Genomic DNA, 109,801 nt, shown 5'->3' with positions numbered 1-109,801 from the left:
TGGCGCACGATTTCAACAACCTCTTGACCGTCATTCTCGGCAATTCGGAGCATCTTGCCGACAGACTGGCGGGCAACAAGGAATTGCACCGGATCGCCAACGACATCGCGACCGCCGCCGAGCGCGGCTCCGACCTGACGCGGAGCCTGCTCGCCTTCGCGCGCAAGCAGCCCCTGAGGCCGCGAGACATCGACATCGCCGTGAAGATTCACGAGATGGAGCAGCTGTTGCGCCGGCCCCTGGGCGAGTACATCGAATGCACCTTCGCGCTCGAATCGGATGTGTGGCTGACCAGCGTCGATCCCGGCGAGCTGACAACGGCGCTGCTCAATCTCGTGCTCAACGCGCGCGACGTCATGCCGCTCGGCGGCAAGCTGACGATCGAGGCGCGCAACACCTCGCTCGGTGAATCCGACCTTGACGTCAATGGCGAGCCGCGGCCGGGCGACTACGTCATGGTGGCCGTGACCGACACCGGCAGCGGCATGACCGCCGAGGTGGCGAGCCGGGCGTTCGAGCCGTTCTTCACCACCAAGGAGGTCGGCAAGGGCACCGGCCTCGGCCTGAGCATGGTCTACGGCTTTGTGCGGCAATCCGGCGGCGTTGTGCAGATGCAGTCCGAACCGGGACAAGGCAGCGTCGTCAGGCTGTTCTTTCCCCGCCTTGCGGCGCCACCAAACGAGCATCCGTCACCGGCGGAACGGATCGTCGCCCCCGACGGAAGCGAGACCATTCTTGTCGTCGAGGACGACGACATGGTTCGGGCCTATGTCGAGAGCGAGCTGAAGACCCTCGGCTATCGCGTCATCGCGGCGTCGAACGGTCCCGCGGCTCTCGAACTGTTGCGCCGCCCCGGCGACATCGACCTGCTGCTCACCGACGTCGTGATGCCGGGCGGCATGTTCGGACCAGAGCTTGCCAGGCAAGCGACCGGCTTGCGGCCCGGGCTCAAGGTGCTCTTCACCTCGGGCTACACCCAAAATCCCGTCAAGACGCCCGACGGGGTCGGCGACGCCCGCATCCTGACAAAACCGTTCCGGCGGAAGGATCTTGCCGCGATGCTGCGGTCCGCCCTGTCGGCGTCGCCGCGCTGAAATCAGGAAGAGAACGCCAGCCGGAGCGCTACGCCGAGATTGGCTACGAACAGAGCCGCGTCGATGACGAAGATCCTGAGCATCGGACCTTTCAGCACGGGCCAGTAGGCCACCCCGACGCGCCCTCCGCGCATCAGGACCGGAAGGTTATAGGCGAACTGGCTGAAGTGGCAGGCGGCAAAGAACAGGAACAGCGCGAGCTGCGCCTCGATCGGCTGGAAGAAGGCCGGACGAGCGGCCAGAAGATAGAACGACAAAAGCCCGATCGGCAGATTCATCCCGCCCAGGAACGCCACGCTGGCCGCCAGCGTCGGCGCGATCGGATTGCTGCGCTCTTCGCGCGGCAGGAGTATCTTCAGCGTGTTGCCCTGGGCGACGCTGAACTGGATGAACGCGCCGCCGAACCAGAGCGTGTTGAGGAGCAGGACGAAATCCGAAAGATGCATGATCATTTTCCGTAGAAGGCTTCGCTGCGCACCACACGGCCCGCATCGTCGAAATCCATGAACTCGCTGGCGCGCGTGTCGCCGAGCTGCCACCACACCGTCAGGCGCGCGATCGCCTCGTCCCAGCTCCAGCTCAGGATCTTCAGGTCGGCGCTTTCGATGTGGCCATAAGCCTCGCGCCAATAAGCGCGGATGTTCTCGGCGCCGCTGACGACCGGAGAACCGGTCAATGATAGTGCCAGAGGGCTGCGCATCTGCGCATCGTCGGCGAAATGCGCGACGACCGCGTCGATATCGACCCGGCGCCAGCTCGCGCACCATGCCGCGACAAAGCGCTCGGCGGCTGCGCGATCCATTTTCCATCCGCTCATGGCGGAGCCCTCCCCTGGCTCGTTGCCGGGAAAGTGGCAAAGCTCGCGCCTCATGTCAACTATATTGACTTGAGGAACCGTCAGTTGTTGTCGGCGATCGCCCCCATGACGGCCATCCATGCCGCCGCACCCGACGCCCCGGCGCGATCAAACGCTTCGCGCAGGACCTTGCGCTCGTGATCCGATGCCTTTTGCTCGATGCGTCGCCCGGCCTCCGTCAGGCGCAACAGCTTGGAGCGATGCTGCTCGGGCGCCCGCTTCGACGTCAGCAGCTTGCGCTCCAACAGCAGGTTGAGCGGCCGGTTCAGGGCCTGCTTGGAGATGCCGAGGATCTCGATCAGCGAGCCGATCGCGATATCGGGACGGCGCGCCACCACGTAGAGGATGCGGTGGTGTGGACGCGACAGGCCCTGCTTCGCAAGATATTCGTCGGCCTCCAGCGTCATCCCGCGCCAGCCGTAATACATCAGCTCCAGCGCCGCATCGAGATCGTGCAGCTTCGGAAGTGAGGCGCGGTGAAGCCCCGCAGCTTGAGACGTCTTTGCCATTATCTGAAAGAGCCTAAGTCCGCGCCCGCAGCTCGCGCCGCAGCACCTTGCCCGTCGCCGTCATCGGCAGTGTCTCCGCGAACTCGACGAAGCGCGGATATTCGTGGGCGGCGAGTTGCACCTTCACGAACTCCTGGATCTCGCGCGCGAGCGTGTCGCTTGCCGCGAAGCCGGGACGCAGCACGATCCAGGCCTTGATCGATTCGGTGCGGATCGGATCGGGGATGCCGACCACCGCCGCCATCGCCACCGACGGATGCTTCATCAGCGTGTGCTCGATCTCGGACGGGCCGACGCGATAGCCGGCGGTGGTGATGACGTCGTCCTCGCGGCTGACGTACCAGAAATAGCCGTCCTCATCCTGGATACCGAGATCGCCGGTCAGCAGGAATTCGCCGGCATATTTCTTCGCCGTCGCATCCGGATTGCGCCAGTACTCGATCATCGTGCACGGGCATGGCTGGCGCACGCCGATGATGCCGCGCTGCCCCGTCGGCAGCTCCTCGCCCTTGTCGTTGACGATGCGGACGTCGAAGCCCGGCGTCGCCTTGCCCATCGAACCCGGGCGGATCGGAAACAGGTTGGAGTTGCTGCCGATCACGAGGTTGCACTCGGTCTGGCCGAACACCTCATGCGCATCGATGCCAAACGTCTCGCGCACCCAGCCGAGCAGCTCGCCGCCGAGAGATTCACCGCCGGTGAAAATGCTGCGCAGCTTGACGCCCGGATGCTTCACGCCGGCCTGCCGCATCAGCTTCAGCGCCGTCGGCGGCAGGAAGACGTTGCGGACACCGAGGTCGGCCATCATCTGCATCGCCGCCTGCGGCTCGAACTTTCGCGCGCGGTGACCGACCAGGGGGATGCCGTGATACCAGAACGCGAACAGGCCGTTGACGAGGCCGCCGATCCACGCCCAGTCCGCCGGCGTCCACATCAGATCGCCGGGGCGCGGCAAGAAGTTGTGGCACATCTCGACATTCGGCAGGTGGCCGAGCACGACGCGATGCGCATGCAGGGCGCCCTTCGGATTGCCCGTCGTGCCTGACGTGTAGATGATCAGGGCGGGGTCATCGGCGGAGGTGTCGACGGTCGCAAAGTCCTCGGACGCGGTTTCGATCGCCGGCCAGAACGGTTTTGCACCGGCATGGACCGCGCCGCTCGTGATATAGATGTCCTGCAGATAGGGCAGCCGATCGCGGACCTTCGTGAGCTTCTCCCAGCCCGCCTCATCAGTGATGATGGCTCTTGCTTGCGAATTCGACAGGCGGAATTCCAGCGCGTCCTCGCCGAACAGCGCGAACAGCGGGATCGAGATCAGCCCGGATCGGAACGCGGCCATATGCGCGATCGGCAGCTCCAGCGACTGCGACAGGAACACCGCGACGCGGTCGCCGCGCACGAGCCCATCGGCCTTCAGCACATTGGCGAAGCGGCGCGACATCTCCGCGACCTCGTCGAACGAGGTGCGCGTGGTTGCGCCGTTCTCGTCGACATAGAGCAGCGCGAGGCGGCCCGTGCCGTCGGCATGGCGGTCGCAGCACGCTTCCGCCATGTTGAAGCGCGCCGGGACGTCCCAGCGGAAGTTGCGATAGAGCTCGTCGTAGGTTGCGGCTTCGGTGAGCATGGTCGTTTCCCGGCAGCGTCGTCACGGCCGGGCGTGTCCCGGCCATCCACGTTCTTGTTTCGACCTGAGTTTAAGCGCGTGGGAGCCCGGGACAAGCCCGGGCATGACGATGCGGAGGCATCCCCTAACGGCGCACCGTCTGGAAGAATTTCCTGACGTCGCCAACATACAGCTCCGGCTGCTCGAATGCGGCGAAATGCCCGCCCTTCTCCATCTCGCTCCAGTGCGTGATGTTAGGAAAGTTCGGCTCCATCCAGCGCCTGACCGGCGTGATGATCTCCTTCGGGAACACGGCGACGCCGGTCGGCACGTTGACCCTGGGCCTGGTGCGGCGCTTGCCAAAACTCTCCCAATAGAGCCGCGCGGAGGAGGTCGCCGTCTCCGTCGCCCAATAGAGCATGACGTTGTCGAGCAGCTCGTCCTTGTCAAAAATGTTTTCGGGATGGCCGTCGCAATCGGTCCAGGCCCAGAATTTTTCCAAAATCCAGGCCGCCTGCCCGCTCGGCGAATCCGTCAGGCCATAGCCGAGCGTCTGCGGCCGCGTCGATTGCTGCTTGGAATAACCGGAATCGAGATCGACATAATGCTTCAGGCCGGCGAGCGCGCGCTTCTCTTCCACCGTCGGCTCGCCCTCGACCTTCGGCGCCGCGTTGAAGGCGAGCGTGATGTGGATGCCGGCGCAGTGCTCGGCGTCCTGCGCGCCGAGCGATGTCGTCACTGCCGAGCCCCAGTCGCCGCCCTGCGCGCCGTAACGCGCGTAGCCGAGCCGATCCATCAGCTTCGCCCAGGTCGCGGCGATGCGGTCGACGCCCCAACCGGTGGTCTTTGGCTTGGCGGAGAAGCCAAAGCCCGGCAGCGACGGACACACCACATGAAATGCATCCGCAGGATTGCCGCCATGCGCGGCAGGATCGACCAGCGGCGCGATCACCTTCTGGAATTCCACGATCGACCCTGGCCAGCCATGGGTGATGATCAGCGGCAGTGCGGACGGCTCCTTCGAGCGCGCATGCAGGAAGTGGATATCGAGCCCGTCGATCTCGGTGGTGAATTGCTCGAAGCGGTTGAGCTTTGCCTCGCGGGCGCGCCAGTCATAGCTGTTGGCCCAGTAGGTGCAGATCTCCTGGATCCGTTTCAGCGGCGCGCCCTGGCTCCAGTCGTCGACCAGCTCCGCCTCCGGCCAGCGCGTGCGGGTGAGGCGGGATTTGAGGTCGGTGAGAATGTCGTCGCTGATGGCGATGCGAAACGGTTTGATGGCGCCGGTCATCGGTTGCTCCCGATTGTTTCTGCGGGAGAGAGTAGACCGGATTGCAGCGCCATCAAAGGTGCTCCTTCTCCCCTTGCGGGAGAAGGTGGCGCGAAGCGCCGGATGAGGGGTATCTATCCACGTGAACTACTGTGAGAGATTCACCCGCGGAGAGAACCCCTCACCCGCCTCGCTTCGCGAGGCACCCTCTCCCGCAAGGGGAGAGGGGAAGAAGCTAGCCTGTCAGCGCCGCCTTCACCAAACCGCTGGCCTTGCCGAAATCCATCTGGCCGGCGTACTTCGCACGCAACACCGCGATCACCTTGCCCATGTCCTTCATGCCGGCAGCGCCCGTCTCGGCGATGGCGTCCGCGATCGCCTTCTTCACCTCGTCGTCCGACATCTGCTTCGGCAGGTAGGCCGAGATCACCGCGATTTCCTCGCGCTCTTGGGCAGCGAGCTCGGCGCGGCCGCCCTTGTCGTAAAGCTCGACCGACTCCTGGCGCTGCTTGATCATCTTCTGGAAGACGCCGAGCAGGTCGGCATCCGACAGCGGCGGCTTGCCGTTGCCGCGCGCCTCGATGTCGGCGTTCTTGATGGTCGAGTTGACCATGCGCAGCGTGGACAGCTTGCGCTCGTCCTTGGCCTTCATGGCCTCCTTGACCGCGTTGTTGATGTCGTCGCGCAGCATGATCGTGATCCCTTCGAATATCCGACGCCTGATCTAGGCCGTTCGCGGCCCCGAGACAACCGGGGCGCCCAGCCATTCGACCAGCGCCCGCGTCGTCGCCCCGGGCTGCTCCGGCTGCGGCAGATGCCCGCAACGCTCGAGGATCACCAGCCTCGCGCCCGCTATGCCCTCCGCCATCTCCTTGGAGAACGCGTTCGGAATCGTGTTGTCCTGATCGCCCGTCAGCACCAGCGTCGGGCATTTGATCGTCGCCAGCGTCGGCCGCGAATCCACCCGCGCAATGATCGCGGTCTGCTGCCGCAGATAGGCTTCGACGCCGACGTCCTCGCCCTGCTCATGCACGAGCTTTCGAATGCCGGCATCGTCGTGGCGCGAGGGATGCACCAGCTCCGGAAACATCTCCTCGCGCGCCGCGCTCAGCTCGCCGCGCCTGGCCCGTTCCATCAGGCCGCGGCGGCGCGCGGTCGCTTCCGGTGTATCGGGCCGGGCCTGGGTGTTGATCAGCGCGAGCTTCAAAACCCGCTCGGGCGCCTGGCGCATGATCTCGAGCGCGATATAGCCGCCCATGGAGTGGCCGGCGAGCGCGAAGCGCGGCGGGGCCTCGCTCAGCACGCGCCGGGCGATCGCCGCCATGCTGTCGTCGCGGATATGGTTGGCAATCATCACCGGGCCGAACCGCCAGAGTGCCGGGACCACCGGGGCGTAGATCCGGGCCGAGGAGGCCAACCCCGGAACCAGCAGAAGCGGGGTGGTCTGGTCCATTATTGCCTCGCGAGCCCGGGAAATTGGCGGAAATTATCCTGCCAAGCTTAAGTGCCCGAGGGGACCTGTCAAATATGCAAAAACGCATGTGAATCGGCGCTCGTCCGCTTTGACGGCGGCGCCGGCCCGGACTATGAACCGGGCTCATGACACAACATGACAGCGATACCGCCTGGCCGGACCACAAACCGACCGCGCTCCTCGTGCTCGCCGATGGCACGGTGCTCGAAGGCTTCGGTCTCGGCGCCGAAGGCCATGCCGTCGGAGAGGTCTGCTTCAACACCGCGATGACCGGCTATGAGGAGATCCTCACCGATCCCTCCTATGCCGGCCAGCTCATCACCTTCACCTTCCCGCATATCGGCAATGTCGGTACCAACGAGGAAGACATCGAGACGGTGAACATGGCCGCGACGCCCGGCGCGCGCGGCGTGATCCTGCGCACCGCGATCACCGATCCCTCGAACTACCGCGCCACCAAGCATCTCGACACCTGGCTCAAGGCCCGCGGCATCATCGGCCTGTCCGGCATCGACACCCGCGCATTGACCGCGCTGATCCGCAGCAAGGGCATGCCCAACGCCGTGATCGCGCATGCCAGGAACGGCGAGTTCGACCTGCATGGCATGAAGGAAGAAGCGCGCGAATGGCCGGGCCTCGAGGGCATGGACCTCGTGCCGATGGTCACCTCGGGCCAGCGCTTCACCTGGGACGAGACGCCCTGGCTGTGGGACAAGGGTTTTGGCCGCCAGGACAAGCCTGAGTTCAACGTCGTCGCCATCGACTACGGCATCAAGCGCAACATCCTGCGCCTGCTCGCCGGCGTCGGCTGCAAGGTGACGGTGGTGCCGGCGACGACCTCATCTGAAGACATTCTGGCGATGAAGCCGGACGGCGTGTTCCTGTCCAACGGCCCCGGCGATCCGGCCGCGACGGGCAAATACGCGGTGCCGGTGATCCGGGACGTGATCAAGTCGGGCACGCCGACCTTCGGCATCTGCCTCGGCCACCAGATGCTCGGCCTCGCCGTCGGCGCCAAGACCAAGAAGATGCATCAAGGCCATCACGGCGCCAATCATCCCGTGAAGGACGAGACCACCGGCAAGGTCGAGATCACCTCGATGAACCATGGCTTTGCGGTGGACGAGGCGACGCTGCCGAAGGGCGCGACGCAGACCCACATCTCGCTGTTCGACGGATCCAATTGCGGCATCCAGCTCGACGGCAAGCCGGTGTTCTCGGTGCAGTACCACCCCGAGGCCTCGCCGGGACCGCGCGACTCGCACTATCTGTTCCAGCGCTTCGCGGATCTGATGCGGCAGAAGAAGAGCGCGTAACGCCGGCTCTCCTGCAATTGCCTTGACGACATCGAGCCCGGGCCTTGACCCGGGCTCTTGTCATTCCGGGCTCGACGCTGCGGTTCGCCCGGACACAAGGTACGTCGTCTCACGCCCCTTGTTGATTCCTGCTACGCTCACGCAGGAGCCCTGCCATGTCTGTTGTCCGCGACAATGCCGAGCCACTCGCCATCGTGTTCGAAGATGACGGGCTCGTGCCGAACAACATCCTTCCCTTCCTGGTCTATCGGGATGCGGTGAAGCTCGATTCCAGGCGCCCCGAGGCGACCATCGAAAACCTGTTCGAAGCGAATAGCTGGGGCGGCACGTGGCGCAACGGCGTCTACGACTATCTGCACTATCACGCGACGGTGCATGAGGTGCTCGGCGTCGCGCGCGGAAGTGCCCGCGTGCGCTTCGGCGGCGATCATGGCCAGGAGCTGGAGATCAAGGCGGGCGACATCGCGATCCTGCCGGCCGGCACGGGGCATCAGTGCATCAGGGCGAGCGACGATTTCTGCATCATCGGCGCATATCCGCCGGGATCGAAGATGGTGGTGACGCGGGCAACGCCGGAGAACCATGCCAGGGCACTGAAGACGATTCCCGAGGTCGCGCTGCCGCCGGCCGATCCGGTGACGGGCAAGAACGGGGCGTTGATGAGGCTGTGGAGCCGGCCATAAGCGCGACGCCGTAGGGTGGGCAAAGCGGAGCGTGCCCACCAATCAGTTCAAGCCGCAAGGACGGATGGTGGGCACGGCGCGCAAGAAGCGCGCCTTTGCCCACCCTACGGCAATGTCCCTTACGCCTCGTTGCCGCCTTCCTGGCGGGTGGCCTCGAACAGGAACCAGGTCCGGCGCTCGGTCTCGTCGATAAAGTTTTCGAGGATGCTGGCGCTGGCGACATCGCCGGCGTCGTCGCAAACGTCGTGCGCCTTACGCATCGCGCTCGCGACGTGCTTGTTGTCCTGCATCAGCTCGCGCAGCATCTCGCGCGGCGGGACGTAGTCCTCGTTGTTGTCCTTGATGGTCTGGAGCTTGGCGACCTGGCCGATCGACTTCAGCGTGGTGCCGCCGATCTTGCGGACGCGTTCGGCGAGCTGGTCGGTGGTGGCGAAGATCTGGTCGGACTGCTCGTCGAGCAGCAGATGATAGTCGCGGAAATGCCGGCCGCTGATGTGCCAGTGGAAATTCTTGGTCTTCAGATAGAGCGCGAACGCATCAGCCAAAAGCACGTTGAGCGCCTCAGAGACCTTCTTGACCCCATCGGGCGACAGATCGGTGGGGGTATCGAGATCGGGCGAGACCTTGGTGGGGGCTTTGCTCACGGGAAACCTTCCTGTTAGGACGCGGACATTGACGGCGCGCCGTCGCACCCCTAACGCAAGGCGGGCAGCGCCGGTTCCTTGACAGGAACCGTTTGGCCGGGACCTACGAAATACCATGGACGATTGGATCGATTATTACGACTCCACGCATACGATCTATGTCAGCAAGCTGCATCGCGACTTGCACTTCCAGATCATCGCGCGGGACATCATCGGCTACATCTCATCGCCCGAGGCGACCGTGCTCGACTATGCCTGCGGTGAGGCGCTGTCGGCGAGCCAGGTCGCCGCGGCCTGCGGCAAGCTGATTCTCGCCGAGCCCGCCCCCGGCGTGCGTGGCCGGCTGATCGCGCGATTTGCCCCGAACACCAAGATCCGCGTCCGCTCCCTCGACGACGTCCGCAAAATGCAGGACCAGTCGATCGACCTCGCGGTGATGAACTCGGTCGCGCAATACATGACGCCGGACGAGCTCGATGCCGCGCTTGTCAACATCCGGCGATTGCTGACCCCGTCCGGCAAGCTCGTGCTCGGAGATATCTTGCAGCCCAATGTCGGCATGTTCAGGGATGTGATGGCGCTGCTCAGCTTCGGCCTGCGTCACGGCTTCCTGAAGGACGCGCTGATCGGGCTGATCAGCACCGCGCTGTCAGATTACCGTCATCTGCGCACGCGCATCGGGCTTCAGCGCTATAGCGAGGACGAGATCGTCGCCAAGCTGACCGCGGCCGGCTTCGCTGTCCAGCGCGCCCACACCAATATCGGCCATAATCGCTGGCGCATGACCTTCATCGCGCGGCCACCTCTGGTCCGTTAAGCATAATGACTGCCCGAGGTGGCTTGTCACACGCCGATAGGTAAAGATCGTCGCGGCCCGGTGGCGGAAGCGTCTACGCGAGGGCGGTGCAACGCTCTTCATCCTGGTTCAAATCCAGGCCGGGTCTCCAGCCTTCGCTGGCTCCGCCAGCTTCGGCTAGGCAAGCCGTATCGTGCGAAGGCTGCCTCGGCGAAGCCCGAAGGGCGAAGACGGGCACGCTTCGACGGACCGCCCAAAGCAAATTCTCGAAAACTCACAAACTTCAATCCACTTCGGCCGTTTCGCACTCCGACAGCAGCTGTAGCCGGTCGGCATCCTTGGCTGCGGAGCTGAGCACAGCATCGAGCAGCCCCGGAAAGCGTGCGTCCAGATCCTCGCGGCGGAGCCGCATGAAGCGGTTGGTGCCCGCCACGCGCGTCAGCATCAGGCCGCATTCGCGCAGCTTGGCGAAGTGGTAGGCGAGGTTGGATTTGCCGGAAAGGCCGCTGAAGTCGCCACAGCAGAGCTCGCTGCTGACACGTTCCTGCTGTGCGAGCTGATAGACGATGGCCAACCGGATCGGATCGCTCAGGCAATCCAGAACCATCGGCAGCTCGATCTGCTCGCGGGTGGGATGAAGGGGTGTGCGGCTCATGGTCGGGAATCATAGCAAACCGGCCGCGATGTTCAATAGTTCTTGAACCAATTGACTTCTCGACCCTCGCATTCAATAGTTCAATAAACGTTGAACATAGGGGTATTGTCCAATGAGCGTGTTCTGGCTGGCTCTCGCGGCCTTCGCGATTGGTACCGAAGGCTTTGTTATTGCAGGGCTTTTGCCGTCGATCGCCGCCGATCTTTCGATTTCCGTCCCTGCCGCCGGCCAATTGGTCACCGCCTACGCCCTCACCTATGCGGTGGGTTCGCCGATCCTGGCGGTGACGCTGAACAATATCGACCGCCGCACCGTGCTGGCCCTGGCGCTGACGACCTTCATCGCCGGAAATCTCGTCGCGACGGTGGCTTCCAGCTACGCCCTGCTGCTGGCCTCCCGCATGCTGATGGCGCTGGGCTCCGGACTATGCATGCCGACGGCGCTCGCCGTATCGGTGGCCGTCGCCGCGCCCGAACGGCGCGGCCGCGCTGTGGCGCTGGTCACCTCGGGCCTCACGGTTGCGACCGTGATCGGCGTCCCGCTCGGCAATCTCGTCGGCAGCCTGCTCGGCTGGCGCGCGACCTTTGCCATGGTGGCCTTGATCGGCGCGGTTGCGCTTGCCGGCCTGCTGCTTGGCTTGCCCCGCGGCCTGCCGCGCAACACCGCCTCGCTCAGCGAACGGCTGGCGGTGGCGCGTCACAGCAATGTCGTGATTGCGCTTCTGATCACGATCTTATGGGCGGTCGGCGGCTTCACCGTGTTCACCTATTTCGCGGTCCCGTTGCACGGCCTCGGCTTCGACGCCGCGCAGATCAGCCTCGCGCTGCTGGTGTTCGGCGGCGCCGCCGCCATCGGGAATATGCTGGGCGGCGTCCTGGCCGACCGGCTCGGCACGCTCGCCACAGCAGGCCTCGGGCTCGCCGGCATGGCGAGCGCCCTGATCCTGCATTCGCTGGTCCTGAAGTTGATGCCCGGACAGGCGCATTATGCGGTGCTGGGCGCGATCTTCCTCTGGGGCATCTCGGGCTGGGCGTTCTATCCGGCTCAGATCGCCAGCATCATCCGGATCGAGCCGCAGGCCTCGATGATCGCACTCTCGCTCAACGCCTCCGCCATGTATCTCGGCTTCGCCATCGGCGGGGCCCTGGGCGGCGCGGTGCTGGCCACCCTCTCGCCAACCGACCTTGGCTGGATCGGCGGATCGAGCGTTGCGGCCTCGCTGCTGGTGCATCTCGCCCGTGGCTGGCAGGCACGGCCAAAACCCGTCAAAATTGCCGGTTGATGGGCGTTTTTCGGGGTTTCGCCGCCCCGAAAACTGGTCTAAGACCCACCCGCGCGCGAGGGGAGACCCCGCGCTCTCGGCTCAAGGGGACGCGCGGCAAGCGCGCCCTTTTTTTGTGCCCAAAATCCACTTCGGCGAGAGTTGATGCCCAAACGTACAGACATCACCACCATCCTGATCATCGGCGCTGGTCCCATCGTGATCGGCCAGGCCTGCGAGTTCGACTATTCGGGCACGCAAGCGGTGAAGACGCTGAAGGAAGAGGGCTATCGCATCGTCCTCGTCAATTCCAATCCGGCCACCATCATGACCGATCCGGAATTGGCCGATGCGACCTATATCGAGCCGATCACGCCCGAGATCGTCGCAAAAATCATCGAGAAGGAACGTCACGTCATTCCCGGCGGCTTCGCGCTGCTGCCGACCATGGGCGGACAGACCGCGCTGAACTGCGCGCTGTCGCTGCGCCGGCAGGGCACGCTGGAAAAGTTCGACGTCGAGATGATCGGCGCGACCGCGGATGCGATCGACAAGGCGGAAGACCGTCAGCTGTTCCGCGAGGCCATGACCAAGATTGGACTTGAGACGCCAAAGTCGCGGCTCGCCAACGCGTCCGAGTTGAAGAAGTCCTTCCGCGACAAGCACCGGGCCGAACGCGAGAAGCTGTCGGGTGCCGCCCTCGACGAACACGAACGGCAATGGGTGCTCGGCGAAAGCGACCGCCGCAAGCGCTACCAGGAATATGCGCTCGGCCAGGCGCTGATGGCGCTGTCCGAGATCGGCCTGCCCGCGATCATCCGTCCCTCCTTCACGATGGGCGGCACCGGCGGCGGCATTGCCTACAACAAGGAAGAGTTCCTCGACATCATCGAGCGCGGCCTGGATGCGTCTCCGACCAACGAAGTGCTGATCGAAGAATCCGTGCTCGGCTGGAAAGAGTACGAGATGGAGGTCGTGCGCGACAAGAAAGACAATTGCATCATCGTCTGCTCGATCGAGAACCTCGATCCGATGGGCGTGCACACGGGCGACTCCATCACGGTCGCGCCGGCGCTGACGCTGACCGACAAGGAATACCAGATCATGCGCGACGCCTCGCTGGCGGTGCTGCGCGAGATCGGCGTCGAGACCGGCGGCTCCAACGTGCAGTTCGGCGTCAATCCCGAAGACGGCCGCATGGTCGTGATCGAGATGAATCCGCGCGTGTCGCGGTCGTCCGCACTGGCCTCCAAGGCCACCGGCTTCCCGATCGCCAAGGTCGCAGCCAAGCTCGCGGTCGGCTACACGCTGGACGAGATCGCCAACGACATCACCGGCGGCGCGACGCCGGCCTCGTTCGAGCCGACCATCGACTACGTCGTCACCAAGATTCCGCGCTTCGCCTTCGAGAAATTCCCGGGCGCATCGACCACGCTGACCACGTCGATGAAGTCGGTCGGTGAAGTGATGGCGATCGGCCGTACCTTCCAGGAGAGCCTGCAGAAGGCGCTACGCGGACTCGAGACCGGCCTGACCGGGCTCGACGAGATCGAGATCGAGGGGCTAGGCCAGCACGACGACAAGAACGCGATCCGCGCCGCGCTCGGCACGCCGACGCCGAACCGGCTGCTCCAGGTCGCCCAGGCCATGCGGCTCGGCTGGTCGAACGAGGACATCTTCAACTCCTGCAAGATCGATCCGTGGTTCCTCAGCGAGATGCGCGGCATCGTCGACATGGAGGAGAAGGTCCGGAAGAACGGCTTGCCGGGCAACGCCTTCGGCATGCGCACGCTCAAGGCCATGGGCTTCTCCGATGCGCGGCTTGCCGTGCTGGTGGCGTCGACGGAGGCCGAGGTGACAGCGAAGCGCCACGCGCTCGACGTCCGCCCGGTGTACAAGCGCATCGACACTTGCGCGGCCGAGTTCGCCTCGCCCACCGCCTACATGTATTCGACCTATGAGGCGCTGTTTGCGGGCGCGCCTGCGGACGAGAGCTCGCCGTCGGACAAGAAGAAGGTCATCATCCTCGGCGGCGGGCCCAATAGGATCGGCCAGGGCATCGAGTTCGACTATTGCTGCTGTCACGCCTGCTTCGCACTGCATGACGCCGGCTACGAATCCATCATGGTCAACTGCAACCCCGAGACGGTGTCGACCGACTACGACACCGCCGACCGGCTCTATTTCGAGCCGCTCACCGCCGAGGACGTGCTGGAGATCATCGCGAAGGAGCGCACGAACGGCACGCTGCACGGCGTGATCGTGCAGTTCGGCGGCCAGACCCCGCTCAAGCTGGCGCGCGCGCTGGAAGCCGCCGAAGTGCCGATCCTCGGCACCTCGCCCGACGCCATCGACCTTGCCGAAGACCGCGACCGCTTCAAGCGTGTGCTCGACAAGCTCCGGCTGAAGCAGCCGAAAAACGGCATCGCCTATTCGGTCGAGCAGGCGCGCCTGGTCGCGACCGATCTCGGCCTGCCGCTGGTGGTGCGCCCGTCCTACGTACTCGGCGGCCGCGCGATGCAGATCATCCGCGAGGAGAACCAGCTCAGCGACTATCTGCTCGGCACGCTGCCGGAGCTGGTGCCGGCCGACGTCAAGGCGCGCTACCCGAACGACAAGACCGGGCAGATCAACACCGTGCTCGGCAAGAACCCGCTGCTGTTCGACCGCTATCTCTCAGATGCAACGGAGATCGACGTCGACTGCCTTTGCGACGGCAAGGACACCTTCATCGTCGGCATCATGGAGCACATCGAGGAAGCCGGCATCCATTCCGGCGACAGCGCCTGCTCGCTGCCGCCGCACTCGCTCGATGCCAGGATGATCGAGGAGCTGGAGCGGCAGACGCGTGAGCTGGCGCTCGGCCTCGACGTCGTCGGCCTGATGAATGTGCAGTACGCGATCAAGGACGGCGAGATCTATGTGCTCGAAGTCAATCCGCGCGCCTCGCGCACGGTGCCCTTCGTCGCCAAGGTGGTCGGCACGCCGGTCGCCAAGATCGCGGCGCGCATCATGGCCGGCGAGAAGCTCGCCGACTTCAAGCTGAAGAAGGCGGACTTCAAGCATGTCGGCGTGAAGGAATCGGTGTTTCCGTTCGCCCGCTTCCCCGGCGTCGACACGGTGCTCGGCCCCGAGATGCGCTCGACCGGCGAGGTCATGGGCATCGACAGCTCCTTCGCGATAGCCTTTGCCAAGAGTCAGCTCGGCGGCGGCACGCGGGTGCCGCGCAAGGGCACGGTGTTCGTCTCGGTTCGCGAGAGCGACAAGACGCGCATCGCCGAGGCCGTTCGCGAATTGCATTCGCTCGGCTTCAAGGTGCTGGCGACATCGGGCACGGCGCGCTTCCTGACCGATCAGGGCATCCCGACCGAGAGGGTCAACAAGGTGCTTGAGGGACGGCCGCACATCGTCGATGCCATCACCAATGGCGACGTCCAGCTCGTCCTCAACACCACCGAGGGCCCGCAGGCGCTCGCCGACAGCCGCTCGCTGCGGCGCGCGGCCCTCTTGCATAAAGTGCCGTATTACACCACTCTTTCCGGGGCCGTGGCGGCCGCGCAGGGCATCCGCGCCTATCTGGGCGGGGACCTTGAGGTTCGTACCCTGCAGAGCTACTTTTCGGAAACCTGATCGCTAGCAACGGCGACGCTTCCGCTAAGTGACTGGCAATGAAGCCACAATGGCCGGAGGAACTGTCCGGCCGTTGTGGTTGTTCTGTTCCGGCGCCAGACCCACATAACCGTTCCGGTGGCCGTATATTCAGCCCCGGAAGTACTGACGAATCAAGGTTGCCGCGCCCTGTGTCTTGCCGGGGCGCGCGGCCGAAGGACGAGAGAAGAGATGGAAAAGGTTCCGATGACAGCGGGCGGCTTTGCCGCGCTCGGGGAAGAATTGAAGAAGCGCCAGTCCGAGGACCGTCCGCGCATCATCGAGCATATTGCGGAAGCGCGCTCGCACGGCGACCTGTCGGAGAACGCGGAATATCATGCCGCGAAGGAAGAGCAGTCCCACAATGAGGGCCGCATCGCCGAGCTCGAGGACAAGCTCGCGCGCGCCGACATCATCGATATTTCCAAGCTGTCCGGCGACACCATCAAGTTCGGCGCCACCGTGACGCTGGTCGACGAGGACACCGAGAAGAAGACGGTGTGGCAGATCGTCGGCGAGGTCGAGGCCGACGCCAAGAAGGGCCGCATCTCCATCACCTCGCCGCTCGCGCGCGCGCTGATCGGCAAGAAGAAGGGTTCGACCGTCGAGGTCAACGCCCCCGGCGGCGCCAAGGCGTATGAGATCACCAAGGTAGAGTGGCGGTAAGGATTTGCCGCTAAGCGTGATGATGTTTTGAAAAGGCCGCGCCCTGCGCGGCCTTTTTGTTTCGGGGTATTGCGAGGGCCGTGTGCCTCTCCCCGCAAGAACCGGGAGAGGGAGAAGGCTTACCTTCTCCCCTTCACATCAAGCGGCACGGCCGCCTCGTATTTCGAATTATGCAGCACCAGCGACGTGCGCACGTTACGCACATGGGGTGCGGCGGTGAGGTGCGTCACGAAATCCTGGAAGGTGGCCATGTCCGGCGCGACGCATTTCAGGATGAAATCGACCTCGCCCGACAGCATCCAGCATTCCCGCACCAGGGGCTCGGCGCGGACGAACTCCTCGAAGGCGCGCAAATCGGCCTCGGCCTGGCTGGACAGGTGCACCGCGGCGAATACGGTGACGTCGAAGCCGAGCTTGCGGGCGTCGAGCAGGCCACGATAGCCGTGGATATAGCCCTCCTCCTCCAGCGCGCGGACGCGGCGGAGGCAAGGTGGCGGCGAGATGCCGACGCGCTTGGCCAGCTCGACATTCGTGATTCGACCGTCGGCCTGGACCTCGGTGAGAATTTTCAGGTCGATCTCGTCTAGGTTCCGCGACACGTGATTGGAACTCCTGGCCTTTGCGGCTGTATTGGTGGATTTGACGCAATCCTCATAGCCAGTCCGCAGCAATTGCGCAATTTTATTGCGCGTGCAGCGCAATCGACTTTTGTTCCCTGTTGGAAAAATCCGCCGACAGGGAATGCAATTCTTGCATAGCTCACCAGAAGGCTTAGATTAGCTCTGATATTTCAGCGCTTCCGCGACGCCTCCCGGCACGTTCCGCACCCGCGCTGCAGATCCCCCGTGAAAGGCGTCCGTCAAAATGTCTGCCACTGTTCATGCAAAGGTCGTCATTATTGGCTCCGGCCCCGCCGGCTACACGGCGGCGATCTACGCCGCGCGCGCAATGCTCGAGCCGATCCTGATCCAGGGCATCCAGGCGGGCGGCCAGCTCACCATTACCACCGACGTCGAGAACTATCCGGGCTTCGCCGACGTGATCCAGGGCCCCTGGCTGATGGAGCAGATGGAGAAGCAGGCGGTCCATGTCGGCACCAAGATCGTCTCCGACCTGGTCACCAAGCTGGAGACGATGCAGCGGCCGTTCCGCCTCACCTGCGACAGCGGCGACGTCTATCTCGCCGACAGCGTCATCCTCGCCACCGGCGCGCAAGCGCGCTGGCTCGGGCTCCCGTCGGAAACGAAATTCCAGGGCGGTGGCGTGTCGGCCTGCGCCACCTGCGACGGCTTCTTCTACCGCAACAAGGAAGTCGTGGTGGTCGGCGGCGGCAATACCGCGGTCGAGGAAGCCCTTTACCTCACCAACCATGCCTCGCAGGTCACCATCGTGCATCGCCGCGATCACTTCCGCGCCGAACGCATCCTGCAGGAGCGTCTGTTCAAGCACCCGAAGATCAAGGTGGTCTGGGACTCGGCTGTCGACGAGATCTGCGGCACCGAGAACCCGAACAAGGTCACCCATGTGCGACTGAAGAACGTCAAGACCGGTACGCTCACGGACGTGAAGACCGACGGTGTCTTCATCGCCATTGGGCACGCGCCGGCGACCGAGCTCGTGAAGGACCAGGTCAAGCTGAAACGGTCGGGCTATGTCGAGGTCGCCCCGAACTCGACCGCCACATCGGTGCCCGGCCTGTTCGCCGCCGGCGACGTCGCCGACGAGACCTATCGTCAGGCCGTGACGGCTGCCGGCCTCGGCTGCATGGCAGCTCTCGAAGCCGAACGTTTCCTGGCCCTGCGCGCCAGCGAGCGCGCTGCAGCGGAATAAAGATCATGCCTCGAACACGCGACGGATTTACGGATATGGATTGGGACAAGCTGAAGGTGTTTCACGCGGCGGCGGAAGCGGGCAGCTTCACGCATGCGGGCGAGCAGCTCGGCCTGTCGCAATCGGCGGTGTCCCGCCAGGTCTCGGCGCTGGAGCAGGAGCTCTCGGTCTCGCTGTTCCACCGCCACGCCCGCGGCCTGATCCTCACCGAGCAGGGCGACCTGCTCTTCCGCACCGCGCATGACGTGTTCATGCAGCTGCAGGCGGCGCGCGCCAAGCTGACCGACAGCCGCGAGCGGCCGAGCGGCGATCTCAAGATCACCACCACGCCCGGCGTCGGCATCAACTGGCTGATCCCGCGGCTCGGCGAGTTCACTGCGCTCTATCCGGAGATCCGGATCTCGCTGATCGTCACCGACGAGGAGCTCGACCTGTCGATGCGCGAGGCGGACGTCGCGATCCGCACCCGCAAGCCGACGCAGCCGGATCTCATCCAGCGCAAGCTGTTCGCGATGGGCTTCCACGCCTATTGCTCGCCGGATTACATCAAGCGCTTCGGCACGCCGCGCACGCTCGAGGAGCTCGACTCCCACCGCATCATCACGCTCTCCGACGGCAACTTCGCGCCGCATCTTCAGAACCGCAACTGGCTGGTCGAAGCCGGCCGCAACGGCTCTGGTCCGCGCGAGGCCTATTTCAGAGTGAACAACATCCTCGGCCTTGTCCGCGCCTGTCAGCAGGGCCTCGGCATCGCGGCGCTGCCGGACTATCTGATCGAGGAACAGAGCCGCCTGGTGCAGCTGTTCGGAGAATCGGATTCGATCCAGCTCGACACTTATTTCGTCTATCCCGAGGAGTTGAAGACGGTCGCGCGTGTGCAGGTGTTCCGCGACTTCGTGGTGAGCAAGGCGCAGCGCTGGCCGTCCTGATTTCCGCATGTCTGACATGCGACCTGAACGGTTGCTGCATGGCGCTCGGCAAGCCCATAATGTTTCTACCTGAGCCTTCGCGTTGCGCATTTGTCCCCCTCCTCCAGTGGCGCGGGAGTTCAGTAATCCCTCTTGGAAGGTGATTGTGTCGGCCTCACGTGGCCAATACCTTAAGCCGGGCTCGCTTGAGCCCGGCTTTTTTTCTGTCCCATCGGGTTTCACGTTCCGCGTGTATTGACAGTTCCACGTACACCCCGCATCATTTGCGAATGATCACGAAGTCGTGCGCAATCTCGTTCAAGGCAGTCGCCTCGAAAAAAGGCCCCCATCCGGGGACCTCGGATTTTTGCGCGCGCTAACACAGCTTCGTCATCGCAAGCAAATCCCGAAACCCCGCCACCTGGACGGGGTTTTTTCATGTGCCCTCCGTCTCAGGTTTTTTTCCCGAGAAGGAGATGGAACATGACCGGTCTACAAGATCATCTGCACGGACTCTGGCTGCCGCTGGTGACGCCGTTTCGCGACGGCGCTCTCGACGAGAGGTCGCTGCGGCGGCTGACGCGACATTACAGCGGACAGGCCGTCGACGGCTTCATCCTGGGGGCGACCTCCGGCGAAGGCATGACGCTGCGCGCGGCCGAGCTCGAGCGCCTCGTCGCCATCGTGCGCGACGAGATAGCGGCGGGGCGTCGCACGCTGCCGATCTGCCTTGGACTGTCAGGCGCGGACACCTCGCGGCTGAAGGAACGCCTCGACGAGACCGCGGACTGGCCGATCGACGGTTATCTGATCGCGAGCCCCTATTATGTGCGGCCCTCGCAGCGCGGGCTGCTGGCTCATTTCGAAGCCCTTGCCGATCACGCCGCGTGGCCGATCGCGCTCTACAACATCCCCTATCGCACCTCGGTGAACATCACCAACCAGACGCTGCTGCGGCTTGCCGAACATCGGAACATCGTCGGGCTGAAGGATTGCGGCGCGAACCGCGAGCAATCCATCGCGCTCCTGCGCGACAGGCCGAAGGGCTTTCGCGTGCTCACCGGCGAGGACGCGAACTACCTTGAGGCGCTCACCGACGGCGCCGATGGCGGCATCGTGCTGTCCGCCCATGTCGAGACCGCGACGTTTGCGGCCGTGTATGCCGAGGTGAAGCGAGGCAACCACGACGCGGCGCAGGCGCGCTGGCACGAGGTCGCCGAGCTGACGCGCCTGTTGTTCACCGAGCCGAGCCCGGCGCCGGCGAAGTACTGGCTGTGGCGGTGCGGCCTGATCGACAGCCCCGAAGTGCGCCTGCCGATGGTCGAAGTGAGCAGCGAGCTCGCAGCCCAGATCGACCGTGAGATCGAGCGACGGATGAAAGTCGCCGCGTAGCGCCTCCGCTTCCTCTCTTCACACGCACGCCGCCACCCCCTTCTCCCCGTGCGGGAGAGGGAAGGCAGCGTCGTGTCCGCTCGACACCATCTCAATCCGGAAAAGAGATCGACCTATGGACATTCGTCAATGGCGCGATGCGCTGAAGGCGGCATGGGAACGCGTTTCATATGCGAGCGAGTTATCCGACTGGTTGCGGCGCGATATCGGATTGACCGCGGATGAGGTGAAATCGCGCGCGGACTACATCGACGAGATCAGAAGGAAATACAGTGAGTGGGTTTAGCGGCGGCGCGAGTCCTTCACCCTCCCCCTCCAGGGGAGGGTAAGAACGTGCCCCGTGCTTAACCCTACGCGCGCATCGCGCCGGCATGGTTAATCCGTGGTAGCACCTGTGTTCGAATGCGCCCGAAATTGCGACCCGGAATGTTAAAACATCGCGGCTATCACTGGCGCCCATAAGCGAAGAAATCGCGGGGGCGTTTTGTGAATATCCAGAATGAAGTGGCGTCGCATTACGACGCCGGACAGCAGAGCTTTACCACCGAGGACATTCTCTGGGCCGCCGGCATCTGGTCGGTGATCCTGACGCTGTCGCCGGTCATCGTGTTCTACATGCTGATGGTGGCGTAACGCATCTCCACCGGGCCAAAACGCAAAACGCGCGGACTTCCGCGCGCTTTCCGTCCGGGGAATGATTAATGAAAATTATGCCGCCTGCTTGTGCATTGCGCCGGATGCCGACGCCGTGCCGCGAATAGCCTTCACTGAACGCTCGATCGCCGCCCACAGCCTTGCGATTTCCTGGGCCGCACGGCTCTCGGCCTGATACTCGCGCGCGCCTTCGCCGTGGCTGAGCGCCATCAGCAAATCCGAACGGTTGGTGATCTGGCCGCCCCACACCGGCGCGCGGAATTTCGCCAGCGCCTCGCGGGCGATGGTGACGATCGGGCTTTCGGACTCGTCGCGGCGCGCCGGTGCGCCGTTGAGCACGACCGCGTAGGGCTTGCGCGCCGCACGGCACATCTGGATGGTTTCCTGCACCGCGTTGACGTCGAACACGCCGGGGCGTGCCGGAATGACCACCATGGTCGCGTTCTTGATCGCGTCGTCGACGACGGCCGAGAGATTCGGCGGCGTGTCGATCAACACCCATTCATAACCGTCGCGCTTGGCAGCGGAGACGATGCCGCTGACCGAGTTCACCGCAGCCTTGATCGGCGGCTCGTTGGTGCCACGCAGCTTGTGCCACAGCGTGAGCGAGCCCTGCGGATCCGCGTCCACGAGCATCACCTGCTTGCTCGCCTTGATCTGCGCGGCGAGATGTGCGGCCAGGGTACTCTTGCCCGAGCCGCCTTTACGCGATGCAAAAACAATTACGTTCATACCTCTGGCCTCCAGATTGACCCCAGATCACGAAAATGAATCACCGCGCTGATTCGGGAAAGAAAAATTTACCGGCAGTTGCCTCAGAGCCACGAAATAACAAGACGTGTTGGCTTTTGAGTCACACTGCTTCGCGCGACCAGGATACCAATCGCAACGAAACGCCCTTCACGCCGGCAATCCCACGCTTTTTCGGCAGCAACGCGGAAAAACGGAATGCAACCTCGCCGCGCAAACCCTCTCGCGACTCTTTTCCGTCGAACGCGCTGGTAATTGTCGCAGGCGTCCGCACGGCGAGGCGAACAAAAGGAGTCCGGAGGCTGGCGCGCAGCTGATGCCGGCAACACACATGCAGGGGACACCGACGCGAAGACGCTTCGCGCTGTTGCCCTGACATGACGAGCTTCAAGGAAAGAACGCTAGCCCCGCGCTCAGCTTTCGCTGGATTTCTTCTTCTTGGCCGCCTTCTGCGAAGGCTTGGTGCTCTTCTTGGCCGTCGGCTTACCGGCGCGGGCCTCGCCGGGCTCGGGTCCCTGGCGGAAGAACACTTTGCACTGCGGCGAGAGCTGCGCCTTCTTCTGGATCATGCAGGCGGTGATGGCATCGACGTTCGGAACGAACTCGCCACACAGCCGCATCGCATCCGGCGAGCAGGCCTGCTGCTCCTCCTGCGTGTAGGCGAAGCCGGCGCCGGGATGGACCAGGACGGCGAGCGCAATGCCCGAGATCGCAGCAGCCAAGGATTTCTTAAAACGGAGCGCCGGCATCGATCCCCCCACATGTCGAGTCGGAGGGAATAGTGGGTGAACGGCCGTTCGTTGGCAACGAGGCGGAAGCGAAAACGGCCACCTGTGCGCTCCGGGCAACAGGCCGGTCGGCCCGGCTTCTCCACTGTCGTCACCCGCGAAAGCGGGTGACCCAGTATTCCAGAGACGCCCGAAGTCCCTCGAGGAGCTGCGGCGTACTGGATCCCCCGCTTCCGCGGGGGATGACAGCTGTGTGTGAGGAAAGACTACCGCTAAGCCTTTGGCAGGGCTGGCGAGATCGGGTCCGCGCGCGGCTTCAGCTTCGGTCCAACAAAAAAACGCGAAAACAACCCCATGCACAGTAGCCAGGCCACGGCGGTCATTTACGGATTTTACGAAATCGATTTGACTCGTCGGGCAAAACAGCGGCATGATGGCATCATCGAGAACGTGGGGTGGTCGTGTGATGTCCCCGTGAGATGAGGGGCGCATGGCCACAGTGTTGATCGTCGCGCCGGTGTTCGCCCTGATCGCGGCCGGCTACGCGTCGGTGCTGTTTCGCTTCGTCTCCGAGACCGCGCACAAGGGCATCTCCGAATTCGCCTTCAGCATCGCGATCCCGGCGCTGCTGTTCCGCACCATCGTCGTGTCGGAATTCCCCGATGTCAGCCCCTGGCGGATGTGGGGCGCCTATTACGGCGCGCTCGCCATCACCTGGATCGCGGCGCTGGCGCTCTCGGCATGCTTGCGCGAACGGCGCGAGGACCGCGAGGACGGCGTCGTGTTCGCGATCGGCTCGGTCTACGGCAACATCGTGATGCTCGGCATTCCCCTCGTGCTCTCGGCGCTCGGCAACGAGGCCGCAGGCCCGATGTCGCTGATCCTTTCGGTGAACACGCCGCTGCTCTGGCTCTGCGGCATCCTGCAGATGGAGCTTGTCAGCCGCAAGCGGACAGGCTCGGTCCTGTCGGTGATCCGGCCCGTGCTCGCCGATCTCGCGCGCAATCCGCTGATGCTGGCGATCGGTTTTGGCGTGGTCTGGCGTTTTACGGGACTCGGGCTCAACCCCGTCGTCGACAGGACGATCGAGCTGCTCGCGCAGGCGGGATCGCCGGCGGCGCTGATCGCTCTCGGCATCAACCTGTTTCGGTTCGAGGTCAAAGGCGAGATGCTGAGCGTCGCCGCGATGAGCGCGCTCAAGCTGCTGGCGATGCCGGCGGTGGCGTTCGTGCTGGCCAAGCTGCTCGGTTTGCCTCCGGTCGCAGCCGGCGTCATCGTGCTGTTCGCGGCGATGCCGACCGGCGCCAACGCGTACATCTTCGCGGCGCAGTATCAGCGGCTGGTGAACCCGGTGTCGGGCGCGGTGGCACTGGGGACGCTGCTGGCGGCGGTGACGTTGCCGGTGGTGGTGATGATCGTGGCGGGGGTGAGGTAGCGAGACGAGCGGTCACGCGGTCATCCCGGTTGATCCGTGCGAGGAGCTGACCTCCGCAAGCGCAGGATCAAACGTATCGCCAGCCAGAGCATCAGAACGACGAGCACGAAGGCGGCAACCGGCGCAGCCAGGGCAAGAAGCGATACGAGGAGTGCACCGCCCAGTTCGGCGGTCGCAACGGTTGAGTTGCCGAGGCCAGCCGTCAGGACTGTCGATTTGGCCCGCACGGCCGCGGTGACGCCATGCACGATGCCGGCCGCGCCGCCACCCGCGACGATGGCGGCCGTCCATTTCATCATCGGTGGAAGATCTGCCATGGTCGCCGCCGACAGGATGGCTCCGGCGATCACGGCGACAGGCGCGGCGATGACATCGAGTAAATTGTCCACGCCGGGAATGAAATACGCACCAACCTCCAGGAGCGCGGCCACGCCAAGCATGAGCATTGCAGCAGGTGTTCCAAGCCATGCGAAACCGTCGCCCAAAGGAAGCGAACCCGAGTAAGCGGCCACGCTGGCAACCAGCATCGGCAGGAACACCCGGAAGCCCGTCGCGGCCGCAAGACCGACACCGAGCGCAATCGACAACGCGAGATCGGAGTTCGACATGAGACCTCCAACGATTGTTGCGCTCGAATTTCCTCGAAGGTTAGCGTGATGCGGCCGAGGTCATCGGGGCGAGTGCGGCCATCGACGCAGATCGCAATGCGCAATCAGGCTACATCGCAGAGGATGATCAAACCAAGCCAGAAATGTTGACGCAGCCGATCACGCTGCGCATTTCTTCCGCTTCGAGATCAAAGACGAGGAGCATCGCAGTGATGGGCGCGCTCAAGCTTCTGGCGACGCCGGCAGTCGCGTTCGTGCTCGCAAAGCTGCTCAACCTGCCGCCGCTAGCGGCCGGCGTGGTCGTGCTGTTCGCGGCGATGCCGACCGGCGCCAACGCCTACATCTTCGCGGCCCAGTATCAGCGGCTGGTGAACCCGGTGTCGGGCGCGGTGGCGCTGGGAACGCTGCGGGCGGCGGCGACGTTGCCAATGGTGGTGATGGTGGTGGCCAGGTCAGCCCCCGTTTAATTTTGCCTTTGCACGCAAAGGTAGCTATCCTGCGATGATACCCATAGCAGGAGGCGGATATGGGACATCGCGAGGAAATGCTCGACGTGATCAAGCGCGCTTACGCCGCGCGCGGTGATGGTGACGCGGCAGGCCTGGTGGCCGCTTTTCATCCCGAGGGCCTGTTCAACCTGGTGGGCGACAAAAGCGCACTGCACCTGACAGGAAGCGTGCAGGGGCACGAGCCACTGCGTGGCGCCTTCGGTCAATTCATTGACCATTTCGACTTCGAAAAGCGCGAGATCCTGAGCGAATTGGTTGAAGGGAATTGTGCCGCAATACGGTCCCGCCTTGTCATCCGATACCGTCCAAGCGGGAAAGTCTTCAGCACGGAGGTCCTGGACCTCTTCAAATTTCAGGATGGCAAGATCATTGAGCTGATTGAATTCGCGGACACTGCGCAAGTCAAGGCCATCGTCTCCTGACGCGCGATGAGACGGGATTGGATCGCGCGTTGAGGAGGGCGTGAGGCCTTCGTGCTCGCAAAGCGCCTGAACTGGCGTCGCTGTGCTGTTCGTAGCCATGCCGACGGGCGCGAACGCGTACATCTTCGCGGCCCAGTATCAGCGGCTGGTGAACCCGGTGTCGGGCGCGGTGGCGCTGGGGACGCTGCGGGCGTTGACGTTGCCGGAATTACTGTGACAGTACACAAAAATTATACCGCTTGATGTCGCGGAGTTTCGTGCACTGTCACCGTAATTCCGGTCGCCTCATCAAGACGTCGAGCTATGCACTTTCTAAAGCCTCGTCACTTCTTCGTTTGCTAGATACCTCTGCGAGCCAAGCATCATTGCCGGCTTTAAGCCCTTCTCCCCAAACAAAGACCCAAAGCCCCGGAGCGTCTCCCACCATCAGGGGTATCGTCCGTACGTGACCGGTCTGTTCCATGATCTCTTCCCATTTCTCTTGAATGTCTCGCCAAATTCCGACGGTCATCCGTTGTTGTGAGTACCAATGTAGAAGCATTTTCTTGGACACTTCGGCGCATCCGACGTCTGCGACCCGCTCTAGAACGTTCAACAACTGATTGGCATGTCGGGCCAGCATTTAAAGATCCTCTTGTTTTGTTAATCCTATATTGCCTGAATAACATGATATTATTTATTTAGTTGTCACTATTTGGTGAGTGCAAACTTAAATCCGTCACCGCATTCTTCCATCTGGACTCGACTATTGTTCTCTATTTGTTCTAATCTCCGCCATGGGCAAAGAGCGAATGGCGGGCTGGCGGATGTACTCAAGAAAGCAGATCGACAAGCTGGCTGGCATCGCTCAGCAGCAGCGGAAGGCGTCGGCGCCCGACCCCGCCCCCTCCGATCCAATTCCCGATACCATGTGGCAATCGCTCCTGGACGACCCGCGCGCGGCCGACAGGCCAAAGCAGCCGATCCATCAATGCCGCCTCGCTGACATCAAGCGCCATATCCGAAGCTGAGCTTCCCAGCGCACCCCATACAAGCGCTCATAGTCGTCGCGCACATCGGCCGGGATACCTTTTCGAGCGATAAAGCCGCCACCCTTCGCTCGAACTAACTCAACCATCCGCAATGCCATTTGTAGCGCCTTTTGTATTCTAGGCGGCGCAAATACATCAGGCCTATCAGTAAGTTGCTGGGAAAGCGGACTTATCCGCAACGGTGGTACAGTTGGGTGGGCTCGAACCACCGACCTCCTGTTCCCACAGACAGCGCCGAAGGGTCGACACGGGTTCGCTCAACTGTCAATCACAGGAGGCCTGCCACACGCAAAAGCCGCCAAGGTCTCCCTCGACGGCTCGTGCCGTTGCGTTTGCGTAGAGGTACTGTGTCGAGCGGTGCTCGAACGCAGCCCGTACTCGCTCTTATTGGACGCACGCGACCTTCAATGAGGGCCGGTGGGTGCGTTGCCAGTGTGCCGGGCCAACGATCCCCGATCCCTATGAGATGTGACTGGCGGCGATGCTCTTCAAGCGAGCACTGCTGTCCCATTCGATGAAATGGCAAAGCGCGTTTTCAATTGAGCACACTTCGATCATCATCAGCAATCAAGGTCAGCAACTGATCCACCACAACCCGGATACACGTTTCGAAACTCGTATCGGTGATGATTTCGCCGAGGGCGGAAGGGGTCTAGCGGCCTTAAAACGTGCGCCCGGCGTTCTACATGCTAGGCCTTCCGGAGCTAGGTCGGAGGGACCACTCTCGCTGCATCTCAAGGAAAACGGCCCGCCAACGGGTCACCGTCTTCGGCGCCGGCTTTGTTGCAAGCACGAAAGCCTCAAAAAGCTCCCAGCAACTCACACTGGGCGAGCGCGGCGCCCCGTCTGCGAACGGCGGGAAGGTATCGGGCCTCTCGTCACGGGCGTAGTCGCCATTCGCGCGCTTCTCCAATAGCTGGATTGCGGGCAACAGATTGTCGCTGACAGCGTCCACGAACAGCGCATGCGCGGTAAGGTTCAACGCCTTCCCCTCGTTGGCGAGGAAGGTTGCGACCCGCGCCAATTCGGCAATCTGCGGCCTCACGGCTTCCCGCACCTCTGGGTCATATTGCCAATCTGCGTGAGGGTCGGACCCTGGATCCTCTTCGTACTCGTCAGGCGCCTCTGGGCGGATCATATTCCACACGACGTGATCGCTGAAGTCCCGCCAGTACTTTGGCTTCCCTGGATCGGCCTCGTGCTGCTTCACGAACCAGTTGTACCAACGGCCCGCAAGCGCGATTGCGTTGAGCTTGGTGAGTGGTTGACCCTCGCCATTCCTTTGGGCTCGCAGGGTCGCGATGCGGGTTTCGACCTCGGCCTCCCACTCTCCGAGGCGGGCCTTGGCTTCGTGCTTAGGCGTACCGGCCGGAAGCTTGAGGTGCGCCTCGCGCTTGTGCCCATAGAGCCGTTGGTAGTCCTCGCGTACGTCCTCGGGGATGCCCTTACGGGCGAACCACCGACCATCTGCGGCTCGATTCAACGCGACCATTCGGAACGCCATTTGTGCAGCCTTTTGTATTTTAGGCGGCGCAAATCCTGCTGGTCTATCAGTAAGATGCTGGGAACGCGGTGTTATCCGCAATCTTGGTACAGTTGGGTGGGCTCGAACCACCGACCTCCTGTTCCACAGACAGGCGCTCTAACCAACTGAGCTACAACTGCATCCTTGCGAGCCGCCTTGGGCGCCTGGACGGGCCGTCGACCTAAGGGGGGCTGGACGGGGCGGAAACTAGGTGCAACGGGCGTTTTTGGCAAGGCCGCAAAACCCGAGAATCGCGCTTCCGACGAGGTTATTTCCAAAGCAAAACCCGGGCTCTAGGCCCGGGTTTCTCAATTTGAACGACCCGGCCTGATCAGGCGGCGGGCTTGTAGAACTTCGAGGCAGAGGCCTTGATCGGCTCGGCGGTCTCGGCGGCGACGCGCTGGGCGAGCTCGACCAGCTCCTTGGCCTGGGACTGGAAGGTCTCGAGCTGGGTGCGGGTGTGGCCGGTCCACAGCTCCAGCGCTTCCGCCGGCGACTTGAGGCCGAACAGCTGCTGGGCGAAGTCCAGCTGGGAGCTGGTGTTGGCCTTCATGAACTCCACCAGCTTGGCGGTGTACTCGCTCGCGCCCTTGTTGGCGGAGGTGAACACGGCCTCGACGGTGCCGTTGTGGGTCTCGGCCGCGTCCTTGAACTTGGCGTAGCTCTCGCGGGCCTGCGACACGCCCTTTTCGGCGAACGCACGCATCTGCTCGGGAACCTCGAACGGAATGATCGAGGCAGAAAACGGATCAGTCGCACCTGTCATGATGTCCCTCACGATAAAGAAAAAATGGAGTGAGCCTTCTGGCGCGCCCGCCGGCCCCGACCTAGGCCTCAAATTCAGCGGGAACGAACACTGGAACGCGATACAAAAAGATGGCTCGCCCAGCGCCCATCACTATCGCCGCCTAAGATGTCAACATTGTGCAACGCAAACGTGATCCGGGCTGCGCCGCGAAATTTAATCGCGGTCAGGATGATGGTTCCGCCTGAGGGAACCCTGGGTTGAGGTAGTCGGGTGCCGGAAATTTGGTGACGGCGGCTGCCCTCCCCTGGAGGGGTCGAGACGAGCGGAGCTCGCTCGGGGGTCGATCGCGCGCAGCGCGAGCGGGGTGGGGTGATCCACTCGGGCACCGCATCTGCGGAGAGGCTGTCAGCCCACCTCGGTTCGCATTGCGCTTCGCTGCATGCGAACCGATCCTCCCCCTCCAGGGGAGGATGGGCAGCTGTGATGCCGCGCCAGCGTGCTCTTTCGGCAAAATCTCAGTGCTTCGGCTTGGCCGTATCCATCGGCGCGCGGCTGGCGCGCGAATCCTGCGGATGCCGCCGGGCTGCGGCTTGCGGGGGCGGCTACATTAAGGTTATCGCGGCTTTAGGCTTGGCCGTGTAGACCGGAGCCGTGGACCTGCCCGCGCCTGCGCGCGATACTAACCCTTTCTTAAGGCTGTCATTCCGGCAGCCTTGCACCCTGATGCTGACAAGCGAGACTTGAAGCCGGTCGGATGACGAGTTCGGATTTCCAGTTGCGAGGCGTGGGCGATCCCCGGCTGGCCGTGCACGCGACCTCTCCGTTGCCCGCCTGGCTCTGGTCGATCGACGGCACGCGCGTGCTCTGGGCCAATCCGGTCGGCGCAAGGCTGTTCGGCGCGGCCCATGGCACAGCGCTCGCGGACAGGACCTTCGGCCCCGCGGACAGCCATCGCCGCCAGGTCGCCCGGCTCGCGCGCCGGCTGTCGCCGAACGGGGCGATCAGGCTGGAACGGCTGCAAGGCTTCGGCGCCCGCTTGGGCATGCTGATGACCTGCGCCTGCGCCCGTCTCGACTTCGCCGACGGAAGCTCCGGCGTGCTCGTCACCGCGATGGATCCGACGCTGCGCTCCATGCCGCTGGTCGAACGCCTGCATCGTCTCGTCGAGGGCGCCAGGGTGCCGATGGCGGCGTTCGCGCCCGACGGCCTGTTCGTCGGCGCCAGCGAAGCCGCCCGCTCCCTGCTCGGCTTCCGCGATCTCGGCGATGCCGGTCTCGACCAGGCCCGCAGCGATGCGCTGGCGAAAGGCCGCGCCGAGACGCCGATCGGCATCGGCCAGATGGTGCTGCAACGGGTCGGCGTCGGCGCCGATGTCGGCCTGGTCGCGCTGATCGAGCCTGCCGCCCGGCAGGCGGCGCCCGCTGCCGAAGAGACCATCGCGCGCGAACAAAATGCTCAGCCCGCGCCTGACGCTCCGCCGGTCCCTCCGGCCGCGATGCCGGACCATGCGCAGCCTGCGCTGTCGAACGAGGCCGCATCCGAAATCGCGCTGTTCGACGCCTTCGCCGAGCCGGTCGAAACGCCGGCTCCGACCGAGACTGCCCCGCCAACAGAGACGGTCGCGGACGCGCACGCCGCGAGCGACGCGATGCCGGAGGTCGTCACGATCCCGGAGGCGGCCGAACAGCCTGTCCAGGAAACGGTCAGCGAAGCGATCGACGCCGCGCCCAAAACTCCGGTTGAAAACCCGCGAGAGGCCATTGTGTCGCCGCAGGCCGCGCCGATCACCTCACACATGGTCGAACCGCCGCCAGCGGAGCCGTCCGCACCGCGTCAGCATCCGCTGCGCTTCCTGTGGCAGGTGGATGCAGAGGGGCGCTTTGTGCTCGCAACCAGCGAGTTCATCCACCTGATCGGCGCGCACACCGCCGCCGGCTTCGGCCGCCCCTGGCGCGAGATTGCCGATGAATTTGCGCTCGATCCTGACGGCCGCGTGGCGCAGGCGCTTGCAAGCCACGACACCTGGGCCGGAATCACCGTGAACTGGCCGGCCGATGGCGGCGAGCATCTGCCGGTCGAGCTCGCGGGCCTGCCGGTCTACGACCGCGAGCGCAATTTCGCGGGCTTCAGGGGCTTTGGCGTCTGCCGCGATCTCGACGGACTGAACCGGCTCGATGCGCTCAGGCGCTTTGAGCGGCTCGCCGCGCCGCCCGCACAGCACGGCCTCTCCGCCGACGTCGTTGATCCCGAGCCGGAGCCCGTGGCGGAGGCACCGCCTCCGCCGAGCGAGCCGCCCGCACCTGAGCCTGAGCCTGAGCCGACACCTGAACCCGAACTGCCCGAACCCGTAGCCGACGCGAATTCACACCCAACCGATCCGGAAACACCAGTGGAAACGCCTCCCAATGTCGTGCCGTTCCGCCCGCCCGGCGATGCGCGATCGCCGACGCTGACTCCGGTCGAGAACAGCGCGTTCAACGAGCTTGCCCGGCAATTGTCCGAGCGCCTCGAACGCGAGCGCGAGACGATCGCCGCCGTTACGGCCGAGCCGCCGACGGCGGAAACCACGCCCGAACCTCCGATGCCGGAGCCCGAGGCGCCGCAGGCGCCGGCCGAATGGCTGACCGAACCGGCGCCGCCCGCGCAGGGCCACAGCGTGCGCGACCGCGCGCTGCTCGATCTGCTGCCGACGGGCATTTTGATCTACCGGCTCGACCGGCTGCTCTACGCCAACCCCGCCTTCCTCGCGCGCATGGGCTATTCCAGCCTGGGCGCGCTCGAGGATGCCGGCGGGCTCGATGCGCTCTACGTCGAGCCCGGCGTATCGTCGGCGAGCAGCACGTCGCAAGCCGGCACGCCGGTGACGATCAGCGCGACGGTGGCGAACGGCGAAGAGCCGCTTCCGACCACCGAAGCGCATCTGCACACGATCGATTGGGACGGCGCGAGCGCGCATGCGCTGATCTGCGCGCTGCCGCAAGCGGCGCCCGTCGTTGCTGCGCCTGCTGTCGCGCCACGTGTTGTCGTCGAACCCGTCGTCGCGGAATCCTTCCCCTATGCGCCCGAGCTCGAGCCCGAGGCCGGCGATGCCGACGCCGAGGATCTCGCCGCGATCCTCGACACCACCGCCGAGGGCATCGTCATGTTCGATGCCGAAGGCAACATCCACGCCTGCAACCGCAGCGCTGAAGCGCTATTCGGCTATGACGGCGAAGCGCTGAGGCAGCGGAACCTGGTGACGCTGTTCGCGCCGGAGAGCCAGCATGTCGTGATCGACTATCTCGAAAACCTCAAGAGCCAGGACATCGCGAGCCTGCTCGACCACGGCCGCGAGGTGCTGGGGCGCGAAAAGAAGGGCGGCGTCATTCCGCTCGCCATGATCATGGGCCGCACCAGGCCCGACGGCCCGAACTTCTTCGCCGTGTTCCGCGACCTCTCGCAGAGCAAGAAGGGCGAGAGCGAGCTGAAGAACGCCCGCCGTCTCGCCGACGGCGCGGCGAATGCCAAGGCCGACATGCTGGCGCGGATCAGCCACGAGATCCGCACGCCGCTCAACGCCATCATCGGCTTCGCCGAGGTGATGATCTCCGAACGCTTCGGCACGCTCGGCAACGAGCGCTACGGCGAATACATGAAGGACATCCGCGCCTCCGGTGAGCGCGTCATCACCATCATCAACGATCTCCTGGAGCTGTCGCGGATCGAGACCGGCAAGCTCGATCTCAATTTCGCCAACCTCAACCTCAACGATCTCGTCGAAGCCTGCGTCACGGTGATGCAGCCGCAGGCCAACCGCGAGCGCATCATCATCCGCACCTCGCTCGGGCATGCGCTGCCGCAGGTGAGCGCGGACGCGCGCGCGATGCGGCAGATCACCATGAACCTGATCTCGAACTCGATCCGGCTCGCCAGCGCCGGCGGACAGGTCATCGTCTCCACAGCGCTCACCGACCGCGGCGAGATTGCCCTGCGCATCCGCGACACCGGCCACGGCCTGAGCGAGCGCGAGGTCGCCGCCGCGATGGAGCCGTTCCGCACGCCACCGCCCGGCGATGCCGCGGACAGTTCGGCGCTGAGCCTGTCACTGACCAAGGCCCTGGTCGAAGCCAACCGCGCCCGGTTCAACATCAAGAGCGCGGGCAATTCCGGCACGCTGATCGAGGTGGTGTTCGCACCGGTGGCGGTGGGGGCGTAGCGGCGGCGGAACAGCTACGTAGCCGAGGTGAGCGAAGCGATACCCGGGAAGGTCCCGCATATCGCTCCGCGCATGCGGGCTACGCAGACGTGATCGTGGGGTCACCGAACCATCTCGCCGCCGCCTGAGCAGCCTCCTTATCGTCGGATATGCCGTCACTGGCCCACGCGACGAAGCCATCGGGACGCAGCAGCACGGCGCTCAGACCCAGCCGATCCCTCGCCTCGCTCGCGACATAGGTGATCCGGTCGCCCCAGCGACTTGCCAGCGCCTGAAGCGGTGAACGCGCGTCGAAATCCAGCAGCAGGCCTTTCGACGTCCTGAGGCGTTCTCCAACCGTCGTCCCGTCGCGCAACTCGAAATCCGGCGCGCTCCGTCCCATCAGCGGATGGCTGTCACCGAGATCGTAGCGGAGCGAAACGCCGCGCACGCGCTCGGCGAAATAGGTGGCACCGTCGCGGGTCTCGACGAGATCGCGAATGATGGCCTGAAGTGCGCGGGCGCTCGGCGTCGGCCGCATGATCGCGACCTGCGCGCGCGACCAGTCGAGGATTTGCGCGCCCACAGGATGCCGCTCGCGCGAATAGCTGTCGAGGAGATCGGCCGGTGCTTGCCTGCGGATCGTCGCCGCCAGTTTCCAGCCCAGGTTCATCGCATCGCCGAGACCGAGATTGAGGCCCTGGCCGCCCAGCGGCGAATGGATGTGAGCAGCGTCGCCCGCGAGGAGCACCCGCCCTCTGCGATACGTGGTTGCCTGATGGGCCCGATCCGTCCAGGTGGCGGCGAGCCGAAGCGCCGTGACGGTGACGTCGGTGCAGGAGACGCGACGCAGGACGCTCTGCACATGCTCGCGCGTGATCGGCTCGGTCCGGTGGAAAGCTCCGCCGTCGAAATCGACCATCGCGATCGTCCCGGGCTGCGTATAGGTATACATGCCGGCGAGCGTGTAGTTGCGGCCCTGGCGAAGCCTGTCCGGATCGGCCAGCTCGACATCGATGGAATAGCCCGTGAACTCGGGGTCGGTGCCGACGAAGTCAAAGCCGCCAGTCTTGCGTACCGCGCTGCGGGCGCCGTCGCATCCGACAAGCCAGCGTGCCCGGAAGGTCTCGCCGGCCGCCTGCACTGTCACGTCTTCGCTCGAGGCGACAACGGCATTCACGCCAAAACCGCGCCGGATCTCGACGCCCATGCTGCATGCGCGCGCAGCCAGAACGGATTCGAGCGTTTCCATATCGACGGCAAGGTTGGCATCGGCCGACGTTGGCAGACGCCAGGACCACTTCGTGACATCGATGTTGTCCTGATAGAACTGGATGCCGGCGAAATGACCCGCGGGCCGTCGCGTCTGCTGCATCCAGTGGGCTGCGTTCTTGATCGCGCCTGAGGCAAGCTGCTGCGCGGCCACGATCTGTTCCAGCAGGCCGCGCCGGTGAAAGGCCTCGAGTGTGGGGATCGAAAGACCGCGCAGGCCAAACGGGAGTTGCTTCAGGGCCGAATGCGGATCTTGCGATTGCTCCAGCACCAGAACCTGGAGACCAGCGAGCCGCAACTCGCACGCGAGAAACAGGCCGACGGGACCGGCACCGGCAATGACGACGTCGTATGGATTCGAAGATTGATCGTGCATGGGACGCTCCTGAGGTCGATGTTCGACCGGAGCGTTCCCTGGGCTTGAGAATCACACGGACGAACGATTGGGCGCCCTGGTGGCGTCCGATGTTCGTCGCGGGGATCTCGTGCACAAGGCCAAAGACCAGAGCTTTCGTTACCGAAAGGATTTGGGCTTACCAGACCAAATCTGCCTTTTCCGACACGAGCTGTATAGTTTCGTGACGATCGATCCGCAACGAAAAAGGCACGGCGCTTGCGGCGCCGTGCCTTTCACATTCATGTGGCTTATCTCAGCTGTAGATCTCGAACAGGCCGGCGCCGCCCTGGCCGCCGCCAATGCACATGGTCACGACGCCCCACTTGGCCTTGCGGCGCGCACCTTCCTGGAGGATGTGGCCGGTGAGACGCGCGCCGGTCATGCCGAAGGGATGACCGATCGCGATCGAGCCGCCGTTGACGTTGTACTTGGCGGGATCGATGCCGAGCTTGTCGCGCGAGTAGAGGCACTGGCTGGCGAAGGCCTCGTTGAGCTCCCAAATATCGATGTCGTCGATCTTCAGGCCGGTGCGCTTCAGCAGCTTCGGGATCGCGAACACCGGGCCGATGCCCATCTCGTCGGGCTCGCAGCCGGCCGTCGCCCAGGCGACGAAGCGGCCGAGCGGCTTGAGGCCGCGCTTCTCGGCATCCTTGGCTTCCATCAGCACCACGGCGGCGGCGCCGTCCGAGAGCTGGCTGGCATTGCCGGCGGTGACGAACTTGCCGGGACCCTTCACCGGCTCGAGTTTTGCCAATCCTTCCAGCGTGGTTTCAGGGCGATTGCATTCATCGCGATCGACGACGTAATCGACGATGCTCTCGGCCTTGGTCGCCTTGTCAACGACCTTCATTTTGGTCTTCATCGGGACGATCTCGTCCTTGAACTTGCCCGCTTGCTGGGCTGCGGCCATGCGGCGCTGCGATTCCAGCGAGAACTCGTCCTGGTATTCGCGGCTGAGCTTGTAGCGCTCGGCGACGATGTCGGCGGTGTCGATCATCGCCATGAAGATATCGGGCGCGACCTTGAGCAGCTCCGGATCGATCGATTCCTTCGGCGAGCCGCCGCCCGGGATCGAGATGCTCTCGACGCCGCCGGCAACGATGCAGTCGGCGCCGTCGGAGCGGATCGAGTTGGCGGCCATCGCGATGGTCTGCAGCCCCGACGAGCAGAAGCGGTTCACGGAGACGCCGGCCGTGGTCGTCGGCAGGCCGGCGAGCAGCGCGGCCTGACGGCCGATGTTCGGCGCGCCATGAGCGCAATTGCCGAGATAGCAATCCTCGACATAGTCCTTCTCGACGCCGGCGCGGTCGACCGCGTGATGAATGGCATGCGCGGCCAGCGACATCGGCGGCGTGATGTTGAACCCGCCGCGGCCGGACTTGGCGAGGCCCGTGCGTGCATAGGAAACGATGACGGCTTCACGCATTGTCTTCTCCCTTTTCGAACGATTTTGAACGGAGCGTCCTGGGCGCCATTGGTACACAAAGTTCGACTGGCTTGGGAGAAATAAAGCGGGCCGCAGCATCAACAAAAACGCCGCCCTCTCGGGAGGGCGGCGTGGTTGTTCCGCAGGTCGGAATATATGACGGTCGTCATTCCGTGGCGCGCGCACCGCTCTATCCACTCGTCATGCCCGGGCTTGTCCCGGGCATCCACGTCTTTCCGCGCGCAAGGCAAGGCGTGGATGGCCGGGTCAAGCCCGGCCATGACGGCAAGTGGTGAGAGCGCGATTAAAACGTCAGTGCCTTGACCTGCTTGACCTGCGGCAGGGCCTGCACCTTGGCGAGCAGATCGGGTGGCACGACGCCGTCGACCTCGATCAGCGCGATGGCATCGGAGCCTGGCGCGACGCGGCCGAGATGGAAGGTCGCGATGTTGATCTTGGCGTCACCCAGCAGGCTCGCGAACTTGCCGATGAAACCCGGCTTGTCCTCGTTGGTCACGTAGATCATCGACTTGCCGAACTCGGCGTCGACGCGGATGCCCTTGACGTCGACGAGGCGCGGCTTGCCGTCATGATACACGGTGCCGGAGACCGAGCGCTCCTGGCGCTCCGTCGCCACCGTGACGGTAATCAGGCTCTCATAGTCGCTCTGGGCAGCGCGCACGATCTCGTCCACCACCATGCCTCGCTCCTTGGCGACGACCGGAGCGGACACCACGTTGACCTCCCCCAGCATCGGCCGCAGCAGGCCCGACAGCACGGCCGAGGTGATCGCCTTGATCTTCATCTCGGCGACGTGGCCCTCATAGGTGATCTGCACCTTGAGGATGCCGGATTCGGTCAGCTGGCCGGCGAACGAGCCGAGCTTCTCGGCGAGCGAGATGAACGGCTTCAGCTTCGGCGCCTCTTCCGCCGTGATCGACGGGAAGTTGACGGCGTTCGAGATCGCGCCGGTGAGCAGGTAATCCGACATCTGCTCGGCGACCTGGAGCGCGACGTTCTCCTGCGCTTCCGTGGTGGAGGCGCCGAGATGCGGCGTGCAGATCACGTTGGGATGGCCGAACAGCACGTTCGCGTTGGCGGGCTCCTCGACGAAGACGTCGAAGGCGGCGCCTGCAATGTGCTTTGAATTCAGCGCATCGACCACCGCCTGCTCGTCGACGAGGCCGCCGCGGGCGCAGTTGATCAGGCGCACGCCCTTCTTCATCTTGGCGATCGCGGATGCGTCGATAATGTTCTTGGTCTTGTCGGTGAGCGGGGTGTGCAGCGTGATGAAATCGGCGCGCTTCAAGAGATCGTCGAGCTCGACCTTCTCGACACCGATGTCCTTGGCGCGCTCCGGCGACAGGAACGGATCGAAGGCGACGACCTTCATGCGCAGGCCGAGCGCGCGGTCGGCGACGATCGAGCCGATGTTGCCGCAGCCGACGACGCCGAGCACCTTGCCGGTGATCTCCACGCCCATGAAGCGGTTCTTCTCCCACTTGCCGGCCTGGGTCGAAGCGTCGGCCTGCGGGATCTCGCGGGCGAGCGCCAGCATCAGCGTGATTGCGTGCTCGGCGGTCGTGATCGAATTGCCGAACGGCGTGTTCATCACGATGATGCCCTTGGCCGTGGCGGCGGGAATCTCGACATTGTCGACGCCGATGCCGGCGCGGCCGATCACCTTGAGGTTGGTCGCCTTCTCGAGGATCTTGGCGGTCGCCTTGGTCGCGGAGCGGATCGCGAGACCATCGTAATTGCCGATGATCTCGGCAAGCTTGTCCTTGTCCTTGCCGAGATTGGGCTGGAAGTCGACCTCGACGCCGCGATCCCTGAAGATCTGCACGGCAGCGGGAGAGAGCGCGTCGGAAATGAGAACTTTGGGTTTGGTCATGGGGATGATCCTTCGCCTTCCCTAACGGGAGGATCGGCCTGCGACGGCCGGAATTGAGTGAAGAAGCTTTGTCTTCCCGCTCTCCCCGTTCTTACGGGGGGAGGGTTGGGGTGAGCGGCAGCCACAGGCGAAGGTGCAAGCGGAGAGAGCCCCTCACCCGGACTGCTGCTGGACGATGCTTCGCATCGCCAGGCGCGATCCGACCTCTCCCCGTAAGAACGGGGAGAGGTGAAAAAAACTAAGCCGCCTTGGCGAGCTGCGCCTTGGTCTCGGCAAACGCCCAGTCGATCCACTGCGTGAGCAGCTCGACGTCCTTCGCCTCGACGGTGGCGCCGCACCAGATGCGCAGGCCGGCCGGTGCATCGCGGTAGTAGGCGAAGTCGTAGCCCGCGCCTTCCTTCTCGACCAGCGCGACCAGCTTCTTGGAGAAGTCGGCCTGCGCGTCCTCGGAGAGCGAGGTGATCGCGGGATCGGTGAACTTCAGGCACACCGAGGTGTTGGAGCGGATCGCTGCGTCCTTGGCCAGGAAGTCGACCCAGGGCGTCTTCGCCTTCCAGTCGGCCAGCACCTTGGTGTTGGCGTCGGCGCGCGCAATCAGCGCCTTGAGGCCGCCGATCGACTTGGCCCAGTTCAGCGCATCGAGATAATCCTCGACGCACAGCATCGACGGCGTGTTGATCGTCTCGCCGACGAAGATGCCTTCGTTGATCTTGCCGCCCTTGGTCATGCGGAAGATCTTCGGCAGCGGCCAGGCCGGCTTGTAGGTCTCGAGCCGCTCCACCGCGCGGGGCGACAGGATCAGCATGCCGTGCGCGGCTTCGCCGCCGAGCGCCTTCTGCCAGGAGAAGGTGACAACGTCGAGCTTGGCCCAGTCGAGCGGCTGCGCGAACGCGGCCGACGTCGCGTCGCAAATGGTCAGGCCTTCGCGGGTCGCGCTGATCCAGTCGGCGTTCGGGACGCGCACGCCTGACGTGGTGCCGTTCCAGGTGAAGACGACGTCGCTGTTGGGATCGACCTTCGAGAGGTCGGGGATTTCACCGTAGGCAGCGTTGAGCTTGGTGACGTCCTTGAGCTTCAATTCCTTGACGATGTCACTGACCCAGCCCTCGCCGAAGGATTCCCAGGCGAGCGTGGTGACGGGCCGCGCACCGAGCAGCGACCACAACGCCATCTCGACCGCGCCGGTGTCGGACGCAGGAACGATGCCGATGCGATAATCGGCGGGCACTTCAAGCACTTCGCGCGTCAGATCGATCGCGAGCTTGAGCTTGGTCTTGCCGACCTTCGCGCGATGCGAACGGCCGAGCGCTGCGTCCTTGAGATTTTGGGCGTTCCAGCCGGGGCGCTTGGCGCAGGGACCGGAGGAGAAATGCGGCACGTTCGGCCGCGAAGCGGGCTTCGCTACAGTCATAATCTACCCTTCCAGATAGTAAGCCTCCCGTTGGGGGGAGGTGTCCCGCCGCGGCTGATACGGGAAACGGGAAGAGTCGTCAAGGAAGTTCCGGCATCTCACGCTGGAGTGAAGGCGCTTCCGGCGCAATCTTGGGCGATTCGACCACGGCAAGCGCGTTCAGCAAGTCCGTGGCATCGCTGATCAATTGCGCGGCACGACGGCGGCTGCCGACTTTCAAAATGCATTTGTCATTGGCCTGCACGACGTAATCGTTGCCGACCTTGATCATGGAATAGCTTGTCATCGAAATCCCCGAACCGACCGAGCCCGGTGTCTGACGCTGCCGTAGCACCGTTCGTTCCCGGCTCAACGTGAACGACGGCTGGGTAGTTTACCGGCTCTTAATATGAACGAATGCGCGATCCGAATTTGCTGATCGCGCAAGGCTCGCGACGAGCTGCGTCAAAAGCGGACAGTCATGCCGACGTGACTAGCAGCGAACCCGAGCCGCTTGTAGAAGCGCTGCGCATCTGTTCGCGTCTGATGCGTCAGCAGTTCGACCAGATTGCAGCCGCGCGCTTTCGCTTCCGCGACCGCCCATTGCACCAGCTGCTCACCGATGCCGCGGCTGCGACAATCGGAAGCAACGCGGACATCTTCGAGCAGACCGCGGATGCCGCCTTGCGTGCTGATGCCCGGCAAGATCGCGAGCTGCAGGCAGCCGACCACCCTGCCCTCGCTCTCTGCCACCACGAGCGTGAGATTTTGATCGCACTCGACCCGCTCGAACGCCTGGTAATAGGACTCAGGCAAGGGATCCTCGACGCGCTCGCGGGCACGCCCGAGATGATCGTCGGCAAGCATGGCGACGATCGCCGCAACGTCCTCGCGGCGCGCGGGACGGATGGAGACGGACTTCTCGTTCATGTCGGGAAACTCCAAGAATCAGCGCGGCTCTCAGCGCGCCGGTGGAAGGCCGAGCCAGGCTTCGGCCTCGCCGATCCAGCGGCGGATGGCGGCATGGCGGCTGAGATCGAAGCCACCTTGATGCGCGAGGCGGGTATAGGCGAGCAGCGAGACGTCGGCGAGCGAAACTTCCTCGCCGGCAAAGAAGCGGCTTGCCGCAAGATGCTGCTCCATGCGGTCGAGCGCCGCATAGCCGCGCTTGACCTTGTCAGGATCGAGTTCGGACGCATCCTTGCCGAGATACACAAGCTGGAAGCGGCACACCGCGATATAGGGCTCGTGGCTGTACTGTTCCCAGAACAGCCATTCGTCCATCTTGGCCGCAGTGAAGGCATCGCGCGGAACGAGCGCGCTGTCGCGGGCGAGATAGCGGATGATGGCATTGGACTGCGCCAGCGTGCGGCCGTCGTCGAGTTCGACGGTCGGCACCTGGCCGGCGCCGTTCATTTTAAGGAATTGCGGCGTGCGCGTCTCGCCCTTGCGGGTGTCGATCTCGATCCATTGGTAAGGCAGCGCGAGCTTGTCGCAGACCCACTTCACCTTCAGACAATTTCCGGAGTTGGTATCGCCGTAGATCTTCATCGCTGCCGCTCCGCGTCTAGCGACAGAGCATCAGGACGCCGCCGCCCTGTCAACCGGCTGCATCGGCGCGTCTAGAACTGGTAGCCGGCGCCGACGCGGAAGTTGTTCAGGCCGACAGTAATGTCCTTCACGTTTGAGAAGCCGACATGCTCCCATTCACCGCGAATGAGGAAGTTGCCGCAGATCGCGTATTCGACGCCGATGCCGGCCGTCCATCCGTACATAAAGCTGTTGGTGCGCTGCTCGGTGCTGGACAGTGTGGCTGAACCGGCGGGAAGATGGCGATGAACCGTCGTAGTCACGCCGCCGCTGACCACAGCCTCGTCGAAGTCGTCGTATTTCTGCCAACTCACGGTCGCAAATCGCGAGACTTCAGCGCGCCCGACCGCCAGCCCGGCGAAACCATACGGCATGAAGTCGCCGCCGTCCCAGCCGACCCGACCCCGGAAAGTCGCATAATCCTTGAGCTTCAATGAAGCACCGCCACCGAGCGAGGTGTTGTAAGTGTAGGTATGGCCCGCGGGACCCGTTTCGCCGGGAAGTATTCGGCCCATGGAGTCGCTGGCCGTGCTCGATATGCTGCTCATGTAGCTGTAATTGGCTTCGACGCCCATCACGGCGTCGTAGAGCTGCCAGTTCTTGCCCACATAGGCGCCGAACCCCGTCGACTGCACGTGGTTTTTCGGCAGCAGCGACCAACCGCCGACCGGCGCCTGCAGGATGCTGTTGCGAAGCATGAAATCGGTCATCGACTTCGGGGCGTGACTGAAGTCGATGTCGGTCGTGGCAAAGCCGAACTGGCCGCCGACATAGAAGCCGTCCCAATTATGGGATGACTTCGACAGGCCGTCGGTGAAGCTGCCGCGCAAGATGGGAAGATCGGAGAGATCGGCCGCGTGCGCAGCAGACACCGTCCCCAACATCGCCGCCGCCAACAACATCAGCCCACGCATCACAACGCTCCATCGAACTCGAACTGTTGCGATGATCATCGCCTGTTAACCTTAACCAATGGTTGCGTCGGATGCTTTCGTCGCCGTCGAGCAATGAAAAATACGCAAAGCAAAACGGCGCGGGATGATCCCGCGCCGTTAAGAGACGTTAAGCGATGGAGCTGACGATCAGCCCTTGGTGACGAGCGGCGGCATGTAGGCCGGCGGGCTGCTCAGATCCCAACGCACGCCGAGCTTCACGTCATGCGAGGTGATATCCTTGATCTTGATTGTCGACGGACCCGAGATGCTGTTGTCGTAGGCGCGGAAGTTGCCGGGATTGGCGTCGCCGAGATCCATGTAGCTGTAGGCGAGTTCGACGGTGAAGCCGGGGCTGACCTTGTAGGCAAGACCGGCGTGGGCGGCCCAGGCGAAATTCCACTTACCGTTGTCGGCAAAGTAGGTTGCGCTGCTGGACGGCACGCCGCCAGCGATCTGAATGCCGTCGTCACGGAATCCACTGAGCTTGTTGTAGGAGCCGCCGACACCAGCACCGACGAACGGGGTGATACACCACCAGGTGCCGAGATCGACATAGGCATTCGCCATGACGACCCACTCCGACTTGCTACCGGAGTAGCTGTCGGACCCGACGAAGCCGGGTGCGATGACGTTGTCCGCACCGTGCAGATTGGCCCTGCCGCGATACTGGCCGATCACGTCGGCGCGGAACCAGTTGTTGAAGCGATAGCCGACGCCGAGGTCGAACAGCGGCGAGGAGTCGAAGCCGAGTCCCACCGTGGTCGTCGGGAACGTCTGCGCGGTCGCGCTGTCGATCCGCTTGGCGCTCTGGTTGGTCATGCCGATGTCGCCGCGGAGATACCAGCCGCCGAAGTCGGCGGGCGGAGCCGGCGGCGCGTACATGGGAGGCGGAGCGGCGATCGGCATATCGGCGGCGAACGCCATCGACGAGATGAGGGTCGCCGCACCTGCGGCAAGGAGAGACTTAACGCTACGCATTTGGCTTCGTCCTTATGGCCGGTGAGGCAAAATGCTGACGCCCCACGTTCTGGAAACTCACGGGAGGACGATGGCACCAAATGTTTAAGCGCCACTTAACCCTAATTTTTAAGGTTGATTTTTTCTCACCACTCGCGCGCATGCGGCAGAAGCGTTGCAAAAATGCGGCGCCCCGACGCGCCAATTGCTAACGATTGATGAAGCCGCAATGCAGCGAAACAGGATTTGTTAACGCAGGTGCCGCGGCAGCTTGGGCAGGAACACTGCAAGCAGGCCGATCGCCGGCAGCCAGGCACAGACCTGGTAGACGAACTCGATCGAGGTGTGATCGGCGAGCTTGCCGAGCACGGCGGCACCCAGGCCTCCGATGCCGAAGGCAACACCGAAGAACACGCCGGAGATCATGCCGAAGCGGTGCGGCACCAGTTCCTGCGCGAACACGATGATCGACGACGTCGTCGAGGAGATGATCAGGCCGATGATCACCGACAGCACCGCGCTCGCATAGAGCCCGGCATAGGGCAGCGCCAGCGTGAACGGCAGCGCTCCGAGGATCGAGATCCAGATCACGATCTTGCGGCCGAAGCGATCGCCCAGCGGACCGCCGAAGAACGCGCCGACCGCATTCGCGGCGAGGAAGATGAAGAGATAGATCTGCGCCGCCTGCGTCGACACGCCGAAGCGATCGATCAGATAGAAGATGTAGTAGCTCGACAGGCTCGAGACGTAGAGCTGCTTCGAGAACAAGAGCGCCACCAGCACGGCAAGCGCGACCGCGACGCGGCGCGAGCTCGGCGCGTCGGGATGGGCCTGAACCGCCGCCGTCTTCTTCGCCTTGATCTGCGGCTCGTACCAGCGGCCGATGCGCCAGAGGATGAGGATCGCGAGGAACGCGATCGAGGAGAACCATGCGATGCTGCCCTGCCCGAACGGCACCACGATCAGCGCCGCCAGCACCGGCCCCATCGACGTGCCGAAGCTGCCGCCGAGCTGGAACACCGACTGCGCGAAACCATAGCGGCCGCCGGAGGCAAGCCGCGCGATGCGCGCGGATTCAGGGTGAAACACTGCCGAGCCGAGGCCGACCAGCGCAGCCGCGGCGAGGATGACGAGATATTGGTGCGCGGCGCTGAGCAGCAGCAGGCCGAAGAAGGTCGAGGCCATGCCGATCGCGAGCGAATAGGGCTGCGCCTTCTTGTCGGTGTAGTGCCCGACCACCGGCTGGAGCAGCGAAGCCGTGAACTGGAAGGCCAGCGTGATCATGCCGATCTGCGCGAAGTCGAGCGCGTAGGTGTCCTTCAGGATCGGATACACCGAGGCGATCAGCGACTGCATGGTGTCGTTGAGGAAGTGCGAGAAGCTGATGCCGGCGAGCACGACATAGGCCGGCCCTGCGGCAGCCCGGGCGGCGGGCGCCACGTCGCTGACGACGACCGGCTCGGTCAGCGTTTCCTCGGAGACGACGACAGGCTTGTTCAATGGAGCATCCCGGCGCGGCACGACAGATTGCCGCACCGCCTAACTACGATGCCGGCTGCGGCCGATCCACCGCCAATCGTCGATGGCTGGAATGCACGTGCCGGATTCACCGCGAGGCGACACGCCCTGCTTGGTTCGAGACGCCCGCCGTTGGCGGGCTCCTCACCATGAGGGTCCGGGATTTCGTAGCCCGGATGGAGCGAAGCGTAATCCGGGACGTCTATGTCCGCGGGCGCGATCCCCGGATTTCGCTGCGCTCCATCCGGGCTACGATCGTGCTTCGCGTAGCGATGCGGCTCAGGCCGCGGCCTGTCCGAGTGCGGAGACGATGGTGTCGACGACGTCCTCGACCAGCAGGCGGTCCTCGCCCTCGCCCATGACGCGGATCACCGGCTCGGTGCCGGACGAGCGGATCAGAAGGCGGCCGTGGCCGTTGAGCCGCTTCTCGCCGTCGGAGATCGCCGATTTGACGTCGGAATCCTCGAGCGGCTTGCCGCTCTTGTAGCGGACGTTCTTCAGGATCTGCGGCAGCGGGTCGAAACGGTGGCAGACCTCCGACACGGGCCGGCGCAGCTTCTGCACCACGGCCAGCACCTGCAGCGCCGCAACGAAGCCGTCGCCGGTGGTGGCATAGTCGGACAGGATGATGTGGCCGGACTGCTCGCCGCCGAGATTGTAGCCGCCTTTCAGCATCTGCTCGAGCACGTAGCGGTCGCCGACCGGCGTGCGCACGAGATCGAGCCCCTGCCCCTTGAGGAAGCGTTCGAGGCCGAGATTGGACATCACGGTGGCGACGATGCCCGGCCGCGACAGCCGGCCGTCTTCCTTCCAGCTCTGCGCGATCACCGCGAGCAGCTGGTCGCCGTCGACGGTGTGGCCGCGCTCGTCGACCAGGATGACGCGATCGGCGTCGCCATCGAGCGCGATGCCGATGTCGGCGCGCATCTCGCGCACCTTCTTCGACAGCGTTTCCGGCGAGGTCGAGCCGCATTCCTTGTTGATGTTGAAACCGTCGGGCTCGACGCCGATCGGCACGACGTCGGCGCCCAATTCCCACAGCGCTTCCGGCACCACCCTGTAAGCGGCGCCGTTGGCGCAATCGACCACGACGCGCAGGCCGTCGAGCGAGAGATCGCGCGGCAGCGTGCGCTTGGCGAATTCGATGTAGCGGTCATGCACGCCGTCGATACGGCGGGCGCGGCCGAGGCTCGCGCTCTGAGCGAGCCGCTTGTCGAGGGATTCGTCGAGCAGCTGCTCGATCTGCTTCTCGACGTCGTCGGAGAGCTTGAAACCCTGCGGGCCGAACAGCTTGATGCCGTTGTCCTCGAACAGATTGTGCGAGGCCGAGATCATCACGCCGAGATCGGCGCGCATCGACTTGGTCAGCATCGCCACCGCCGGCGTCGGCATCGGGCCGACCAGCAGCACGTCCATGCCGACCGAGGTGAAGCCCGCGACCATCGCATATTCGATCATGTAGCCGGACAGACGCGTGTCCTTGCCGATCACGACCCGGTGGCGATGGTCACCGCGCTGAAACGCAAGGCCTGCGGCCTGGCCGACCTTGAGCGCGAGCTCCGGCGTGATCAGTCCGTTGGCGCGGCCCCGGATCCCGTCCGTCCCGAAATATTTGCGGCTCATATCGTCCCCCACGCAACAACCAGGGACCCCTCTACAACTACGGGATGCCCGAAAGGGCCCCGCATCCCTGATTTGCTGAGACGTTATAATGCCTTCGCGGCCAACTTGGCTTCAAAAAATGTGATTAATCATTACGGGACCGGGCCCAAGGCGCCCCGGTAACTTATTGTTAGCACTATATTTCCGGCCGACAGCGCGGAATGGGGCGGAACCCGCCCCTAGTCGGAGCGCTTCACATGGCCGTCCTGGCGGCTCGGCGCCGGCTGGGTGACGTTGACGGGATCGGACCCCGGGAAGGTCTCTTCCAGACCCTCCTCCAGCGCGTCGTCGAGATCCTGCTTCTCCTTGATCTCTTCCGGTGTCGGCTGGCCGCGCGGTTTGCTCATGGCGCCCTCCTCCCAAACGATTTGGCTGTGCATCCAACCATGCTAGATGACCCCTCGATCTTCCGATGCAAGACTTCTGAAGCAAGACTTCTGATGCAAGACGGGCCGGGGAAACGTTCATGAAGCACATCACCTGTATCGACGATCTTCGCACGCTGCATCAGCGCCGCGTGCCGAAGGCGTTCTTCGACTATTGCGACCGCGGCTCCTATGCCGAGGAAACGCTGCGCGCCAACCGCGAGGACATGCAGGCGATCAAGTTCCGCCAGCGCGTCCTGGTCGACGTCTCCAGGCGCGACACCTCGACCATGATCCTCGGCGAGTCCTCGACCATGCCGTTGATATTGGCGCCCGTCGGCCTCCTGGGCATGCAGCATGGCGACGGCGAGATTCACGCCTGCCGCGCCGCGCAGGCCGCCGGCATCCCGTTCACGCAGTCGACGATGTCGATCTGCTCGATCGAGGACATCGCCGCCAATGTCGAGAAGCCGTTCTGGTTCCAGCTCTACGTGATGAAGGACCGCGGCTTCATCAAGGAATTGATCCAGCGCGCGATGGCGGCGAAATGCAGCGCGCTCGTGCTGACCGTCGATCTCCAAGTGATCGGCCAGCGCCACCAGGACATCAAGAACGGCATGACGGTGCCGCCGGAATGGTCGCTGTCGAAGCTGATCGATTTCGCCACCAAGCCGGCCTGGGTGTCGGGCGTGCTGCAGGGCAAGCGCCGCACCTTCGGCAATCTCGCCGGTCATCTGAAGGTCAGCGACGACATCACGTCGCTCTCGACCTGGATCAACTCGCAGTTCGACACCTCGCTGAACTGGAACGACATCGAGTGGATCCGCAGCATCTGGCCGGGCAAGCTGATCCTGAAGGGCATCCTCGACGTCGAGGACGCCGAGCTCGCCGCGAAGACGGGCGCGCAGGCGCTGGTCGTCTCCAACCATGGCGGCCGGCAGCTCGACGGCGCGCCGTCCTCGATCGAGGCGCTGCCGGAGATCGTCGACGCGGTCGGCTCGCAGATGGAGATCATGTTCGACGGCGGTGTCCGCTCCGGCCAGGACGTGATGCGCGCGCTCGCGCTCGGCGCAAAGTCCTGCATGATCGGCCGCGCCTACGCCCATGGCCTCGGTGCCGGCGGCCAGGCCGGCGTCGCCAAGGCGATCGACATCATCCAGAAGGAGCTGCTCACGACCATGGGCCTGTGCGGCGTCAACCGGATCGACGAGATCGACGATCACATCATTGCGGTGTGAGGCGTAGCGGCAGCGCCGTAGGGTGGGCAAAGCGAAGCGTGCCCACCAACTTTCGCGAAACACAGGAGCGTGGTGGGCACGGCGCAAGTGCGCCTTTGCCCACCCTACGAGTTCAGCGCCAGTCCCTCACATCGGCGGCGTAATCCCATCCCTGCCGACGTTCACCCGGTTGGCCTCGAGCGAGCCGTCCTCCTTCTTCGCCGCGCCGAAGATGATCAGCTTGGCGCCGGGCTTGATCTCGGATTTGTCGCTGGCGACGAAGGTGACGATCGGCGTATCCGGCGGCACCACCACTTTCTTCTCGCCGTCCTTGTACTTGACGGTGATGTTCTGGCCGTCGGTGCCTTCCACCGTCTGCGCCACGGTCGCGTTGGTCATGGTCGAGTTCGCGCGCGCATCCCAGGGACGAAAACCTTCGGCCGCGCCGCGCTGGTTCTCGGGGAAGATGTGCACGGCGATCGCCTTCTGCGTGCCGTCGGGCTGGGGCATGCCGGTCACGCCGATATAGGATCCTTCCTTGATCTCCGACAGTGAGGTCTTCACCACGGCGAAGACCGCGACGTTGTCGGTCATGCGCACCTTCACGTCGCTGCCTTCGCGCGTCTTGATGCCGAGGGTGTTGCCGTCGACGCTCTCGATGGTGCCGCGGATGCGGACCGTCGGCGACTGCTGCGCCGAGGCGGAGAACATGGATGTGACGGCAAACGCCGCCACGAACAGGCGCGGCATCCAGCTTGATTTCGACATGTTGCGATTCTCCTTCACATCGGCGGTGTCAGGCCGTCGAGGCCGACACTGACGCGGTTGGTTTCAAACGAGCCGTCCGGCAGCTGCTTCATGAAGGCGACGACTTTTGCGCCGGCCTTCAGCTCGGATTTGTCGCCGGGCACGAAGGTCACGACCGGCGTGTTGTCGGCGACGAACACCTTCTTCTCGCCGTCCTTGTACTTCACCAGCAGCGTATGGCCGTCATTGCCGACCACACTCTCCGACACCGTGGCATTGGTCATGGTGGAGTTCGGCTTGAGGTCATAGGGCCGCGAGCCCTCGCCGGTGCCGCGCATGCTCTCCGGAAACACGTGGACCTCGACCGCGTTCTGGCCGCCGTCCGGACCCGGCACCGTGGTGGCGCCGACGAAGGAGCCGACCTTGATGTCGGCGAGTGAAATTTTGGTAACGCCCGACACGTTCACGTCAGGGGCGATGCGAAGCTTGACGTCCTCGCCGCTGCGCGACTTGACCTGCATGGTGTCGCCATTGACGCTCTCGATCGTGCCACGCACGCGCGTCGGCACCGGCGCCCTCTGCGCGACGGCATAGAGGGTGGAAGCGGCCACCATCGCGACGGCGATGAGCGGACGTGTGAAAGTTGCACGTTGAACAGGCATGACGGTCTCCGGATTGTCCCCACGGGGATAGAACTCCGGAGGTGGGGTGCTATTCGCCGTTACCCTTTCAAGTCTTTGTGAGATCGGCCTCGACCAGCGCGCGCAGCTCGGCCGTGACTTCAGGCCTTTGGCCGAACCACAGCTCGAAGCCGCGCACCGCCTGGTGCAGGAGCATGCCGAGCCCGTCGGCGGTGTTCAGGCCGCGCGCCTTCGCAGCCGCCAGCAGCGGCGTCACCAGGGGAACGTAGACGAGGTCGGCGACGACCGCCCCGTCCGGCAGGCGCGCCACATCGACATCGAGCGAAGGCTGGCCGTGCATGCCGAGCGAGGTCGTGTTGACGAGAAGTCTTGCGCGCGGCAGCACGTCGTTGATGCCGTCCCAGGGAATCGGATGCACGTTCGGCCCGAACTGTCTTGCCAGCGTCTCGGCGCGCGCGATGGTGCGGTTGGCGAGGTGGATACGCTTGATGCCGCGTTCGAGCAGGCCGAACACGACCGCGCGCGAGGAACCGCCGGCCCCGAGCACCAATGCCTCTTCCGCCCTGTCCCAACCGGCCGCGCCGGCATCGAGATTGCCGATGAAGCCTTCGACGTCGGTATTGGTCGAGCGGAGCTCGCCGTCGGCAAACCACAGCGTGTTCGCAGCGCCGACGGCCCTGGCACGCGCATCGGGCGTGGACAGCGCCAGCACGTCTTCCTTGTGCGGGATGGTGACGTTGGCGCCGACGAAGCCGCGCAGCGACAGCCGCAGCACGAAGTCGCGCAGATCCTCGGGCGGGACCGCCTCGATGACGTAACCACCCTCGATCCCGAGCGTGCGCAGCCAGTAACGATGGATCAGCGGCGAGCGCGAATGCGCGGCCGGCCATCCGATCAAACAGGCTGCGGGAGTCCTGAGCGCGGTCATCTGTCCCTCGGGTCGTGTTCGAGGCGATCCATTTCGCGTCCCGCCGGCTCTGTCAAGCGCGCGACCGCCGCATCGCCGCAGCCAAAGCCAGCGCCGCGGCAGCGGCGAACCAGATCGCGGCGAGGTTGATCCGGGCATAGCCGAGCGCGCCGCTCGCCGAGCCCGCAACGAGCGCCGCCCACAACAGCAGGTTCGGCGCCCAATTCCAGCGCGGCCCGCCGGTGAGGCTCACCGCGAGGAACTGGCCGACCTTGACCAGCGCGCCCGTGACATAGGTGAGGCCAAGGCCCGAGCCGCCATCGATCTGGAACACGGCGTTCTCCAGGCCCATCGCGAGCACGATGGCCGCGATCGCGAGGGTCGACAGGCCGTAGGCATGGCAAAGTCCGGCACCCGCAAGCAGCCCGGTTTCAATGAGAAGCAGCCAGGGCTGCCGCTCGGCCCCGCCGCCGAGCACGACGAGGCTGCCGGCCGCGGCTCCGGCCACGAACAGCGCGATCAGGCCGAGGGCGCTGGCGGCCTGCCACCACTGCGCCTCCGCAAGGCTGACGCCGAGACGCGTGGAGTTGCCGCTCATGAACGAGACGAACAGGCCGCCGAGATGCAGGAAACCGATGCCGTCGACATAGCCCGCCAGCATGCTGAGCGCGCAGGCCAGCGCAATATTGCGACGCGAATCCAGCATTCGCTGCACCACCGCCGTGACGCGGCAGTGTCGATCAAATCGGCCGGCTTGAGAAGTGCGCTGCCGTCAGGTCGCGGCCGCGTCATCGGCCGCGCGCTGCGCCGCGCCGCCCTTGATGTCGGCGACGGCACGCGCGATCGTCGCGCGATAGCGCGCACGGGGCGGCGTCACGCCGTGGGTGAGCAGCGCGCGGCGAACCGCGGGCGACGCCCCCGTGATGAACAGCCGGATGCCGTGGCGGTGCGCCTTGACGGCGACGCGACCGAGCACGTTGGCGGCCGTCGAATCCAGGAACGGCACCGCGGCGAAATCGACCACAAGACCCTTGCGCTGGTCGGCAATGCCGTCGAGCACGTTTCCGATTGCCGAGGCGGCACCGAAGAAGAACGCACCGGTGATGCGATAGACCAGCACGTCGCGATCGATGGCGAGCGCGGGATCGTAAGGCACGCGCTCGCCATTGCCGTCATCGGGACGATCGGCGGCCACCAGCGGGGAGCGCTCCTCGATGCCCGTCATCTCCGCCATGCGGTGGATGAACAGCACCGCGCCCAGCGCGAAGCCGACCAGGATGCCTTCGGTCAGGTCGCGGAAGATGGTGAGCAGGAAGGTCGCGAGCAGCACGACGGCATCGCCCCAGGATGAGCGCAGCAGCGTCGCGAATTCGTGCTTCTCCGCCATGGTCCAGGCGACGACGACGAGCACGGCGGCGAGCGCGGCCAGCGGAATGTAGCTCGCGAGCGGTGCTGCGATCAGCATGAACAGCAGCAGGAAGACCGAATGCAGCATGCCCGCGAGCGGCCCACGTCCGCCGGCGCGGATGTTGGTGGCGGTGCGCGCGATCAGGCCGGTGACGCAGATGCCGCCGAACAACGCCGAACCGATATTGGCCGCGCCTTGCGCCACCAGCTCGCAATTGGAGCGGTGGCGGCGTCCGGTCATGCCGTCGGCCACCACCGCCGACAGCAGCGATTCGATCGCGGCGAGCAGCGCGAACGAGATCGCATCCGGCAGCACGGCCGTTGCCTTCGCAAGCGAGAACGCCGGCAGCGCCGGCGACGGCAATTCGCGCGGAATGCCGCCGAACCGGCTGCCGATGGTTTCGACCGGCAGCGCCAGCACGGCAGTCGCGACCGCCGCGAGCACGACCGCAATCAGGATGCCGGGCCAGGACGGCCGCCAGCGCCGCAGGCCGGCGATGACGGCAATGCTGACGATCGCGACCGCGACGGCGGAGGGATTGATCGTGTGCAGGCCTGCGGCGAGCGCAACGAGTTTCGGCACGAATTCGCTGGGCTCTTTCCCGGCCAGCGTGATCCCGCCGAGATCGCGGAGCTGGCTGGCGAAGATGATCACGGCGATGCCCGCGGTGAAGCCGACCGTGACGGGGTAGGGAATGAACTTGATGTAGGTGCCGATCCGCAACAGGCCCGCGGCGATCAGGACCATGCCCGCCATCAGGGTGGCGAGGATGACGCCATCGACGCCGTGCCGCTCCGCCGTCACCGCGACCAGCACGATGAAGGCGCCGGCGGGCCCGCCGATCTGGAAGCGACTGCCGCCGAGCAGCGACACGATGAAGCCACCGACGACAGCGGTGTAGAGCCCGCGGTCCGGCGTCACGCCCGAGGCGATTGCGATCGCCATCGACAGCGGCAGCGCGACGATGGCAACCGTCAGGCCCGCGAACACATCGGCGCGGAGATCCGCGAGGCCGTAGCCTTCGCGCCAGACGGTGACGAGCTTGGGGAGATAGAGTTCGGCAAAGGTCGGTCGACGCAGCTGATGCAGCTTGCCTGCGTGTTGGCCTGTGATGCTCATTTCCGCAGAGTGCTCCGCTGCCCACAATGCTCCGGTGCATCGTGCAGCGCGCGCGTGCGACGATGCGCTAGCTTATCCCGAGCACGATCAACGCGATCATGCTCCCACGCGGCGCGGCGGCCCCGGCTCCTTCAGGCGAACGCCCCGCCCGCCGCTGTCGCTGCGGGCCTGCTCGCCGATCAGCTCGACGCCGGCCCGGTCGAACGCCTCGACCACCTTGATCAAGGTCTCGACCACGCCGCGCACATTGCCGGTGCTGGCCTCCATCCGCTGGATGGTCGGCAGCGAAACGCCGGCGAGCTCGGCCAAGGCTTTCTGGTCAATGCCAAGCAGCGCGCGGGCTGCCCGCATCTGGAACGACGTGATCACCGTGGCCTCACGTATCAGAGTTTATAAGTGATATCTGGAGCATGCACAATGATGTAAAATACATCATTGCAAGGCGAACGCAAGGGAGTTTGCCGTACGACCCGTCCGTCTCCACCGTCATTGCGAGGAGCGAAGCGACGAAGCAATCCAGAATCCCTCCGCGGAAAGACTCTGGATTGCTTCGCTGCGCTCGCAATGACGGAGAGGAGGAGGCTGTGTGAGTCCAGTTTTCACGGTGCGCGCGGAAACAGCCCCTCTCCCCGTAAAGAACGGGGCGAGGGAGTGAGAGAGCCGTGCTTCCCTTACATCACGCCGCGTGCTGATGCGCGGCGATGATCTGGTCGGCGGCGCGGCCGGTCACCTCGGCCATGTGGTCGAACTGACGGGTGAAGCTGCCGGCTCCAGCCGTGGCCGAACGCAGCTCGACGATGAGCTCGCCGATCTCCGCCTCCGGCATCATGGCGCGGACGCAGTCCCAACCGCTCCAGCCGTCACGGGTGTCGAAGCCGAGGATCTGGCCGCGCCGCGCCGACAGGATCGCGTTGATCTTGGCGGTGGCGTCGGTCGGGCAGACGATCTCGACCACGTGGATCGGCTCCAGCAGGACGGACTGGCATTGCGGCAGGCCTTCGTTGAGCCCGACCCGCGCCGCCGTGCGGAAGGCGAGGTCGGACGAGTCGACGCTGTGATAGGAGCCGTCGGTCAGCGTCACCTGCAGATCGGTGACGGGGAAACCGAGCGGGCCGCGCGTCAGTCCGTCGACAACGCCCTCTTCCACCGCGCCGATATAATTGCGCGGCACCGCGCCGCCGACCACCTTCTCGGTGAACTTGAAGCCCTCGCCGCGCGGCAGCGGCTTGATGTCGAGCACGACATCGCCGAACTGACCGTGACCGCCGGACTGCTTCTTGTGGCGGCCGCGCTGAACGATCGGCTTGCGGATGGTCTCCTGGTAGCCGATCGCGGGTGGATGCGAGGTGATCTTGACGCCGAAGCGGTCGCGCAGCCGCTCGCTCGCCACGCGCAGATGCATCTCGCCCTGGCCCCACAGCACGGTGTCGTGGGTCTGGGCGTTCATCACGACGCCGAGCGAAGGATCCTCCTCGTGCAGCCGGGCAAGGGCCTGGCCGAGCTTGACGTCGTCCTTGCGGTCGGTGGCGGCGACCGAGATCGCGAGCACCGGCGGCGTCGGCTCCGGGGCGAACAGCGCAGCCGGCGGGGACTTGCCGCTCGAGACCGTGTCGCCGGTCTTGATCGGGTCGACCTTGGCGAGCGCAACCGTGTCGCCGGCTTCGGCCGCGGCACGCTTGGTATCGTACGCGCCGTTGACGGCGAGGATGCCGGAGATGCGGCCGCTCCCGCCGGAGGCGGATTGCAGCGTCGCTCCGTCGTCGAGATGGCCGGCGAGCAATCGCGTCAGCGACAGCTTTCCGCCGTGCTGCGAATGCAGCGTCTTGAAGACGTAGCCGAGCGCCTCCTTGCCGGCAGGCACACCGAGACGCTTTGCAGTTTCCTCGATGCCGGGCGCCTCGTGGCGCAGGGCCTTCATCAGGCGCAGCACGCCGTTTTCGCGCGCGGCGGCACCCAGCAGCACGGGGCAGATCTGCCCCTCGCGCAATTCGCGGGCGAGATCGTCGAACACCGCATCGCGCGGCGGCTGGATGTCCTCGAGCAATTGCTCCATCAGCGCGTCGTCGTGATCGGCGAGCTTCTCCAGCATCGAGAAGCGGGCCTCCTTCTCGCGATCGAGATCTCCGCCTTCGAGCGCGACCACCTCGGAGGCCTTGTGCTCGCGGTAGATGAACGCACGTTCCAGCGCGAGATCGACGAAGCCCTCGATCAGCTCGCCCTTCCAGATCGGGATCTGGCGCAGCACCAGCGGCACGCGCGAGGCGGGCTGGAGTGTCGCCAGCGTCTCGCGGATGCGCTTGTTGGCGCGGTCGATCTTGTTGAGGAACAGGAAACGCGGGATCTTCAGCTCCTCCAGCTCGCGCAGGATGATCTGAAGCTGCGGCAGCTTCTTCTCGTCGGCCTCGCAGACCACGACCGCGGCGTCGACAGCGGGAAGCGCTGCACGCATGTCGTGGGCGAACTCAACGGAACCGGGACAATCGAGGAAGGTGTAGCTGTCGCCCATGAAACTCGTGGTGGCGGCAGTCAGGCCGACGGTCATCTTGTGATGACGGGCCTCCGGGGAGGCGTCGCCGACGGATGTTCCGGCGTCGACGCTGCCGACGCGGGGGATTGCGCCCGTTCGCGCCAGTATTGCTTCGAGAAGTGTGGTTTTACCGCTTTGGAATGGGCCCACCAGTGCGATGCACCGTGGACCTCGGGGACTTCTGACGTCTTGTCCCATTCGCCGCCTCCTTGGTGTGGAGCTCGGCCCATGATTGGGTCGGCAAACGCCGATGCTCTGCCCGTCCCCGAGATTTGGCAAGCATCAAAAATCGCTGCGGTGCGTCGTTGCCGAGATCGCGTCGGACTGACGCGATCTGCACACGCGAAATTGTCAACGACCCGGACGGAGTTCCAGGCTCTCGAGGCCAGCGGCGACGTTGAGGCCGACCTGGCCCTGCACGCTGAGCGGCTGGAGCGCGATCGAATTGTTGGAGCCGCCGATCAGCGCGTTGCCACCGATACCGACGCCGACCGAGGCGCTGCCCTGCGCGCCGGCATAATTGCCCGAGAGATCGCCGGGGCCGAGCCGGTCGACCGGCGCGAACACGCCCCAGGCCAGCGTGGTCTCCTGGGTGATGCCGATGTCGAGGCCCACTTTACGAATGGTCGCGACGTAGCGATCTTCCGGCAAACCGTCGGCACGCAGGACGCAACCGAGATTGGTCACCGATCCCACGATGAAGCCAACGCTGGCGCCGCCGCGGCATTCGAGCACGCCGACCCGGACCATCCGCTGCTGCTGAGCGCCGCTGTTTGCGACGGAGGCAACGAGGCTGGCCGCGGCGAGCCCGGCGAGGATGAACGAACGGCGCATGAATATCTCCGGCGATGAATGTGATGCGAGCAGAGAGAGCGCCCCACCCGTGTTGCGCGATGGTCTATGCCACAAGAGCCGTGGTGGTGCCAGATCACGCGTGACGATAAGCGTGCAAACAATAAAAAGGCCCGCCGGAGGCGGGCCTTTTCGATAGGTATTTGCGACGGGCTCAGCGGAGATTACCGCAGAAGCGCTGGATGCGCTTGCAGGCGTCTTCGAGGTCCGAGGTCTTGGTCGCGTAGGAGATGCGGAACGCCGGGCCGAGGCCGAAGGCCGAACCCTGCACCACGGCGACGCCTTCGGTCTCGAGCAACTCGGTCACGAAGGTCTCGTCATTGTCGATCACCTTGCCCGACGGCGCGGTCTTGCCGATGGTGCCGGCGCAGGAGGGATAGACGTAGAACGCGCCTTCGGGACGCGGGCACTCGATGCCCTTGGCCTGGTTGAGCATGGAGACCACGAGGTCGCGGCGCTCCTTGAACACCTTATTGTTGGCGGGGATGAAGTCCTGCGGACCGTTCAGCGCTTCCACCGCGGCCCATTGTGCGATCGACGACGGGTTCGAGGTCGACTGCGACTGGATCGTCGACATCGCCTTGATCAGCTGCGCCGGACCGCCGGCGTAACCGATGCGCCAGCCGGTCATGCAATAGGCCTTCGACACTCCGTTCACGGTGAGCGTGCGGTCGTAGAGTTTCGGCTCGACCTGCGCGACCGTGGTGAACTGGAAGTCGTCATAGACGAGGTGCTCGTACATGTCGTCGGTCATCACCCACACATGCGGATGCCTGACCAGCACGTCGGTGAGCGCCTTCAGCTCGGTCCTGGTGTAGGCCGCGCCGGTCGGGTTCGACGGCGAGCACAGGATCACCCATTTGGTCTTCGGCGTGATCGCACGCTCGAGCGCCTCGGCCTGGAGCTTGAAGCCGGTCGCGGCGGTGCAGACCACCGGCACCGGCTCGCCGCCGGCGAGCGCCACCATCTCGGGATAGCTGACCCAGTACGGCGCGGGGATGATCACCTCGTCGCCCGGATTGATGGTCGCCATCAGCGCGTTGTACAGCACCTGCTTGCCGCCGGTGCCGACGATGATCTGGTTCGGCTTGTAGGCCACGCCGTTCTCGCGCTGAAACTTGCCGATGATGGCTTCCTTCAGCTCGGGAATGCCGTCGACGGCGGTGTACTTGGTCTTGCCGGCTTCGATGGCATGGATCGCAGCCAGCTTGATGTTGGCGGGCGTGTCGAAGTCGGGCTCGCCGGCACCGAGGCCGATGACGTTGCGGCCCGCCGCTTTCAGCGCACGTGCTTTATCCGTGACCGCGATGGTCGCGGACGGCTTCACACGGTCGAGCGCAGCGGCAAGGAAGGACATCGTCATCTCCTGACAAGCGTCGTGAACCCTTTGGCCTCACGACTCCGATTGTGGGAATGAGCCACCCTAAAACGTGTGCCGCTGCGCCGCAAGAAACTTCGGCCCGATCTCGAAAAAGTTTACGGATCTGGAGCGCTTCTAGGCGCGTTTTCCCGCAATTTTCCGTAACTTTACCGCCGGAATCCCTCATATCCGGCAAGGCCTGTCCTCGGAGCAATTTTGCGCATTGCGCGCCGACATAAAGCTGACGGCAGTCTGACGCTCGAGAGGACGCTTGAGACAACCTTTGAGCGATTTGCTTTGAAAGACTTTGGCCCGTCAGCGGCCGAAGCGATCACGATCGTTCAACCGTCCCGCACGAACGTGCGGCCGCGCGCTAACGCAAGCGTGATCTGATTTGCAGCGTCGCACGAAAATGATCTTTCGCGGCATTGCGGTGCGGTAGGGTTTTCGAGTTTTTCTATGGCGCGGGTCTTGCGGCGGATTCGCAACGGCATCATTGTTTAGCCGCGGTGCGGGGCAACGAACACCGCGCCTTCCCGTCCTCGGAACGAACTCCAGAATGTACAAGCTCTATTCGATGCAACGCTCCGGCAACAGCTACAAGGTCCGCCTTGCGCTGGCCCTGTTGAGCGTGCCTTACGAAGCAGTCGAGGTGGACATTCTGCGCGGCGAGAGTCGCACGCCGGACTTTCTGACCAAGAACCCGTCGGGACAGGTGCCGCTGCTTGAGGTCGGCGACGACCGCTATCTCGCCGAGTCCAACGCCATCCTCTGGTACGTCGCGGTCGGCACGCCGCTTGCGCCCGAGAACCGCATTGACCGCGCCGAGGCGCTGCAATGGATGTTCTTCGAGCAGCACGCGCTCGAGCCGAACATCGGCGCCGCCTATTTCTGGCTGTCGCTGGTCAAGGGCGGCCGCGATCTCCAGACCCACTCCCTGGAAGACTGGATGGAGCGCGGCTATGGCGCGCTCCAGGTGATGGAGAACCACCTCAAGACCAACGCCTATTTCGCCGCCCGCCAGCTCACGGTCGCCGACATCGCGCTCTACGGCTACACCCACCTCGCCGAGCGCTGCGACTACGACCTCTCGACCTTCCCGGCGATCCGGGACTGGCTGAAGCGCGTGGAAGCTGCACCCGGCTTCGTGGCGATGGACTGGCGGCCCGCCGACGTCGACGACCCCGCCAGCATCGCGGCGGGCGCCTGACGGCGCGCTGGCTCCGGGAATAGCGGGCATAAGGACAGCCCATGCCGCATTCTCGCCATTTTCGACGCTATGGCCGCCCCAATATTGCCGGTTGAAACGGGGAAATTGTTCGAGTCGCGGGTGATTCGCTCGCACGTTGAAGGATTTAGACCATGATTCGGGCGTCCGGCACGGCAGGCTTTCGGGGCCCAACCGTTACCGTTTCGTCTTCCCGGCTGACCAACGCGGTCGTGGCCTCGCTCGCCGTCGCCGCGCTCTCGCTGTGCCTGATCGTCACCCTGACGGTGCTGTCGACCAAGGCGACCATGGCGATGGGCCTGCCGGTCTGATCCCCGTTTCATCCCGGACCCGCCTTCAAGGTGCCGCGCGGCCCGCGCCGACCGGCATCGCGACAGGACACCGATGAAATCGCCTGTGGTAGTCGTTGCAATCACCCTGACTGCGGCCATTCTGGTCGCGGCATCGCTGTTGATTTTCACCGGCGTGCGCAAGAGCTCGGGGACGTCGACGCTGAATGCGCCGGCGCAGCAGCAGCGCCTCAGGCACGCGCATTTGGCCTAAAATCATCCGAAAGCTTTGCCCTTGCCGGCAAGTGCCCCTTAAGCGCACCGCATGAAATCGCATCGCATGGGCGCAACGATCGGCCAGTGTTGCGGCCTTACCTCGTTCGGGAGGAGCGAGACTGGCCCATGCGGTTCGGATGGCGTGCGATCTCCGGTCCGGCACTGACGGCGGCAATTGCGCTGCTGGCGATCCTGCTCGATCGCTATATCCATGTTCCCTCGCCTGCGCCCCTGTTCGTCTGCATCGTGGCGCTCGCCGGCTCACTGTCGGGTCTCGCTTCCGCCATGACCAGCGCTGCCGTCGCGGTGATCGGCGCGGCGTTGTTCTTTCTGGCCCATCGGGCACTGCCGGGCTATGCGGCGGCGGATCTGGTCCGGCTCGGCCTCCTGGCCGTGACGACTGCCGGCACGGCCGCAATCACCGGTCTGATGCGCGAGCGGCTGCTCGGCACATTCGCCGCCGAGCGCCAGAGCCACGCCACCGCCGCACGGCTGTCGGCCGCGCTCGACCAGGTCGATATCGGCATCGTGCTGCTCGACGCCGAGACGCGTGCCGAATTCATCAACCGCGCATTTCGCGACTATTTTGCGCTGCCGGACGAAGTGGCCGACGGCAAGCCGCCCTTCATTGCGCTGATGTATCACAGCCGCGACACCGGCGCGTTCGAACTGCCCGAGGATGAGCTCGGCACCTTCATCGCGCAGCGGATGGAAATGGTGCGGATCGGCGACGCCACGCCGATCAACATCGCCTTGCGCAATGGCGAGGTGCTGCGCTTCGTCTGCGCCGTCCTGCCCGATGGCGGGCGCATGCTGAGCTACACGCCCGTGACCGACCTCGTGCGCCACACCGACCCGCCCGCGCGCGCCGAGTACTACCGTTCGCTGCGCGATCCCGCGGGCCGCAGGCTGATGCGGTACTTGCGCGTCGCGGAGTGATGCGACGGCGCGATTGATCGGCAGTGCGATCATCACGTATGAAGGACGCTTCATCGCCTTGCGTCCTCCGAGATCGCGGAAACTCACATGTCGCTCACCATTCGCTCCGTCACGAAGCAGGACTACGATCAATGGCTGCCGTTGTGGGATGGCTATAACGCTTTCTACGGCCGCTCCGGCCCGACCGCGCTGGCGCCCGAAATCACGCGGATGACGTGGCAGCGCTTCTTCGATGGCTATGAGCCGGTGCATGGGCTGGTCGCCGAGAGCGACGGCAAGCTGCTCGGCATGACGAACTATCTGTTTCACCGCAGCACCACGGCGATCGAACCGTCCTGCTATCTGCAGGACCTGTTCACGCTGGAGGCCTCGCGCGGCAAGGGCGTCGCCTCGGCGCTGATCTACGGCGTCTACGAGCGCGCAAAGCTCGCGGGGTCCCCGCGGGTCTACTGGCAGACGCACGAGACCAACGTCACGGCGCAGAGCCTGTACGACAAGGTCGCCGAGCGCTCCGGCTTCATCGTCTATCGCAAGATCTTCTGATCGCGACAGCCGCGGAGTCCCTGTGGATAACTCTGCCTGTCACCCGCGCGTAACATAGCGGGACTACGTTGCACCTGCGTCTGATCAGGCCCCCCGTCACCGATCAAGCGCCCCAAAGCGGTCCCCGTCAGTCGCCGCGTCTGACAGGGGCCGCATTTTTTTTGGCTTCAGTTCCCGGCAGCATGGCAGCAACGCAAGGCGACGCCTTGCCGCTAGCGGGCAGCGCGGCCACAATGGCCCGCTTTCTCCTGACAGGACCTCCCATGGAAATTCGTAATCTCGGCGCCTCCGGCCTGCGCGTGTCCGCGGTCGGGCTCGGCTGCAACAATTTCGGCCAGCGCATCGACCTCGAGGCCTCGCGCAAGGTGATCCACCGCGCGCTCGATCTCGGCATCACGCTGTTCGACACTGCCGACATCTATTCGGCCATGGGCGGCTCGGAAAACGTGCTCGGCGCCGTGCTGGGCGATCGCCGCAAGGACATCGTGCTGGCGACGAAATACTCCAAGCCGATGGCGGAGGACGGAACCAAGCAGGGCGCCTCGCGCCGCTACATCATGGCGGCCGTGGACGCGAGCCTGAAGCGGCTGAAGACCGATTACATCGATCTCTACCAGCAGCACGATTATGACCCGCTGACGCCGATCGAGGAGAGTCTGCGCGCGCTCGACGATCTCGTTCGCCAGGGCAAGGTCCGCTACATCGGCAATTCCAACTTTCCGGCGTGGCGGATTGCGGAAGCGGAGTATGTCGCACGCGCGATGAATGTCAGCCGCTTCGTCTCCTGCCAGGACGAATATTCCCTGGTCGTGCGCGACATCGAGAAGGACCTGCTGCCGGCAGCAACGGAATACAAGCTCGGCCTGTTGCCGTTCTTCCCGCTCGCCAGCGGACTTCTGACCGGCAAATACAGGAAGGGCGAGGCGGCACCCGGCGACACCCGCTTTGGCCAAACTCCGCGGCTGCGCGACCGCTACGTCACCCCGCGCAACGAGGCGATCGTCGAGAAGCTGCAGGCCTTTGCGCAAGCGCGCGGACACTCGATGCTCGAGCTCGCCTTCTCCTGGCTCGCCGGCCGCCCGCAGGTCTCGAGCGTCATCGCGGGCGCCACCCGCGTCGAGCAGATCGAGCAGAACGTCAAGGCGATCGCGTGGAAGCTCAGCGCCGATGAGATGGCGGAGATCGACAAGATCACCCAGGGCTGATGTTTAAAGCGCGGCGCGTTACTTCGCGCCGCGTCCCACCGTCTGCATCACCTCAAAGCCTTCGAACTGGGGATGGCCGAGATAGAGCGGCTTGTTATCGCCAGCGCGCTGATGCGCCGCGCGAAACGCCTCCGACTTGGTCCACGCCTCGAACGCGGCGTGGTTCGCCCAGATCGTGTGCGAGGCATAGAGCGTGTGGTCCTCGAGCTCGGGACCGCGCAGCAGATGGAATTCGACGAAGCCCGGCACCCCGTCGAGAAACGTGTCGCGCGAGAGCCAGACCTGTTCGAAAGCGGCTTCAGAGCCCTTGGCGACGCGGAAGCGGTTCATGGCGATGTACATGCGGGTGATCTCCTGATGCTCGGCTCATCATGTCGTCATTCCGGGACGCACCGCAAGACACGGGCCCGGAATGACGGTGGCTGTTATTACACCACCAATCCCTTCATCGGCCGCGCTGCGGCGCTGTCCGGGAACACCGTCTCCGCCAGCACGCGATCGGACAGGCCGAACTGTCCCTGCAGCACGCCCTTGATCACGGAGCGCAAATCCGTGGTCGGCTTGAGGTCGCGTCCCTCATACAAGTTCGCAAGCTTGAGGCCGGGCCAGTCGGAGATGACGCGGCCGCCCTTCACCGCGCCGCCGGCGAGCAGCGCGATCGTTCCCGTGCCGTGATCGGTGCCGTCGGTGCCGTTGATGCGCGCGGTGCGGCCGAACTCGGTGGCGACGACGATTGCGGTGTCGCGCCAGCGCTCGCCGAGGCCGCTTTCGAACTCGGCGAGCGCGCCATCGAGGCCGCCGAGCAGGAAGGCCAGACGCCCGACCGGGCCGCCCTCATTGGCATGCGTATCCCAGCCGTCGAAAGCGAGCGCGGCGATGCGCGGGCCGTCGTCGGCCGCCATCAGTTTTGCTGCGCCGCGCGCGACCTGGCGCATCTGCGCGACCTGGTTGCCACCCTTTGGCTTCATGTCGTCGCCGCTCGCGACCTTGTCGAGTTGAAGACCTTGCGACAGCACTGATGCCAGCGCGGGATCGCGGTGGCGATAGAGATCGACCAGCCGCATCGCGGTGTCGTCGTCGGCCTGCGGCAGCGCCACCGGCGCCCAGCCGACGGTTGGCGCATTGCCGCGCAATACCAGCGGCGTGGTCGGACCGACCGCGAGCCCGCTCGACACACGCTCGCCGCGCGGCAGCGCTTCGAGCGCGCGATTGAGCCAGCCGGATTGCACGCGGCCGGGGCCGGCATAGCCGCTTTCGAGCACGTCCTGGCCATCGAAATGCGAGCGGTCGCGATAGGGCGTCGCAACGGCATGGATCACCGCGGCATGCATGTCGCGATACATGCGTGCGAATTCCGGCATCGCCGGATGCAGCGCGAAGAAAGTATCGAGCATGATCGCGGGATGCGCGCCGTCGGCGGCAAGCGCGATCGAGCCGTGCAGGCCGGCATAATCGGGGTCACCGAGCGGTGCGACGGTCGAGAGCCCGTCGAGCGCGCCGCGCAGGATCACCACGATCAATCGCGGATCGCGCCCGCCGGCCGCGCGCGCGAATTTCGGCAGATAGGCCCAGGCCGCGAAGGACGCGCCGCCGAGCAGCAGGCCGCGGCGCGAGGTGAGGAGCCGGTTCTCGACGCAGTCGATCATCTTCATCTCCTCTGCATTTCCGGCGACATCAGCAGCAGCGCCAGCGCCTGCTGCCGCGACTCCGCGCGCTCGATGGTTCTGCGCGTCTCGATGGACGCCGCATCGGCAGCCGCGAACTCCAGCAGGTCGAGCGGATCGATGTTGGGCCCAAGCCGCGCGCCCATTTGTGCCGCGATGTCGAGCCGGAGCTTGATGCCTTCGGGCGCGGCCCAGGCCGCGCTGGTATCCGGAAAACCGTTCGGCCCGGCCGGCGACCACAGCGGCTGACCGAGCAGATTCAGGTTATTGAGGTAGCCGCCGGGATCTTCCGGCACGCGCGCGAGCAGCCGGCCACTCGCGACCACGAAGTCGTAGGGCGAGCGCATCTTGGTCAACGGCGCCTTCCACGCTTCGTCGGAATCGACGAGCGCCGCGGCAAGCGCCTTGAGATTACCGTCGGTCTTGACGAAGACGTCGCGCAATCGCGCCACGAGCGCCGGCGGCGGATCGTCGGCAACGAAATGGCGGACGAATTTGGTGGCGATGAAATTGGCGGTCGAGGGATGGCGCGCGATGTCGGCGAGCGCGGCCTCGCCTTGCGCAAGGCCGGTCGGCCCGTAGGTCTTGCCGAGCAGGATTTGCGGCCCGGGCTGGTGCGCATTGACGTTGAACACGAAGGAGCCGGGCGTGCCGAGCTGCCCCTGCCTTCCGGCAAAGGTCCAGCCGGTGATGATGCGCGCGAGCGAGGTGACGTCGTCCTGCGTGTAGCCGCCGCCGACGCCGAGCGTATGCAGCTCCATGATCTCGCGCGCGAGATTCTCGTTCAGCCCGCGCTTGCGGTTTTGCCCGGCGCGCGAGTCCGGCCCGAGCGATTGCTGGTTGTCGAGGAAGAACAGCATCGCCGGATGCTGCTCGACGGCCTTGAGCATGTCGGCGAAGCGCCCGAGCACATGCGGCCGGATCGCCTCGCGCTCGAACGCGCCGGCCCAGATCCGCGCGAGCTCGCCCTTGCTCGCGGAGATGCAGAAATGGTTGGACCAGAACACCACCAGCCGCTCGGTGAAGCCGCACTCGACCAGCGTCGCGCGTTGCAAGCGCGCCAGCGTCTCGGCGCGAAAGGTTTTCTGGATCACGTTGAGCGGCTGCGGCGCGGGCTTGGCGGCAGGGGGCGCGGCAGCGTTGGGCTGCATCGTATCCGGCTTCGCCGCATTGTCGGCGGGCTTGGCCTCGGCCATCTGGCCGGCGATCTCGGTCGCGGCCGCGTTGAGCGAAAGATTGCGGCGCAGCCCCGGCTTCTGATCGGCCGGTGCCTGCTGCGCCCCTTCAGCGGGCGCAGCGGCCTTCGCGGCCTCGCGGGCCTGCTTGACCTGATCCTGATAGGCGAACACGGCCTGGCCGAGTTGCGGCGTCGATTGCAGCCCCGGCGCTTCCAGCAGCACGCCATTAGGGCGCGCGAGTTCCGCCTTCACGAAGCCGCGCGGATCGGAGGCCGCGTTGATGAGATCGCCGGACGCCCCGCCGCGCGCTCCGAAACCGAAACGGTTGAGCGCGACGAGGGCAGCTTGCGAATCGCGGGCCATCGATGTGTCCTTCGCGCGTTGCCAACCGCTTTCCGAGTCTGAGCGCAGCGCCTAATATACCGTAGCGGGAGATGAACCCGGCATGAAAATGACGGCGAAGCCTTTGGGCAAATCATGACAAATCCGAAAGAATTTCCCTCCGATTTTCCCTTGCCGGAACCGCGCCGCCTCGCCTGCTCCCGCTGCGGCGCCGAGTTCGGCTGCGATCTCTCGGGAAACTGCTGGTGCGCGGAGGAAACGGCGCGGCTGCCGATGCCGATCAAGGGCGAGGATTGTTTGTGCCGGGAATGTCTGAGGAAGGCGGCGGCGGAGGCGGTGAACGCTGCTCATTGAGCGCGAGAAGATCGCCACATTGTCGCTGTCGTCCCTGCGAACGCAGGGGACCCATAACCACAGGGAGACGTTAGGCGAAGACTGATCGCTTGGTACTACGACCATCCCTAACCGATAAATCACGCGGTATGGGTCCCTGCGTTCGCAGGGACGACGGTGTGGAGAGACCTCGGCCTACACCGCGTGCCCCGGCGATGTCCGCGCCATGCCGTCGAACGCGTCGAGCAGTTTTTCGCGCCACGCATAGACGGGGTCATCCACTTCCAGCAGCCTGAACGGGCTCACCACACGCGCCCACTGAAAACCGCCGAACACGATGTAGTCGGCATAGTTCGGCGCCCTGCCGCCGATGAAGGGCTGCCTCTTCAGGGTCTGCCGCATCACCTCGAGCGATTTGCGAAACGCGACGACGCCGGTGTCGCGGCCCGCCATCACGTCTTCCAGCGTTTTGCCGCCAAAGCGCGCCTCGCGCGACTGGCGGAAATAGGTGGCATCGGCCTCCGCGAGGTTCTTCGGGATGTCGGCGATGATCAGCGGAAAGATACCGCCGACGATGGCGATGTCGCCCCAGGCGTTGAGCATGCGCGCCATGGCGCGGCCGCCGTCGCCGCCGAACAGGGACGGATGGTCTGGAAAATTGTCTTCGAGATAATTCGCGATCGCCCAGGAATCGATCACGGGCTTGTCATGATGCAGCAGCACCGGGACCCTCTCCGAGCCGTGCGGCGATATCGCGCTCTTCTCGGTGAAGCGCCAGGGCAGCGATTCCGCCGACAGGCCCTTGTGCGCCAGCGCCATCCGCGTGCGCCAGCAATACGGGCTGAACGGGCGCGCGGCATCGGTACCGACGAGTTCGAAGAGCTTGAGCGACATGAAAGGCCTTCCCTGCCAGACCCTCATCCTGAGGAGCGCGGAACGCGCGTCTCGAAGGATGAAGGCCCGATCTCGGCCTCTCCCTTCGAGACGCGCGCAAGATGCGCGCTCCTCAGGGTGAGGGTCTCCCATTCTGGATTGCTTCGCTTGCGCTCGCAATGACGATGTGGAGGCGGAGGTGTGTGTCACCGCCCGTTCGTGCGCAGCAACCTCTCGCCGTCCGTCGTCACCGCGATGATCAGCCCCACGCCTGCAATCGTTTCGCGGGTGACGTAGCCGCGCTCGGCGGCGTCTTCCCAGATGGTGAGGCGCGGGCACGAGGTCTTCCAGGTCGCGATCACCTCGGCATAGGCGCGCGGCTCGCGCGCGATCCATTCGACGAAGTCCAGCACCAGCGGGTCGGCCGTCTCGCTCATTGCAAACCTCCCTTGTCGAAGGCCGCCAGCACCGGGGTACGAAGCAGGAGCCAGCCGCCATAGGCGATGTAGTAGCAGGCGATGGTGGTGATCAGCTTGTTCGACCAGGCCACGAATTGCTGGTCGGTCATGGCTTCGAGGATGCGCCGCGCCAGCGTGGTGCCGAGCATCGAGGCGAGAATCGCGACGCCGGCGAGCACGGGATCGAGGCTCGCGGCCTGGTCGATGATGCCGCCGAAATAGACGAGCTTGGTGAAATGGCTGACGAGCTGGCACATCGCCTTGGTCGCCACCTTCTCGCGCCGGCCGAAATCGCCGCCGAGGAAGAAGGTGTCGAGCAACGGTCCCGACACGCCGGTCATCAGCATCAAGCCCATGCAGATCGTGCCATAGACGGTGCCCTGCCAGAGACGGTCAGGATCCGGCTTGATGTTCGACGGCAGCAGCCGCGCCATGAACGGGGTGACGCCGAGCAGCAGCAGCGCCATCGGCTTGTCCGGCACGTAGCGGGTGAGCGACCAGGCCGCGAGCGCGACGGCAGCGCCGACCATGTAGTTCGCGACCGGCCGCCAGCGGATATGCGCGCGCCACAGGAACGCGCGCCAGCCGTTCGAGGCCATCTGCGTGATCGCATGCAGCACCATCGCGGTCGGCAGCGGCATCAGCGCCAGCAGCACGCCGATCAGGATCAAACCGCCCGCCATGCCGAACAGCCCCGACAGGAACGCGGTGGCGACCATCAGCAATCCAAGGGCAGCGATCATGATGGGCGTCACGAGAGATTCTCCTGCAAACGCGTAAGGAACGAAGGCTGCATCACACCCTCGCCCCGCTTGCGGGGAGAGGGTGGGGTGAGGGGGAGTCTCCGCAAGGAAGGTGGCAGAGGGACTCGCGGAGCGTCCCCCTCACCCGGAATCTGCTCTCGCAAACTCCGGCCTCTCCCCGCGTGCGGGGAGAGGCGAAGAACGCGGCGGCGGCCCCGAAACACAACTTGGAATTACTCTCATTCTTGTGCCTCGCTTGCCCCGGCTTCGCAAACTGAGTTATCTTGGCCTTGCATCAGCTTTCCTGAGGGTGGGTCATTTGCGGCGGCTGCTGTTTCTCAACGGCATCAAGGCATTCGAGGCGGCGGCGCGGACCGGCAGCTTTGCGGCGGCCGGGCTCGAGCTCAGCGTGTCGGCGGCGGCTGTCAGCCGCATGGTGCATCTGCTGGAGGAACGTCTCGGCGTCGCGCTGTTCGAGCGCAAAGCCAACAAGCTCGTGCTGACGCAGGCAGGCCGCGCCTATCAAGGCGGGCTGACGCCGATCTTCGACGCGCTGGCAAGCCTCACCGCGCAGGTGACGGCGCCCTCCAGCGTCCGCGTGCTCACCATCGGCGTCGGACATACGTTTGCGATGCGCTGGCTGATCCCGCGGCTGTCGGAGTTTCGCAGCGAGGAGCCCGACATCGAGGTGCGTTTCACCACCGGCGGTGCCGAGGTCCCATTCGGCGAGGACTGGAGCTGCGGCATCAAGCTCGGCACCGGCGACTGGCCCGGCCTGGTCGCCGAGCCGCTATTCGCCGGCGACCTCACGCCGGTCTGCGTGCCTCGCCTCGCCACCGGCCTGAAGCGGCCCGCCGACCTCAAAGGGCCAGGCCTGATCCGCGTTACGCATTCGCCGGAGGATTGGCCGATCTGGCTCAAGGCCGCGAACCTCACCCGCATCAACGCGCGCGGACCGGAATTCCAGTTCTACGGCCAGGCGCTCCAGGCCGCCGCCGACGGCCTCGGCATCGCCATGGGCATCCGGCCCTATATCGACGACGATCTCGCCGCCGGCCGGCTGGTCGCGCCGTTCGATCTCTCGGTTCCCAAGGGCATGCGCTGGTACCTGCTGTATCGCAGTTTTCAGACCGAGCAGCGCGACTTCGCCGCGTTCCGGCGCTGGATCATGCGGGCGGCCTCGGAGCCCGCCGCACGCCCCGCCAGGCGGATCGGCCGCGCCGCGCCGCGGAACTGACGCCCGTTCCACGAGGCCCTGGGCAAAAAAGCCGGCCGCTTGTGAATGGCTTCACATACTGAACCCGCCAAACGTGGTCCCCTGACCCTTCAACAAGACACTTACGGAACATTTGGGGACTACAATGACGACCATCTACGACGGCTTTGACATCGAATCCTTCGAGGCCGGCAAAGGCCTCTGGCATGCCCGCATCCGCCGCGCCGATCTCAGCCCCCTCGCCATCGACGGCGTGCTGTTTCCGGCCATGGAAGTCGGTTTCGCCTGGCCGGATCAGAACGCGGCGATCGCCGATGCCAAGCACCACATCGACCGCTTCCGCCGGCGGGCCGACGACCACGACGACGAATAAGCGCGGGACTCCAAGCGAACCAAGGGACAGCGCAGCATAAAGGGGGAACCGGTCATGTCAGTCATCGAATTCGAAGACACGCCGCGGCCGAGGATCTACGCTCGCAATGTGCTGTCGAAATGTCCCGAATGCGATGGCGATCTCGCGGTGCTTCGCGTGATCGGCGGCCGCGCCGGGTGCGAGTACTGGACCATGCGCTGCACCGATTGCGGCGGGATCCATCTCGACATCCTCGAGCCGCACCGGGCGAGCAACGACGACGAGGCCCCGCCGCCGGCGGCGTAAAGAGGCTGCTGCCAACCTGCTGTCAGCAGCCTGAGCACGGACGGGCATTCGCTCTTTTCTGAAGCGCTGACTCGTCCCATATTCGGGGCATGGCGAAGAAACCTGCTCCCCCGAAATCCCCCAAATCCAAGGCCCCGAACTCCAAGGCACATCGGCCTGACGTGCAGCCGATCGGGCCGGCGCTGGCCGAGTTGCTCAATCCCGCGATCAATCGCGGCGATGCCGGGCTGGGATCGGGCACCGGGCTGCAGCCGCCGCCGGACAATTCGCGCGACCGCCGCGCCGGGGGCGAGGCTGCCGCCCATCGCGCACGCGCCTCGACGCCAAAGGAGTTTCCGCAGGATAATGCCAAGCCGATGCCGCTGCGGCCGAATCCGCAGCCGCCGGGCGCGCGCGCGACCACCGAAGGCTTTGAAGAAGCGCCGCAGGCCAATTACGGCACCGCGGCCACGATCCCGACGCTCGATCCGGAACTGGCGCGGCAGCTCGGGCTTCCCACCGAAGAGGACGATGCCGAGGCGCTGGCGCGTCCGCCACGTACCAAGATGGAGGCGCTCGGCGTCAAGGCGACCGCCGACGCGCTGGAATCGCTGATCCGCGAGGGCCGGCCGGAGTTCCGCAGGGACGACGGCTCCACCAAGGTGTGGACGCCGCACCGCCCGCCGCGCCCGGAAAAGTCCGAAGGCGGCGTGCGCTTCGAGATCAAATCGCCGTACCAGCCGCGCGGCGACCAGCCGACCGCGATCGCCGAGCTGGTCGAAGGCATCCAGCGTAACGACCGCTCGCAGGTGCTGCTCGGCGTCACCGGCTCAGGCAAGACCTACACCATGGCCAAGGTGATCGAGGCGACGCAGCGGCCCGCCATCATCCTGGCGCCGAACAAGACGCTCGCCGCCCAGCTCTATGGCGAGTTCAGGAGCTTCTTCCCCGACAACGCCGTCGAATATTTCGTCAGCTATTACGACTACTACCAGCCGGAAGCCTACGTTCCGCGCACGGACACCTACATCGAAAAGGACTCCTCGATCAACGAGCAGATCGACCGCATGCGCCATTCGGCGACGCGCGCGCTGCTCGAACGCGACGACGTCATCATCGTGGCGTCGGTGTCCTGCATCTACGGTATCGGCTCGGTCGAGACCTACACCGCGATGACCTTCGCGCTGAAGAAGGGCGAGCGCATCGACCAGCGCCAGCTGATCGCCGACCTCGTCGCCCTCCAGTACAAGCGCACCCAGGCCGATTTTACCCGCGGTACCTTCCGCGTCCGCGGCGACGTCATCGACATCTTCCCGGCGCACTATGAAGACCGGGCCTGGCGCGTGAACCTGTTCGGCGACACCATCGAGACCATCGAGGAGTTCGATCCGCTCACCGGCCACAAGCAGGACGAGCTCGAATTCATCAAGATGTACGCCAACTCGCACTACGTGACGCCGCGCCCGACGCTGGTGCAGGCGATCAAGTCGATCAAATCAGAATTGAAGCAGCGGCTCGACCAGCTGCACGACCAGGGCCGCCTGCTGGAGGCGCAGCGGCTGGAGCAGCGCACCACCTTCGATCTCGAGATGATGGAGGCGACCGGAAGCTGCGCCGGCATCGAAAACTATTCGCGCTATCTCACCGGGCGCCTGCCCGGCGAGCCGCCGCCGACGCTATTCGAATACGTCCCCGACAACGCGCTGGTGTTCGCCGACGAGAGCCACGTCACCGTGCCGCAGATCGGCGGCATGTTCCGCGGCGACTTCCGCCGCAAGGCGACGCTGGCCGAGTATGGCTTCCGCCTGCCCTCCTGCATGGACAACCGCCCGCTCCGCTTCGAGGAGTGGGACATGATGCGGCCGCAGACGGTCGCGGTGTCGGCCACGCCGAGCGCCTGGGAATTGAACGAGAGCGGCGGCGTGTTCGTCGAGCAGGTCATTCGCCCGACCGGACTTATTGATCCTCCCGTTAATATCCGCCCCGCCCGCACCCAGGTCGACGATCTCGTCGGCGAGGTGCGCGCGACCGCCCAGGCCGGCTATCGCTCGCTGATCACGGTGCTGACAAAGCGCATGGCGGAGGACCTCACCGAATATCTGCATGAGCAGGGTATTCGCGTTCGCTACATGCACTCCGATATCGACACCATCGAGCGTATCGAGATCATCAGGGATCTTCGCTTGGGCGCCTTCGACGCGCTGGTCGGCATCAACCTGCTCCGCGAGGGCCTCGACATTCCCGAATGCGCACTGGTCGCGATTTTGGACGCCGACAAGGAAGGCTTTCTGCGCAGCGAGACCTCGCTGATCCAGACCATCGGCCGCGCCGCGCGCAACGTCGACGGCAAGGTGATCCTCTACGCCGACCAGATGACGGGCTCGATGGAGCGCGCCATCGCGGAAACCAACCGCCGCCGCGAAAAACAGGTCGAGTACAACACCGCCAACGGCATCACGCCGGAGAGCGTGAAGAAGCAGATCGGCGACATCCTCAACTCGGTCTACGAGCGCGACCACGTGCTGGTCGAGGTCGGCGGCCACGACATGACCGACGACGTCATCTCGATCGGCCACAATTTTGAAGCCGTGCTCGCCGATCTCGAAACCCGCATGCGCGAGGCCGCCGCCGATCTGAACTTCGAGGAAGCCGCCCGCCTGCGCGACGAAGTCAAGCGCCTGCGCGCCACCGAGCTCGCAGTGGTCGACGATCCCACCGTCAAGCAGCGCACGGTGCAGGGCAAGGCCGGCGCCTATGCCGGCACCAAGAAGTACGGCGACGCCGCCAACCTGCCCGTCAGCGCGATGAAGAAGAAAACCGTGAGCTCCGCGCTGAAAGCGAGCGGCGGCGGCAGCGGCTCGAAGGTGCACAAGCCGCATCTCGACGAGATGCATGGGCCGGAGTCTTTGCCCTACCGCGAAAACCCGAGCCTGCCGGCAAAACCGTTCGGCAGCACGAGCCGGATCATCCAGCCGACGGACTCAAGACAGTCCGGGCCCGAGTTCGGGCCGGCGCCGAAGTCGACGGGCGGGCAGCCGGGACGGCGGGGTGGGTGGAAGAAGAGGTAGGCGACGGAGTATCGTCCGCGCTTGTCGTGGCTATGGATTCCGGGCTCGCGCTTTGCGCGCCCCGGAATGACGAGGGAGCATGTGGTGCCGTTCGCGCCTACAGCTTCCCCTGCCCGTTCACCTGACCCTGCTGTTGCTGCTGCTTTTCCTGCTCCTTGGCGTGATGCCTGCCGTAGAGGCAGCCGGCGGCGGCGCCCAGGACGCCGTGATGACCGGCATAGTGGCCGGCGACGCCGCCGACCACGGCGCCCTTGATGCAGCCCTTGGCGTTGGCGGCGGAGGTCGCGCCCAGCATCAGAAGTGCTGCGGCGACGGTGAGAAGCGAGGATTTCATGATCGATGTCTCCGGATCGGTTTCGGTGTCTCAACGAGCACCGACGGGCGCGGGTTCCCGTGTGCCGGGCGTGGCGGGACGCGCCCGCCGGCATGCACGCGGCGTCATGCGGGGCGCGAGAACCCGCTCAAATTCGTGCAGACAGCTACGCACGCAACCCATAATTGCACTTCATGAACCGGGCCTTGCATCGGCGCGTCATATGATCCGGACACCTTTGTTTTTGCGGATTGATGGACCCGCAGAGCGCGCATTGACGTTTGCAATCGACACCCCACGAGGGCGGGAGCGGCATGACGGTTGGATCGCTGAACAGGCAACGCGTGCTGCATCTGCTGGATAGCTTTGCTCGCGGCGATATTGAGGCCGCGCTGTCGTGCTGCACCGACGACGTCGACTTCCTCACCCACGCGCCGATCGACGTGCTGCCGCACATGGTGCCGCGTCACGGCAAGCAGGAGCTGCGCGAGCTGTGGCAGACGGTCTGGTCGCGCTATTCCGAAATCCGCTACAAGGCGCCGCACATCCTCGCCGAGGGCGACGAGGTCGCGACCTACATGCACACCTACTTCAAGAAGCGCAGCAACGATCGCGTCGTACAGTTCGACATGGCGGTGTTCTACAGCTTCCGGGGCGGACTGGTGGCGCAGATCCGCGAGATCATCGATTCCTACGATCTGGTGCAGCAGGTGCTGGAGCGGGAGATCGGGCCGCTGATCGTGGGCGCGCGGGTAGACGGAGGATGACCCTTCTCCGTCGCCTCGATCTTACGGGGAGAGGTGAAGCAGAGACCGGGAGATTACGGGGTTCTGTTGTAAATCTCACAAACCCGCATCAATTGTGCATTGCGAAAACGTGAATTGCGTTTTGGCCGAAATCGCCTATTTTATTTGTATACGAATGAGTTGAGCGGCCCCCGCACCTTTTCTGTGCATGGGGTTGCTTTCCGTTTTTTCTGCAAGCCAGCTTCAGGACGCCCCCAAATGACAGAGCACAGCCTCTGGCGTTTCTCGCGCGCGTTGCATCGCGCGGTGAACGACCGGGATTTCAGGGACATCGAGGCCCTGATCGACGAGGACGTCGAGTGGGCGATCTACGGCCCGATCGACATGTTTCCGTTCCTCGGCGCGCGCCAGGGCCGGGACGCCGTGCTCGAGGTCATCCGCCAGCTCGCCGACAATTTCCATGTCCGCCGCTTCGACCGCGAGAGCATCATGCTCGGCGTGGATTCCGCCGCCTCGATGCTGCGCTATTCGCTGACCGCGCTCGACTCCGACAAGCCGATCAGCTTGCGGGTCGCACAGTTCGCCCAGTTCAGGGCGGGCAAGCTGATCAGCATGCGCGTGCTGGTCGACACCTTCGATCTGGTTGAACAGGCACTCGGCCGCGCCATTCATCTGCCGAAGATGACCCGCGTCGGCTGAGGGGGACGCCAACGGGCCCCGCTTGCCGGGACCGATGATTGATGCTCGCCCGACCCGCGTCCTGGCCTCCAGCCCCGCCGGATGCCGTCGTGGCGAAGCTCGTCATCGGGCGCGCCTTTCGCGCGGCCCGTTGGTTCGCCATTCCAGTGGTTTGAGCATGATCTCCGCGCAAACGCGTTCCGCGTTTGTCGCGAGGGAAAACCCGCTGCACACTTTGCGCCGGCGCGGCCCTTCGGGTCCGGATCATGCTCTGGCCGGATCATGCCCTGGCCGAAGCGAGCCGCCACAATTTCGCAACGATAGATCACCATGTGTTGAGCGGACCGAATGGCGCATGGTCATCACCGAAGGCCGCATTATAGTGGCGGCAAGCATGCGCTGGGCTCGCGGGCAGGACGATGGAATTCTCGACAGGTTTTGGCTGGACCAGGCTGCCGGTGCTGGCGGCCGCATTCATTTTGGGCTCGGTTCTGACGGTCTCGGCGCAGATCATTCCGCCCTTCTCGGCGGCTGCGCCTGACGACGAGGCCGAGACCGAAGCCACAGAGACCGCCGCAGCCCCCGACGTCAACGACCCCGACATTTTAAAGGGCATCGACGTCGACAAGCTCGACTGGAGCCAGCTCGCGGTCGACGCCGGCACCGGCAACGACGTCATGGCCGCCAAGAAGCGCGCCCAGGCCGCCGCCAAGGACGGACTGAACTGGTCGTCAAACGCGAACGCCAACGGCTCCTCGGCGGTGACGGTGAAGCAGTCGGTCTCCTCGTTCTGGGACGCCCGCATCGGCGCCGACATGACGGTGACGAGCGAACCGCGGACGATGTCCGAGCTGCTGGCGCAGAAAGCCACCAATGGCGGCAGCCTGCCGCAATCCTCCGGCAGCGCCTGGGCGGCGGCGACCGCGCCGGGCGCCGGCTCGATCTGGGACAAGACCGCGGTGGAAGCCCGTGTCGATCCCGGCGCCGAGCAGAGCAAGATCGGGGCGTCGCTGATCAAGTCGGTGCCGCTCTCGAGCGACACGTCGCTGACGCTTCAGAACGGCTATAGCGTCAACCAGCAGGGCAACACCGCGGTGCCCGGCATCGGCGGGCACGTCACGCGCAATTACGAGACCGAGCAGAGCGCCAAGGTCACCCTCACCGACACCGGCACCAGCATCACCGCCGGCCAGTCGCTGTCCACCACCGACGACAAATGGCTGCGCAAGGTCGGCGCGGAGCAAAAGCTGTTCGACAACGTCACCGTCTCCGGCTCGGTCGGCGAGACCTCGCAGGGCGCGATCAACAAGAGCCTGACGGCGGGCTTCAAGAAGAGCTGGTAGCAGTCCAGCACCCACCCTCTCCCATCATCCCGGGATAGGTTCGTTTTCCCAGCAGTTCAGACTCTCGTAACCATACGCCACGGCAAAGCCCCCGAATCGTCCGCCCTTGCCGTATCTCGGCCAAGTTGCGGTCAAAATCCGACGCCCTAGTCGGATGACCGAACTCGTCGTGCGGGGGACACTCGCGCTGCGCTCAACGCGAACAGGGGAATAACGATGAACGCCATGCGTCCGGAAAAGACCGAACCCACCGAGACCGAGACGGTCGACACCAACCTCGCCGCAGTGACGGAAGTCGAAGCCGGCATCCGCGACTTCGTCCGCAACGACATCGCCTATCTGCGCCGGCCGGCATCGGGAACCACCGACACGCCGCCGCTCGATCCGAGCGCGGAAGCCACCGTCACCAACGTCAACTCGCTGATCCAGCGCGTCGCCGGCACCTCGCTCGCCGAGATCGAGAACCTGATCTCCGAGCTCGAGAGCCTGCGCGACCTGCTCCATGCCGAAGGCCAGCGCGTCCAGCGCGAGATCTCCGGCTACGCCCAGCTCAGCCAGGCCGCGATGAAGTCGACCCGCATGATCGCCGACAACGTCGCGCAGTGGAAGCGCGCCGCCGACGGCCTGCGCAACAGCTGATCACTCACGTCAAGCATCACCAGCCGCCGTGTTCCGCAAGGGGCGCGGCGGTTTTGATTCGTGGGGAGTTGGATGCGCACAAGCTCCCTACAATAGGTGTCATCGCCCGACTTGCCGCCTTCGCTAAGGCTTCGGCGGCCGAGTGAGTTCTTGGCCCGGCGAAGCCCTTGGCGGAGACGGGATCGGGCGATCCAGTATTCCAGAGACAATGAGGCAAGAGCCGAGACGCCGCAGCGTACTGGATGCCCCGGTCCCGGCTCCGCCAAGGCTACGCCGGGCCACAAGCTCGCCCGGCCGCCGAAGCTTCAGCGAAGGCGGCAAGCCGGGGCATGACAGCGGAGGGTGTGGCTGCGAAAGATTGGGGCAGTGGACATGCGTTCACACAGTCAATGCAGCCGACCCGGTTCACTTTGAACCTCCGCGCCCCAGCGCCGACCAATGCCAAGCGCCCGCAGCCTTGCGGCCGGGCCTGGGGACATTTCAGATGGAAAGCATTCGGCCCGACAATACGGACCCTATCCCGCTGCGGCCCGCGCCGAACCAGTTCGGCACGATCATGCTGCGCTTCGTCGGATTGCTGGCGGTGGCGATCGCGGTGCTGGCGTTCGTCTATAGCCGCTGACGGCGGAGGCCGGACGTCCGGCCCCGAAGAGTTAACGAGCCCTTAACGGCTCGCGTCGACCGTCGAGGCTTCCAGGGTGTAGCCGCCATCGGCATAGCCCTTCACCACCATGCCGGCGACCAGCATCACTGCCAGCGTCGCGGTCGCAAAGATAAATCCCACCAGCTTGAGTGCGCCGCGGTCTGCCATGGTCCTCGTCCCCTGTTCTCTGCCCAATTCGTTTCAATTAGACAGCGACAGGTTCATAATTGGTTAGCAACTCGATGGTTCCGCCAACTGCTTCGCGGGTCATCATGTTGAGCAGGCTTATGGCAGCCGCCCGGAATCGCGTCCATAGCGCGCGGGCAACACTCGCGCACACATTTGGACTGTTCATCTTGGAACAGGTCTAACCGCCCTTCCGCATCGGCACGAAGGCGCTGGCGGTGATGGAATAGACCTCCTCGCCGCGCTGGTTGGTGCCGGTGGTGCGGGCCGTCAGAATGCCCCAGCCGGGGCGCGAGGCGGAGCTGCGCTTGTCGATGACTTCGTTGACGTAGGCGACGGTGTCGCCGGCGAGCACCGGCCTGATCCAGCGCAGGTCGCGAAAGCCCGGCGACGGCCCCCACACCGCGACCTCCTCGCCGCGCGAAGCGGCCTCACGCGCCAGGCGCTGGCCGTCCGCGACAAGCAGGCTCATGCAGGCCGAGCCGACGTGCCAACCGGAAGCTGCGAGCCCGCCGAACAGCGAGTTCTCGCCTTCCTTCTCGTCGAGGTGGAAGCGCTGCGGATCGAACTTTGCGGCGAACGTCTTGATGGACTCCGCGGTGAACGTGTAGGCGCCGATCTCGCGCCGGTGGCCGATCTCGATCTCCTCGAAGAAGGGCATCAGACTGCTCCCTCGCGCCGCTTGATCAGGATCGGCGAGGTCATCTCGCACAGCGCCTCGCCCTTGGCGTTGCGCACCGTGCATTTGAACTTGACGATGCCGAGCTCCGGCCGGCTCTTCGAGGTGCGCGCCTCCAGCACGTCGACGTCGAGCATGAGATCGTCGCCGGGCCGCAAGGGTGACAGCCAGCGCACCTCGTCGACGCCGGGCGAGCCGAGCGAAGCGGCGCGTGTGATGAAGCCATCGGCCATCATCCGCATCATCAGCGAGCAGAGGTGCCAGCCCGAGCCGGACAGGCCGCGCAGCATGCTCTTGGCCGCGGCCTCCTCATCGAGGTGCATCGGCTGCGGATCGAACTCGGCGGCGAAAGCCAAGATCTCGTCGCGGGTGACATGGCGCGGGCCGAATGTTCCGAACCGGCCGGGCGGGAAATCTTCGAAGGTCAGGGTCATCTCGGGAATGCTTTGAGGGAATGACAGATTGTGGCCGCACTTTGCGGCAATCTCAACCCGCCGGCCCGCATGGCTCGTGCTACATTCGAGGCGCCGGCGTTGGTCTTGAGTCGGATCAACCGAGGGCCAGGATCCACGTGCAAGGCCCGATTTGAAGGCTCGATTTGCCTTGGGGAGAGCAATGTTTTCATTCAGCGATCTGTTTCAATGGGACCGCTTCATCACGCCGACGATCATCAAGACCTTCTACTGGCTGGTGATCGCACTGATCTGCCTGTTCGGCCTTTCCGGAATCTTCTCCGGTCTCGCGACGATGGCGATCAGCCCGTTCGGCGGCTTCCTGGTGCTGCTGTCGTCGATCGCGAGCATCGTCGTCGGCATCGTGTTCTCGCGCATCGCCGCGGAGCTGATCCTGATCGTCTTCCGCATCAACGAGCATCTCGGCGCGATCCGCGACCAGGGCGGCGGGGCGCGGTGAGGCGGCCGTAGGGTGGGCAAAGGCGCAAAGCGCCGTGCCCACCATCCTTCCGCGATTTGAGAGAGACGTGGTGGGCACGCTTCCGCCTTCGCTCTTCGAGCTACGGCGGACAAGTCGCTTTGCCCACCCTACAGCACCGCTCTTTCGCGTCTTACGTATTGAACCTGAAATGCATCACGTCGCCGTCGGCGACGACGTATTCCTTGCCTTCGAGACGCAGCTTGCCGGCATCGCGGGCGCCGGCTTCGCCGTTCAGCGCGACATAGTCCTCATACGCAATCGTCTCGGCGCGGATAAAGCCCTTCTCGAAGTCGGTGTGGATCACGCCGGCCGCCCCCGGCGCCTTGGTGCCGCGATAGATGGTCCAGGCACGCGCTTCCTTCGGGCCCACCGTGAAATAGGTGATGAGGTCGAGCAGGGTGTAGCCGGCGCGGATCAGCCGATCGAGGCCGGCTTCTTCGAGACCCAGCGTCTCCAGGAAGTCGGCGCGCTCCTCGCGCGAAATGGTGGCGATCTCGGATTCGATCTTGGCGGAGATGACGACGGCAACGGCGCCTTCCTTGGCCGCCTGCTCCTCCACCGCCTTTGAGAACGAATTGCCCGTGGCGGCCGAGCCTTCCTCGACGTTGCAGACGTAGAGCACGGGCTTCGACGACAGCAGGCCGAGCATCCCGAAGGCGCGCTCCTCCTCCGCCTTGCGCTCGACGAGGCGGGCGGGCTTGCCCTCGCGCAGCAGCACCAGCGTGCGGTTGACGAGGTCGAGCTGCTCCTTGGCGTCCTTGTCGTTGCCCTTGGCTTTCTTCGTGAGGTTGTCGACGCGCTTCTCGAGGCTGTCGAGGTCGGCGAGCATCAGCTCGGTCTCTATGGTCTCGATGTCGGCGAGCGGGGCGATCTTGCCCTCGACATGCGTGATGTCGGAATCCTCGAAGCAGCGCACGACATGCGCGATGGCGTCGACCTCGCGGATGTTGGCGAGGAACTGGTTGCCGAGGCCTTCACCCTTGGAAGCGCCGCGCACGAGGCCGGCGATGTCGACGAAGGTCAGCCGGGTCGGGATGATCTGCGCCGATTTGGCGATGGCCGAGAGCTTGTCGAGCCGCGGATCGGGCACGGCGACTTCGCCGACATTCGGCTCGATGGTGCAGAACGGATAGTTCGCGGCCTGCGCCGCGGCCGTCTCGGTCAGCGCATTGAACAAGGTCGACTTGCCGACATTGGGCAACCCGACGATCCCGCATTTAAATCCCATGGTCGTCCTCTATCCGTATTCGTCATGGCCGCGCTTGACGGAGAAAACGGCGCCCTATTCCTTGCCGTTCTCGTCCTTGGTCAAAAAGCCCTTCGCCTGCATGGCGAGATGCACCCTGTTGGCGAAGGTCGCGTCCGTGCCTTTGGCAACCAGTGCCGCGTGCTCGGCCACCGCCTCGCACAGCGTCGCCACCCAGTCGTTGTCGGCCTTGGCGAAGTCCGACAGCACGTGGCCGTGCACCAGTTCCTTGACGCCGGGATGACCGATGCCGAGCCGGACCCGGCGATAGTCGTTGCCGATATGCGCGGAGATCGAGCGCAGGCCGTTGTGGCCGGCGATGCCGCCGCCGATCTTCACCCGCACCTTGCCCGGCGGCAGTTCGAGCTCGTCGTGGAACACGGTGACGTCGCCCGGCGCGATCTTGAAGAAGCTTGCCGCCTCCTGAACGCTGCGGCCCGAGTCATTCATGTAGGTCGTCGGCTTGAGCAGGATAACGCGCTCAGTGCCGATCGCACCTTCCGAGGTCTCGCCCTGAAAACGACGGCGCCATGGCGAGAAACCATGACGCCGCGCGATCTCGTCGACGGCCATGAAGCCGACATTGTGCCGGTTACGTGCGTATTTAGCGCCGGGATTGCCGAGCCCAACAAAGAGTCGCATGACGCGGCGCGCCCCTCGCTCGGCGCGCGATCAAGGACCGCGCGCCAGCTTTGAGAGATTACTTCTTCTTGTCGCCGCCGGCGGGAGCCTTGGCAGCCGCAGCCGGAGCAGCAGCACCCGCAGCCGGAGCCGCAGCGCCAGCCGCCGGAGCAGCCGCAGCAGCGCCCGGAGCTGCAGCCGCAGCCGCGGCCTTCTGCTCTTCGGCGTAGCCGGACGGCGGCACGATGGTGACGAGGGTCGCGTCCTCGCGGGTCAGCGCCTTCACGCCGGCCGGCAACTTGATGTCCGACAGATGGAGCGAGTGACCGATTTCGAGTGAGCCGACATCAGCCTCGATGAATTGCGGGATGCTCTCGACGCCGCATTCGAGCTCGATCGAATGCGCGACGATGTTGACGGCGCCGCCGCGCTTCACGCCGGGCGAACCTTCCGCTTTCACCACATGCAAGGGAACGCTGATGCGGATGGTGGCACCTTCGCCGAGACGCATGAAGTCGACATGGATCGGGAAATCCTTGACCGGATCAAGGTGATAGTCGCGCGGGATCACGCGGTGCTTCTTGCCCTCGAGGTCGATGTCGACCAGCGTGGTCAGGAACCGGCCGGCGAGGATGCGCTGGCGCAGTTCACGATCGTCAACCGAGATCGGGAGTGGGGGTTGCTTGTTGCCATAGATCACTCCGGGCACTTTCCCGGCGCGACGCTCAGCCCGGGCGGCCCCCTTGCCGCTCTTCGGACGTGCGGTCGCCTTCAATTCCTTGACGGTCGTCGCCATAGTCTAAGTCCTTGTTTTTGCAAAAGTTAATGGGCCGCAGCGCGGCCCATGGTGCAGTTCGCAGCAAGCCTCCAGGGGTGCGGGGGCCGCGAACTTGGCGGGCTTTTACCCGGAAGATGCGGAAATGACAAGGAGAATGGCCCGCCCGGCGGGGTTCCCACCCTCCCCTGGAGGGGGAGGGTAAGCGAGAGCGGCGGCCTTACGTCGGCGTTCCGCCGAGCTTGGCCTCCAGCGCCACGATGCGCACCTTCAGGGCCTCGTTCTCCTCGCGGGCGAGGCGGGCCATGTCCTTGACCGCCTCGAACTCCTCGCGCTTGACGAGGTCCATGTCGCGCAGGAATTTCTCGGCCTGGGTGCGCATCACGGTGTCGAACTCGCGCTTGACGCCCTGGGCGGCACCGGCGGCGTCGTTCATCAGGCGGCCGATCTCGTCGAAAAACCGGTTGTTGGTCTGGGTCATGTCGGTCTCCTGGCGGCCTCAGATAAACTTTGCGCGAACGCGCGAAAAGACAATGGCAATCCGAGCGAAACGGTTCAAGGGCCGATCGGCGGTATCCTTGTCATGCCCCGGTTTCCTTGCAATCGTATTCAACGTCCCTGCATAACAAGAATCAGAAGGCGCACGAGATGATCGATCAGCAGATCGCGATTCCCACCAAGGACGGCCACACCGCAACCTTCATCACCCATCCCGAACGCGGCGGGCCGTTTCCGGTCATCCTGTTCTACATGGATGCGCCGGCGATCCGCGAGGAGCTGCGCGACATGGCGCGCCGGCTCGCCACCTCGGGCTATTACGTGATGCTGCCGAACCTCTATTACCGCTCCGGCGTGATGGAGCTCGGCGCGCTGCCGGCCGATCCGAACGCGCCCGAGCGCAAGCGCATGTTCCAGCTCATGGCCTCGCTCAACATTCCCATGATCATGGAGGACACCAGGGCCCTGCTCACCTATGCCGAGGGCCAGACGGCTGCCAATACGAAAATCGTCGGCACCGTCGGCTATTGCATGAGCGGCCGTTACGCCGTCAACGCGGCCACGCACTTTGCCGACCGCGTCAAGGCCGCCGCCTCGATCTACGGAACGCATCTGGCGACCAACGAAGACAACAGCCCGCATCTCGCCGCCGGCAAGACCAGGGCCGAGCTCTATTTCGCCTGCGCCGAGACCGACATCTACGCGCCCGCCGAGGTCATCGAGAAGGTCAAGCAGGGCATGACCGGTGCGAAAGCCGAGGTCGAGATCTATCCCGGCACGCATCACGGCTTCGCCTTCCCAAAGCGCCCGGTCTACGACCGCGACGCCGCCGAGCGGCATTGGGAGCGTCTGCTGGCGCTCTATCGCCGCAATCTCGTTTAAGTCTAGAAGGCCTGATGCCCTTTCTGCTCATCGACTTTCCCGCCTTCAAGCCGATCGCGATCGAGATCGGTCCGTTCGCGATCCGCTGGTATGCGCTGGCCTATATCAGCGGCATCGTGTTCGGCTGGCTCTATGCGCGCTCGCTGCTGAAGAAAGAGCGCCTGTGGAGCGGCCCCGCGCCGATGTCGCTGGTGCAGATCGACGACTTCATCCTGTGGGTCACGCTCGGCATCATTCTCGGCGGCCGCACCGGCTACGTGCTGTTCTACAATCTGCCCTTCTTCATCGATCACCCCGCCGCGATCTTCAAATTGTGGGAGGGCGGCATGTCCTTCCATGGCGGCTTCCTCGGCTGCGTCGTCGCGGTGATGTGGTTTGCCTATCGCAACCGCATCTCGATCCTGTCGCTGGGCGACATCACCACCGCGGTCGCCCCGGTCGGGCTGCTGCTCGGGCGCATCGCCAATTTCATCAATGGCGAATTGTGGGGCCGCGCCGCAGACCCCGGCCTGCCCTGGGCGATGATCTTCCCGAACGATCCCTCGCAGCTGCCGCGCCATCCGAGCCAGCTGTATGAGGCCGGCATGGAGGGCATCCTGCTGTTCACCGTGCTCGCGATCATGATCCGTTTCGGCGCCCTGAAGCGGCCCGGCATGATCCTCGGCGCCTTCATCCTGATCTATGGCCTGACCCGCATCGCCGGCGAGCATTTCCGCGAGCCGGACGTCCAGCTCGGCTTCCTCTGGGGCGGATTAACCATGGGCATGCTGTTGTCGATCCCGATGCTTATTGTAGGCCTCATACTTATTGTATTGGCTATCAGGCGCGGCGCGCCGAAGCCCGCCGGGGCTATCAGTTAATTCCTTTCGAGAAGACAGACCGTGACCGAACAGCCGCTACTCAACGAGATCAGGGCGCTGATCAAATCCTCGGGCCCCATGCCGGTCTGGCGGTACATGGAACTGTGCCTGATGCATCCGCGCTATGGCTATTACGTCTCGCGCGATCCGCTCGGGCGCGAAGGCGACTTCACCACCGCGCCCGAGGTCAGCCAGATGTTCGGCGAGCTCCTGGGGCTGTGGACCGCCTCGGTGTGGAAGCAGATGGGCTCGCCGCAATTCCTGCGGCTGATCGAGCTCGGCCCCGGCCGCGGCACCATGATGGCGGATGCGCTGCGCGCACTGCGCGTGCTGCCGCCGCTCTACCAGGCGCTTCACGTCCACATGGTCGAGGTCAATCCCGTGCTGCGCGAGCGGCAGAGTGCGACGCTGGCGGGCGTGCGCAACATCGCCTGGCACGACAGCATCGACGACGTGCCGGAAGGCCCGAGCATCATCCTCGCCAACGAATATTTCGACGTGCTGCCGATCCGCCAGATGGTGAAGCGCGAGAACGGCTGGCACGAGCGCGTGATCGAGATCGATCCCAACGGCAAGCTTCAATTCGGCGCGGCCGCCGACCCGACGCCACGCTTCGACGTGCTGCTGCCGCCTCTGGTGCGCGCCGCTCCCGTCGGCGCCGTGTTCGAATGGCGGCCCGATGCGGAGATCATGAAGCTCGCCACGCGCGTGCGCGACCAGGACGGCGCGGCGCTGATCATCGACTACGGCCATCTGCGCAGCGATGCCGGCGACACCTTCCAGGCGATCGCGCGCCACACCTTCACCGATCCCCTGAAGGCGCCGGGCCAGGCCGACGTCACCGCCCATGTCGACTTCCAGGCCCTGGCGCGCGCGGCCGAGGATGTCGGCGCCCGTGTGCACGGCCCGGTGACGCAGGGCGATTTCCTCAAGCGCGTCGGCATCGATACCCGCGCGGCTGCCCTGATGCAGAAGGCGACGCCTGACGTCGCCACCGACATTTCGGTGGCGCTCAAGCGCCTGACCGATACCGGGCGCAGCGGCATGGGCTCGATGTTCAAGGTGCTCGGCATCTCCGAACCGCGGCTGACCGGCATCGCCGGCCTCAGCGATCTCGAACGGGCCGGAGGCGCCTCATGACGCTTGCTTCGTCGCTGCTGTCGGCCGTGCCCGGCCTGCGCCACGCCTTCTTCACCCGCGAGGGCGGTGTCTCAGGCGGGATTTATTCGGCGCTCAATGGCGGGCTCGGCTCCAACGACGATCCGGCGCATGTCGCGGAGAATCGCCGCCGCATGGCCGAGCATGTCGGCGTCGCCCCGGAGCGCTTCATCAGCCTGCACCAGATCCATTCGCCCGATGTCCTCGTTGCCGAAGCGCCGTGGCCGAGCGGACCGCGGCCGAAAGGCGATGCGCTGGTCACGAAAACACCCGGCATCGCGCTCGGCGTCTCCACCGCCGATTGCGGGCCGGTGCTGTTCGTCGACCCCAACGCGCGCGTGATCGGCGGTGCCCATGCCGGCTGGAAGGGCGCGCTGACCGGCGTGCTGGAGTCGACGATCTCGGCGATGGAGAAGCTCGGTGCCACGCGCAGCGGCATCATCGCCGCGATCGGCCCCTTGATCCGGCAGGACAGCTACGAGGTCGGCAACGAGTTCGTGGCGCGCTTCATCGAGGCGGACGCGGACAACTCCATGTTCTTCATCCCGTCGGTGCGCGCCGGACACGCGATGTTCGACCTCGCCGGCTTCATCCGGAAGCGGCTCGAAGCCGCCGGCATCCTGATGATCGACGATCTCGGTCTGGACACCTATGCCGACGAGCGCTTCTTCAGCTATCGCCGCTCGGTACATCGCAAGGAGCCGGATTACGGCCGCCACATCCACGCGATCGCGCTCGAGGGGTAAGCTGGCCGTCGCTTCGTTCCTGCTTCAAAACGGCCTTGACTCTCCACCTGCTGGAAACCGCAGAAACGCGGAATGAAGCAACGCACCTACAGCATCGGCGAAGCGGCACGGCTCTGCGGCATCTCGGTCCGCAAGCTTCGCTTCTATTCGGACGAGGGATTGTTGCCGCCGGCAGACCGAACTGCGAGCGGCTACCGCGTCTTCACGGATAGCGAACTTGTCCGACTGGAGCTCATCCGCTGTCTCCGTGATGCCGGCCTTGGCCTGGATGCGATCCGAGAGGTCCTCTGCCAGGAGCTGTCGCTTGCCGAGGCTCTGAAGCTGCGGCTCGAAGCGCTGGAGGCGGAGATCGCCGCCCAGCGCCGCGTCGCCGCCGCGCTGCGGGCTGCGTTGCGTTCACCGCAACTCACCGAAGCCGATCTGAGGAGATTTTGGAGCATGACGCAACTGTCCCGCGTGGAACGACGCAACGTGGTTGAACGCTTTTTTGAAAGAGTGTCCGACGGCATCAACATCGATCAGGAATGGGTCCGCCAGATGGTGGAAGCGACCGTCCCGGAACTGCCCGACGCGCCAACGCCCGAGCAATGCGACGCATGGATCGAGCTTGCAGCGCTCCTGAGCGATCCCTCCTTCATCGCCAATATGCGAGCCAACGCCGGCGATGTCTGGGATCGCGAGGTCATCGATATGAAGGCCTGTCAGGAAGCAAGCGACGCCATAGTGCTCAGGGCGAACCAAGCCATCGAACAGGGGCTTGAACCGTCATCCGCGCAAGCCAATGAGCTGGCGCGGGATTGGCTGGAGATCTCGGCTCGCCTGATGAACCAGAAGCCCGACGCCGGCTTCCGTAACTGGATGCGCACGAAATATGTCCGGCACGATGCTCGCGCGAACCGCTATTGGGAACTGGTGGCCATCATGAGAGGGCAGTCCCCGGACACCAGCCCAAACCGGGAATGGGTGTGGATCCAGGCTGCGATGCGCCATCATCTGGCAGCCTGAGCGAGCATGCACATCGCGGCCGGGTCGCCCACCGGCCCCGGCCGCGATGCGCTCCAGAGGCCCATGTAGCATTCCCGCCCTAGACGTTAATGCGTTTTAACGATATCGCTGCCCTCCATAATGAGGGACGCGTCATTCATCCTGGGCCGCGCGGGTTCGCGTGTGCTGGCGGTCATGCTGCTGGCGGCGGCGGTCGCGCTTGGCGGCTGCGCCGGCGGCGGCGGTGCCGCCAACTCCTATGCGATGGCGCCGAGTACCGGCTCAGGGGCGACCGTGGCCTTCGAATCGATCGACGGGCCGCCCCCGCAGGTGTTCGACCGCATGGTCGGCGTGCTCGACAGCGAATCCAAGCTGCGCAGCCTGTCCGTCGTCTCCCGCGAGGGAACGGCTGCCTATCGCGTGCGCAGTTACCTCTCCGCCCAAATCGTGCGCGGCAAGACCGTGATCGCCTGGGTCTGGGACGTCTACGACGCCAACCAGCAGCGGGCATTGCGCCTCTCCGGCGAGGAACTGACCGCCGCCAAGGGCGGCCGCGATCCCTGGGGCGCCGCCGACGACCTGGTGCTGCGGAAGATCGCCCAGGCCGGATTCAGCGGACTTTCCAACATGATCAACGGAACCCCGGACGCGCCGGGCACTGTTCCCGGCTTGCGGGGCCCGGCGGTGGCCAGCGTGATCCCGGAGGCTCCGGCGGCCGAGATGCCGGCCTCGGCGCTCGGCTACGCCGAGCGATAACCCCCGCGAAACCACGGCCCCAAGTTGCGGCCAAACCGTTGGCCCGACTCAGGATTTCGGAGGGAAAACGTAGCATGCCGGGTTGCCATTGCAGGCCCCGGCCTGATATTTCCTCGCCCGTCGTAACCGTGCTTCCAGTGGGTATTCTCTGATGTTGAACGTCGTATCCAGCAAAGCGCGGGAGGAAGCGTCCATGTCGGCCAAGAACGGCTCCATCAAGCTTGTCGCCGGCAACTCAAACCCGGCTCTCGCGCAGGCGATCGCGCAAGGCCTCGACCTGCCGCTGACCAAGGCGGTGGTACGGCGCTTCGCCGACATGGAGATCTTCGTCGAGATCCAGGAGAACGTCCGTGGCTCGGATGCCTTCGTCATCCAGTCGACCTCGTTCCCCGCCAACGACCATCTGATGGAACTGCTGATCATCACCGATGCGCTGCGCCGCTCCTCGGCACGCCGCATCACCGCGGTGCTGCCCTATTTCGGCTACGCCCGGCAGGACCGCAAATCGGGGTCGCGCACGCCGATCTCGGCCAAGCTCGTCGCCAACCTGATCACGCAGGCCGGCGTCGACCGCGTCATGACGCTCGACCTGCATGCCGGCCAGATCCAGGGCTTCTTCGACATCCCGACCGACAATCTCTACGCGGCGCCGCTGATGGTGCGCGACATCAAGGACAAGTTCGACCTCTCCAAGACGATGGTGATCTCGCCTGACGTCGGCGGCGTGGCGCGTGCACGTGGCCTTGCCAAGCGCATCAACACCCCGCTCGCGATCGTCGACAAGCGCCGCGAGAGGGCGGGCGAATCCGAGGTCATGAACGTGATCGGCGACGTCGCCGGCTACACCTGCATCCTGATCGACGACATCGTGGACTCCGGCGGCACGCTGGTGAACGCGGCCGACGCGCTGATCGCCAAGGGGGCCAAGGACGTCTACGCCTACATCACCCACGGGGTGCTCTCCGGCGGCGCGGCCGCCCGCATCGCGGGCTCGAAGCTGAAGGAGCTCGTGATCACCGACTCGATCCTGCCGACGGAGGCGGTGACCAAGGCTCCGAACATCCGCACGCTTCCGATCGCCAGCCTGATCTCGGACGCCATCGCGCGCACCGCGGCGGAAGAGTCGGTGTCAAGCCTGTTCGACTAGGTTAAGTTTCGCGATGCCATAGGGTGGGCTAAGGCGCGACGCGCCACGCCCACCTTTTTCTTTGGCACGCGGACGGTGGGCACGCTGCGCTTTGCCCACCCTACGATCTCGTGCACTGACGCCCCACAGCCCCCCTCGCAAACCCCACGGGTTGTTGCCGGCTGCGGCCCATGACATCATCCGGATACTGAGCCATCTTTGCCCTCTGGATGCCTGATGCCACGCCGGAAATTTGCCTGGGAGAAGCTGTCGGATGACGAGTTGCTCAAGCAGCGCCTCTCCAGCCTGAGGGTTACGGTCAAAGGCACCTGGCTCGAGGACTGCGTCAGCACGCTCCATGAGGAGCTCGAAGAGCGGGGCATCCGGCTGCGACCGCACACATGGATCTCGAGCGAATGGTTCAGTCCGGGCGATGTGCCGGGCATCGCCATCCCCTTCTATCTCGCCCATCCCCGTCTGATGAAGCTCGAGAAGAAGATGATGTTCGACGTCGAGGGCGGAACCTGGCGCGAGTGCATGGGTATCCTCCGTCACGAGGCCGGCCATGCCGTGCAGCACGGCTATCAGCTGCAGCGCCGCCGGCGCTGGCAGCAGCTGTTCGGCCCGTCGTCGAAACACTACCCGCGCTACTACCGGCCCAATCCTGCCAGCAGGCGCTACGTCCAGCACCTCCGGCTGTGGTACGCGCAAAGCCATCCGGATGAAGACTTCGCCGAGACCTTCGCGGTGTGGCTGCGGCCACGCTCGAACTGGCGGACGCGATATGCCGGATGGCCGGCGCTGAAGAAGCTCGAATATGTCGACGAACTGATGCACGAGATTGCGGGAAAGCGGCCGCTGATCACGACGCGGGAGCGTGTCGATACGCTGGGCCGGCTCAGCCAGACGCTCGAAGACCACTACAAGAAGAAGCAGGCGTTCTACGCCTTCACAGCGCCGAAGACCTACGACCGCGACCTCTCCCGGCTGTTTTCAGCCGATCCACGGCATCACCGCTCAAAGCCGGCTTCGGCCCTGATCAGGCGGCACCGCGCGCAGATCAGGCAGCTGGTCGCGCGGTGGACGGGCGAGAACCAGCTCACGCTCGATGCCGTGCTCGATGATATGATCTCCCGCTGCCGTGAGCTCGATCTGCGCGCCGTCGGCCCCGAACAGAAGCTCGTTCTCGATTTCACCGTCCTCGTGACCGCCAAGACGATGCACGCGCTGTTTGGCCCGTCTCGGCGCAAATGGATCGCGCTATGAGACGCTCACGCATTCTGGTGCTGATGCATCCGGACTTCATGCCTCCGGACTCCTCCGACGGATACACACCGCAGGAAATCAACGCGTGGAAAACGGAATACGACGTGGTGAGCACCTTGCGCGCGGCCGGCCACGAGGTTCGCGCTCTCGGTGCGCAGGACGAGATCAAGCCGATCCGCGAGGCGATCGAAGAATTCAAGCCGCACGTGGTCTTCACGCTGCTGGAGGAATTCCACAACAACGTCGCCTACGACCAGCACATCGCCAGCTATCTCGAGCTGATGAAGGTCCCTTATACCGGGTGCAATCCGCGCGGCCTGATCCTGGCGCGCGGCAAGGATTTGTCCAAGACGCTGGTGCATCACCGCCGGATCGCGGCGCCGGCCTTCGCCGTCTTCCCGATGCGCCGCAAGGTGAATCGCCCGACGCGCCTTGCGCTGCCGCTGATCGTCAAGAGCCTGAACATGGACGGGTCCTTCGGCATCTCGCAGGCCTCGATCGTCGATACCGACGAGAAGCTCGTGGAGCGCGTCGCCTTCATCCACGAGCGGGTCGAATCCGCCGCCATCGCCGAGCAGTTCATCGAGGGGCGAGAGCTTTATGTCGGCGTGCTCGGCAACAACCGGCTGCGCGTCCTGCCGGTTTGGGAACTGAAATTCGGCAGCATGGGCGGGCGCAGATCACGCCACATCGCCACGGAGAAAGCCAAGCACGACACCGACTATCAGGAGAAGCTCGGCATCGTCGACGGGCCGGCGAAGGACCTCGCGCCCGAAGTCACCGCGCGCATCCAGCGCGCCGCGAAGCGCATCTACCGGGCGCTTGGCCTCGACGGCTACGCACGCATCGATTTTCGTCTCGCCGCCGACGGCACACCGTATTTCATCGAAGCCAATCCCAACCCCGAGATCGCCAAGAGCCAGGAGTTCGCCACGGCGGCCCAACATGCCGGGCTCAAATATCCGGATCTCCTGCAGCGCATCCTGACGCTGGGGATCAGCCGGGCCAAGGCGGGGGTGTCGTTGGGATGATGGCGGCTTGCGCGACTATCGTAGGGTGAGCAAAGGCGCAAAGCGCCGTGCCCACGTTCTTTGTTTGCGATAGAGAATGGTGGGCACGCTTACGCTTTGCCCACCCTACGAGACCTATTGCGCCTCGACCTTCGCGCTCACCACGTCCGCAAATGACTTGAAGAACTCCCCCGCCAGCTTCGTCGCGGTCGAATTGATCAGCCGCGCTCCCAACTGCGCGAGCTTGCCGCCGATCTGCGCATCGACTTCATAATGCAACACCGTCACGTCGGCGCTCTCGGATTCCAGCCGCACCACCGCGCCACCCTTGGCAAAGCCGGCGACGCCGCCGGAGCCCTCTCCTGAGATACGGTAACTGTTGGGCGGATCGAAATCGGAAAGCGTCACATTGCCGCTGAACGTCGCCTTCACCGGGCCGACCTTGAAGACCACCGTCGCGGTCATCTCGTTCGGCGCGGTCACATCGAGCGACTGGCAGCCGGGGATGCACTGCTTCAGCACAGCGGGATCGTTCAGCGCCGCCCACACCTGCTCGCGTGAGGCGGGGATACGCTGGCTGTCGTTCATCTGCATGATCGGTGTCTCACTCTCTGCTTGCTGTTTGATTGGCCGCGCGCTGGCCACGCCGGCGTTCTCTGGTGATCTCGGCGAGGATCGACATTGCGATCTCCTCCGGCGTGATCGCGCCGAGATCGAGGCCGGCCGGCGCCTTGAAATCGTCGATCGCGGCGGCATTGGCGCCTTCCGCGAGAAGCTTGGCGCGCAACGAAGCCATCTTGCGGCGGCTGCCGACGAAGGCGTGGTAGTCGGCTTTGGTCGCCACCGCGGCACGCAAGGCGGCTTCATCACCCTTGCCTTGCGTCGAGACCACGACGAAGCGCTTTGCGTCGTTGAGCTCGCCGAGGTGATAGCCATCGACGACCGCATCGGCATCCGGCTGCGCCGCGCGATCGGCCGCGGGCGCGGCGAGCGTGACGTGATAACCGAGCACGCGCGCCTGCGCCGCAAGTGACAGCGCCACCGGGCTCGCACCGAGAATGACGAGCGAGGGATGCGGCAGCACCGGCTCGACGAAGATATCCATCGTGCCCTTGCTCGGGCACATGTTGCTGGCGAAGCGAATGCCGTCGCGGCTCTCGCCCGCGCTGACGCCCAGCTCGGCCAGCAGGTTCTCCGGCTGCACCGAGACCATGCGCGGCTCGCCATCGGCGAGCGCCTCGCGCGCGGCCTTCAGCACCGCGCCCTTGGCGCAGCCCCCGCCGATCCAACCCGCGACGATGGTGCCGTCGGCGGCGATGATCGCCTTGGCGCCAGCCTTCGCCGCGGTCACCGACACCGTGCGCACCACCGTCGCGAGCACGAAGGCACGCTCGGCGGCCTTCATCTGAGCGACTACATCAAGCACTTCGACATGAGCGGTCATCGGAAGCCTCCTCAAAGCTTCGCCAGATAGGGTTCGAGCGCTCGCAGGCTTTGCAGCGAATTCGCGGGCGCATAGAGATCGACATGCGGCAACGCAGCTCTTATCCCCCGCGCTTCGGGCGTGTAGCCCTCCCACGCCATCATCGGGTTGAGCCAGACGATGCGGCGACAGCGCCGGTGCAACGCCGCCATCTCGCGGCCAAGCAGTGCGGCATCCCCGGTCTCGTAGCCGTCGGACACGATCATCACGCAGCTGCGGGAATGGATCACGCGCGCTGCGTGCCAGCGATTGAAGGTTTGCAGGCTCTCGCCGATCCTGGTGCCGCCACCCGCGCCTTGCGCCATGATCGAGAGCCGGTCGAGCGCGCGGCCGGCGTCCTTCTCCTTCATCGCGTCGGAGACGTAGGCGAGGCGCGTGTGGAACAGGAACGCCTCGGCCTCGCGGAACTGGTCGAGCACACCGTGGATGAAGCGCAGGAACACGGCGGTATACATGCTCATCGATCCCGAGGCATCGAGCAGCACGACCAGCCGCAACGGCTTGTCCTTGCGTTGGCGTTTCACCAGGCTGATAGGAACGCCGCCATGGCTGATGTTGCGATGAATGGTGCGGCGGAGATCAAGCCGGTAGCCGCGCCGGCGCGCGAGATCGCGCCGGGTCAGCCGCGTGCGCATTGCCTTGGCGAGCGCTGCTGCGGCCTCATGGGCCTGCGCGACCTGGTCTGGGTCGTTCAGCTTCCTGAAATCGACCTCGGCAAGATTGTCGGCAAGTGAAGCACCTTCCATGCGGCCCTCGCCGGAGTGGCCTTCCGGCGCGTCGTCGAAGGACGGAAGCTGGTCGACGGCGGACTGGTTACTGCCCTGCTCTGCCGCGGCATCCTGCAAACTCTTCAGCGAGGGATTGCTGGCGCCCGGTGTTGATCCAATCGTGCGGGAGCGCGAGCGCACGCGCTTGCCCAACCAGAACGCGTCGAACAGACCGTCGAACTTGTCCCAGTCGGATTTGCGTGCCGAGAACAGGTGCTTGAACGCCGCGCGCAGCAGACCCGGCCGCGCCGCATAGCCCGATGACATCAGCGTCGCCGCATCCTGCCCCTCGGCAAGCCCGACGCGAAAGCCGGCCTCGCGCAGCGTGCGCAGGAACGCCGCAAGCTTCGCGGAGACGAGGCGCGAGACCTCGTTGAGGTCATCATATCCGGGGCTGGAGCCACAGCAGCTCATGCGACCTTTCCCAGCAGGCGCTGCGTCACCTCTGGCGTGACACGGGCGCGGTCTTCGTGAGTCTTCAACAGGCAGACGAGCGTCTCATGCACAGTCTCGGGCGCGTCGTGAAGATTGGTTACGTCGAGGCCGACGAGAGCTGCCGCCCAATCCAGCGTCTCCGCGACACCGGGGACTTTTCGCAGCTCCTCCTTGCGCACACCCTCGACCATGCGCGCGATCTGGAGCGACAGCGACGGGCTGGCGCCCATGACGCGCGCCAGGATGATGCGGGTCTCGCGGTCGACGTCGGGATAGTCGACATAATGATAGAGGCAGCGCCGGCGCAGCGCGTCGGAGAGCTCGCGCGTGCCGTTCGAGGTCAGCACGACATGCGGGATGGTGATTGCGGGAATGGTGCCGAGCTCGGGGATCGAGACCTGGAAGTCGGACAGCAATTCCAGCAGGAAGGCCTCGAACTCGTCGTCGGCGCGGTCGATTTCGTCGATCAGCAGCACCGGCGCCTTCGGCCGGCGGATCGCCGCGAGCAAGGGACGCTCCAAGAGATATTTTTCCGAGAAGACCTGGTCCTCGATGCTATCGCTGCCACGATGGGCCTGGATCACCAGCAATTGGCGCTGGTAATTCCACTCGTAGAGCGCGGAGGACTGATCGAGGCCCTCGTAGCATTGCAGCCGGATCAGCTCGGTCGCGTGCACTTTTGCAAGTGCTTTCGCCACTTCCGTCTTGCCGACGCCCGCTTCGCCTTCGAGCAGCAGCGGACGCCGCAACAATTGCATCAGCGAGATCGCAGTCGCGAGGTCCGCATCGGCGATATAGCCCGATGCGGCCAGCGCTTGAGCGATTTCGTCTCGATTCTTCATTGGTCCTCGAACTGAATGCCGCACGTTCCGTGGCCTTCATGGTTCGAGACGCGCGAAGACGCGCTCCTCACCATGAGGGTCTATGACCTCATCCTGAGGAGCGGCGCGTACGCCGCGTCTCGAAGGATGAAGGCCCGGCTCTCGCCAATCCCTACGCCACCGCCCCGAGATCCTTCGCCGCCTTCCAGTTACGCCAGAAATCATGAGGCATCTGGATGTGCGTGCTGCCCAGGAACGAGAACGCGTCGTTGACGGCGTTGGAGAAGGCCGGAACACCGCCGACATTCGGGCTTTCGCCGACGCCCTTGGCGCCTATGGGGTGATGCGGCGACGGGGTGACGGTGAAGTCGGTTTCCCAATGCGGCGTCTCCACCGCAGTCGGCATGAAGAAATCCATGAACGAGCCGGTGACGACGTTACCGACCTCGTCGTAGCGGATCTCCTGGCCCATCGCGATGGCGAAGGCCTCGGTGAGGCCGCCATGCACCTGGCCCTCGATGATCATCGGGTTGATGCGGGTGCCGCAATCGTCCAGCGCATAGAAGCGCCGGACCTTGTACACGCCGGTATCGACGTCGATGTCCATCACGCAGAGATAGGCACCGAACGGATAGGTCATGTTGGGCGGATCGTAATAGCTCACCGCCTCCAACCCCGGCTCCATGCCCGGCGGCACCGAATTGTACGCCGCCCAGCAGATATCCTTCATCGACATGAATTTTTCCGGCAGGCCCTTCACCCGGAAGCCGTCGATGTCGAATTCGAGGTCGTCTTCGTGGACCTCGAGCTTGTAGGCCGCGATCATCTGCGCCTTCGCCTTGATCTTTCGCGCGGCCATGGCGATCGCGGCACCCGCAACCGGAGTCGAGCGCGAACCATAGGTGCCGAGCCCGTAGGGCGCGGTGTCGGTGTTGCCCTCCTCCACCATGATGTTGTCGGCGGGAATGCCGATCTCGGTCGCGATGATCTGGGCCCAGGTGGTCTCGTGACCCTGGCCCTGGCTCTTGGTGCCCATGCGCGCGATGCCGGCACCGGTCGGATGCATGCGGATCTCGCAGGAATCGAACATCGCGATGCCGAGGATGTCGCAGTTCTTCGACGGGCCAGCACCGACGATCTCGGTGAAGAAGGAGATGCCGAGCCCCATGATCTCGCGGGTCTCGCCCCGCGCGAACGCGACACGCTTCTCCGCCTGCTCTTTCCGGAGCGCGGCATAGCCGGTCGTCTCCATCATCTTGCGCATGGCGGTGTGGTAGTCGCCGGAATCGTATTCCCAGCCGAGCGCCGAGTGATAGGGAAACTGCTCCGGCTTGATGAAGTTCTTCAGCCGGAGTTCAGCGGGGTCCATGTTGAGCTTCTGCGCCAGGATATCCATGGCGCGCTCGATGCAATAGGCGGCCTCCGTGACGCGGAACGAGCAACGATAGGCGACGCCGCCCGGCGCCTTGTTGGTGTAGACGCCATCGACAGCCAGATGTGCGGTCGGGAAGTCATAGGATCCCGTGACGATATTGAAGAAGCCGGCCGGCCATTTCGACGGGTCGGCGCAGGCGTCGAACGCGCCGTGATCGGCGAGCACGTGCACACGCAGGCCCGTCACCTTGCCGTCCTTGGTCGCGGCGACCTCGGTTGTCATATGATAGTCGCGCGCGAACGAGGTCGCGGTGAGGTTCTCGATGCGGTCCTCGACCCATTTCACCGGCTTGCCGGTGACGATGGAGGCCACCGCCGCACAGATATAACCGGGATAGGCGCCGACCTTGTTGCCGAAACCACCGCCGATGTCGGGCGCGATCACGTGGATCTTGTGCTCCGGAATTTTTGCGATCAGCGCCACCACGGTGCGGATCACGTGCGGGGCCTGGAAGGTGCCGTAGATCGTCAGCTCGCCCTTGATCTTGTCGAAAGAGCAGACGCACTGGCAGGTTTCGAGCGGCGACGGATGGGTGCGGTGATAGGAGATCATCTCCTTGATCGTGACCTCCGCCTTCCTAAAGGCGGCGTCTGTGAGGTCCTTGTCGCCGACGGTCCACTCGAAGATGTGGTTGTCGTGCTTGCGCGGACCATGTGCGCCGGACATCTTGCCGACGAGGTCCTCGCGCAGCACCGGCGCATCCGCATTCATCGCTTTGAAGGGATCGACCAGTGGCGGCAACGGCTCGTATTCGACGATGACCGCGTTGATGCCGTCATCCGCCGCATAGCGGTCGGTGGCGACAACGAAGGCGACCTCCTGATTCTGAAACAGCACCTTGCCGTCGGCCAGAACCATCTGCACGTCGCCGGCCAAGGTCGGCATCCAGGCGAGGTTCACGGTCTTCAGCGTCTCAGCGGTGATGACCGCGAGCACGCCGGGCACCTTTAGCGCCGCGCTGTCGTCGATCTTCTTGACGCGCGCATGCGGATGCGGCGAGCGGACGAAGTCGCCGTGCAGCATGCCGGGCAGCTTGACGTCGTCCACGTAATTGCCCTTGCCCTGGGTGAAGCGGATATCCTCGACGCGCTTGCGCTTGCAGCCCATGCCTTCGAGTGCGGCGGTGCGTTGTTCCCGCGTGGGAGTGAGGTCGTTCATTCTGCGGCCTCCTGGAATTCCACGCCGTTGATCTTTGCGGCGGCGTATTGAATGGCTTTGACGATGTTCTGGTAGCCGGTGCAGCGGCAGATGTTGCCGGAGATGCCCATGCGGATTTCCGGCTCGCTCGGCGAGGGATTTTCCTTCAGCAGCCGATGCGCGCGGACAATCATGCCGGGCGTGCAGAAGCCGCATTGCAGACCGTGCATCATTCGGAAACCTTCCTGGAGCGCCGAGAGCGTGCCGTCGGCATTGGCCATGCCTTCGATCGTGGTGATGTCACTGCCATCAGCCTGCACCGCAAACATGGTGCAGGACTTCACCGACATGCCGTCGATATCGACGGTGCAGGCGCCGCAATGCGTCGTCTCGCAGCCGATATGGGTGCCGGTCATCTGCAGATTCTCGCGGATGAAATGCACCAGCAGCGTGCGCGGCTCGACGAGGCCTTCGACCTCGGCGCCGTTCACCTTCATGGTGACGTGTGTTTTGGCCATCGATCCCTCCCTTTATTTCGCGACGGCAGCGGCGCGCTGCAGCGCCCGCGTCACCATGATGCCGCCGACATGTTTTCTGTATTCGACCGGACCGCGCGCATCCGCGGCTGGCGCCATGATCGCTTCGGCGGCAGCGGCCGCTTTCTTCAGCGTGGCGACGTCGAGGCTGGTACCGATCACGGCCTTGGCGGCGTCAGCGGCGAGCAGCGGCGTCTCGTGGACGTTGGTGAGCCCGATCGCGCAGGTCGCGACCTTGCCGCTCGCCATGGTGAGAACCACGGCGGCGGCGGCGGTGGCGTAGTCTCCGACCTTGCGCTTGAGTTTTTCGTAGGCGTAGCCGTGGCCGGCCGCGGGCACGGGAACCAAGACGGAGGTCAGGATCTCGCCGGGCTCGAGCGCGGTGAAATAGGCGCCCTGATAGAAGTCGGCCGCCGCGACGTCGCGGGAGCCACCCGGGCCTTCGAGGCGATACGTCGCACCCAGCGTCATCATCAGCGCCGGCATGTCATTGCCGGGATCGCCATTGGCGACATTGCCGCCGATCGTGCCGCGGTAGCGCACCTGCGGGTCGGCGATCAGCAGTGCCGCTTCATGCAGGATTGGCATCGACTTGGCGACGTCGTCCGAGGCCAGCAACTCGTGCTGGGTAGTCATCGCGCCGATGACCAGATTGTTGCCGTCGCGGCTGATGCCCTTGAGGGCGGCGATGCCGTGCAGGTCGATCAGATGGGCGGGGGTGGCGAGCCGAAGCTTCATCATCGGCACCAGACTGTGCCCGCCGGCCAGCGGCCGGGCATCCTCGCCAAGGTCTACCAAGAGCTTGACGGCATCGGCGACACTCGCCGGCCGGTGATAGCTGAATGAGCCTGGGATCATCATCTCCTCCTCGTCGTCCTCTGGCGCGTGACGGCGCGGACGTTGGAGGGGACGGTCACTCCGAGAGGGGCGCCCCGCAATCATTCGGGCACGGAACAGCGGATTTCGCACGAGTTGCGGCGGGGAACGCACGAATTGCGTCAGGGGTAGCGACGTATGGCGGCGGCCACTTACCCTCCCCTGGAGGAGGAGGGTCGACCGCGCGAAGCGCGGGCGGGGTGGGGTGATCTCTCCACTCGGGGAGTATTCATCGCGGAGGGACCGTCACCCCACCCCGCTCCGCACTACGCTCCGCTCCATGCGAAGCGACCCTCCCCCTCCAGGGGAGGGTAAGGAAGAGCGCGCCTCCCGTGCGGCCCGACTCTACGCGTGCCGCCTATTCGCCAGTCCCAGCCTTGCCTTCACCTCGGCAATCTTGGCCCGGCTGACCGGGACCCGATGCGGCGACGGGCCGTCGAGCTCGAGCACGGCGCCATCCCCCTCTTTGCGGACCAATGCGACATGGGGGATGGCAACGATATGGCTGCGGTGCACCCGGAGGAACAGCGAGGGATCGAGCTGCGCCTCGGCCTCCGAGATCGACCAGGGGCACATTCGCTCGCGGGTGCCGTCGTGAACACGGGTGTAGTGCGCATCGGCCCGGACGCTGCGGACATTGGCTGTCTCGATGAAGTGCGTGCCGTCGGCGCTCTCGACCGGCAATCGGGGAACCGGCGCGCGGGGCGGCTGGCCGAGACCGCCGAGGGGTGCCACCGGGCGCGGAGCTGCAGCCGGCGCAGCGATCAGTTCGATGGCGGCCACCGCGACCGGCGAAGCAACCGGTTCGGCGGCAACAGAGGTCGACGTCTGACGCCGCTGGTCGGGAACCAGCGACAGCAGGAAGCCGGCTGCGATGACGAAGCACAGCACCGCAACGATGATCGACAAGATTTGCTGCGACGCGGCAAGGCCGCCGCCGGCGTGGTGATGCGCCGCACCGGTCAGCGGCTCGAAATGCATACCCAGCATCGCGGTATAATGCATGCCGGAGACGGCGACGCCAAAAACAATCGAGCTGACGATCAGCCGGACGCCCTCCTGCTGCGCCAGGAAGGCGCGCAGGCCGCCATAGGCCGTGACGATCGCCACCGCGACCGAGAGCAGCACCATGGTCCGGTCGTGGACGATACTGAAATGACCGGCGAGGCCATGGATGCCGACATAATGCATGCTGGCGATGCCGACGCCGAGCAGGACTGCCGACGACGCCACCCGCTTCAGGGATGGCTCGCCAATCGAGACAAAGAACAAGGAGATGCCGACCACCAGCGCGCAGATCAGGAACGAGATGATGGTGGGAAGAACGAGATAGACCGTGTCCGGTGGCAGCGGCGCGGCCAGCATGCCGACGAAATGCATGGTCCAGATGCCGACGGCCAGAAATGCCGCCGCACCCGCGAGCAGAACGCGGTTGCTGACGCCGGGCGTGTTGCGGATGCGAGCAGCAAGCGCAAAGCCGGTATAGCCACCCAGACTCGCGACCGCCACAGAGAGCGCGACGAGATAGGGATCGTGTCCTTCGAACATGATCTTGTCGGCCGCCCGTCTCCACGGCACGGCCTCCTCCCGCCGCCGACTTTATAGGGACGGCGACGGGATTGACAATCAGCGGCGTGTGAGCGGACGGCTACACGATGCCCGCCGCGACCTGACCGCGCAGGCGCTCCAGACCGAGCAATGTCTCGGCACAGGCTGCGGCGACCTCGACGCCCTTGATCGCAAAATGCCTGCGGAAGAAATCGTAATGCACCTCAGTCTCGTGGAATTGCTGCGGCGTCAGCACCGCCGAGAACACCGGCACCTCGGTGCGCAGCTGCACGTCCATCAGCGCCTTGATCACGGTGTCGGCGACGAACTCGTGGCGGTAGATGCCGCCGTCGACAACGAGGCCCGCCGCGACGATCGCGGTGTAGCGCCGCGTCTTGGCGAGGATCTGCGCATGCAGCGGGATCTCGAACGAGCCCGGCACCTCGAACACGTCGACATGATTGAGGTGACGTGCGGCCGCCTCCTTCACGAAGGCGATGCGGGCCTCCTCGACCACGTCGCGGTGCCAGCAGGCCTGCACGAAGGCCACCCGCTGCGGTTTCGCGAAGCGCGGATGCTCGGGTGCCGGATCCTGCGGAACCGGCGGTTGGGTGACTTCGGAAGTTTCGGTTTGGGGGTCTTGCAACATCTGATTCATGGCTTTCCTTCAAAGGACCAGAATCAGGGCACACGGAACGACAAGCAGCCGCACCTTGCGATGCGTCTGCCACCGACCGTTCTCTTTCATCCGGACTTTAACCGTCGGCTTCGGAGTTGCACCGAATCTGCTGACCCTTCCCTTCGGCAAAATTCCTTTTCAGGAAGATTCCTCGGAGAAGGCGCTCGCGGGCTTGGGCCTTGCGACCCTTACCGCCGGTGGGGACTTTCACCCCGCCCTGAGAACATCGGCCGCCCGGGATGAACGGCCTGACCCGAAATATGACGCCGCCCGGCGGCCGCAGCAAGCGCGTTCCGCATGAAAAACCGCATGGTCCCATGCTGCCATGACGGGTGTGGCCTCGCCCGGCGGAATTAACGATTGGCGCGCCATCGGCGAATCCGATTCCGATTTGTTCTCATTCGTTAAGAATTGTGGCGGAGATGAGCTGTGGACGAACGAGTCCTGGCTTGTGGACGGACTCGGCAGCCAGTTGCGCAGATTCCGCAAATCACATCACTTGATCCGCGACAGGCTCGCGCTGATCCGAGGGGATCGCGACAGCGACGTTGAGGGAGCGCGCCGGGCCGACCGCGTGCGTATCAAAGACAACAAAAAGGCAAGAGGTCGAGACGGAATGTCCCTGCTCGAAGGCACTATCGATTCCAGAAATCACCCGCTCGCGGTGGTCGAGGACATCGCTGCCAGCAACAACTGGCCGTTCGAACGCTCCGGCGAAGACGAGCTCACGATTGTCTCCAAGGGACAATGGACCGACTATCAGATCTCCTTCACCTGGATGGGTGAGATCGAGGCGCTGCATCTGGCTTGCGCCTTCGACATGAAGATTCCGGTTGCGCGGCGAGGCGAAGTGCAACGGCTGGTCGCTGCGGTCAACGAGCAATTGTGGGTCGGCCATTTCGACCTGTGGACCAACACCGGCATGATCATGCACCGCCAGGCGCTGGTGCTGCCGGGCGGGCTCACCGCCTCGACCGCGCAATGCGAAGCCATGCTCGCCGGCGCCATCCATGCCTGCGAGCGCTACTTTCCCGCGTTCCAGTTCGTGGTGTGGGCCGGCAAGACCACCGCACAGGCGATGGACGCGGCGATGTTCGACACGGTGGGAGAGGCGTAAGGCCTCTCTCCAAGATCGTGAGGGGCGCGCGCCCCCTCCTCAGCATCGTCCCGGACAAGGGGAGCGCAGATCCGGACCCATACCGCGTGATGTCTCCGTATCGCGCGATGCTTGTTGCTCCGCCCTCCATCCACTAGAACCGCCTGTGGTTATGGGTCCCGGCCTTCGCCGGGACGACACCTTTGTTTGTGGTGACCACAGTGGCAGACAGCAGCACTCTCAAGAACATCACCGGCACCATCCTCCTCGCCGGCGCCGGCAAGATGGGCGGCGCGATGCTGACCGGATGGCTTTCGGGCGGACTCGACCCGCGTCGCGTCGCGGTGATCGATCCGCACATCTCACCTGAGATCACCGCTCTTGCCGCCAACGGCGTTGCGCTCAATCCCGATGTCAGCGCCGTCGGTACGGTCGAGACGCTGGTCGTCGCGGTGAAGCCGCAGATGTTCCGCGAGGCCGGCGCCAGGCTGAAGCAATTCGTCTCCGCCAAGACCTCGGTGGTCTCGATCATGGCGGGAACCACGATCGCATCGCTCGAAGAGGTCTGCGGTGGCGCCGTGGTGCGCGCGATGCCGAACACGCCGGCCGCGATCGGTCGCGGCATCACGGTCGCCGTCGCGGCGAAGAACGTCAGCACCACGCAGTGCGCGGTAGCCGATGCGCTGCTGCGTGCCACCGGCTCGGTCGAATGGGTCGAGGATGAAGGCCTGATGGATGCGGTCACCGCGGTGTCCGGCTCAGGCCCGGCCTATGTGTTCCTGCTCGCCGAAGAGCTCGCGCGCGCCGGCGTCGAGGCCGGACTGCCCGAGGCGCTGGCGACGAAGCTTGCACGCGAAACCGTCGCGGGCTCTGGTGAGCTTCTGCATCAGTCAGAGCTTCCCTCCAGCACGCTGCGCCAGAACGTCACCTCGCCGGGCGGCACCACCGCCGCAGCACTCGGCGTGCTGATGGGCGAGCCGGGCTTGCGCGATCTGATGATCCGCGCGATCGCGGCCGCGACGAAGCGGTCGAAGGAGTTGGCGAAATAGCGAGGTGTCGTAGGGTGGGTTAGCCCTGCGGACTGCGCGAAGCGCAGACCGCTTGGCGTAACCCACCGCTTCTATTTCCGCGGCGGCAGAAGTGGTGGGTTACGCCTTCGGCTAACCCACCCTACAGTTTCGAGCCTGCGGCTAGCCGCTTGTTGAACATCTCGACATTCACGAGCCCGCGCGCATGGCGGCCCTCGCCGAGCCTGCGCGTGCCCTCGAACGCCTCGACCTCGAAGCGGATGACGCGGCGCTCGACCGCGACCACCTTCGCGGTGGTCCGCACCGTCGCGCCGACGAGAGCGGCTGCGAGGTGGCGGATATCGACTTCGGTGCCGACGGTGACCCAGCCCGGCTGAAGCGCGGCGCGGATCGCGTCGCCCGACGTCATCTCCATCTCCAGGATCATCATCGGCGTCGCATAGACCATGGGCATGCCGGGCACGAAATGCCCGACCGTCCGCTCAGCCGGCACCACCAGCGTGCGCTCGGCGCTCATGCCGACCTTGATGAAGTCGCGTGCGTCCATGGGGGCCTCAAACTCCGCTGTCGTCCCGGACAAGCGCAGCGAAGCGGAGCGCTGGTCCGGGACCCATAACCACAGGGAGTAGTTTGGCGAAGACTCCGAGTTACCAGCTCGCCAAATAACCACTGCCTGTGGTTATGGGTCCCCGCTTTCGTGCGCAATTGCGCACTCGGCGGGGACTACAGTGGAGACTGCCGATATAGCGCTGGCTATTTCTTCGCAGCCGCCGCGCGCTCAACAAAGGTCTTGCCGCCCTTCATCTTGTGACGGAGCGGGGCTTCGTTGATCTGGATGACGACGGCATCGGCATCGACACCGAGATTCTTCACCAGGGCCTGGGTGATGTCGCGCATCATGCCGGCCTTCTGCTCGTCGGTGCGGCCTTCGGCCATGCTGACGGTAATCTCAGGCATCGTTCTCTCCCTTGCGGCCGAACACCGGCCATTGACGGTCGCCATCAAACAAGACGTGGATGCCTGGGACAAGCCCGGGCGTGACGGCCTTCCGGAATGGCTATCCCCACTTTACGTCATGGCGGCCCAGGACTTCGCGCACCTTTGCGACGAGGTCGGCTTCGCTGCACGAGAACTGCGCCGGGCGGCTCTCGCGCCACTCCTGGTTGGAGGCGATGGCGGCGGCGGCCTTGGCGCCTTCGATCAGATCCTTGATCTGCAGCTCGCCGCGCGCCTTTTCATCCGAGCCCTGGATGATCACGCAAGGTGAGTTGCGGCGGTCGGCATATTTGAGCTGGTTGCCCATGTTCTTGGGATTGCCGAGATAGAGCTCGGCACGAATGCCGGCAGCGCGCAACGACGCCACCATTTTCTGATAGTCGGCGACGCGGTCGCGATCGAACACGGTGACGACGACGGGGCCGAACTCGGGCCGCGTGTCGAGCTTGCCGAGCAGCGTCAGCGCGGCCTGGAGCCTGGACACGCCGATCGAGAACCCGGTCGCCGGCACCGGCTCACCGCGGAAGCGCGAGACGAGGCCGTCGTAACGTCCGCCGCCTCCGACCGAGCCGAACCGCACCGGCCGGCCCTTCTCGTCCTTGGTCTCGAGCAGGAGTTCGACCTCGTAGACAGGGCCGGTATAATATTCGAGGCCGCGCACGACGGAGGGATCGATCTTGATGCGGTCCGCGCCGTAACCCGACGCCGTGACCAGCTTGGCAATCTCTTCCAGCTCGCTGACGCCGGCCTGACCAATCTCGCTCTTGGCGAGGTAAGTTTCCGCCGCGGCGATCGCGTCTTTCCAATCGTCGCGCGGTTTGGTGATGGCGAGAACGACGTCGGCTTCAGCTTCGCTCAAATTGGCGCCTTTCGTGAAGTCGCCCTTGCCTTCTTCGCCGCCATCCCATCGTCCGGGACCGAGCAGCTTGCGCACTTCGTCGGCGGAAAACTTGTCGAGCTTGTCGATCGCGCGCAGCACAGTCAGTCTGCGCGCGGCATTCTCGTCACCGCCGAGCCCGATGGCTTCCAGAACGCCGTCGAGCACTTTGCGGTTGTTGACCTTCACGACATAGGAGCCGCGCGCAATACCGAGCGCCTCCATGGTGTCCGCGGCCATCATGCAGATCTCGGCATCCGCCGCCGGCGTCGCCGAGCCGACCGTGTCGGCGTCGAACTGCATGAACTGGCGGAAGCGGCCGGGGCCGGGCTTCTCGTTGCGGAACACGTAGCCGACGCGGTAGCTGCGGTAGGGCAGGACCAGACCGTCGGTGCCGTATCGCTCGCCGACATAGCGGGCGAGCGGCGCGGTCAAATCGTAGCGCAAGCTGATCCACTGCTCGTCATCGTCCTGGAACGAGAACACGCCCTCGTTCGGACGGTCCTGGTCGGGCAGGAACTTGCCGAGCGCATCAGTGTATTCCATCGCCGGCGTTTCCACGGGCTCGAACCCGTAGAGCTCGTAGACGGCGCGGATCTTCTCGACCATCTCGCGCGTCGCCCGGATCGCGGCGGGATCGCGATCCTCGAGCCCGCGCGGCAGGCGCGCCTTCAGTTTCTGGGGTTTTTTGGGTTTCTCGGCCATGCGCGGCGTTTACCAGCCGACGCGCGGTGCGGCAACCGAAGTTCGCTTTACTTCGCCCCGCTTGCGGGGAGAGGGGAAGAGAATCTACGGCTGCTCCATCCGGGCCCGCAGGGCATCCGCGTCCGCCTTTGGCAGCGACTTCAGCGTCGGCTTGATGGTCTGGCCGCCGACGATCTTGCCGTTGCGCATGAACATCCAGTCTGAAATGTCGGCTTCGCTGAACTTGACCGCATCGCCGGCCCGCTTGCCCGGCAGATCGCGCGGCTCGTTGGCGAAGAGGCCCGAATAGGTGGCGTTCGGCAGCTTCTTCACGTCGCCGATCCAGATATGCTCTCCGCCCCTGCGGGTCGAAAAGCGCACCTTCAAGGCGTGCCCGGTCTCCGACGGCTTTGGCGCGTCATAGGACGCCCAGAAGGTGGGAAGCGTGCCGCGGGCGCGCGCGATCGCGGTGTTCATCTCGGGATCGGTGGTGCGCACGTCGACGATCGGCGAGCGGTCTTGTGCGACGACCTCCGGCATGGGCCCGATGGTCAGGATGCCGAAAACGCTGACGCCGGTGATTGCGGCGAGAACGACCCATTTCATGGGCTGGGAGAGTTTTGTTGCCATGTTCGCGATGTCCAGGATGCTTCGATGTCTCCTGGCTTTGTCGCGTGTCGGCAGCCGCACGTTCATAGCGCGAAAAGCCACAAACGTTGCGCGTTTCCCCTCTCCCTTGTGAGAGAGGGGAAACGTAATCGCCGTCGATCAAAACACCTTGCGGATCCAGTTGTGCGGATCGTTGGTGCGGCCGTACTGGATGTCGATGAGCTGCTTGCGCAGGCCCATGGCGACGGGGCCGGCGACGCCGCCGCTGATGTCGAAATCGCCGCTCACCGAGCGCACCTTGCCGATCGGCGAGATCACGGCAGCGGTGCCGCAGGCGAACGCTTCCTTCAGCTTGCCGCTCGCCGCATCCTTGCGCCACTGGTCGAGCGAGTACGGCTCCTCGCGCACCGTCTTGCCGGCATCCTTCGCGAGCGCGATGATGGAGTCGCGGGTGATGCCGGGCAGGATCGTGCCGAGCGGCGGCGTCGAGAGCGAGCCGTCCTCGAACACGAAGAAGACGTTCATGCCGCCGAGCTCCTCGATGTAGCGGCGCTCGACCGCGTCGAGGAAGACGACCTGATCGCAACCGTGCTGGATCGCTTCGGCCTGCGCACGCAGGCTCGCCGCGTAATTGCCGCCGCACTTGACGGCACCGGTGCCGCCGATCGCGGCGCGGGTGTAGTTCTCCGAGACCCAGATCGAGACCGGCGCAGGTCCGCCCTTGAAATAGGAGCCAACCGGCGAAGCGATCACCGCGAAGATGTATTCGGACGACGGCTTGACGCCGAGGAAGGTCTCGCTCGCGATCATGAAGGGGCGCAGATAAAGGCTGCCCTCGCCGCCCGGCATCCAGGCGCGATCGATGCGCACGACCTGCTCGACCGCCTCGATGAAGACGTCCTCGGGCAGCTGCGCCATCGCCATGCGGTCGGCGGAATCCTTGAAGCGGCGCGCATTGGCGTCGGGGCGGAACAGGTTCACGCCGCCGTCGTCACGCTTGTAGGCCTTGAGGCCTTCGAAGATTTCCTGCGCGTAGTGCAGGACCGCGCCGGCCGGATCGAGCTGGAAGTTGGCGCGCGCCTCGATGCGCGCTTCGTACCAGCCGCCCTTGGCCTGGTTGTAGCGGACGATCGCCATGTGATCGGTGAAAACCCGACCGAAGCCGGGATCCACCAGCTTGGCGACGCGGTCCTTCTCGGATGTCGGATTGGATGCGGGCTGGATGTCGAATTTCATACTCATGTCCTTGCCTCCCGCTGCCGGTAGCGGCGCTGTTCTGGCGCCCGCCTGCCCTGTTTGGGCCCGGCTGGCTTGATTAGGTTGTGGCTGGACCGCCGCCAGCCTTGTTACGGCCGGTTTCCGTGGCCAGCATGTCGCCGAGGACATGCTTTTGCGGAAGGCGGAAGTCCAGTATGTTTTGCCGAAATGCCGCTCGACAATCGCACGGTAGATCTGCTTCGGCCGTCGCCGCCTGTCCGACTCTCTCCGGCCGCTCCTAGAACTGCCACCCGACGCGAAGCGATCTAAAATTTCGTGCGGGCTAATCGTTTTGTAACATTGAACCCAAGATACGTCAATATGCCTGACATAAATTTCGCAACTCCCTCTCAAGACGCAGCCGAGCCGCGGCCGGCCGCAGGCGATGGAGGCAATTTGCGCTGGGATATCATCGAACTGCTGTTCTTCGCCTATCGTGATTTCGTCGGCGATCCCGACCAGGAGCTGGAGGCTTTCGGCTTCGGCCGGGCCCACCACCGGGTCATGCATTTCGTCTATCGCTATCCCGGCCTCAAGGTCGCCGACCTGCTCGATGTCCTGCGCATCACCAAGCAGTCGCTTGGCCGCGTACTCAAGCAGCTCCTGGACGAGGGCTATATCGTGCAGAAGACCGGCGACAATGACCGCCGCCAGCGCCTGCTCTACGCGACGCCGAAGGGCGAGGCGCTGGTGCAGAAGCTCGCCGGGCTCCAGACCACGCGGATCACCAAGGCGCTCGCCGAGCTGGCGCCGCAGGAAGCCGATACCGTCAAGCGCTTCCTGCGCGCGATGATCGACCGCGACGATCCGGACAAGGTGCTGGAGACGATCTTCGCCAACGTCAATCAGGACGGAAAGGAGTGAACGTGCCGTTCGCTGCCACGCTCGCCCGCCCGCCGGTAGAACCGGCCGACGATGCGCCGCATCTGCTGCTGGTCGACGACGACCGCCGCATCCGCGATCTATTGTCGCGCTTCCTCGCCAGCGAAGGCTATCGCGTCACCACCGCGGCAAGCGCCGGCGATGCACGCTCGAAGCTCATGGGCCTGCATTTCGATCTCCTGATCCTCGACGTCATGATGCCCGGCGAGACCGGCTTCGACCTCGCCCGCTTCATCCGGACCTCATCCTCGGTGCCGATCGTGATGCTGACGGCGCGGCACGAGGCCGAAGCCCGCATCGAAGGCCTGCAGATCGGCGCCGACGATTACGTGGCAAAACCGTTCGAGCCGCGCGAGCTTGCGCTGCGCATCAACAACATCCTCAAGCGCGCCGCACCGCCGCCGCAAACCGCCGCGGTGGAGAAGATCGCGTTCGGCCCTTACGTCTACCATCTCGATCGCGGCGAACTGCGCCAGGGAGAGGAGGTCATTCACCTCACCGACCGCGAACGCGAGATGTTGCGGATTCTCTCGGAAACGCCGGGTGAGACTGTGCCGCGCAGCGCGCTCACCGGCAATGGCAGCGTCAACGAGCGCGCCGTCGACGTGCAGATCAACCGCCTCAGGCGCAAGATCGAGACCGATCCCGCCAATCCGCTGTTCCTCCAGGCGGTGCGCGGGATCGGCTACCGCCTGGTGGCCTCGCCATAAAGCAGTGAAGCGCGACCGATGAGCACGATCGATACCGGCCTGACGCTGTTGAAGAGCGCCGCCGGCCGCGTCTCCGCCGCCAATGGCTGGATGGGCAACGCGTTCAAGGGCTGGATGCCGACCGGCCTCTATGCGCGTGCGCTGCTGATCATGATCGTACCGATGGTGATCCTGCAATCGGTCGTCGCCTTCGTGTTCATGGAGCGGCACTGGAACACGGTGACGCGCCGCCTGTCGGCCGCTGTCGTGCAGGACATCGCCGCACTGATCGACGTCTACAAGGGCTATCCGCAGGACAAGGACCGCAACGAGATCCGCCGCATCGCCCAGCAGCGCCTCGGCCTCGTGGTGGACTTCCTGCCCGCCGGCGACATGCCGCCGCCGGGCCCAAAACCGTTCTTCTCGCTGCTCGACCAGACGCTGTCGGTGCAGCTCGGTCGCCAGATCGGACGCTCGTTCTGGATCGACACCGTCGGCCGCTCCAACCTCGTCGAGATCCGGATCCAGCTCGACGATGCCGTGATGCGCGTGTTCGCGCAGCGCAGCGCCGCCTATGCCTCGAACTCGGAGATATTCCTGTTCTGGATGGTCGGCACGTCCTCGATCCTCCTGATCGTCGCGGTGCTGTTCCTGCGCAACCAGATCAAGCCGATCCTGCGGCTGGCAGACGCCGCCGAAAGTTTCGGCAAGGGCCGCGAGGCGCCGAACTTCAGGCCGCGCGGCGCGCGCGAGGTACGGCGCGCGGCGGTCGCCTTCCTCGAGATGAAGTCACGCATCGAGCGCACGATGGAGCAGCGCACCGCGATGCTTGCCGGCGTCAGTCACGATCTGCGCACCATCCTGACCCGGTTCAAGCTCGAGCTGGCGCTGATTGGCGACAACCCAGAGCTCGAGGGCATGCGCAAGGACGTCGACGAGATGTCGATGATGCTGGAGGACTACCTTGCGTTTGCCCGCGGCGATTCCGGCGAGCAGTCGCAGCCGACCGACATGGCGCAGGCGCTCGAGGAGCTGCGCAGCGACGCCGAGCGCCACGGCCACACCGCGACCGTCGCGTTCCACGGCCTGCCCGTGGTGACCGTGAAGCCGGCCTCGTTCAAGCGCTGCCTCGCCAACCTCGTCACCAACGCGGCGCGCTACGGCAAGAGCATCGCCATCAACGGCCAGCGCGATCACCGTTATTTGACCGTCACGGTGGAGGACGACGGCCCCGGCATTCCCGCACACTTGCGCGAAGAGGTGTTCAAGCCGTTCCTCCGGCTCGACAACGCCCGCAACCAGGACGAAGGCGGCACGGGCTTGGGGCTAGCCATCGCCCGCGACATCGCGCGCTCGCATGGCGGCGACATCACCCTCGGCGACAGCCCGATGGGGGGATTAAGGGCGAGCGTCAGGATACCGGTGTAGCTTTGCTCTTCCTTCTCCCCTTGTGGGCCTGTTGCGTTATCGGCTTTTGAGGCTGAAGACGTCAGGAGAGAAGGCCTTGGTCCTGGCAATGCCTGCGAAGATCTGTAG

116 protein-coding genes, 2 tRNA genes and 1 riboswitch (1 of these 119 cut by a window edge) are annotated in these 109,801 nt (G+C 64.8%); of the genes, 52 read left to right on the top strand and 66 right to left on the bottom strand.

The annotated features are described in order from the left end of the window. Positions 1-1,094, top strand: partial view of an ATP-binding protein gene (locus ABIB99_RS28235; RefSeq protein WP_063985497.1) — the 3' portion only. 1,138 nt of this gene lie to the left of the window's left edge; the window shows 1,094 of its 2,232 coding nt (coding positions 1,139-2,232); its start codon lies beyond the left edge, outside the window; it ends in the stop codon at positions 1,092-1,094. A gap of 2 nt (positions 1,095-1,096) precedes the next feature. On the opposite strand, the gene ABIB99_RS28230 is transcribed toward ABIB99_RS28235, so the two are convergent. From ABIB99_RS28230 to ABIB99_RS28200, 7 genes are all read right to left on the bottom strand, one after another. Further along, positions 1,097-1,540, bottom strand: coding sequence for a hypothetical protein (locus ABIB99_RS28230; protein WP_028159430.1), 444 nt, complete (start codon positions 1,538-1,540; stop codon positions 1,097-1,099). 2 nt (positions 1,541-1,542) lie between these two features. Then, positions 1,543-1,911 carry a YybH family protein gene (locus ABIB99_RS28225; RefSeq protein WP_208084762.1) on the bottom strand — a complete coding sequence of 123 codons (369 nt, stop codon included), beginning with the start codon at positions 1,909-1,911 and terminating at the stop codon, positions 1,543-1,545. An 80-nt stretch (positions 1,912-1,991) separates the two neighbouring features. Then, positions 1,992-2,459 carry a MarR family winged helix-turn-helix transcriptional regulator gene (locus ABIB99_RS28220; protein ID WP_028159428.1) on the bottom strand — a complete coding sequence of 156 codons (468 nt, stop codon included), beginning with the start codon at positions 2,457-2,459 and terminating at the stop codon, positions 1,992-1,994. 13 nt (positions 2,460-2,472) lie between these two features. Next, a complete protein-coding gene (locus ABIB99_RS28215; RefSeq protein ID WP_354178542.1) occupies positions 2,473-4,083 on the bottom strand; it encodes an acyl-CoA synthetase in 1,611 nt (536 codons plus the stop codon). A 124-nt stretch (positions 4,084-4,207) separates the two neighbouring features. Then, positions 4,208-5,350: an epoxide hydrolase family protein gene (locus ABIB99_RS28210; RefSeq protein ID WP_354178540.1), complete on the bottom strand. Its 1,143-nt coding sequence runs from the start codon at positions 5,348-5,350 to the stop codon at positions 4,208-4,210. Positions 5,351-5,564: 214 nt separating this feature from the next. Next, positions 5,565-6,020, bottom strand: coding sequence for a GatB/YqeY domain-containing protein (locus tag ABIB99_RS28205; protein ID WP_028150679.1), 456 nt, complete (start codon positions 6,018-6,020; stop codon positions 5,565-5,567). Between the two features lie 33 nt (positions 6,021-6,053). Further along, positions 6,054-6,782 (bottom strand): alpha/beta fold hydrolase, encoded by a 729-nt coding sequence (locus tag ABIB99_RS28200; protein WP_354178537.1) that lies wholly within the window; start codon positions 6,780-6,782, stop codon positions 6,054-6,056. A gap of 146 nt (positions 6,783-6,928) precedes the next feature. On the opposite strand from ABIB99_RS28200, the gene carA reads away from it, so the two are divergent. Together carA and ABIB99_RS28190 are read left to right on the top strand one after the other, a co-directional pair. Next, a complete protein-coding gene (gene carA, locus ABIB99_RS28195) occupies positions 6,929-8,119 on the top strand; it encodes a glutamine-hydrolyzing carbamoyl-phosphate synthase small subunit (RefSeq protein WP_354178535.1) in 1,191 nt (396 codons plus the stop codon). 155 nt (positions 8,120-8,274) lie between these two features. Next, on the top strand, positions 8,275-8,802 hold the full coding sequence (locus ABIB99_RS28190) for a hypothetical protein (RefSeq protein WP_354178533.1): 528 nt from the start codon (positions 8,275-8,277) through the stop codon (positions 8,800-8,802). A 119-nt stretch (positions 8,803-8,921) separates the two neighbouring features. Here ABIB99_RS28190 and ABIB99_RS28185 read toward each other — a convergent pair whose 3' ends face one another. After that, the gene (locus ABIB99_RS28185; protein ID WP_354178531.1) at positions 8,922-9,446 is read right to left on the bottom strand and encodes a Dps family protein; all 525 of its coding nucleotides are present in this window, start codon (positions 9,444-9,446) and stop codon (positions 8,922-8,924) included. 115 nt (positions 9,447-9,561) lie between these two features. Here ABIB99_RS28185 and ABIB99_RS28180 point away from each other — a divergent pair, with 115 nt between their 5' ends. Beyond that, positions 9,562-10,263, top strand: coding sequence for a class I SAM-dependent methyltransferase (locus ABIB99_RS28180; RefSeq protein WP_354178529.1), 702 nt, complete (start codon positions 9,562-9,564; stop codon positions 10,261-10,263). Between the two features lie 54 nt (positions 10,264-10,317). Beyond that, a tRNA-OTHER gene (locus tag ABIB99_RS28175) sits at positions 10,318-10,393 on the top strand. Between the two features lie 132 nt (positions 10,394-10,525). On the opposite strand, the gene ABIB99_RS28170 is transcribed toward ABIB99_RS28175, so the two are convergent. Then, the gene (locus ABIB99_RS28170) at positions 10,526-10,897 is read right to left on the bottom strand and encodes an ArsR/SmtB family transcription factor (RefSeq protein WP_071909605.1); all 372 of its coding nucleotides are present in this window, start codon (positions 10,895-10,897) and stop codon (positions 10,526-10,528) included. Between the two features lie 112 nt (positions 10,898-11,009). Here ABIB99_RS28170 and ABIB99_RS28165 point away from each other — a divergent pair, with 112 nt between their 5' ends. The 3 genes from ABIB99_RS28165 to greA all read left to right on the top strand — a co-directional run bounded on the left by ABIB99_RS28165 (position 11,010) and on the right by greA (position 16,472). Beyond that, positions 11,010-12,179 carry an MFS transporter gene (locus tag ABIB99_RS28165; protein WP_208084755.1) on the top strand — a complete coding sequence of 390 codons (1,170 nt, stop codon included), beginning with the start codon at positions 11,010-11,012 and terminating at the stop codon, positions 12,177-12,179. A gap of 144 nt (positions 12,180-12,323) precedes the next feature. After that, complete coding sequence (gene carB / locus ABIB99_RS28160) at positions 12,324-15,788, top strand: carbamoyl-phosphate synthase large subunit (RefSeq protein ID WP_354178526.1); 3,465 nt, start codon at positions 12,324-12,326, stop codon at positions 15,786-15,788. A 210-nt stretch (positions 15,789-15,998) separates the two neighbouring features. Then, positions 15,999-16,472, top strand: a complete 474-nt coding sequence (gene greA, locus ABIB99_RS28155) for a transcription elongation factor GreA (RefSeq protein WP_007596674.1) — start codon at positions 15,999-16,001, stop codon at positions 16,470-16,472. 119 nt (positions 16,473-16,591) lie between these two features. On the opposite strand, the gene ABIB99_RS28150 is transcribed toward greA, so the two are convergent. Beyond that, complete coding sequence (locus ABIB99_RS28150) at positions 16,592-17,071, bottom strand: Lrp/AsnC family transcriptional regulator (protein WP_028150670.1); 480 nt, start codon at positions 17,069-17,071, stop codon at positions 16,592-16,594. 265 nt (positions 17,072-17,336) lie between these two features. Here ABIB99_RS28150 and trxB point away from each other — a divergent pair, with 265 nt between their 5' ends. The 5 genes from trxB to ABIB99_RS28125 all read left to right on the top strand — a co-directional run bounded on the left by trxB (position 17,337) and on the right by ABIB99_RS28125 (position 21,235). Continuing rightward, positions 17,337-18,302, top strand: coding sequence for a thioredoxin-disulfide reductase (gene trxB, locus ABIB99_RS28145; protein ID WP_354178522.1), 966 nt, complete (start codon positions 17,337-17,339; stop codon positions 18,300-18,302). Between the two features lie 5 nt (positions 18,303-18,307). Beyond that, entirely contained in the window at positions 18,308-19,231 is a 924-nt protein-coding gene (locus ABIB99_RS28140; RefSeq protein ID WP_027534296.1) for a LysR family transcriptional regulator, read from the top strand. A gap of 462 nt (positions 19,232-19,693) precedes the next feature. Next, complete coding sequence (locus tag ABIB99_RS28135; RefSeq protein ID WP_354178520.1) at positions 19,694-20,602, top strand: 4-hydroxy-tetrahydrodipicolinate synthase family protein; 909 nt, start codon at positions 19,694-19,696, stop codon at positions 20,600-20,602. A 115-nt stretch (positions 20,603-20,717) separates the two neighbouring features. Then, positions 20,718-20,888 (top strand): hypothetical protein, encoded by a 171-nt coding sequence (locus tag ABIB99_RS28130; protein ID WP_161495798.1) that lies wholly within the window; start codon positions 20,718-20,720, stop codon positions 20,886-20,888. A gap of 200 nt (positions 20,889-21,088) precedes the next feature. Further along, complete coding sequence (locus ABIB99_RS28125; protein ID WP_014492080.1) at positions 21,089-21,235, top strand: hypothetical protein; 147 nt, start codon at positions 21,089-21,091, stop codon at positions 21,233-21,235. A 75-nt stretch (positions 21,236-21,310) separates the two neighbouring features. Here ABIB99_RS28125 and ABIB99_RS28120 read toward each other — a convergent pair whose 3' ends face one another. Next, positions 21,311-21,988: an AAA family ATPase gene (locus ABIB99_RS28120; RefSeq protein ID WP_028150667.1), complete on the bottom strand. Its 678-nt coding sequence runs from the start codon at positions 21,986-21,988 to the stop codon at positions 21,311-21,313. Between the two features lie 431 nt (positions 21,989-22,419). Beyond that, complete coding sequence (locus tag ABIB99_RS28115) at positions 22,420-22,755, bottom strand: hypothetical protein (RefSeq protein ID WP_354178516.1); 336 nt, start codon at positions 22,753-22,755, stop codon at positions 22,420-22,422. 469 nt (positions 22,756-23,224) lie between these two features. Between ABIB99_RS28115 and ABIB99_RS28110 the strand changes: the two genes are divergently transcribed. After that, complete coding sequence (locus tag ABIB99_RS28110; RefSeq protein ID WP_354178514.1) at positions 23,225-24,169, top strand: AEC family transporter; 945 nt, start codon at positions 23,225-23,227, stop codon at positions 24,167-24,169. Between the two features lie 20 nt (positions 24,170-24,189). Here the strand turns inward: ABIB99_RS28110 and ABIB99_RS28105 are convergent, their stop codons facing one another. Continuing rightward, on the bottom strand, positions 24,190-24,777 hold the full coding sequence (locus ABIB99_RS28105; RefSeq protein WP_354178512.1) for a DUF4126 domain-containing protein: 588 nt from the start codon (positions 24,775-24,777) through the stop codon (positions 24,190-24,192). A 143-nt stretch (positions 24,778-24,920) separates the two neighbouring features. On the opposite strand from ABIB99_RS28105, the gene ABIB99_RS28100 reads away from it, so the two are divergent. The 3 genes from ABIB99_RS28100 (at position 24,921) to ABIB99_RS28090 (ending at position 25,925) form a co-directional block, all read left to right on the top strand. After that, entirely contained in the window at positions 24,921-25,244 is a 324-nt protein-coding gene (locus tag ABIB99_RS28100; protein WP_502917514.1) for an AEC family transporter, read from the top strand. 59 nt (positions 25,245-25,303) lie between these two features. Continuing rightward, entirely contained in the window at positions 25,304-25,708 is a 405-nt protein-coding gene (locus tag ABIB99_RS28095) for a nuclear transport factor 2 family protein (protein ID WP_354178508.1), read from the top strand. A gap of 82 nt (positions 25,709-25,790) precedes the next feature. Continuing rightward, on the top strand, positions 25,791-25,925 hold the full coding sequence (locus tag ABIB99_RS28090; RefSeq protein WP_354178506.1) for a hypothetical protein: 135 nt from the start codon (positions 25,791-25,793) through the stop codon (positions 25,923-25,925). A gap of 84 nt (positions 25,926-26,009) precedes the next feature. Here ABIB99_RS28090 and ABIB99_RS28085 read toward each other — a convergent pair whose 3' ends face one another. Further along, positions 26,010-26,330, bottom strand: coding sequence for a hypothetical protein (locus ABIB99_RS28085; RefSeq protein ID WP_354178504.1), 321 nt, complete (start codon positions 26,328-26,330; stop codon positions 26,010-26,012). A 169-nt stretch (positions 26,331-26,499) separates the two neighbouring features. Here ABIB99_RS28085 and ABIB99_RS28080 point away from each other — a divergent pair, with 169 nt between their 5' ends. After that, on the top strand, positions 26,500-26,718 hold the full coding sequence (locus ABIB99_RS28080; protein WP_354178502.1) for a hypothetical protein: 219 nt from the start codon (positions 26,500-26,502) through the stop codon (positions 26,716-26,718). A 703-nt stretch (positions 26,719-27,421) separates the two neighbouring features. Here the strand turns inward: ABIB99_RS28080 and ABIB99_RS28075 are convergent. The 3 genes from ABIB99_RS28075 to ABIB99_RS28065 all read right to left on the bottom strand — a co-directional run bounded on the left by ABIB99_RS28075 (position 27,422) and on the right by ABIB99_RS28065 (position 29,030). Next, positions 27,422-28,231, bottom strand: a complete 810-nt coding sequence (locus ABIB99_RS28075; protein WP_354178500.1) for a hypothetical protein — start codon at positions 28,229-28,231, stop codon at positions 27,422-27,424. Between the two features lie 96 nt (positions 28,232-28,327). After that, positions 28,328-28,404 (bottom strand) — tRNA-His (locus ABIB99_RS28070). A gap of 191 nt (positions 28,405-28,595) precedes the next feature. Beyond that, positions 28,596-29,030 carry a phasin gene (locus ABIB99_RS28065; protein WP_028151800.1) on the bottom strand — a complete coding sequence of 145 codons (435 nt, stop codon included), beginning with the start codon at positions 29,028-29,030 and terminating at the stop codon, positions 28,596-28,598. 736 nt (positions 29,031-29,766) lie between these two features. On the opposite strand from ABIB99_RS28065, the gene ABIB99_RS28060 reads away from it, so the two are divergent. After that, the gene (locus tag ABIB99_RS28060) at positions 29,767-33,207 is read left to right on the top strand and encodes a PAS domain-containing protein (protein ID WP_354178497.1); all 3,441 of its coding nucleotides are present in this window, start codon (positions 29,767-29,769) and stop codon (positions 33,205-33,207) included. Between the two features lie 79 nt (positions 33,208-33,286). Here the strand turns inward: ABIB99_RS28060 and ABIB99_RS28055 are convergent, their stop codons facing one another. Both ABIB99_RS28055 and ABIB99_RS28050 read right to left on the bottom strand, forming a co-directional pair. Then, the gene (locus ABIB99_RS28055) at positions 33,287-34,834 is read right to left on the bottom strand and encodes an FAD-dependent monooxygenase (RefSeq protein ID WP_354178495.1); all 1,548 of its coding nucleotides are present in this window, start codon (positions 34,832-34,834) and stop codon (positions 33,287-33,289) included. A 274-nt stretch (positions 34,835-35,108) separates the two neighbouring features. Continuing rightward, a complete protein-coding gene (locus ABIB99_RS28050) occupies positions 35,109-36,281 on the bottom strand; it encodes a thiolase family protein (protein ID WP_354178492.1) in 1,173 nt (390 codons plus the stop codon). Positions 36,282-36,412: 131 nt separating this feature from the next. Here ABIB99_RS28050 and ABIB99_RS28045 point away from each other — a divergent pair, with 131 nt between their 5' ends. Beyond that, positions 36,413-36,577 (top strand): hypothetical protein, encoded by a 165-nt coding sequence (locus ABIB99_RS28045; RefSeq protein WP_166051347.1) that lies wholly within the window; start codon positions 36,413-36,415, stop codon positions 36,575-36,577. Positions 36,578-36,585: 8 nt separating this feature from the next. On the opposite strand, the gene serA is transcribed toward ABIB99_RS28045, so the two are convergent. The 10 genes from serA to ABIB99_RS27995 form a co-directional block, all read right to left on the bottom strand. After that, positions 36,586-38,175 (bottom strand): phosphoglycerate dehydrogenase, encoded by a 1,590-nt coding sequence (serA, locus tag ABIB99_RS28040; RefSeq protein ID WP_354178488.1) that lies wholly within the window; start codon positions 38,173-38,175, stop codon positions 36,586-36,588. Positions 38,176-38,413: 238 nt separating this feature from the next. Next, on the bottom strand, positions 38,414-39,586 hold the full coding sequence (locus ABIB99_RS28035; protein WP_354178486.1) for a phosphoserine transaminase: 1,173 nt from the start codon (positions 39,584-39,586) through the stop codon (positions 38,414-38,416). Between the two features lie 79 nt (positions 39,587-39,665). Continuing rightward, positions 39,666-39,857, bottom strand: coding sequence for a hypothetical protein (locus ABIB99_RS28030; protein ID WP_225004751.1), 192 nt, complete (start codon positions 39,855-39,857; stop codon positions 39,666-39,668). Between the two features lie 173 nt (positions 39,858-40,030). Beyond that, the gene (locus tag ABIB99_RS28025; protein WP_354178483.1) at positions 40,031-40,495 is read right to left on the bottom strand and encodes a GNAT family N-acetyltransferase; all 465 of its coding nucleotides are present in this window, start codon (positions 40,493-40,495) and stop codon (positions 40,031-40,033) included. 30 nt (positions 40,496-40,525) lie between these two features. Further along, complete coding sequence (locus ABIB99_RS28020; protein WP_354178481.1) at positions 40,526-41,116, bottom strand: glutathione S-transferase family protein; 591 nt, start codon at positions 41,114-41,116, stop codon at positions 40,526-40,528. Positions 41,117-41,187: 71 nt separating this feature from the next. Further along, positions 41,188-42,069 (bottom strand): outer membrane protein, encoded by an 882-nt coding sequence (locus tag ABIB99_RS28015; protein WP_208084568.1) that lies wholly within the window; start codon positions 42,067-42,069, stop codon positions 41,188-41,190. A gap of 168 nt (positions 42,070-42,237) precedes the next feature. Further along, the gene (locus ABIB99_RS28010; RefSeq protein WP_247315384.1) at positions 42,238-43,068 is read right to left on the bottom strand and encodes an outer membrane protein; all 831 of its coding nucleotides are present in this window, start codon (positions 43,066-43,068) and stop codon (positions 42,238-42,240) included. Positions 43,069-43,296: 228 nt separating this feature from the next. Continuing rightward, positions 43,297-44,547 (bottom strand): MFS transporter, encoded by a 1,251-nt coding sequence (locus tag ABIB99_RS28005; RefSeq protein ID WP_354178478.1) that lies wholly within the window; start codon positions 44,545-44,547, stop codon positions 43,297-43,299. A 297-nt stretch (positions 44,548-44,844) separates the two neighbouring features. Then, positions 44,845-46,188: a phosphoglucosamine mutase gene (glmM, locus tag ABIB99_RS28000; RefSeq protein WP_063985528.1), complete on the bottom strand. Its 1,344-nt coding sequence runs from the start codon at positions 46,186-46,188 to the stop codon at positions 44,845-44,847. Between the two features lie 218 nt (positions 46,189-46,406). Next, complete coding sequence (locus ABIB99_RS27995) at positions 46,407-46,574, bottom strand: hypothetical protein (RefSeq protein ID WP_166103414.1); 168 nt, start codon at positions 46,572-46,574, stop codon at positions 46,407-46,409. A 119-nt stretch (positions 46,575-46,693) separates the two neighbouring features. Here ABIB99_RS27995 and ABIB99_RS27990 point away from each other — a divergent pair, with 119 nt between their 5' ends. Beyond that, on the top strand, positions 46,694-47,830 hold the full coding sequence (locus ABIB99_RS27990) for an alpha-hydroxy acid oxidase (RefSeq protein ID WP_014492050.1): 1,137 nt from the start codon (positions 46,694-46,696) through the stop codon (positions 47,828-47,830). Positions 47,831-47,956: 126 nt separating this feature from the next. Here the strand turns inward: ABIB99_RS27990 and ABIB99_RS27985 are convergent, their stop codons facing one another. The 9 genes from ABIB99_RS27985 to ABIB99_RS27945 form a co-directional block, all read right to left on the bottom strand. Beyond that, positions 47,957-48,577 carry a single stranded DNA-binding domain-containing protein gene (locus ABIB99_RS27985; protein ID WP_259256197.1) on the bottom strand — a complete coding sequence of 207 codons (621 nt, stop codon included), beginning with the start codon at positions 48,575-48,577 and terminating at the stop codon, positions 47,957-47,959. Between the two features lie 14 nt (positions 48,578-48,591). Next, positions 48,592-49,218 carry a hypothetical protein gene (locus tag ABIB99_RS27980; protein WP_028151813.1) on the bottom strand — a complete coding sequence of 209 codons (627 nt, stop codon included), beginning with the start codon at positions 49,216-49,218 and terminating at the stop codon, positions 48,592-48,594. Positions 49,219-49,285: 67 nt separating this feature from the next. After that, complete coding sequence (locus ABIB99_RS27975; protein WP_354178474.1) at positions 49,286-50,125, bottom strand: shikimate dehydrogenase; 840 nt, start codon at positions 50,123-50,125, stop codon at positions 49,286-49,288. A 52-nt stretch (positions 50,126-50,177) separates the two neighbouring features. Continuing rightward, the gene (locus ABIB99_RS27970) at positions 50,178-50,810 is read right to left on the bottom strand and encodes a YoaK family protein (protein ID WP_354178472.1); all 633 of its coding nucleotides are present in this window, start codon (positions 50,808-50,810) and stop codon (positions 50,178-50,180) included. A 66-nt stretch (positions 50,811-50,876) separates the two neighbouring features. After that, a complete protein-coding gene (locus ABIB99_RS27965; protein ID WP_354178470.1) occupies positions 50,877-52,631 on the bottom strand; it encodes a SulP family inorganic anion transporter in 1,755 nt (584 codons plus the stop codon). A gap of 96 nt (positions 52,632-52,727) precedes the next feature. Continuing rightward, the gene (locus ABIB99_RS27960; protein WP_014492044.1) at positions 52,728-53,000 is read right to left on the bottom strand and encodes a helix-turn-helix domain-containing protein; all 273 of its coding nucleotides are present in this window, start codon (positions 52,998-53,000) and stop codon (positions 52,728-52,730) included. A 307-nt stretch (positions 53,001-53,307) separates the two neighbouring features. Then, positions 53,308-55,356: an elongation factor G gene (locus ABIB99_RS27955; protein WP_354178468.1), complete on the bottom strand. Its 2,049-nt coding sequence runs from the start codon at positions 55,354-55,356 to the stop codon at positions 53,308-53,310. A gap of 153 nt (positions 55,357-55,509) precedes the next feature. Next, entirely contained in the window at positions 55,510-55,992 is a 483-nt protein-coding gene (locus ABIB99_RS27950; RefSeq protein ID WP_063985534.1) for a DUF992 domain-containing protein, read from the bottom strand. Between the two features lie 172 nt (positions 55,993-56,164). Continuing rightward, on the bottom strand, positions 56,165-57,367 hold the full coding sequence (locus ABIB99_RS27945; protein WP_039157959.1) for a pyridoxal phosphate-dependent aminotransferase: 1,203 nt from the start codon (positions 57,365-57,367) through the stop codon (positions 56,165-56,167). A 562-nt stretch (positions 57,368-57,929) separates the two neighbouring features. On the opposite strand from ABIB99_RS27945, the gene ABIB99_RS27940 reads away from it, so the two are divergent. From ABIB99_RS27940 to ABIB99_RS27915, 6 genes are all read left to right on the top strand, one after another. Further along, positions 57,930-58,580, top strand: a complete 651-nt coding sequence (locus ABIB99_RS27940) for a glutathione S-transferase family protein (protein ID WP_071909583.1) — start codon at positions 57,930-57,932, stop codon at positions 58,578-58,580. Positions 58,581-58,732: 152 nt separating this feature from the next. Then, positions 58,733-58,909 (top strand): hypothetical protein, encoded by a 177-nt coding sequence (locus ABIB99_RS27935; protein ID WP_014492039.1) that lies wholly within the window; start codon positions 58,733-58,735, stop codon positions 58,907-58,909. 85 nt (positions 58,910-58,994) lie between these two features. Further along, positions 58,995-59,141, top strand: a complete 147-nt coding sequence (locus ABIB99_RS27930) for a hypothetical protein (protein ID WP_162137015.1) — start codon at positions 58,995-58,997, stop codon at positions 59,139-59,141. 128 nt (positions 59,142-59,269) lie between these two features. Next, positions 59,270-60,082, top strand: coding sequence for a PAS-domain containing protein (locus ABIB99_RS27925; protein WP_354178464.1), 813 nt, complete (start codon positions 59,270-59,272; stop codon positions 60,080-60,082). Between the two features lie 87 nt (positions 60,083-60,169). Then, positions 60,170-60,625 (top strand): GNAT family N-acetyltransferase, encoded by a 456-nt coding sequence (locus tag ABIB99_RS27920; protein WP_014492036.1) that lies wholly within the window; start codon positions 60,170-60,172, stop codon positions 60,623-60,625. A 263-nt stretch (positions 60,626-60,888) separates the two neighbouring features. Continuing rightward, a complete protein-coding gene (locus tag ABIB99_RS27915; protein ID WP_354178462.1) occupies positions 60,889-61,830 on the top strand; it encodes an aldo/keto reductase in 942 nt (313 codons plus the stop codon). Positions 61,831-61,848: 18 nt separating this feature from the next. Here ABIB99_RS27915 and hmuQ read toward each other — a convergent pair whose 3' ends face one another. The 3 genes from hmuQ to ABIB99_RS27900 all read right to left on the bottom strand — a co-directional run bounded on the left by hmuQ (position 61,849) and on the right by ABIB99_RS27900 (position 65,035). After that, complete coding sequence (gene hmuQ / locus ABIB99_RS27910; RefSeq protein WP_028151824.1) at positions 61,849-62,172, bottom strand: heme-degrading protein HmuQ; 324 nt, start codon at positions 62,170-62,172, stop codon at positions 61,849-61,851. Between the two features lie 86 nt (positions 62,173-62,258). Continuing rightward, positions 62,259-63,476, bottom strand: coding sequence for a DUF1501 domain-containing protein (locus ABIB99_RS27905; RefSeq protein ID WP_354178459.1), 1,218 nt, complete (start codon positions 63,474-63,476; stop codon positions 62,259-62,261). Between the two features lie 2 nt (positions 63,477-63,478). Next, complete coding sequence (locus ABIB99_RS27900; protein WP_354178457.1) at positions 63,479-65,035, bottom strand: DUF1800 domain-containing protein; 1,557 nt, start codon at positions 65,033-65,035, stop codon at positions 63,479-63,481. Between the two features lie 114 nt (positions 65,036-65,149). Between ABIB99_RS27900 and ABIB99_RS27895 the strand changes: the two genes are divergently transcribed. Beyond that, positions 65,150-65,368 carry a cysteine-rich CWC family protein gene (locus ABIB99_RS27895; RefSeq protein ID WP_354178455.1) on the top strand — a complete coding sequence of 73 codons (219 nt, stop codon included), beginning with the start codon at positions 65,150-65,152 and terminating at the stop codon, positions 65,366-65,368. A gap of 174 nt (positions 65,369-65,542) precedes the next feature. Here the strand turns inward: ABIB99_RS27895 and ABIB99_RS27890 are convergent, their stop codons facing one another. The 3 genes from ABIB99_RS27890 to ABIB99_RS27880 form a co-directional block, all read right to left on the bottom strand. Further along, positions 65,543-66,241, bottom strand: coding sequence for a glutathione S-transferase family protein (locus ABIB99_RS27890; protein ID WP_354178453.1), 699 nt, complete (start codon positions 66,239-66,241; stop codon positions 65,543-65,545). A 185-nt stretch (positions 66,242-66,426) separates the two neighbouring features. After that, complete coding sequence (locus tag ABIB99_RS27885; RefSeq protein ID WP_208084552.1) at positions 66,427-66,657, bottom strand: hypothetical protein; 231 nt, start codon at positions 66,655-66,657, stop codon at positions 66,427-66,429. Beyond that, the gene (locus ABIB99_RS27880; protein ID WP_208084551.1) at positions 66,654-67,433 is read right to left on the bottom strand and encodes a sulfite exporter TauE/SafE family protein; all 780 of its coding nucleotides are present in this window, start codon (positions 67,431-67,433) and stop codon (positions 66,654-66,656) included. The genes ABIB99_RS27885 and ABIB99_RS27880 overlap by 4 nt, the downstream gene beginning before the upstream one ends. Positions 67,434-67,740: 307 nt before the next feature. On the opposite strand from ABIB99_RS27880, the gene ABIB99_RS27875 reads away from it, so the two are divergent. The 4 genes from ABIB99_RS27875 to uvrB all read left to right on the top strand — a co-directional run bounded on the left by ABIB99_RS27875 (position 67,741) and on the right by uvrB (position 72,342). Beyond that, positions 67,741-68,658, top strand: coding sequence for a LysR substrate-binding domain-containing protein (locus ABIB99_RS27875; RefSeq protein WP_063985542.1), 918 nt, complete (start codon positions 67,741-67,743; stop codon positions 68,656-68,658). Between the two features lie 124 nt (positions 68,659-68,782). Beyond that, the gene (locus ABIB99_RS27870) at positions 68,783-69,010 is read left to right on the top strand and encodes a hypothetical protein (RefSeq protein ID WP_071909573.1); all 228 of its coding nucleotides are present in this window, start codon (positions 68,783-68,785) and stop codon (positions 69,008-69,010) included. A gap of 54 nt (positions 69,011-69,064) precedes the next feature. Beyond that, on the top strand, positions 69,065-69,295 hold the full coding sequence (locus tag ABIB99_RS27865) for a hypothetical protein (protein WP_063985544.1): 231 nt from the start codon (positions 69,065-69,067) through the stop codon (positions 69,293-69,295). A gap of 89 nt (positions 69,296-69,384) precedes the next feature. Next, a complete protein-coding gene (gene uvrB, locus ABIB99_RS27860) occupies positions 69,385-72,342 on the top strand; it encodes an excinuclease ABC subunit UvrB (protein ID WP_354178450.1) in 2,958 nt (985 codons plus the stop codon). Positions 72,343-72,439: 97 nt separating this feature from the next. On the opposite strand, the gene ABIB99_RS27855 is transcribed toward uvrB, so the two are convergent. Further along, positions 72,440-72,676 carry a hypothetical protein gene (locus ABIB99_RS27855; protein WP_354178448.1) on the bottom strand — a complete coding sequence of 79 codons (237 nt, stop codon included), beginning with the start codon at positions 72,674-72,676 and terminating at the stop codon, positions 72,440-72,442. 293 nt (positions 72,677-72,969) lie between these two features. On the opposite strand from ABIB99_RS27855, the gene ABIB99_RS27850 reads away from it, so the two are divergent. The 5 genes from ABIB99_RS27850 to ABIB99_RS27830 all read left to right on the top strand — a co-directional run bounded on the left by ABIB99_RS27850 (position 72,970) and on the right by ABIB99_RS27830 (position 76,683). Next, entirely contained in the window at positions 72,970-73,422 is a 453-nt protein-coding gene (locus tag ABIB99_RS27850; protein ID WP_354178446.1) for a nuclear transport factor 2 family protein, read from the top strand. A 237-nt stretch (positions 73,423-73,659) separates the two neighbouring features. Beyond that, the gene (locus tag ABIB99_RS27845) at positions 73,660-74,100 is read left to right on the top strand and encodes a nuclear transport factor 2 family protein (RefSeq protein ID WP_354178444.1); all 441 of its coding nucleotides are present in this window, start codon (positions 73,660-73,662) and stop codon (positions 74,098-74,100) included. 398 nt (positions 74,101-74,498) lie between these two features. Then, positions 74,499-75,422: a hypothetical protein gene (locus ABIB99_RS27840; protein ID WP_354178442.1), complete on the top strand. Its 924-nt coding sequence runs from the start codon at positions 74,499-74,501 to the stop codon at positions 75,420-75,422. Positions 75,423-75,638: 216 nt separating this feature from the next. Then, positions 75,639-76,061 carry a hypothetical protein gene (locus ABIB99_RS27835; protein ID WP_071909569.1) on the top strand — a complete coding sequence of 141 codons (423 nt, stop codon included), beginning with the start codon at positions 75,639-75,641 and terminating at the stop codon, positions 76,059-76,061. Between the two features lie 484 nt (positions 76,062-76,545). Beyond that, complete coding sequence (locus ABIB99_RS27830; protein ID WP_014492018.1) at positions 76,546-76,683, top strand: hypothetical protein; 138 nt, start codon at positions 76,546-76,548, stop codon at positions 76,681-76,683. Positions 76,684-76,725: 42 nt separating this feature from the next. On the opposite strand, the gene ABIB99_RS27825 is transcribed toward ABIB99_RS27830, so the two are convergent. The 3 genes from ABIB99_RS27825 to ABIB99_RS27815 form a co-directional block, all read right to left on the bottom strand. Continuing rightward, on the bottom strand, positions 76,726-76,872 hold the full coding sequence (locus ABIB99_RS27825) for a hypothetical protein (RefSeq protein ID WP_166103493.1): 147 nt from the start codon (positions 76,870-76,872) through the stop codon (positions 76,726-76,728). A 199-nt stretch (positions 76,873-77,071) separates the two neighbouring features. Further along, a complete protein-coding gene (locus ABIB99_RS27820; RefSeq protein WP_247315418.1) occupies positions 77,072-77,551 on the bottom strand; it encodes a MaoC family dehydratase in 480 nt (159 codons plus the stop codon). Beyond that, positions 77,551-78,003, bottom strand: coding sequence for a MaoC family dehydratase (locus tag ABIB99_RS27815; RefSeq protein ID WP_354178439.1), 453 nt, complete (start codon positions 78,001-78,003; stop codon positions 77,551-77,553). Before ABIB99_RS27815 ends, ABIB99_RS27820 begins: the two co-directional genes overlap by 1 nt. A gap of 181 nt (positions 78,004-78,184) precedes the next feature. Here ABIB99_RS27815 and ABIB99_RS27810 point away from each other — a divergent pair, with 181 nt between their 5' ends. Beyond that, a complete protein-coding gene (locus ABIB99_RS27810) occupies positions 78,185-78,481 on the top strand; it encodes a DUF4282 domain-containing protein (protein WP_063985551.1) in 297 nt (98 codons plus the stop codon). Between the two features lie 151 nt (positions 78,482-78,632). Here ABIB99_RS27810 and ychF read toward each other — a convergent pair whose 3' ends face one another. The 4 genes from ychF to ABIB99_RS27790 all read right to left on the bottom strand — a co-directional run bounded on the left by ychF (position 78,633) and on the right by ABIB99_RS27790 (position 81,625). Further along, on the bottom strand, positions 78,633-79,730 hold the full coding sequence (gene ychF / locus ABIB99_RS27805; RefSeq protein ID WP_028151572.1) for a redox-regulated ATPase YchF: 1,098 nt from the start codon (positions 79,728-79,730) through the stop codon (positions 78,633-78,635). Positions 79,731-79,784: 54 nt separating this feature from the next. Further along, on the bottom strand, positions 79,785-80,390 hold the full coding sequence (gene pth, locus ABIB99_RS27800; protein ID WP_063985552.1) for an aminoacyl-tRNA hydrolase: 606 nt from the start codon (positions 80,388-80,390) through the stop codon (positions 79,785-79,787). Between the two features lie 58 nt (positions 80,391-80,448). After that, on the bottom strand, positions 80,449-81,165 hold the full coding sequence (locus tag ABIB99_RS27795; protein WP_071909565.1) for a 50S ribosomal protein L25/general stress protein Ctc: 717 nt from the start codon (positions 81,163-81,165) through the stop codon (positions 80,449-80,451). Between the two features lie 199 nt (positions 81,166-81,364). Beyond that, positions 81,365-81,625, bottom strand: coding sequence for an accessory factor UbiK family protein (locus ABIB99_RS27790; RefSeq protein WP_354178435.1), 261 nt, complete (start codon positions 81,623-81,625; stop codon positions 81,365-81,367). Positions 81,626-81,792: 167 nt separating this feature from the next. Here ABIB99_RS27790 and ABIB99_RS27785 point away from each other — a divergent pair, with 167 nt between their 5' ends. The 9 genes from ABIB99_RS27785 (at position 81,793) to ABIB99_RS27745 (ending at position 90,451) form a co-directional block, all read left to right on the top strand. Beyond that, complete coding sequence (locus tag ABIB99_RS27785) at positions 81,793-82,524, top strand: dienelactone hydrolase family protein (protein ID WP_354178433.1); 732 nt, start codon at positions 81,793-81,795, stop codon at positions 82,522-82,524. Between the two features lie 14 nt (positions 82,525-82,538). After that, complete coding sequence (gene lgt / locus ABIB99_RS27780; RefSeq protein ID WP_354178431.1) at positions 82,539-83,384, top strand: prolipoprotein diacylglyceryl transferase; 846 nt, start codon at positions 82,539-82,541, stop codon at positions 83,382-83,384. A 21-nt stretch (positions 83,385-83,405) separates the two neighbouring features. After that, positions 83,406-84,524 (top strand): class I SAM-dependent methyltransferase, encoded by a 1,119-nt coding sequence (locus ABIB99_RS27775; protein WP_354178429.1) that lies wholly within the window; start codon positions 83,406-83,408, stop codon positions 84,522-84,524. After that, on the top strand, positions 84,521-85,288 hold the full coding sequence (gene pgeF / locus ABIB99_RS27770; RefSeq protein ID WP_354178427.1) for a peptidoglycan editing factor PgeF: 768 nt from the start codon (positions 84,521-84,523) through the stop codon (positions 85,286-85,288). The genes ABIB99_RS27775 and pgeF overlap by 4 nt, the downstream gene beginning before the upstream one ends. A gap of 72 nt (positions 85,289-85,360) precedes the next feature. Continuing rightward, a complete protein-coding gene (locus ABIB99_RS27765; RefSeq protein ID WP_354178425.1) occupies positions 85,361-86,293 on the top strand; it encodes a MerR family transcriptional regulator in 933 nt (310 codons plus the stop codon). A 120-nt stretch (positions 86,294-86,413) separates the two neighbouring features. Next, positions 86,414-87,028, top strand: coding sequence for a hypothetical protein (locus tag ABIB99_RS27760; RefSeq protein ID WP_208084535.1), 615 nt, complete (start codon positions 86,414-86,416; stop codon positions 87,026-87,028). A gap of 193 nt (positions 87,029-87,221) precedes the next feature. After that, on the top strand, positions 87,222-88,175 hold the full coding sequence (locus tag ABIB99_RS27755; protein ID WP_028151562.1) for a ribose-phosphate pyrophosphokinase: 954 nt from the start codon (positions 87,222-87,224) through the stop codon (positions 88,173-88,175). A 216-nt stretch (positions 88,176-88,391) separates the two neighbouring features. Then, positions 88,392-89,420, top strand: coding sequence for a putative zinc-binding metallopeptidase (locus tag ABIB99_RS27750; protein ID WP_063985560.1), 1,029 nt, complete (start codon positions 88,392-88,394; stop codon positions 89,418-89,420). After that, positions 89,417-90,451: a D-alanine--D-alanine ligase family protein gene (locus ABIB99_RS27745; RefSeq protein ID WP_354178421.1), complete on the top strand. Its 1,035-nt coding sequence runs from the start codon at positions 89,417-89,419 to the stop codon at positions 90,449-90,451. Before ABIB99_RS27750 ends, ABIB99_RS27745 begins: the two co-directional genes overlap by 4 nt. A gap of 114 nt (positions 90,452-90,565) precedes the next feature. Here the strand turns inward: ABIB99_RS27745 and ABIB99_RS27740 are convergent, their stop codons facing one another. The 9 genes from ABIB99_RS27740 to ABIB99_RS27700 form a co-directional block, all read right to left on the bottom strand. Next, positions 90,566-91,024: an SRPBCC family protein gene (locus ABIB99_RS27740; RefSeq protein ID WP_354178734.1), complete on the bottom strand. Its 459-nt coding sequence runs from the start codon at positions 91,022-91,024 to the stop codon at positions 90,566-90,568. Between the two features lie 10 nt (positions 91,025-91,034). Further along, complete coding sequence (locus ABIB99_RS27735; protein WP_354178419.1) at positions 91,035-91,874, bottom strand: XdhC family protein; 840 nt, start codon at positions 91,872-91,874, stop codon at positions 91,035-91,037. Between the two features lie 11 nt (positions 91,875-91,885). Then, positions 91,886-93,094: a vWA domain-containing protein gene (locus tag ABIB99_RS27730; RefSeq protein ID WP_354178417.1), complete on the bottom strand. Its 1,209-nt coding sequence runs from the start codon at positions 93,092-93,094 to the stop codon at positions 91,886-91,888. Further along, positions 93,091-93,957 (bottom strand): AAA family ATPase, encoded by an 867-nt coding sequence (locus tag ABIB99_RS27725; RefSeq protein WP_354178415.1) that lies wholly within the window; start codon positions 93,955-93,957, stop codon positions 93,091-93,093. Before ABIB99_RS27725 ends, ABIB99_RS27730 begins: the two co-directional genes overlap by 4 nt. 151 nt (positions 93,958-94,108) lie before the next feature. Next, positions 94,109-96,529, bottom strand: coding sequence for an aerobic carbon-monoxide dehydrogenase large subunit (locus ABIB99_RS27720; RefSeq protein WP_354178413.1), 2,421 nt, complete (start codon positions 96,527-96,529; stop codon positions 94,109-94,111). Then, positions 96,526-97,026 (bottom strand): (2Fe-2S)-binding protein, encoded by a 501-nt coding sequence (locus tag ABIB99_RS27715; protein ID WP_063985567.1) that lies wholly within the window; start codon positions 97,024-97,026, stop codon positions 96,526-96,528. Before ABIB99_RS27715 ends, ABIB99_RS27720 begins: the two co-directional genes overlap by 4 nt. A gap of 12 nt (positions 97,027-97,038) precedes the next feature. Beyond that, positions 97,039-97,902, bottom strand: coding sequence for an FAD binding domain-containing protein (locus ABIB99_RS27710; RefSeq protein ID WP_354178410.1), 864 nt, complete (start codon positions 97,900-97,902; stop codon positions 97,039-97,041). A 363-nt stretch (positions 97,903-98,265) separates the two neighbouring features. Then, the gene (locus ABIB99_RS27705; RefSeq protein ID WP_354178732.1) at positions 98,266-99,468 is read right to left on the bottom strand and encodes an MHYT domain-containing protein; all 1,203 of its coding nucleotides are present in this window, start codon (positions 99,466-99,468) and stop codon (positions 98,266-98,268) included. A 100-nt stretch (positions 99,469-99,568) separates the two neighbouring features. Continuing rightward, positions 99,569-100,126 carry a 6,7-dimethyl-8-ribityllumazine synthase gene (locus ABIB99_RS27700; RefSeq protein WP_071909551.1) on the bottom strand — a complete coding sequence of 186 codons (558 nt, stop codon included), beginning with the start codon at positions 100,124-100,126 and terminating at the stop codon, positions 99,569-99,571. Positions 100,127-100,200: 74 nt separating this feature from the next. Then, a riboswitch (FMN riboswitch) is annotated at positions 100,201-100,376 on the bottom strand. A gap of 387 nt (positions 100,377-100,763) precedes the next feature. Between ABIB99_RS27700 and ABIB99_RS27695 the strand changes: the two genes are divergently transcribed. Together ABIB99_RS27695 and proC are read left to right on the top strand one after the other, a co-directional pair. Next, positions 100,764-101,264: a type III secretion system chaperone family protein gene (locus ABIB99_RS27695; protein WP_028151553.1), complete on the top strand. Its 501-nt coding sequence runs from the start codon at positions 100,764-100,766 to the stop codon at positions 101,262-101,264. 191 nt (positions 101,265-101,455) lie between these two features. Then, on the top strand, positions 101,456-102,292 hold the full coding sequence (proC, locus tag ABIB99_RS27690; protein ID WP_354178407.1) for a pyrroline-5-carboxylate reductase: 837 nt from the start codon (positions 101,456-101,458) through the stop codon (positions 102,290-102,292). A 121-nt stretch (positions 102,293-102,413) separates the two neighbouring features. On the opposite strand, the gene ABIB99_RS27685 is transcribed toward proC, so the two are convergent. From ABIB99_RS27685 to ABIB99_RS27665, 5 genes are all read right to left on the bottom strand, one after another. Next, positions 102,414-102,818, bottom strand: coding sequence for a thioesterase family protein (locus tag ABIB99_RS27685; protein ID WP_282522016.1), 405 nt, complete (start codon positions 102,816-102,818; stop codon positions 102,414-102,416). A gap of 206 nt (positions 102,819-103,024) precedes the next feature. Further along, positions 103,025-103,273 carry a tautomerase family protein gene (locus ABIB99_RS27680; protein WP_071909549.1) on the bottom strand — a complete coding sequence of 83 codons (249 nt, stop codon included), beginning with the start codon at positions 103,271-103,273 and terminating at the stop codon, positions 103,025-103,027. Positions 103,274-103,328: 55 nt separating this feature from the next. Beyond that, entirely contained in the window at positions 103,329-104,849 is a 1,521-nt protein-coding gene (gene hisS, locus ABIB99_RS27675) for a histidine--tRNA ligase (RefSeq protein WP_354178404.1), read from the bottom strand. An 84-nt stretch (positions 104,850-104,933) separates the two neighbouring features. Continuing rightward, on the bottom strand, positions 104,934-105,458 hold the full coding sequence (locus tag ABIB99_RS27670; RefSeq protein ID WP_354178402.1) for a YegJ family protein: 525 nt from the start codon (positions 105,456-105,458) through the stop codon (positions 104,934-104,936). 138 nt (positions 105,459-105,596) lie between these two features. Continuing rightward, on the bottom strand, positions 105,597-106,679 hold the full coding sequence (locus ABIB99_RS27665; protein WP_354178400.1) for a branched-chain amino acid aminotransferase: 1,083 nt from the start codon (positions 106,677-106,679) through the stop codon (positions 105,597-105,599). Between the two features lie 336 nt (positions 106,680-107,015). Between ABIB99_RS27665 and ABIB99_RS27660 the strand changes: the two genes are divergently transcribed. The 3 genes from ABIB99_RS27660 to ABIB99_RS27650 are packed head-to-tail and all read left to right on the top strand — an operon-like array spanning position 107,016 to position 109,693. Continuing rightward, positions 107,016-107,558, top strand: a complete 543-nt coding sequence (locus ABIB99_RS27660) for a MarR family winged helix-turn-helix transcriptional regulator (protein ID WP_354178398.1) — start codon at positions 107,016-107,018, stop codon at positions 107,556-107,558. Continuing rightward, a complete protein-coding gene (locus tag ABIB99_RS27655; RefSeq protein WP_028169830.1) occupies positions 107,555-108,286 on the top strand; it encodes a response regulator in 732 nt (243 codons plus the stop codon). Before ABIB99_RS27660 ends, ABIB99_RS27655 begins: the two co-directional genes overlap by 4 nt. A gap of 18 nt (positions 108,287-108,304) precedes the next feature. After that, positions 108,305-109,693 (top strand): ATP-binding protein, encoded by a 1,389-nt coding sequence (locus tag ABIB99_RS27650; RefSeq protein ID WP_028151545.1) that lies wholly within the window; start codon positions 108,305-108,307, stop codon positions 109,691-109,693. Positions 109,694-109,801: the final 108 nt, after the last annotated feature.

The sequence above is a fragment of the Bradyrhizobium sp. LA6.1 genome (genome assembly GCF_040547805.1).
GTDB lineage: Bacteria > Pseudomonadota > Alphaproteobacteria > Rhizobiales > Xanthobacteraceae > Bradyrhizobium > Bradyrhizobium barranii.
Note: the sequence above shows the minus strand (reverse complement) of the source record. Positions and strands in the feature narration are given on the sequence as shown.

Bases quoted from the DNA above. Each gene is read 5' to 3' on its own strand.
- ABIB99_RS28230 (WP_028159430.1), bottom strand. From the start codon at position 1,540: ATGCATCTTTCGGATTTCGTCCTGCTCCTCAACACGCTCTGGTTCGGC.
- ABIB99_RS28225 (WP_208084762.1), bottom strand. From the start codon at position 1,911: ATGAGCGGATGGAAAATGGATCGCGCAGCCGCCGAGCGCTTTGTCGCG.
- ABIB99_RS28220 (WP_028159428.1), bottom strand. From the start codon at position 2,459: ATGGCAAAGACGTCTCAAGCTGCGGGGCTTCACCGCGCCTCACTTCCG.
- ABIB99_RS28215 (WP_354178542.1), bottom strand. From the start codon at position 4,083: ATGCTCACCGAAGCCGCAACCTACGACGAGCTCTATCGCAACTTCCGC.
- ABIB99_RS28210 (WP_354178540.1), bottom strand. From the start codon at position 5,350: ATGACCGGCGCCATCAAACCGTTTCGCATCGCCATCAGCGACGACATT.
- ABIB99_RS28205 (WP_028150679.1), bottom strand. From the start codon at position 6,020: ATGCTGCGCGACGACATCAACAACGCGGTCAAGGAGGCCATGAAGGCC.
- ABIB99_RS28200 (WP_354178537.1), bottom strand. From the start codon at position 6,782: ATGGACCAGACCACCCCGCTTCTGCTGGTTCCGGGGTTGGCCTCCTCG.
- carA (WP_354178535.1), top strand. From the start codon at position 6,929: ATGACACAACATGACAGCGATACCGCCTGGCCGGACCACAAACCGACC.
- ABIB99_RS28190 (WP_354178533.1), top strand. From the start codon at position 8,275: ATGTCTGTTGTCCGCGACAATGCCGAGCCACTCGCCATCGTGTTCGAA.
- ABIB99_RS28180 (WP_354178529.1), top strand. From the start codon at position 9,562: ATGGACGATTGGATCGATTATTACGACTCCACGCATACGATCTATGTC.
- ABIB99_RS28170 (WP_071909605.1), bottom strand. From the start codon at position 10,897: ATGAGCCGCACACCCCTTCATCCCACCCGCGAGCAGATCGAGCTGCCG.
- ABIB99_RS28165 (WP_208084755.1), top strand. From the start codon at position 11,010: ATGAGCGTGTTCTGGCTGGCTCTCGCGGCCTTCGCGATTGGTACCGAA.
- carB (WP_354178526.1), top strand. From the start codon at position 12,324: ATGCCCAAACGTACAGACATCACCACCATCCTGATCATCGGCGCTGGT.
- greA (WP_007596674.1), top strand. From the start codon at position 15,999: ATGGAAAAGGTTCCGATGACAGCGGGCGGCTTTGCCGCGCTCGGGGAA.
- trxB (WP_354178522.1), top strand. From the start codon at position 17,337: ATGTCTGCCACTGTTCATGCAAAGGTCGTCATTATTGGCTCCGGCCCC.
- ABIB99_RS28140 (WP_027534296.1), top strand. From the start codon at position 18,308: ATGCCTCGAACACGCGACGGATTTACGGATATGGATTGGGACAAGCTG.
- ABIB99_RS28135 (WP_354178520.1), top strand. From the start codon at position 19,694: ATGACCGGTCTACAAGATCATCTGCACGGACTCTGGCTGCCGCTGGTG.
- ABIB99_RS28130 (WP_161495798.1), top strand. From the start codon at position 20,718: ATGGACATTCGTCAATGGCGCGATGCGCTGAAGGCGGCATGGGAACGC.
- ABIB99_RS28120 (WP_028150667.1), bottom strand. From the start codon at position 21,988: ATGAACGTAATTGTTTTTGCATCGCGTAAAGGCGGCTCGGGCAAGAGT.
- ABIB99_RS28115 (WP_354178516.1), bottom strand. From the start codon at position 22,755: ATGCCGGCGCTCCGTTTTAAGAAATCCTTGGCTGCTGCGATCTCGGGC.
- ABIB99_RS28110 (WP_354178514.1), top strand. From the start codon at position 23,225: ATGGCCACAGTGTTGATCGTCGCGCCGGTGTTCGCCCTGATCGCGGCC.
- ABIB99_RS28105 (WP_354178512.1), bottom strand. From the start codon at position 24,777: ATGTCGAACTCCGATCTCGCGTTGTCGATTGCGCTCGGTGTCGGTCTT.
- ABIB99_RS28100 (WP_502917514.1), top strand. From the start codon at position 24,921: ATGTTGACGCAGCCGATCACGCTGCGCATTTCTTCCGCTTCGAGATCA.
- ABIB99_RS28095 (WP_354178508.1), top strand. From the start codon at position 25,304: ATGGGACATCGCGAGGAAATGCTCGACGTGATCAAGCGCGCTTACGCC.
- ABIB99_RS28085 (WP_354178504.1), bottom strand. From the start codon at position 26,330: ATGCTGGCCCGACATGCCAATCAGTTGTTGAACGTTCTAGAGCGGGTC.
- ABIB99_RS28080 (WP_354178502.1), top strand. From the start codon at position 26,500: ATGGCGGGCTGGCGGATGTACTCAAGAAAGCAGATCGACAAGCTGGCT.
- ABIB99_RS28075 (WP_354178500.1), bottom strand. From the start codon at position 28,231: ATGGTCGCGTTGAATCGAGCCGCAGATGGTCGGTGGTTCGCCCGTAAG.
- ABIB99_RS28065 (WP_028151800.1), bottom strand. From the start codon at position 29,030: ATGACAGGTGCGACTGATCCGTTTTCTGCCTCGATCATTCCGTTCGAG.
- ABIB99_RS28060 (WP_354178497.1), top strand. From the start codon at position 29,767: ATGACGAGTTCGGATTTCCAGTTGCGAGGCGTGGGCGATCCCCGGCTG.
- ABIB99_RS28055 (WP_354178495.1), bottom strand. From the start codon at position 34,834: ATGCACGATCAATCTTCGAATCCATACGACGTCGTCATTGCCGGTGCC.
- ABIB99_RS28050 (WP_354178492.1), bottom strand. From the start codon at position 36,281: ATGCGTGAAGCCGTCATCGTTTCCTATGCACGCACGGGCCTCGCCAAG.
- serA (WP_354178488.1), bottom strand. From the start codon at position 38,175: ATGACCAAACCCAAAGTTCTCATTTCCGACGCGCTCTCTCCCGCTGCC.
- ABIB99_RS28035 (WP_354178486.1), bottom strand. From the start codon at position 39,586: ATGACTGTAGCGAAGCCCGCTTCGCGGCCGAACGTGCCGCATTTCTCC.
- ABIB99_RS28030 (WP_225004751.1), bottom strand. From the start codon at position 39,857: ATGATCAAGGTCGGCAACGATTACGTCGTGCAGGCCAATGACAAATGC.
- ABIB99_RS28025 (WP_354178483.1), bottom strand. From the start codon at position 40,495: ATGAACGAGAAGTCCGTCTCCATCCGTCCCGCGCGCCGCGAGGACGTT.
- ABIB99_RS28020 (WP_354178481.1), bottom strand. From the start codon at position 41,116: ATGAAGATCTACGGCGATACCAACTCCGGAAATTGTCTGAAGGTGAAG.
- ABIB99_RS28015 (WP_208084568.1), bottom strand. From the start codon at position 42,069: ATGCGTGGGCTGATGTTGTTGGCGGCGGCGATGTTGGGGACGGTGTCT.
- ABIB99_RS28010 (WP_247315384.1), bottom strand. From the start codon at position 43,068: ATGCGTAGCGTTAAGTCTCTCCTTGCCGCAGGTGCGGCGACCCTCATC.
- glmM (WP_063985528.1), bottom strand. From the start codon at position 46,188: ATGAGCCGCAAATATTTCGGGACGGACGGGATCCGGGGCCGCGCCAAC.
- ABIB99_RS27995 (WP_166103414.1), bottom strand. From the start codon at position 46,574: ATGAGCAAACCGCGCGGCCAGCCGACACCGGAAGAGATCAAGGAGAAG.
- ABIB99_RS27990 (WP_014492050.1), top strand. From the start codon at position 46,694: ATGAAGCACATCACCTGTATCGACGATCTTCGCACGCTGCATCAGCGC.
- ABIB99_RS27985 (WP_259256197.1), bottom strand. From the start codon at position 48,577: ATGTCGAAATCAAGCTGGATGCCGCGCCTGTTCGTGGCGGCGTTTGCC.
- ABIB99_RS27980 (WP_028151813.1), bottom strand. From the start codon at position 49,218: ATGCCTGTTCAACGTGCAACTTTCACACGTCCGCTCATCGCCGTCGCG.
- ABIB99_RS27975 (WP_354178474.1), bottom strand. From the start codon at position 50,125: ATGACCGCGCTCAGGACTCCCGCAGCCTGTTTGATCGGATGGCCGGCC.
- ABIB99_RS27970 (WP_354178472.1), bottom strand. From the start codon at position 50,810: ATGCTGGATTCGCGTCGCAATATTGCGCTGGCCTGCGCGCTCAGCATG.
- ABIB99_RS27965 (WP_354178470.1), bottom strand. From the start codon at position 52,631: ATGAGCATCACAGGCCAACACGCAGGCAAGCTGCATCAGCTGCGTCGA.
- ABIB99_RS27955 (WP_354178468.1), bottom strand. From the start codon at position 55,356: ATGGGACAAGACGTCAGAAGTCCCCGAGGTCCACGGTGCATCGCACTG.
- ABIB99_RS27950 (WP_063985534.1), bottom strand. From the start codon at position 55,992: ATGCGCCGTTCGTTCATCCTCGCCGGGCTCGCCGCGGCCAGCCTCGTT.
- ABIB99_RS27945 (WP_039157959.1), bottom strand. From the start codon at position 57,367: ATGTCCTTCCTTGCCGCTGCGCTCGACCGTGTGAAGCCGTCCGCGACC.
- ABIB99_RS27940 (WP_071909583.1), top strand. From the start codon at position 57,930: ATGTACAAGCTCTATTCGATGCAACGCTCCGGCAACAGCTACAAGGTC.
- ABIB99_RS27935 (WP_014492039.1), top strand. From the start codon at position 58,733: ATGATTCGGGCGTCCGGCACGGCAGGCTTTCGGGGCCCAACCGTTACC.
- ABIB99_RS27925 (WP_354178464.1), top strand. From the start codon at position 59,270: ATGCGGTTCGGATGGCGTGCGATCTCCGGTCCGGCACTGACGGCGGCA.
- ABIB99_RS27920 (WP_014492036.1), top strand. From the start codon at position 60,170: ATGTCGCTCACCATTCGCTCCGTCACGAAGCAGGACTACGATCAATGG.
- ABIB99_RS27915 (WP_354178462.1), top strand. From the start codon at position 60,889: ATGGAAATTCGTAATCTCGGCGCCTCCGGCCTGCGCGTGTCCGCGGTC.
- hmuQ (WP_028151824.1), bottom strand. From the start codon at position 62,172: ATGTACATCGCCATGAACCGCTTCCGCGTCGCCAAGGGCTCTGAAGCC.
- ABIB99_RS27905 (WP_354178459.1), bottom strand. From the start codon at position 63,476: ATGATCGACTGCGTCGAGAACCGGCTCCTCACCTCGCGCCGCGGCCTG.
- ABIB99_RS27900 (WP_354178457.1), bottom strand. From the start codon at position 65,035: ATGGCCCGCGATTCGCAAGCTGCCCTCGTCGCGCTCAACCGTTTCGGT.
- ABIB99_RS27895 (WP_354178455.1), top strand. From the start codon at position 65,150: ATGACAAATCCGAAAGAATTTCCCTCCGATTTTCCCTTGCCGGAACCG.
- ABIB99_RS27890 (WP_354178453.1), bottom strand. From the start codon at position 66,241: ATGTCGCTCAAGCTCTTCGAACTCGTCGGTACCGATGCCGCGCGCCCG.
- ABIB99_RS27885 (WP_208084552.1), bottom strand. From the start codon at position 66,657: ATGAGCGAGACGGCCGACCCGCTGGTGCTGGACTTCGTCGAATGGATC.
- ABIB99_RS27870 (WP_071909573.1), top strand. From the start codon at position 68,783: ATGACGACCATCTACGACGGCTTTGACATCGAATCCTTCGAGGCCGGC.
- ABIB99_RS27865 (WP_063985544.1), top strand. From the start codon at position 69,065: ATGTCAGTCATCGAATTCGAAGACACGCCGCGGCCGAGGATCTACGCT.
- uvrB (WP_354178450.1), top strand. From the start codon at position 69,385: ATGGCGAAGAAACCTGCTCCCCCGAAATCCCCCAAATCCAAGGCCCCG.
- ABIB99_RS27855 (WP_354178448.1), bottom strand. From the start codon at position 72,676: ATGAAATCCTCGCTTCTCACCGTCGCCGCAGCACTTCTGATGCTGGGC.
- ABIB99_RS27850 (WP_354178446.1), top strand. From the start codon at position 72,970: ATGACGGTTGGATCGCTGAACAGGCAACGCGTGCTGCATCTGCTGGAT.
- ABIB99_RS27845 (WP_354178444.1), top strand. From the start codon at position 73,660: ATGACAGAGCACAGCCTCTGGCGTTTCTCGCGCGCGTTGCATCGCGCG.
- ABIB99_RS27840 (WP_354178442.1), top strand. From the start codon at position 74,499: ATGGAATTCTCGACAGGTTTTGGCTGGACCAGGCTGCCGGTGCTGGCG.
- ABIB99_RS27835 (WP_071909569.1), top strand. From the start codon at position 75,639: ATGAACGCCATGCGTCCGGAAAAGACCGAACCCACCGAGACCGAGACG.
- ABIB99_RS27830 (WP_014492018.1), top strand. From the start codon at position 76,546: ATGGAAAGCATTCGGCCCGACAATACGGACCCTATCCCGCTGCGGCCC.
- ABIB99_RS27825 (WP_166103493.1), bottom strand. From the start codon at position 76,872: ATGGCAGACCGCGGCGCACTCAAGCTGGTGGGATTTATCTTTGCGACC.
- ABIB99_RS27820 (WP_247315418.1), bottom strand. From the start codon at position 77,551: ATGCCCTTCTTCGAGGAGATCGAGATCGGCCACCGGCGCGAGATCGGC.
- ABIB99_RS27815 (WP_354178439.1), bottom strand. From the start codon at position 78,003: ATGACCCTGACCTTCGAAGATTTCCCGCCCGGCCGGTTCGGAACATTC.
- ABIB99_RS27810 (WP_063985551.1), top strand. From the start codon at position 78,185: ATGTTTTCATTCAGCGATCTGTTTCAATGGGACCGCTTCATCACGCCG.
- ychF (WP_028151572.1), bottom strand. From the start codon at position 79,730: ATGGGATTTAAATGCGGGATCGTCGGGTTGCCCAATGTCGGCAAGTCG.
- pth (WP_063985552.1), bottom strand. From the start codon at position 80,390: ATGCGACTCTTTGTTGGGCTCGGCAATCCCGGCGCTAAATACGCACGT.
- ABIB99_RS27795 (WP_071909565.1), bottom strand. From the start codon at position 81,165: ATGGCGACGACCGTCAAGGAATTGAAGGCGACCGCACGTCCGAAGAGC.
- ABIB99_RS27790 (WP_354178435.1), bottom strand. From the start codon at position 81,625: ATGACCCAGACCAACAACCGGTTTTTCGACGAGATCGGCCGCCTGATG.
- ABIB99_RS27785 (WP_354178433.1), top strand. From the start codon at position 81,793: ATGATCGATCAGCAGATCGCGATTCCCACCAAGGACGGCCACACCGCA.
- lgt (WP_354178431.1), top strand. From the start codon at position 82,539: ATGCCCTTTCTGCTCATCGACTTTCCCGCCTTCAAGCCGATCGCGATC.
- pgeF (WP_354178427.1), top strand. From the start codon at position 84,521: ATGACGCTTGCTTCGTCGCTGCTGTCGGCCGTGCCCGGCCTGCGCCAC.
- ABIB99_RS27765 (WP_354178425.1), top strand. From the start codon at position 85,361: ATGAAGCAACGCACCTACAGCATCGGCGAAGCGGCACGGCTCTGCGGC.
- ABIB99_RS27760 (WP_208084535.1), top strand. From the start codon at position 86,414: ATGAGGGACGCGTCATTCATCCTGGGCCGCGCGGGTTCGCGTGTGCTG.
- ABIB99_RS27755 (WP_028151562.1), top strand. From the start codon at position 87,222: ATGTCGGCCAAGAACGGCTCCATCAAGCTTGTCGCCGGCAACTCAAAC.
- ABIB99_RS27750 (WP_063985560.1), top strand. From the start codon at position 88,392: ATGCCACGCCGGAAATTTGCCTGGGAGAAGCTGTCGGATGACGAGTTG.
- ABIB99_RS27745 (WP_354178421.1), top strand. From the start codon at position 89,417: ATGAGACGCTCACGCATTCTGGTGCTGATGCATCCGGACTTCATGCCT.
- ABIB99_RS27740 (WP_354178734.1), bottom strand. From the start codon at position 91,024: ATGCAGATGAACGACAGCCAGCGTATCCCCGCCTCACGCGAGCAGGTG.
- ABIB99_RS27735 (WP_354178419.1), bottom strand. From the start codon at position 91,874: ATGACCGCTCATGTCGAAGTGCTTGATGTAGTCGCTCAGATGAAGGCC.
- ABIB99_RS27730 (WP_354178417.1), bottom strand. From the start codon at position 93,094: ATGAGCTGCTGTGGCTCCAGCCCCGGATATGATGACCTCAACGAGGTC.
- ABIB99_RS27725 (WP_354178415.1), bottom strand. From the start codon at position 93,957: ATGAAGAATCGAGACGAAATCGCTCAAGCGCTGGCCGCATCGGGCTAT.
- ABIB99_RS27720 (WP_354178413.1), bottom strand. From the start codon at position 96,529: ATGAACGACCTCACTCCCACGCGGGAACAACGCACCGCCGCACTCGAA.
- ABIB99_RS27715 (WP_063985567.1), bottom strand. From the start codon at position 97,026: ATGGCCAAAACACACGTCACCATGAAGGTGAACGGCGCCGAGGTCGAA.
- ABIB99_RS27710 (WP_354178410.1), bottom strand. From the start codon at position 97,902: ATGATCCCAGGCTCATTCAGCTATCACCGGCCGGCGAGTGTCGCCGAT.
- ABIB99_RS27705 (WP_354178732.1), bottom strand. From the start codon at position 99,468: ATGTTCGAAGGACACGATCCCTATCTCGTCGCGCTCTCTGTGGCGGTC.
- ABIB99_RS27700 (WP_071909551.1), bottom strand. From the start codon at position 100,126: ATGAATCAGATGTTGCAAGACCCCCAAACCGAAACTTCCGAAGTCACC.
- ABIB99_RS27695 (WP_028151553.1), top strand. From the start codon at position 100,764: ATGTCCCTGCTCGAAGGCACTATCGATTCCAGAAATCACCCGCTCGCG.
- ABIB99_RS27685 (WP_282522016.1), bottom strand. From the start codon at position 102,818: ATGGACGCACGCGACTTCATCAAGGTCGGCATGAGCGCCGAGCGCACG.
- ABIB99_RS27680 (WP_071909549.1), bottom strand. From the start codon at position 103,273: ATGGCGACCGTCAATGGCCGGTGTTCGGCCGCAAGGGAGAGAACGATG.
- hisS (WP_354178404.1), bottom strand. From the start codon at position 104,849: ATGGCCGAGAAACCCAAAAAACCCCAGAAACTGAAGGCGCGCCTGCCG.
- ABIB99_RS27670 (WP_354178402.1), bottom strand. From the start codon at position 105,458: ATGGCAACAAAACTCTCCCAGCCCATGAAATGGGTCGTTCTCGCCGCA.
- ABIB99_RS27665 (WP_354178400.1), bottom strand. From the start codon at position 106,679: ATGAGTATGAAATTCGACATCCAGCCCGCATCCAATCCGACATCCGAG.
- ABIB99_RS27660 (WP_354178398.1), top strand. From the start codon at position 107,016: ATGCCTGACATAAATTTCGCAACTCCCTCTCAAGACGCAGCCGAGCCG.
- ABIB99_RS27650 (WP_028151545.1), top strand. From the start codon at position 108,305: ATGAGCACGATCGATACCGGCCTGACGCTGTTGAAGAGCGCCGCCGGC.